The sequence below is a fragment of the Streptomyces sp. NPDC001750 genome (genome assembly GCF_042892615.1).
Taxonomy (GTDB): Bacteria; Actinomycetota; Actinomycetes; order Streptomycetales; family Streptomycetaceae; genus Streptomyces.
Map to the genome: position 1 here is coordinate 541,585 of NZ_JBIAUE010000002.1, position 106,609 is coordinate 648,193.

The 106,609-nt window shown below is 71.7% G+C and carries 90 protein-coding genes, 2 tRNA genes, 1 pseudogene and 1 riboswitch (1 of these 94 cut by a window edge); of the genes and pseudogenes, 36 read left to right on the forward strand and 57 right to left on the reverse strand.

The features are described from left to right. Positions 1-529, reverse strand: partial view of a class I SAM-dependent methyltransferase gene (locus tag ACFYY6_RS05660; protein ID WP_351525375.1) — the 5' portion only. It extends 161 nt beyond the left edge of the window; the window shows 529 of its 690 coding nt (coding positions 1-529); its start codon is at positions 527-529; its stop codon lies beyond the left edge, outside the window. A gap of 158 nt (positions 530-687) precedes the next feature. Here ACFYY6_RS05660 and ACFYY6_RS05665 point away from each other — a divergent pair, with 158 nt between their 5' ends. Next, positions 688-1,317 carry a CGNR zinc finger domain-containing protein gene (locus tag ACFYY6_RS05665; RefSeq protein WP_351525366.1) on the forward strand — a complete coding sequence of 210 codons (630 nt, stop codon included), beginning with the start codon at positions 688-690 and terminating at the stop codon, positions 1,315-1,317. On the opposite strand, the gene sodX is transcribed toward ACFYY6_RS05665, so the two are convergent. After that, positions 1,221-1,688 carry a nickel-type superoxide dismutase maturation protease gene (sodX, locus tag ACFYY6_RS05670; RefSeq protein ID WP_351525367.1) on the reverse strand — a complete coding sequence of 156 codons (468 nt, stop codon included), beginning with the start codon at positions 1,686-1,688 and terminating at the stop codon, positions 1,221-1,223. The two genes, ACFYY6_RS05665 and sodX, sit on opposite strands and share 97 nt — an antisense overlap. 193 nt (positions 1,689-1,881) lie before the next feature. Here sodX and sodN point away from each other — a divergent pair, with 193 nt between their 5' ends. Both sodN and ACFYY6_RS05680 read left to right on the forward strand, forming a co-directional pair. After that, positions 1,882-2,277 carry a superoxide dismutase, Ni gene (gene sodN, locus ACFYY6_RS05675; RefSeq protein WP_073781898.1) on the forward strand — a complete coding sequence of 132 codons (396 nt, stop codon included), beginning with the start codon at positions 1,882-1,884 and terminating at the stop codon, positions 2,275-2,277. Between the two features lie 163 nt (positions 2,278-2,440). Then, positions 2,441-2,671 (forward strand): annotated as a pseudogene (locus ACFYY6_RS05680) (tetratricopeptide repeat protein); the annotation flags it as partial. On the opposite strand, the gene ACFYY6_RS05685 reads toward ACFYY6_RS05680, so the two are convergent. Beyond that, entirely contained in the window at positions 2,597-3,070 is a 474-nt protein-coding gene (locus ACFYY6_RS05685; RefSeq protein ID WP_389191854.1) for a hypothetical protein, read from the reverse strand. The pseudogene ACFYY6_RS05680 and the gene ACFYY6_RS05685 sit on opposite strands and share 75 nt — an antisense overlap. Before the next feature lie 1,069 nt (positions 3,071-4,139). On the opposite strand from ACFYY6_RS05685, the gene ACFYY6_RS05690 reads away from it, so the two are divergent. Next, entirely contained in the window at positions 4,140-4,619 is a 480-nt protein-coding gene (locus ACFYY6_RS05690) for a VOC family protein (RefSeq protein WP_351525369.1), read from the forward strand. 265 nt (positions 4,620-4,884) lie between these two features. Here ACFYY6_RS05690 and ACFYY6_RS05695 read toward each other — a convergent pair whose 3' ends face one another. The 3 genes from ACFYY6_RS05695 to ACFYY6_RS05705 all read right to left on the reverse strand — a co-directional run bounded on the left by ACFYY6_RS05695 (position 4,885) and on the right by ACFYY6_RS05705 (position 7,493). After that, a complete protein-coding gene (locus ACFYY6_RS05695) occupies positions 4,885-5,763 on the reverse strand; it encodes an NAD(P)H-binding protein (protein WP_351525376.1) in 879 nt (292 codons plus the stop codon). Between the two features lie 80 nt (positions 5,764-5,843). Then, entirely contained in the window at positions 5,844-6,197 is a 354-nt protein-coding gene (locus ACFYY6_RS05700; protein ID WP_351525370.1) for a DUF952 domain-containing protein, read from the reverse strand. A 342-nt stretch (positions 6,198-6,539) separates the two neighbouring features. Then, entirely contained in the window at positions 6,540-7,493 is a 954-nt protein-coding gene (locus tag ACFYY6_RS05705) for a LysR family transcriptional regulator (RefSeq protein ID WP_351635867.1), read from the reverse strand. Between the two features lie 244 nt (positions 7,494-7,737). On the opposite strand from ACFYY6_RS05705, the gene snpA reads away from it, so the two are divergent. Continuing rightward, positions 7,738-8,406, forward strand: coding sequence for a snapalysin (gene snpA, locus ACFYY6_RS05710; RefSeq protein ID WP_351525372.1), 669 nt, complete (start codon positions 7,738-7,740; stop codon positions 8,404-8,406). Positions 8,407-8,673: 267 nt separating this feature from the next. On the opposite strand, the gene ACFYY6_RS05715 is transcribed toward snpA, so the two are convergent. The 5 genes from ACFYY6_RS05715 to ACFYY6_RS05735 all read right to left on the reverse strand — a co-directional run bounded on the left by ACFYY6_RS05715 (position 8,674) and on the right by ACFYY6_RS05735 (position 14,198). Then, on the reverse strand, positions 8,674-9,033 hold the full coding sequence (locus tag ACFYY6_RS05715) for a GntR family transcriptional regulator (protein WP_351635863.1): 360 nt from the start codon (positions 9,031-9,033) through the stop codon (positions 8,674-8,676). Between the two features lie 2 nt (positions 9,034-9,035). Continuing rightward, on the reverse strand, positions 9,036-10,016 hold the full coding sequence (locus tag ACFYY6_RS05720) for a DUF1648 domain-containing protein (protein ID WP_351525374.1): 981 nt from the start codon (positions 10,014-10,016) through the stop codon (positions 9,036-9,038). Positions 10,017-10,653: 637 nt separating this feature from the next. Beyond that, on the reverse strand, positions 10,654-11,322 hold the full coding sequence (locus tag ACFYY6_RS05725) for a DUF6304 family protein (protein WP_351524787.1): 669 nt from the start codon (positions 11,320-11,322) through the stop codon (positions 10,654-10,656). Positions 11,323-11,422: 100 nt separating this feature from the next. Then, positions 11,423-12,445: a family 2 encapsulin nanocompartment cargo protein polyprenyl transferase gene (locus ACFYY6_RS05730; RefSeq protein WP_360112043.1), complete on the reverse strand. Its 1,023-nt coding sequence runs from the start codon at positions 12,443-12,445 to the stop codon at positions 11,423-11,425. Positions 12,446-12,791: 346 nt separating this feature from the next. Next, positions 12,792-14,198 carry a family 2B encapsulin nanocompartment shell protein gene (locus ACFYY6_RS05735; protein WP_351524788.1) on the reverse strand — a complete coding sequence of 469 codons (1,407 nt, stop codon included), beginning with the start codon at positions 14,196-14,198 and terminating at the stop codon, positions 12,792-12,794. Between the two features lie 201 nt (positions 14,199-14,399). On the opposite strand from ACFYY6_RS05735, the gene ACFYY6_RS05740 reads away from it, so the two are divergent. The 3 genes from ACFYY6_RS05740 (at position 14,400) to ACFYY6_RS05750 (ending at position 17,218) form a co-directional block, all read left to right on the forward strand. Then, positions 14,400-14,849, forward strand: a complete 450-nt coding sequence (locus tag ACFYY6_RS05740) for an RrF2 family transcriptional regulator (RefSeq protein ID WP_389191800.1) — start codon at positions 14,400-14,402, stop codon at positions 14,847-14,849. 152 nt (positions 14,850-15,001) lie between these two features. Further along, a complete protein-coding gene (locus ACFYY6_RS05745) occupies positions 15,002-16,198 on the forward strand; it encodes a globin domain-containing protein (RefSeq protein ID WP_389191803.1) in 1,197 nt (398 codons plus the stop codon). Between the two features lie 111 nt (positions 16,199-16,309). Then, the gene (locus ACFYY6_RS05750; protein ID WP_351632011.1) at positions 16,310-17,218 is read left to right on the forward strand and encodes a pyridoxal-phosphate dependent enzyme; all 909 of its coding nucleotides are present in this window, start codon (positions 16,310-16,312) and stop codon (positions 17,216-17,218) included. A gap of 117 nt (positions 17,219-17,335) precedes the next feature. On the opposite strand, the gene ACFYY6_RS05755 is transcribed toward ACFYY6_RS05750, so the two are convergent. Beyond that, a complete protein-coding gene (locus ACFYY6_RS05755; RefSeq protein ID WP_388648214.1) occupies positions 17,336-18,940 on the reverse strand; it encodes a Na+/H+ antiporter in 1,605 nt (534 codons plus the stop codon). A 36-nt stretch (positions 18,941-18,976) separates the two neighbouring features. On the opposite strand from ACFYY6_RS05755, the gene ACFYY6_RS05760 reads away from it, so the two are divergent. The 3 genes from ACFYY6_RS05760 (at position 18,977) to ACFYY6_RS05770 (ending at position 20,867) form a co-directional block, all read left to right on the forward strand. Next, positions 18,977-19,237 (forward strand): UBP-type zinc finger domain-containing protein, encoded by a 261-nt coding sequence (locus tag ACFYY6_RS05760; protein ID WP_351524793.1) that lies wholly within the window; start codon positions 18,977-18,979, stop codon positions 19,235-19,237. A gap of 266 nt (positions 19,238-19,503) precedes the next feature. Continuing rightward, complete coding sequence (locus ACFYY6_RS05765; RefSeq protein WP_073781878.1) at positions 19,504-19,917, forward strand: anti-sigma regulatory factor; 414 nt, start codon at positions 19,504-19,506, stop codon at positions 19,915-19,917. Further along, complete coding sequence (locus ACFYY6_RS05770; protein ID WP_386607159.1) at positions 19,806-20,867, forward strand: RNA polymerase sigma factor SigF; 1,062 nt, start codon at positions 19,806-19,808, stop codon at positions 20,865-20,867. The genes ACFYY6_RS05765 and ACFYY6_RS05770 overlap by 112 nt, the downstream gene beginning before the upstream one ends. Positions 20,868-20,999: 132 nt before the next feature. Here ACFYY6_RS05770 and ACFYY6_RS05775 read toward each other — a convergent pair whose 3' ends face one another. Continuing rightward, complete coding sequence (locus ACFYY6_RS05775; protein WP_386607045.1) at positions 21,000-21,458, reverse strand: hypothetical protein; 459 nt, start codon at positions 21,456-21,458, stop codon at positions 21,000-21,002. Positions 21,459-21,619: 161 nt separating this feature from the next. Between ACFYY6_RS05775 and ACFYY6_RS05780 the strand changes: the two genes are divergently transcribed. Both ACFYY6_RS05780 and ACFYY6_RS05785 read left to right on the forward strand, forming a co-directional pair. Next, the gene (locus tag ACFYY6_RS05780; protein WP_351632003.1) at positions 21,620-22,588 is read left to right on the forward strand and encodes a diacylglycerol kinase family protein; all 969 of its coding nucleotides are present in this window, start codon (positions 21,620-21,622) and stop codon (positions 22,586-22,588) included. A 317-nt stretch (positions 22,589-22,905) separates the two neighbouring features. Then, entirely contained in the window at positions 22,906-23,163 is a 258-nt protein-coding gene (locus ACFYY6_RS05785; RefSeq protein ID WP_003953983.1) for a WhiB family transcriptional regulator, read from the forward strand. A 187-nt stretch (positions 23,164-23,350) separates the two neighbouring features. Here ACFYY6_RS05785 and ACFYY6_RS05790 read toward each other — a convergent pair whose 3' ends face one another. Then, positions 23,351-24,817: a PAS domain-containing sensor histidine kinase gene (locus ACFYY6_RS05790; protein ID WP_351524800.1), complete on the reverse strand. Its 1,467-nt coding sequence runs from the start codon at positions 24,815-24,817 to the stop codon at positions 23,351-23,353. A gap of 459 nt (positions 24,818-25,276) precedes the next feature. Beyond that, positions 25,277-26,347 carry an SIS domain-containing protein gene (locus ACFYY6_RS05795; protein WP_351524796.1) on the reverse strand — a complete coding sequence of 357 codons (1,071 nt, stop codon included), beginning with the start codon at positions 26,345-26,347 and terminating at the stop codon, positions 25,277-25,279. A gap of 267 nt (positions 26,348-26,614) precedes the next feature. Between ACFYY6_RS05795 and nagB the strand changes: the two genes are divergently transcribed. After that, positions 26,615-27,400 (forward strand): glucosamine-6-phosphate deaminase, encoded by a 786-nt coding sequence (nagB, locus tag ACFYY6_RS05800; protein ID WP_351631999.1) that lies wholly within the window; start codon positions 26,615-26,617, stop codon positions 27,398-27,400. 173 nt (positions 27,401-27,573) lie between these two features. On the opposite strand, the gene ACFYY6_RS05805 is transcribed toward nagB, so the two are convergent. The 4 genes from ACFYY6_RS05805 to ACFYY6_RS05820 form a co-directional block, all read right to left on the reverse strand. Beyond that, entirely contained in the window at positions 27,574-29,109 is a 1,536-nt protein-coding gene (locus ACFYY6_RS05805; protein ID WP_351520329.1) for a glycoside hydrolase family 3 N-terminal domain-containing protein, read from the reverse strand. A 9-nt stretch (positions 29,110-29,118) separates the two neighbouring features. Next, positions 29,119-29,949 (reverse strand): carbohydrate ABC transporter permease, encoded by an 831-nt coding sequence (locus tag ACFYY6_RS05810; RefSeq protein WP_351520328.1) that lies wholly within the window; start codon positions 29,947-29,949, stop codon positions 29,119-29,121. Beyond that, positions 29,946-30,938, reverse strand: coding sequence for a carbohydrate ABC transporter permease (locus ACFYY6_RS05815; protein WP_386607051.1), 993 nt, complete (start codon positions 30,936-30,938; stop codon positions 29,946-29,948). The genes ACFYY6_RS05810 and ACFYY6_RS05815 overlap by 4 nt, the downstream gene beginning before the upstream one ends. A 99-nt stretch (positions 30,939-31,037) precedes the next feature. Beyond that, a complete protein-coding gene (locus tag ACFYY6_RS05820) occupies positions 31,038-32,321 on the reverse strand; it encodes an extracellular solute-binding protein (protein ID WP_351520326.1) in 1,284 nt (427 codons plus the stop codon). Between the two features lie 282 nt (positions 32,322-32,603). Between ACFYY6_RS05820 and ACFYY6_RS05825 the strand changes: the two genes are divergently transcribed. The 5 genes from ACFYY6_RS05825 to ACFYY6_RS05845 all read left to right on the forward strand — a co-directional run bounded on the left by ACFYY6_RS05825 (position 32,604) and on the right by ACFYY6_RS05845 (position 39,804). Further along, positions 32,604-33,368, forward strand: coding sequence for a GntR family transcriptional regulator (locus tag ACFYY6_RS05825; protein ID WP_351520336.1), 765 nt, complete (start codon positions 32,604-32,606; stop codon positions 33,366-33,368). Between the two features lie 388 nt (positions 33,369-33,756). Beyond that, positions 33,757-34,032 carry a DUF3311 domain-containing protein gene (locus ACFYY6_RS05830; RefSeq protein ID WP_351520325.1) on the forward strand — a complete coding sequence of 92 codons (276 nt, stop codon included), beginning with the start codon at positions 33,757-33,759 and terminating at the stop codon, positions 34,030-34,032. Further along, on the forward strand, positions 34,029-35,678 hold the full coding sequence (gene mctP / locus ACFYY6_RS05835) for a monocarboxylate uptake permease MctP (RefSeq protein WP_351520324.1): 1,650 nt from the start codon (positions 34,029-34,031) through the stop codon (positions 35,676-35,678). Before ACFYY6_RS05830 ends, mctP begins: the two co-directional genes overlap by 4 nt. 399 nt (positions 35,679-36,077) lie before the next feature. Continuing rightward, positions 36,078-36,159: riboswitch (cobalamin riboswitch) on the forward strand. Positions 36,160-36,319: 160 nt separating this feature from the next. Further along, a complete protein-coding gene (locus ACFYY6_RS05840) occupies positions 36,320-38,767 on the forward strand; it encodes a ribonucleoside-diphosphate reductase subunit alpha (protein ID WP_388648222.1) in 2,448 nt (815 codons plus the stop codon). Then, complete coding sequence (locus tag ACFYY6_RS05845; RefSeq protein WP_351520322.1) at positions 38,767-39,804, forward strand: ribonucleotide-diphosphate reductase subunit beta; 1,038 nt, start codon at positions 38,767-38,769, stop codon at positions 39,802-39,804. Before ACFYY6_RS05840 ends, ACFYY6_RS05845 begins: the two co-directional genes overlap by 1 nt. A 30-nt stretch (positions 39,805-39,834) precedes the next feature. On the opposite strand, the gene ACFYY6_RS05850 is transcribed toward ACFYY6_RS05845, so the two are convergent. After that, a complete protein-coding gene (locus tag ACFYY6_RS05850; RefSeq protein ID WP_351631992.1) occupies positions 39,835-40,047 on the reverse strand; it encodes a hypothetical protein in 213 nt (70 codons plus the stop codon). 81 nt (positions 40,048-40,128) lie between these two features. Between ACFYY6_RS05850 and ACFYY6_RS05855 the strand changes: the two genes are divergently transcribed. Next, positions 40,129-41,088 (forward strand): helix-turn-helix domain-containing protein, encoded by a 960-nt coding sequence (locus tag ACFYY6_RS05855; protein WP_351520319.1) that lies wholly within the window; start codon positions 40,129-40,131, stop codon positions 41,086-41,088. A gap of 19 nt (positions 41,089-41,107) precedes the next feature. Here the strand turns inward: ACFYY6_RS05855 and ACFYY6_RS05860 are convergent, their stop codons facing one another. The 9 genes from ACFYY6_RS05860 to ACFYY6_RS05900 all read right to left on the reverse strand — a co-directional run bounded on the left by ACFYY6_RS05860 (position 41,108) and on the right by ACFYY6_RS05900 (position 49,824). Continuing rightward, positions 41,108-41,845 carry a D-Ala-D-Ala carboxypeptidase family metallohydrolase gene (locus ACFYY6_RS05860; protein WP_389191806.1) on the reverse strand — a complete coding sequence of 246 codons (738 nt, stop codon included), beginning with the start codon at positions 41,843-41,845 and terminating at the stop codon, positions 41,108-41,110. Between the two features lie 187 nt (positions 41,846-42,032). Beyond that, complete coding sequence (gene def, locus ACFYY6_RS05865) at positions 42,033-42,671, reverse strand: peptide deformylase (protein ID WP_389191809.1); 639 nt, start codon at positions 42,669-42,671, stop codon at positions 42,033-42,035. A gap of 115 nt (positions 42,672-42,786) precedes the next feature. Then, on the reverse strand, positions 42,787-43,779 hold the full coding sequence (locus ACFYY6_RS05870; RefSeq protein WP_351520315.1) for a hypothetical protein: 993 nt from the start codon (positions 43,777-43,779) through the stop codon (positions 42,787-42,789). A gap of 96 nt (positions 43,780-43,875) precedes the next feature. Further along, positions 43,876-45,183, reverse strand: a complete 1,308-nt coding sequence (locus ACFYY6_RS05875; RefSeq protein WP_389191812.1) for an HD-GYP domain-containing protein — start codon at positions 45,181-45,183, stop codon at positions 43,876-43,878. Then, complete coding sequence (locus ACFYY6_RS05880; RefSeq protein WP_386607059.1) at positions 45,177-46,682, reverse strand: HD-GYP domain-containing protein; 1,506 nt, start codon at positions 46,680-46,682, stop codon at positions 45,177-45,179. Before ACFYY6_RS05880 ends, ACFYY6_RS05875 begins: the two co-directional genes overlap by 7 nt. A 143-nt stretch (positions 46,683-46,825) precedes the next feature. Next, on the reverse strand, positions 46,826-47,146 hold the full coding sequence (gene rsrA / locus ACFYY6_RS05885) for a mycothiol system anti-sigma-R factor (protein ID WP_073781858.1): 321 nt from the start codon (positions 47,144-47,146) through the stop codon (positions 46,826-46,828). Further along, entirely contained in the window at positions 47,143-47,799 is a 657-nt protein-coding gene (locus ACFYY6_RS05890; RefSeq protein ID WP_199883115.1) for a sigma-70 family RNA polymerase sigma factor, read from the reverse strand. Before ACFYY6_RS05890 ends, rsrA begins: the two co-directional genes overlap by 4 nt. A 341-nt stretch (positions 47,800-48,140) precedes the next feature. After that, positions 48,141-48,791 carry an alpha/beta family hydrolase gene (locus ACFYY6_RS05895; protein WP_389191815.1) on the reverse strand — a complete coding sequence of 217 codons (651 nt, stop codon included), beginning with the start codon at positions 48,789-48,791 and terminating at the stop codon, positions 48,141-48,143. A 217-nt stretch (positions 48,792-49,008) separates the two neighbouring features. Beyond that, positions 49,009-49,824: an SOS response-associated peptidase gene (locus ACFYY6_RS05900; RefSeq protein WP_351520312.1), complete on the reverse strand. Its 816-nt coding sequence runs from the start codon at positions 49,822-49,824 to the stop codon at positions 49,009-49,011. 78 nt (positions 49,825-49,902) lie between these two features. Here ACFYY6_RS05900 and ACFYY6_RS05905 point away from each other — a divergent pair, with 78 nt between their 5' ends. From ACFYY6_RS05905 to ACFYY6_RS05930, 6 genes are all read left to right on the forward strand, one after another. Continuing rightward, on the forward strand, positions 49,903-50,616 hold the full coding sequence (locus ACFYY6_RS05905) for a M50 family metallopeptidase (protein ID WP_351631978.1): 714 nt from the start codon (positions 49,903-49,905) through the stop codon (positions 50,614-50,616). Positions 50,617-50,848: 232 nt separating this feature from the next. Continuing rightward, positions 50,849-52,189: a 3-phosphoshikimate 1-carboxyvinyltransferase gene (aroA, locus tag ACFYY6_RS05910; protein ID WP_351520308.1), complete on the forward strand. Its 1,341-nt coding sequence runs from the start codon at positions 50,849-50,851 to the stop codon at positions 52,187-52,189. A gap of 3 nt (positions 52,190-52,192) precedes the next feature. Continuing rightward, the gene (gene rsgA, locus ACFYY6_RS05915) at positions 52,193-53,209 is read left to right on the forward strand and encodes a ribosome small subunit-dependent GTPase A (protein ID WP_351520306.1); all 1,017 of its coding nucleotides are present in this window, start codon (positions 52,193-52,195) and stop codon (positions 53,207-53,209) included. Between the two features lie 209 nt (positions 53,210-53,418). Next, positions 53,419-53,742 carry a multidrug efflux SMR transporter gene (locus tag ACFYY6_RS05920; RefSeq protein ID WP_073781852.1) on the forward strand — a complete coding sequence of 108 codons (324 nt, stop codon included), beginning with the start codon at positions 53,419-53,421 and terminating at the stop codon, positions 53,740-53,742. Positions 53,743-53,856: 114 nt separating this feature from the next. Continuing rightward, a complete protein-coding gene (gene hisN, locus ACFYY6_RS05925) occupies positions 53,857-54,660 on the forward strand; it encodes a histidinol-phosphatase (protein ID WP_351520304.1) in 804 nt (267 codons plus the stop codon). A gap of 220 nt (positions 54,661-54,880) precedes the next feature. Continuing rightward, the gene (locus tag ACFYY6_RS05930; RefSeq protein WP_073781850.1) at positions 54,881-55,285 is read left to right on the forward strand and encodes a cyclic nucleotide-binding/CBS domain-containing protein; all 405 of its coding nucleotides are present in this window, start codon (positions 54,881-54,883) and stop codon (positions 55,283-55,285) included. A gap of 212 nt (positions 55,286-55,497) precedes the next feature. Here the strand turns inward: ACFYY6_RS05930 and ACFYY6_RS05935 are convergent, their stop codons facing one another. Next, positions 55,498-56,949 carry a catalase gene (locus ACFYY6_RS05935; protein WP_389191818.1) on the reverse strand — a complete coding sequence of 484 codons (1,452 nt, stop codon included), beginning with the start codon at positions 56,947-56,949 and terminating at the stop codon, positions 55,498-55,500. Positions 56,950-57,110: 161 nt separating this feature from the next. On the opposite strand from ACFYY6_RS05935, the gene ACFYY6_RS05940 reads away from it, so the two are divergent. Further along, complete coding sequence (locus tag ACFYY6_RS05940) at positions 57,111-57,530, forward strand: transcriptional repressor (protein ID WP_351520299.1); 420 nt, start codon at positions 57,111-57,113, stop codon at positions 57,528-57,530. 226 nt (positions 57,531-57,756) lie between these two features. On the opposite strand, the gene ACFYY6_RS05945 is transcribed toward ACFYY6_RS05940, so the two are convergent. The 4 genes from ACFYY6_RS05945 to ACFYY6_RS05960 form a co-directional block, all read right to left on the reverse strand. Further along, positions 57,757-57,830 (reverse strand) — tRNA-Met (locus tag ACFYY6_RS05945). A 138-nt stretch (positions 57,831-57,968) separates the two neighbouring features. Next, positions 57,969-60,116 carry a tetratricopeptide repeat protein gene (locus ACFYY6_RS05950; RefSeq protein WP_389191821.1) on the reverse strand — a complete coding sequence of 716 codons (2,148 nt, stop codon included), beginning with the start codon at positions 60,114-60,116 and terminating at the stop codon, positions 57,969-57,971. 291 nt (positions 60,117-60,407) lie between these two features. Continuing rightward, positions 60,408-60,481 (reverse strand) — tRNA-Met (locus tag ACFYY6_RS05955). 74 nt (positions 60,482-60,555) lie between these two features. Then, positions 60,556-63,534, reverse strand: coding sequence for a UPF0182 family protein (locus ACFYY6_RS05960; RefSeq protein WP_351520331.1), 2,979 nt, complete (start codon positions 63,532-63,534; stop codon positions 60,556-60,558). 137 nt (positions 63,535-63,671) lie between these two features. Here ACFYY6_RS05960 and ACFYY6_RS05965 point away from each other — a divergent pair, with 137 nt between their 5' ends. Further along, positions 63,672-64,229 carry a PPA1309 family protein gene (locus ACFYY6_RS05965; RefSeq protein ID WP_242433825.1) on the forward strand — a complete coding sequence of 186 codons (558 nt, stop codon included), beginning with the start codon at positions 63,672-63,674 and terminating at the stop codon, positions 64,227-64,229. A gap of 69 nt (positions 64,230-64,298) precedes the next feature. On the opposite strand, the gene ACFYY6_RS05970 is transcribed toward ACFYY6_RS05965, so the two are convergent. The 4 genes from ACFYY6_RS05970 to ACFYY6_RS05985 form a co-directional block, all read right to left on the reverse strand. After that, positions 64,299-65,387, reverse strand: coding sequence for a PDZ domain-containing protein (locus ACFYY6_RS05970; protein WP_351631964.1), 1,089 nt, complete (start codon positions 65,385-65,387; stop codon positions 64,299-64,301). A 189-nt stretch (positions 65,388-65,576) separates the two neighbouring features. Further along, on the reverse strand, positions 65,577-65,747 hold the full coding sequence (locus ACFYY6_RS05975) for a hypothetical protein (protein ID WP_351520293.1): 171 nt from the start codon (positions 65,745-65,747) through the stop codon (positions 65,577-65,579). Positions 65,748-65,874: 127 nt separating this feature from the next. Then, entirely contained in the window at positions 65,875-66,336 is a 462-nt protein-coding gene (locus ACFYY6_RS05980; protein ID WP_351631961.1) for a molybdenum cofactor biosynthesis protein MoaE, read from the reverse strand. 127 nt (positions 66,337-66,463) lie between these two features. After that, complete coding sequence (locus ACFYY6_RS05985) at positions 66,464-67,606, reverse strand: SDR family oxidoreductase (protein ID WP_351631958.1); 1,143 nt, start codon at positions 67,604-67,606, stop codon at positions 66,464-66,466. Between the two features lie 190 nt (positions 67,607-67,796). Here ACFYY6_RS05985 and ACFYY6_RS05990 point away from each other — a divergent pair, with 190 nt between their 5' ends. Beyond that, the gene (locus tag ACFYY6_RS05990; protein ID WP_351520289.1) at positions 67,797-69,248 is read left to right on the forward strand and encodes a zinc-dependent metalloprotease; all 1,452 of its coding nucleotides are present in this window, start codon (positions 67,797-67,799) and stop codon (positions 69,246-69,248) included. After that, positions 69,245-69,793, forward strand: coding sequence for an NUDIX hydrolase (locus ACFYY6_RS05995; protein ID WP_351520287.1), 549 nt, complete (start codon positions 69,245-69,247; stop codon positions 69,791-69,793). Before ACFYY6_RS05990 ends, ACFYY6_RS05995 begins: the two co-directional genes overlap by 4 nt. Positions 69,794-69,958: 165 nt before the next feature. On the opposite strand, the gene ACFYY6_RS06000 is transcribed toward ACFYY6_RS05995, so the two are convergent. The 4 genes from ACFYY6_RS06000 to ACFYY6_RS06015 all read right to left on the reverse strand — a co-directional run bounded on the left by ACFYY6_RS06000 (position 69,959) and on the right by ACFYY6_RS06015 (position 73,848). Then, positions 69,959-70,714 (reverse strand): AIM24 family protein, encoded by a 756-nt coding sequence (locus ACFYY6_RS06000; protein WP_351520286.1) that lies wholly within the window; start codon positions 70,712-70,714, stop codon positions 69,959-69,961. An 18-nt stretch (positions 70,715-70,732) separates the two neighbouring features. After that, a complete protein-coding gene (locus ACFYY6_RS06005) occupies positions 70,733-71,413 on the reverse strand; it encodes an AIM24 family protein (protein WP_073781841.1) in 681 nt (226 codons plus the stop codon). Positions 71,414-71,425: 12 nt separating this feature from the next. After that, positions 71,426-73,117 (reverse strand): TerD family protein, encoded by a 1,692-nt coding sequence (locus ACFYY6_RS06010; RefSeq protein ID WP_389191824.1) that lies wholly within the window; start codon positions 73,115-73,117, stop codon positions 71,426-71,428. Positions 73,118-73,224: 107 nt separating this feature from the next. Next, the gene (locus ACFYY6_RS06015) at positions 73,225-73,848 is read right to left on the reverse strand and encodes a M48 family metallopeptidase (RefSeq protein ID WP_386607063.1); all 624 of its coding nucleotides are present in this window, start codon (positions 73,846-73,848) and stop codon (positions 73,225-73,227) included. A 274-nt stretch (positions 73,849-74,122) separates the two neighbouring features. Between ACFYY6_RS06015 and ACFYY6_RS06020 the strand changes: the two genes are divergently transcribed. After that, positions 74,123-75,268 (forward strand): ThiF family adenylyltransferase, encoded by a 1,146-nt coding sequence (locus tag ACFYY6_RS06020; RefSeq protein ID WP_351520283.1) that lies wholly within the window; start codon positions 74,123-74,125, stop codon positions 75,266-75,268. Between the two features lie 41 nt (positions 75,269-75,309). Next, positions 75,310-76,734, forward strand: a complete 1,425-nt coding sequence (locus tag ACFYY6_RS06025; protein WP_351520282.1) for an AarF/ABC1/UbiB kinase family protein — start codon at positions 75,310-75,312, stop codon at positions 76,732-76,734. 103 nt (positions 76,735-76,837) lie between these two features. Here the strand turns inward: ACFYY6_RS06025 and ACFYY6_RS06030 are convergent, their stop codons facing one another. The 5 genes from ACFYY6_RS06030 to ACFYY6_RS06050 all read right to left on the reverse strand — a co-directional run bounded on the left by ACFYY6_RS06030 (position 76,838) and on the right by ACFYY6_RS06050 (position 80,914). Next, positions 76,838-77,053: a hypothetical protein gene (locus ACFYY6_RS06030; RefSeq protein WP_351520280.1), complete on the reverse strand. Its 216-nt coding sequence runs from the start codon at positions 77,051-77,053 to the stop codon at positions 76,838-76,840. A gap of 253 nt (positions 77,054-77,306) precedes the next feature. After that, complete coding sequence (locus ACFYY6_RS06035; RefSeq protein ID WP_386607064.1) at positions 77,307-77,666, reverse strand: hypothetical protein; 360 nt, start codon at positions 77,664-77,666, stop codon at positions 77,307-77,309. Continuing rightward, on the reverse strand, positions 77,663-78,031 hold the full coding sequence (locus ACFYY6_RS06040; RefSeq protein ID WP_351520278.1) for a WhiB family transcriptional regulator: 369 nt from the start codon (positions 78,029-78,031) through the stop codon (positions 77,663-77,665). Before ACFYY6_RS06040 ends, ACFYY6_RS06035 begins: the two co-directional genes overlap by 4 nt. A gap of 196 nt (positions 78,032-78,227) precedes the next feature. Next, positions 78,228-78,554, reverse strand: a complete 327-nt coding sequence (locus tag ACFYY6_RS06045; protein ID WP_351520277.1) for a hypothetical protein — start codon at positions 78,552-78,554, stop codon at positions 78,228-78,230. A 164-nt stretch (positions 78,555-78,718) separates the two neighbouring features. Further along, complete coding sequence (locus ACFYY6_RS06050) at positions 78,719-80,914, reverse strand: ATP-dependent DNA helicase UvrD2 (RefSeq protein WP_351634779.1); 2,196 nt, start codon at positions 80,912-80,914, stop codon at positions 78,719-78,721. A 263-nt stretch (positions 80,915-81,177) separates the two neighbouring features. Between ACFYY6_RS06050 and ACFYY6_RS06055 the strand changes: the two genes are divergently transcribed. Continuing rightward, entirely contained in the window at positions 81,178-81,432 is a 255-nt protein-coding gene (locus tag ACFYY6_RS06055; protein WP_351525922.1) for a mycoredoxin, read from the forward strand. Positions 81,433-81,558: 126 nt separating this feature from the next. On the opposite strand, the gene nudC is transcribed toward ACFYY6_RS06055, so the two are convergent. The 5 genes from nudC to ACFYY6_RS06080 all read right to left on the reverse strand — a co-directional run bounded on the left by nudC (position 81,559) and on the right by ACFYY6_RS06080 (position 92,469). Then, on the reverse strand, positions 81,559-82,506 hold the full coding sequence (gene nudC / locus ACFYY6_RS06060) for an NAD(+) diphosphatase (protein WP_351525924.1): 948 nt from the start codon (positions 82,504-82,506) through the stop codon (positions 81,559-81,561). 55 nt (positions 82,507-82,561) lie between these two features. Further along, positions 82,562-83,956: a dipeptidase gene (locus ACFYY6_RS06065; protein ID WP_351634782.1), complete on the reverse strand. Its 1,395-nt coding sequence runs from the start codon at positions 83,954-83,956 to the stop codon at positions 82,562-82,564. Positions 83,957-83,966: 10 nt separating this feature from the next. Continuing rightward, positions 83,967-87,686 carry an ATP-dependent DNA helicase gene (locus ACFYY6_RS06070; protein WP_351524262.1) on the reverse strand — a complete coding sequence of 1,240 codons (3,720 nt, stop codon included), beginning with the start codon at positions 87,684-87,686 and terminating at the stop codon, positions 83,967-83,969. A gap of 220 nt (positions 87,687-87,906) precedes the next feature. Then, positions 87,907-91,620, reverse strand: coding sequence for an ATP-dependent helicase (locus ACFYY6_RS06075; protein WP_388648252.1), 3,714 nt, complete (start codon positions 91,618-91,620; stop codon positions 87,907-87,909). Positions 91,621-92,106: 486 nt separating this feature from the next. After that, complete coding sequence (locus tag ACFYY6_RS06080; protein WP_389191848.1) at positions 92,107-92,469, reverse strand: MGMT family protein; 363 nt, start codon at positions 92,467-92,469, stop codon at positions 92,107-92,109. A gap of 410 nt (positions 92,470-92,879) precedes the next feature. Between ACFYY6_RS06080 and ACFYY6_RS06085 the strand changes: the two genes are divergently transcribed. The 3 genes from ACFYY6_RS06085 to ACFYY6_RS06095 all read left to right on the forward strand — a co-directional run bounded on the left by ACFYY6_RS06085 (position 92,880) and on the right by ACFYY6_RS06095 (position 99,308). Continuing rightward, positions 92,880-95,768, forward strand: a complete 2,889-nt coding sequence (locus ACFYY6_RS06085) for a lysylphosphatidylglycerol synthase domain-containing protein (RefSeq protein WP_351524264.1) — start codon at positions 92,880-92,882, stop codon at positions 95,766-95,768. Positions 95,769-95,834: 66 nt separating this feature from the next. Next, positions 95,835-97,457: an alpha/beta hydrolase gene (locus tag ACFYY6_RS06090; protein ID WP_351524265.1), complete on the forward strand. Its 1,623-nt coding sequence runs from the start codon at positions 95,835-95,837 to the stop codon at positions 97,455-97,457. 246 nt (positions 97,458-97,703) lie between these two features. Then, a complete protein-coding gene (locus ACFYY6_RS06095; protein ID WP_351524266.1) occupies positions 97,704-99,308 on the forward strand; it encodes an alpha/beta hydrolase in 1,605 nt (534 codons plus the stop codon). A 163-nt stretch (positions 99,309-99,471) separates the two neighbouring features. On the opposite strand, the gene moeZ is transcribed toward ACFYY6_RS06095, so the two are convergent. The 5 genes from moeZ to ACFYY6_RS06120 all read right to left on the reverse strand — a co-directional run bounded on the left by moeZ (position 99,472) and on the right by ACFYY6_RS06120 (position 106,452). Beyond that, the gene (moeZ, locus tag ACFYY6_RS06100; RefSeq protein ID WP_351524267.1) at positions 99,472-100,650 is read right to left on the reverse strand and encodes an adenylyltransferase/sulfurtransferase MoeZ; all 1,179 of its coding nucleotides are present in this window, start codon (positions 100,648-100,650) and stop codon (positions 99,472-99,474) included. Positions 100,651-100,735: 85 nt separating this feature from the next. Continuing rightward, positions 100,736-101,647: a spherulation-specific family 4 protein gene (locus ACFYY6_RS06105; protein ID WP_351634795.1), complete on the reverse strand. Its 912-nt coding sequence runs from the start codon at positions 101,645-101,647 to the stop codon at positions 100,736-100,738. Further along, positions 101,635-102,600: an NAD-dependent epimerase/dehydratase gene (locus ACFYY6_RS06110; protein WP_351524269.1), complete on the reverse strand. Its 966-nt coding sequence runs from the start codon at positions 102,598-102,600 to the stop codon at positions 101,635-101,637. Before ACFYY6_RS06110 ends, ACFYY6_RS06105 begins: the two co-directional genes overlap by 13 nt. A gap of 263 nt (positions 102,601-102,863) precedes the next feature. Continuing rightward, complete coding sequence (locus ACFYY6_RS06115) at positions 102,864-104,477, reverse strand: hypothetical protein (RefSeq protein ID WP_389191829.1); 1,614 nt, start codon at positions 104,475-104,477, stop codon at positions 102,864-102,866. A gap of 97 nt (positions 104,478-104,574) precedes the next feature. Beyond that, on the reverse strand, positions 104,575-106,452 hold the full coding sequence (locus ACFYY6_RS06120) for a glycosyltransferase (protein WP_389191832.1): 1,878 nt from the start codon (positions 106,450-106,452) through the stop codon (positions 104,575-104,577). Positions 106,453-106,609 lie beyond the last annotated feature (157 nt).

Below are 106,609 nucleotides of genomic sequence, written 5' to 3' on the forward strand. Positions count from 1 at the left end.
CGAGCACCGGGTCCTTGGCCGCGAGGGCCCACCAGTCCGCCCAGTCCACGGCCCCCGCGGCCTTGGCCCGGTCCATCCCTGCGTGCCGGTGCGCGCGCTCGGCCGCGTTGATCCGGGGCGTGTCGGTGTCGATCATGTGATCTGCGTTCATGAACACCCCGCCGTCCCTGACGAGCCCGCCGATCCGCCGGTAGAGCGCGGTGAGCGGCTCGGCGTGCAGCCAGTGCAGGGCGGTGGCGGTGAGAACGGCGTCGTACGAGTCGTGCGGCAGCCGCCCGGCCCAGTCGGGGTCCTTGAGGTCGGCGGTGACGAACGTGACGCGCTCGTCGCCGTCGAAGTACCCGCGGGCGATGGCGAGCAGCGCGGGGTCGAGGTCGACGCCCGTACTGGTCGCCTCCGGGAACCGCTTGAGCAGCCGGTCCGTAATACTTCCCGTACCGCATGCGAGATCGAGGACGCGCGGCCGGGGCCCCACGAAGGCCTCGACCATGTCCAGCATCACGCGGAACCGTTCCTCACGGTCGGGCATGTACCACTCCTGCTGCCGGTCCCAGCTCTCCTGCCAGGCCGCCCAGTCGGTGTGCGCGGTCGTCTCCGCCACGAGATACCTCCATGTAATACCCTGGTACGGAAAAAGCCCGTTACAGCGTTCGGCAAGACTTTAGACCGACTCCGTAAGGACTACAAGTGGAACTGGCCTATTACTCGGACTACGCCGTGAAACTGGTCAACACCGAGGAGCCGGCCCGCAGCAAGGACTCCCTCACCTCGGTGGAGGCGGTCCGCGAACTCTTCGGCGCCAACCAGCAGGCGGCCCGGCGCGCCACCGACGCGGACGTGACCCGTTTCCGGTCCGTACGGGCCCGCCTGCGCGCGGTCTTCGAGGCGGCCGACGGGGGCGACGAGACGCTCGCCGTCGACCTGCTCAACTCCCTGCTGCTGGAATTCCCGGTCAGCCCGCAGATCTCCGGGCACGATGTGCGCGACGTGGACGGCAAGCCGGACTGGCACATGCACCTGGCGGACCATCCGTCGAACGCGACGGCCGGGTACGCGGCCATCGCCGCGATGGGGCTCGCGTTCCACCTCACCTCGTACGGCGCGGACCGGCTCGGCCTGTGCCAGTCGGCACCGTGCCGCAACGCCTACCTGGACACCTCGACCAACCGTTCCCGCCGCTACTGCTCGGACCGCTGCGCGACCCGCGCCAACGTGGCCGCCTACCGGGCCCGCAAGCGCCTGGAGACGGAACGCGCCGCCGAGACCGGCCGCACGGCACGGACCGCCCAGGCGAGCACCCCGCGCAGCGTGCGCTGATCCTTCTTCAGCGGCCGGTACCGCACCCGGGCCCGGGCCAGCACGAACTCCTCGGGCACCGTCCCGTAGTCCGTGCTGTCGCCACCCGCGAACGTGTTGTCGGCCAGCACCCACCAGCCGCCCCGGCGCCGCTCGGCGGCCCGCTTGACGATCAGCAGGTCCTGCTGGAACGGGTGGCGCAGAATCACCACGTCCCCGGGGCGCACCGTCGCCCCGTAGTGCACGAGCAGCCAGTCGCCGTGATGGAGCGTGGGCACCATCGACGGCCCCGTCACCTCCACCACCTGGAACGGCACGCGTCCCGTCGGCCCCCGCCCGGACCTATCCCGCGTCGGCTCAGGCACGTCCGGCACCTCCGGCACCTCTCTCATCTCTCCGGCACCTCCCCGCTCCGTCCAGCACCAGGATCCACCACACGGTCCCCTACAGCGTTCCGTACTTTCGGCCACCGGACCCACGCTCACCCCGGACTTTTGGCCTAAGCCCCCGGGGCCACCCACGAAAACCGGTCTCTCACGGAGTAATGTCCCACCTGAGAAGACGATCACGAGGAAGGACAGCTCCATGCTTTCCCGCCTGTTTGCCCCCAAGGTGAAGGTCAGCGCCCACTGCGACCTGCCCTGCGGCGTGTACGACCCGGCCCAGGCCCGCATCGAGGCGGAGTCCGTCAAGGCCGTCCAGGAGAAGTACCAGGCCAACGAGGACCCGCACTTCCGGGCCCGTGCCACGGTCATCAAGGAGCAGCGCGCCGAGCTGGCCAAGCACCACATCTCGGTGCTGTGGAGCGACTACTTCAAGCCCCCGCACTTCGAGAAGTACCCGCAGCTGCACCAGCTGGTCAACGACGCCCTGAAGGCCCTGTCGGCCGCGAAGGCGTCCACGGACCCGGCGACGGGCCAGAAGGCGCTGGACTACATCGCCGAGATCGACAAGATCTTCTGGGAGACCAAGAAGGCGTGACCTTCGGTCACACCCTTTGATCCGCGGCCTCCTCGGTCGCCGGGTCCTCCTGACCGCACCCGGTCCGCGGGCCGCCGATCACGGCGTCCACGACGGCCCGGGTGCGGTCCGTTCCGCCCGGCCGCGGGTGGGCGCGGATCCGCGGCGTGGTGACGGCGGACGCGCGGCCGAGGACCGGCCGGACGTCGTATGGCAGATCACCGCGGCCTTCAGCGTGGCCGACGAACGCCTCGGCGGCGGCCACGGCCTGACCACGGTCACCGCGTACCTCGCCGACACCACCGCCCCCAACCTTCGGGGCCGGTTCCGCAGCGAAGCCCTACGTCGGGCCGCGTTCGATGCGGTCGCAGAACTCGCCTACCCCGCCGGGTAAAAGCACCACAACCTGGGCCAGTAGGCTGCCGCCCAGCGCTACTACCAGGTCGGCTATCAGCTCGCCTGCGAAGCCCCTCGTCGTCGAGCCACGCCGCGCGCCGCGCGCGAGACCAGCCGCCTCGATGACATGCGGCTGTGCGCATCGGAGCTCGTTGCCAACGCCGTATTTCACGCAACACCTGTCGGCCGCCTGATCCTCGTACGCGTCGAGTCCCTCGACGAACAGCTGCGCATCGACGGTCCACGACGCCAGCGACAACGCCCCCGCCCAGGGCGTTCCCGAGGAGTCCGCCGTCGACGGCCGCGGCTTGCTGGTCGTCTCGGCGACTGCCGACAACTGGGGCGTGAAGGAGAGGACGCGTCCCGGAAAGTGTGTCTGGGCCGCATTCGATCGCGACAAGAACGGGGCCGCACCCATGCCGTCCCGCTATACGGGGCCCCCGGGCGACACAGCATGACCACGCAGCCCGTCACCCGTCCCGGCGGACGGTTCAAGCGGCACCCGCTGCTTCCCTCCGTCGTAATCGCAGGGATGACTCGCCTTGTCCGCCCGAAAGCCGAGGTCGTCCCAGCGAAGACCGTGGCCCCGTCGGGTGCGCTTCCGCCCTGCCGGTGCTCCCGGTGCCAGGCGGTGCGATGACCGCGCGACCAGGGCAGCCGAAACCGCCTGCGCAGCCCGGCTTCGGCTGGTGCCACTGGCACCGAGGCCCATCCGGCATCGCGGTCCCGATCAGCGTCATCGAGCAGGGCTCCGGTGCCGGGGTCGGCCTGTACGCGTACGCCCCGTGTCGGGAGCAGCGCCGACTGCGTCCGTACGGTGAGCGGCCGTGACCGGGCTCGCACCGGCCCGGGAAGGGCTCGCGTCGGCGTGCCGGATCGGTGAGCACGAGGAGTGGCCGGGGCCGGGCGTCACCCTGCCGGAACCGCCCCCGCCCCGCTCCGGAAGCTCGACGCACCGCATCCGCGAGACCGCGCGTAGTGGCGCCGAAGACACTGGGGCCCGGCCCCAACTCCCGTCCGGTAGCGCACGGTTCCCCGCGCCAGCCTGGTCGCCCCCGTCCGCAAGACCCGAACCGGCCTAGTTGTCACCCCGATTGTGAACGCGGTTCGGACAGCCGGTACCTTCTCGATCAACGTCGGGAAGGCACCGCGTCGCCATCGGGCGGCGCGGGGATTCGGCGTCGCCTCGGTGCGGTGACGAGGCACGGCTCATGGACCGCCGAAGCCCGCCCCGGACATCCCGGCAGGAGCGACGCGACCCGTTCGGTCGCGGCGAACACCTGGGCGAAGAACGGAAGATGTGACCAGCGCTCGACGGGGCGCTCGGCGCGTTGACCGCCTTCTCGAACGCGTTGCCGGTGATGATGACCGTACCGACGTGAATTCCGATGCCTCCAGTGTGCGACCGACAAGTCCCCTGGGCGGGATCGGTCGATATGAGTGGACATGCGTATCCGGCGGGTATGCGCTCACGACAGGAGACAGGGATGACCACCGAGGGCTTCACCACGTGTCTGTGGTTCGACGGGCAGGCCGAGGAGGCGGCGGAGTACTACCTCTCGGTGTTCAGTAACTCCCGTCGCGGCAGGACCGTGCGGTACACGGAAGCCGGGCCCGGGCCCGCGGGGTCGGTCATGACCGTCGAGTTCGAGATCAACGGCCAGAGGTTCATCGGGGTGAACGGCGGACCGGAGTTCACGTTCAACGAGGCCGTCTCGTTCCAGATCGGCTGCGCGGACCAGGACGAGGTGGACTACTACTGGGGCCGGCTCACCGACGGCGGCGAAGAGGGGCCCTGTGGCTGGCTGAAAGACCGCTACGGCGTCTCCTGGCAGGTCACCCCCGACCTGCTGACCGATCTGCTCGCCGATCAGGACGCCGCACGGGCCGCGCGGACCACCGCGGCGATGATGACCATGAAGAAGCTGGACATCGCCGCGCTGCGCAAGGCGCACGACGCGGGCTGAGGCGCAACGGGGGAACGGGGGAACGGCCCCGACGACGAAGTCGACGAGGGCGCGTCAATCCGCGGAACCGGCACCCGGACCCGTCGGCCACAGGCGTCCGCGCCCTCCGCGTCGTCGACGCATCAGCTGGACGCGCCACGGCTCGCCGGGCCCGGGGCGGCACCGGATGTCGTGCACGTACGGCGGCGGGTCCCAGGGCCCCCCGGCGCTTCCGTACACGTCGCCTCGTGGCCCTCCGCCCCGTTCCGGCTCGCGCGCGTCCCGGTCAGTCCGGCGGCGACAAGTGCCGGTAGCTGTCCGGATGTTGCCTCAGGTAGGTCGCCAGGTCCATCGCCGGGTGGCCGGTGAGGGTCGGCACGGCGTCCGAGACCACGGCCATCTCGCCTGCCGCGATGGCCTCGTACGACGTCACCCAGCCGGTCACCTCCCAGTCCTCGGCGCCGTACCGCGCCCGCGAGGCGTACGCCTCCTCGCGGGTCTCCGGGACATAGGTGATGGTCCGGCCGGTGGCCCGGCCGAGCTGTTCGGCGGCCTCGGCGAGGGTGAACGCCTCGGGGCCGGTGAGGTCGTAGGTGGCCCCGTCGTGGCGGGTTGCGTCGGTCTCGGTGTCGGCGAGGAGGACGGCGGTCGCGGCGTCCGCGATGTCTTCGTGCGCCACCGCCGCCAGCCGGCCGTCGCCGCCCGGACCACGCAGGACGCCGTCGGGGCCGGTCATCGCGGGGAGCGCGGCGAGGTACAGGCTGTCGCGCAGGAAGGTGTGGCGGACGTCGGCGACCCGGATGTGCGCCTCGGTGTGCCAGTGGTCCCGGGCGAATGTGAACGTGGCGTCCGGCGAGGCGCCGAGGAAGGAGACGTACACGATCCGTTCGACGCCGACGGCCACCGCCGCGTCCACGGCCGTCATGTGCTCACGGACCCGGTCGGGGCCCTCGTGCGCCGAGACGAGGAAGAGGGTGTGCGCCCCGGCGAGGGCGAGTCGCATGGCCTCGCCGTCCCCGTAGGAGGCGGGCGGCGCGGCCACGGCTCCGGGCAGTTCGGGCAGGCGGGACAGGTCGCGGGTGAGGAGCCGTACGGGGACTCCGGCGCGCGCGAGGCGTCGCGCGACGCGTCCGCCGACGGCACCGCTCGCGCCCGTGACGGCGATGACGGGCGCGGCGTGGGCAGAGGAACCCGGGGCAGGGGGACTCGGGGCTGTGGGGCCGGTGCGGTCCGAGGGGTTCACGCTCACTCGCCTCCCCCGCGCGGCCAGGGGCGCACCTCCACGACGGCGTCCACCGGGACCGGTCCGTAGATGTGCGGGAAGTCCTCGCCGCCAGGCACGGCGGGTTCGTACCGTACGGGGACCGGCAGCCGGTCCGGGTCGATGACGAGGACAACCAGGTCCTGGTCACTGGCCCCGGCCCGGCTCCCGGCGCCGTACAGCATCTCGGCCACTCCGTCGAGCTGGTGCGGCAGCGAGCAGTGGATGAAGCCCTCTTCGTGCAGGGTGCGACCGCGGGTGGACATCTCGTACGTCCCGATCCCGCGGGCCGCCTCCCACAGGGGGCCTTCGGTGAGGTGCAGCAGCAGTTCGGCCATGGGCCAACGCTAAGGGCTGCCCCGTGATCCGTGGTGGATCAGCGCGCGGCGTCGGATGTGCTGCATCGTTGGCAATAAGGGCAGATGCGAGCCGAGTCCGCACACGTCCGCAGGGCACGACGGACACACGCGAGCCGCGGAAGGCGTGGCGAGCGCGCACCCGAGTGGCGGCGAGCCCCTTTACGAGTGACCGCCTGCACGACCGTGGACGACGGTCCGTACGCCGACCGCGGGCCATCGACGGCACGCCCGCGAATGACGGTCCGTGAGGCCGCCACGGCCACCGACGGCACGCCCGCGAGTGACGGGTGCGGGCTCACACCCGGGCCGGGCAGCCGTCGTTCACGGTGAGGCGACGAGCGGGCTGCGGTTGCGCAGCAGCCACTGGCGGTACCCGGCCGCCCGGTGGGCCGCCTCGCGGTAGGCCGCCTCCAGCTCCGCGTACACCGTCCCCATGTCGGCGCCCGGCCGGGACACCAGCAGCAGCCGTACGGCGAGGGGGTCGTCGCGCAGGGGGCGGATGGCCATGTCGTCGCGCGGTCCGGACGTGGGCTGGCACGGCGCGACCGCCTCGCCGAGCACGACCAGGGACGCGGCGGTGAGGTAGTCCCCGTGCAGGACGGTCGGTGCGAGCCCCGCCTCGTCGAGCACCCGGCGCAGCCCGTCCCACTCGCCGTCCACCGTCGGGTCGACCATCCAGCGGTCCGCGGCCAGGTCCCCGAGGTCGACGACGGACCGGGCGGCGGCGGGATGGTCCCGGGCCATGCAGACGAACTGCGGTTCTCGGTCCAGGAGCACGCGTTGCGTCAGCCCCTCGGGGACGGTCAGCGGGCAGCCCTCGACCTCGTGCACGAACGCGACGTCGAGCCCGCCGGCCTCGACCGTGCGCAGCAGGGCGCCGGCCGACACGTCGACCCGCAGCGAGATGTCCGTGTCCGGCAGCCGGAGCCGCAGCCTGCGCAGCCAGCCGCCGACGACCCGGCTCGCGGTGCTGCCGATACGCAGCCGGGGGCCGGACGCCCGTACCGCGTCGGCCTCCGCCTTCGCGTCGCTGACCAGGGCGGTCATGCCGTCGACCAGGGGGCGGGCCCGGCTGAGGACCGCGCGGCCGAGCAACGTCGGGCGGCAGCCGGTCCGTTCCCGGCAGAACAGTTCGGCACCGAGGGTCTTCTCGATCCGCCGCAGCTGGGTGGTCAGGGAGGGCTGGCTCACGCCCAGCCTGCGGGCGGCTTGGTGCAGGCTGCCCGCGTCCGCTATGGCGCACAGCGCCCTGAGGTGTCTCACCTCAAGCTCCATGCCGTCGAGCGTAGGACGGCGGGCAGCCGTCGCACCAGATGTCCGTACCACTTCAAACTCCGTGAATTCACCGGGAGTTGACCATACGGCCGGGGCCGGTACCGGACCCGGTGATAGGGCGGGGCTATCGCCGGTTGACATCATCCGCCGGGGCTTCCGTTCCCCGACACTCTCTCCGTACCGCTCCCGTCCGATTCCGTTCATCGGACGGTCCCTCACATCGGTAACCGGTAGGAGACCCCCCATGAGACACCCCAGGACCGTCATGTCGGCCGTGGTCGGCCTCGGCTTCGGGCTCGCGGCCGCACTGGGCACCGCACCCGCCATCGCCTCCTCCCCCGCTCCCGCCCCCGCCGCACCGGCGGCCCAGGCCGGCTACACGGCTCAGGCCGGTTCGCACGAGGACGCCGCGGCCAACAAGGCGTTCTTCGAGGCGGTCGTCAAGTCCGTCGCCGAGAAGCGGGCCGCGAACCCGGGTGCCCAGGCGGTCACGATCGTCTACAGCACGGCGAGCGCGCCGAGCTTCCGCACCCAGATAGCCAACAGTGCGCAGATATGGAACAGCTCGGTCTCCAACGTGCGGCTCCAGGAGGGCTCGAACCCCGACTTCAGGTACTACGAGGGCAACGACTCGCGCGGCTCGTACGCCAGCACCGACGGACACGGGAACGGGTACATCTTCCTCGACTACGCGCAGAACCAGCAGTACAACTCGACCCGCGTGACCGCGCACGAGACCGGTCACGTGCTCGGGCTCCCGGACCACTACTCCGGTCCGTGCAGCGAGCTGATGTCCGGCGGCGGGCCCGGCCCGTCCTGCACCAACGCCTACCCCAACACGACCGAGCGCAGCCAGGTCAACTCCCTGTGGCAGTTCGGCTTCGCGGCCGCCCTGGCACGCCAGTCCTCCTGAAGGCCGTCCGGCCCGGACCGGTCGGCAGGCCCGGACCTGACGTCCGGTCCGGCTGACCGGTGACGAGCGGGGCCGCTCCGCAGAACGGGGTGGCCCCGCCCCCCGTCGCCGGCCGGACGGCGACACGGCCCTGCGGCACGACACCGCACGGCCGCGGAGGACCCCCGCGTGGTACGGAGAGCGGCCGCACACGGACGGGCACCGCCCGGCCCGGTGGTGCGGTCGCGGGAGAGCCTGGCGTACACGGGTCTGGCACGGACAGCCGTCCTACGGTTGGTTGAGCGCGTCACGGACCAGGGCCAGCAGTTCGTCCTCCGTCAGACCCAACTCGCGTGCGCCGGACACCACTTCGCGTACGAGCTGCAACAGCCGGGCCCGGTGCGGGGAGGCGCCGCCGGTGACGACCGCGCCGCGCCCCCGGCGCAGTTCGATCAGCCCTTCCTCGCGAAGCTGCTGATAACCACGCAGCACGGTATGGACGTTGACCCCGAGGGACTCGGCCAGGACCCGGGCGGCGGGCAGGCGTTCGCCCGAGGTCACCGTGCCGTCGGCGACGGCCCGGCGGACGGAGGCGGCGATCTGGTCGCCGAGTGGCACGGTGGACGTGGGATCGACCCTGAAGAGCATGGTCAGCGTTCCGCCCGTCGCTGGTCGATCAGAGTGTTGAGGAGCGCGGCGGCGGTCGCCGAGTCGTCGACGGTCACCGCGAACTCCCGGCCGTCGGCCAGGGTCGCCACGACGCCCTCGCCCGAGCGGACCATGAGCCCACTGCGCGCGGGCCGGATGCGATAGCCCCATCCACCGAACTCCGCGATGGGGTTGATGTTCCGGCTGACGGCGGACTCGATCCGGTCGAGCGGCACCCTCAGCCGCGGCCAGGGCAGCATGCCCGAGATCGTGACACCGCGCCGGTCGACCACGACGTACGGCCGGGCGAAGACGACCAGCAGCACGCCGAGGACCAGGGGCGGAATCGCGGCCGGCCAGCCCGCGGTGAGCAGCAGTACCACCCCGCCGGCCACGAGCACGAACGCGAGCAGCGGCGTCCACCAGCTCCCCGCGCTGCGGGCCCATCCGGCGACCTCCCCGTCGGCGAGCGTGATTCGCGGACCGTCCTGCGTCCGCACCGCCTCGGGCGGCTCCGGCACGGGCAGCAGTGTCGCCGCCACCAGCCCCAGCCCACCGGCGACCGCGGCGACCGCCAGGGCGGCCGCGAGCTGCCACATCGGGAACGACACACCCTGCGCCTCCCCCTGCGCGTTCGCACCGGCGTCCACGTTGGCCAGCAGCGTGGCGGCCATCAGCCAGCCCAGGAACCCGGCGAAGGCGTATCCGGCGGCGACCATCAGGTGGTGGGCCCGCCCGTAGAACTTCCCCCGCACGAACGTCAGGGTCCACAGCACACCCGTCGTCGCGAACAGCACGGAGCCGCCCACGACGTGCCACTCCCGCCCCATGTACCGGTCTGCCCGGCCGTCGGGGCGGAAGTGGCCGGCGATCTGCTCGGGAATCCGGTCGCGGAGGACGACGAACAGCACCAGCTCGACCACGAGCGCCAGCAGGAACGGGAACGCGACGACGACCGCGCCACCCAGGTTCTTACGCTTCATGAAAACCTCCCTTGTTCGCATGATAGTAGAACAATGAAGTGACGGGGAGGAGGTCCGGGGCGGAGGAAAGTCCGAGAGGCGGAGGAACGTCTCGACCACACCGGCGCCGCGAGCTTCCCGGCAAACCCTTCCGGCCACAGCACTAGTGCCGCGGCAGGCAACGTTTACCCGTCAAGGAGCGCGTCCGGTACGTGCTCTCGGTGTGCCGGCCGGAAGCCCTCGTACTGGATGTACTTGGGATTTCGGCCGGTGCGGCGAGAGGGCGTGCCGGGCGTCGCGACGGGGCGAACGTTGCCTGATGCGGCACTAGCCGCGGAGCCCGTGCCGTCGGTCGCGGCCGGTCGCGGCCGACGTACTCGGCCGGACGCGACCCTTGCGGTTCGTACGGTGACGTGAGGCGGGGCGCCCCGGCCCACGGGATGGCGGGCGGCGGGGCGCCGGGGGAAAGCCGATACGGCACCGGTGCGGCACGGCGGAACGAAGGCGCTCCGCCCGGCCGTGCCTGGGCCGCACAGGCACGGCCGGGGAACGGAGCACCGAGGGCCGGTCGATTCACCGGAAAATCACGGCGCCGGGCACTCCCAGCCCGTTTCAGACCAGTTCATGACAGTCGATCGCGGTTCGGAACGATGCCGGTTCAGGCCAGTTCCAGGGGGAACGCGCCCCGGTGCCCGGTACCGGCGCCCTGCTCCGGCCGGGGCTCGTACTCACGGCAGCTCCAGATCTCCTGGACGAGCCCCGTCCGCCGGCCCCACAGCTCCTGGACGGCCCCCTCGCCGACCGCCTCGCGGTAGGCGTCCTTGACGCCCCGGAAGCAGGCGAGCCCGCCGGACAGGCCCCGGCCGGAGGCCGGAAGGTAGTCCGAGAAGGCGCAGGCGATGCAGGACTGGAGGCGGACCCCCGGCGGCAGGGCGCGCTGGATCGTGGCGAGCGCGGAGGCGAAGTCGCCCTCCGCACGGTGGGATCCGTACGCGGCTCCGCCGAACTGCAGCTCCAGGTACAGATACGGATCCGGGCGGCGCAGCGACAACAGGCAACTGAGCGTGGCCTGATGGACGGTGCCGTCGCCGAACACGGGGAGCGGGAGATCCCACTCCAGGACGCAGTCGCCCAGCACGCCGTCGACCAGGGCGAAGATCCCGTCGGGCGGCGGGGTGCCGGCCACCGGGCCGAGCCCGTCGAAGCTCTCGCCCTCGAAGTCGACGCCCCTGGTGCGGAGGCGGAGTTGCTGTCCGTCGGTGGTGAGGACGACGGCGTCGGAACCCTGCCGGTCCCGGTACCACCCTGCCCATGACTCATCTGTCATGGGCAGGGACTGTAGCCCGTGCCCATGACAGTCGCCCCGTCACCCTCCGCTTCGTCCCGCGGACCCCGTGACCTCGGCGCCCCTGCCGTTCCCGCCGCCTTCAGTACGTACGACGGGTGACGAATTCCGCCAGGGTCAGGAGGTCACCGCCCCGGTCCGGATCGGGCACCGCACGCGAGAGGTGGTGGACCGCGCGCGCCATCCGGTCCGCCGCGCACACCTGGGCCCAGTCCCGGCCGCCGGCCCGTTCGATGGCGTCGGCCGCCCGGTCCACCTCCGCGGGTGTGTTCATGGATCCCCGGTAGAGCGCGGCCAGTTCGGCTGCGGCGGGGGTGCCGGACGTCAGTGCGGCGACCACCGGCAGGGACTTCTTGTGGGCGGTCAGATCCGCCCCTACGGGCTTCCCGGTGCGCTCCGGGTCTCCCCAGATCCCGATCAGGTCGTCGATCAGCTGGAAGGCGAGGCCCGTCTCCCGGCCGAATCCGTCCATCGCGCCGACGGCCCGCTCCCCGGCACCCGCGTACAGCGCCCCCAGCGCGCACGCGCAGCCGAGCAGGGCGCCGGTCTTGGCCGTGGCCATGGTCAGGCACTCGTCCAGCGAGACCTCGTCCGGCCCGCGGTCCTCGAAGGAGCAGTCGGCCTGTTGCCCGGCGCAGAGTTCGACGACGCAGGTCGACAGCCTCGCCGAGGCACGGGCCGCCACCGGGCCGTCGTCCTCCGCGAGCAGCCGCTGGGCGAGGGCAAGCATCGCGTCACCGGTGATGATCGCGGCCGGAATGCCGAACACCGTCCAGGCGGTGGGGCGGTGACGGCGTGTCCGGTCCTCGTCGATCACGTCGTCGTGCAGCAGGGTGAAGTTGTGGACCAGTTCCACGGCGACGGCCGCCCGTACCGCACGCCGCGGGTCGCCGCCCAGCGCCCGGGCGGCGGCGAGCACGAGCGCGGGCCTGATCGCCTTGCCCGCCGCCCCTCCGGAGGGGGCGCCGTCGGCCTCCCGCCAGCCGAAGTGGTACATGGCGACGCGACGGATCGATCCGGGCAAGGAGTCGATGGCCGCGCGCAGTCCGGGATCGACGAGCGTCCTGGTCCGTTCCAGGAGAGCCGCGGCCTCCAGTCCCGGCATCACGGCAGCGGGCTCCGGAACCGGTGCGGCCGAAACGGCCGGACCGCCGCCGGAGTTCACGGAAGCGATCTGACCGCCGCCGGAGGCCATGGAGACGGCCGTGCCGCCGCCGGGGGGCGCGGAAGCGGCCGGGCCGCCGCCGTCCGGGGCCACGGACACCGCCGGACCCGCGCCGTCCAGGCTCATGAGAGGGGCCGGACGGTCGTCGTCCGGCGTCCGGGGGGTGGGTGAGGGGATTGCGTGGTGCGTCTTCACTGAGGCGTCGTCCTCCCGATGCCGCCCCGGGCCCGACGGCCCGGGGCGGGGGTTGTCCGGGGCCCGGCTCCGCCGCCCGGCCCCCGAGCGGCTACCGCCAGCGGCTGACCTCGACGTTCTCCAGGACGCCGAGCGCGTCCGGCACGAGGACGGCCGCCGAGTAGTAGGCCGTCACCAGGTAGGAGATGATGGCCTGTTCGTCGATGCCCATGAAGCGGACCGACAGGCTGGGCTCGATCTCGTCGGGGATGCCGGACTGCTGGAGCCCGACGACGCCCTGCTCCGCCTCGCCCGTCCTCATGCAGATGATCGACGTGGTCCGGGCGTCGGTGATCGGGATCTTGTTGCACGGGAAGATGGGCACGCCCCGCCAGGCCGGTACGTGGTGCCCGCCGACGTCCACGCTCTCGGGCACCAGGCCGCGCTTGTTGCATTCGCGGCCGAACGCCGCGATGGCCCGCGGGTGGGCCAGGAACAGCTTCGAGCCGCGGCGGCGCGAGAGCAGTTCGTCCATGTCGTCCGGGCCGGGCACGCCGTCGTGCGGCTGGATGCGCTGCCCGTAGTCGCAGTTGTGGAGCAGGCCGAACTCGCGGTTGTTGACCAGCTCGTGCTCCTGGCGCTCGCGCAGCGCCTCGACCGTCAGCCGCAACTGCTGCTCGGTCTGGTTCATCGGCTGGTTGTAGAGGTCGGCGACCCTGCTGTGGACCTTCAACACGGTCTGCGCGACGCTCAGTTCGTACTCGCGCGGTGAGACCTCGTAGTCCACGTACGTGTGCGGGATCACGGCCTCGCCGACATGGCCGGCGGAGAGGTCGATCGCCGCCTCGCCGTACTTGTTGGTGCGCTGCTGCGGGACGTTGAGCAGTCCGGTGAGATGCGCGCGGAGCGAATCGGCGCGCTCGGCGAGGTTCAGGACGTCCGCGCGGCTCAGCGTCAGTACCGTGCACGCGGTGAGCGCACGGGCCGTGTACTCCCAGACGGCCTCGCCGTCGAGCAGGGAGCGGTCACCGAAGTAGGCCCCGTCGGCGTGGACCCCGAGCACCGTCTCGCCCCCGTACTGCCCGGTGCCGACCTTCTCGACCTTGCCGTGCGCCAGCAGGTAGACGCGATCCGCCCGGTCCCCCGCGGCGGCCAGCACCTGCCCCGCGGCGATGTCCTGCTGCTCGCACCGCCGGGCCAGTTCACCGAGCACTTCCTCGTCGCCGAAGTCCCGGAGCGCGGGGAGCTCTCCGAGCTCGGCGGGGATGACCGCGACCCGGTCACCGGTCTGCACGAAGGTCACCCGGCCGTCCCCCACCGAGTAGCTCAGCCTCCGGTTCACCCGGTAGGTGCCGCCCTGCACCTGCACCCACGGCAGCATCTTCAGCAGCCACCGCGAGGTGATCTCCTGCATCTGCGGGGCGGACTTGGTGGTCGTCGCGAGGTTCCGCGCCGCCGCCGTGCCCAGACTCTGCTGGGGCGGCAACGTCACGTGCTGAACCTCTTCACCAACGGACATCTGTCGTCCTCTCGAATGACTCTCGAATGATCGGCTGACCAGCGCGAAGAAGCCTTTCAGCACCCGAGGGCGGCGCACCATTACACAAAAGAGTGTGACTAATTGGGGTTTGGACTGGGCACGACGCCCCTCGGTCCCGGGTGGGCGCCGACGGGCACCCTTAAGTTGCATCCTCGATGCAACTTATCTACCGTGACGGTCATGCGGCTGACGAAATTCACCGACGTGGCGCTTCGCGTACTGATGCGCCTCGCGGTCGTCGAGAACGAGGATCCGCCGACCACCCGTGAAGTGGCGGCGACCATGCAGGTGCCGTACACCCACGCCGCGAAGGTCGTCGCCAGGCTCCAGCACCTCGGCCTCGTCGAGGCGCGCCGGGGCCGCGGCGGCGGGCTCAGCCTCACCGGGGCCGGCCACTCCGCCTCGATCGGCGGAATCGTCCGGGAGCTGGAGGGCCCGGGCGACGTCGTGGAGTGCGAGGGCGCCACCCCGTGCCCCCTGCGCTCTGCCTGCCGACTGCGCGGAGCCCTGCGCCAGGCGGAGGACGCCTTCTACGCCTCGCTCGACCCGATCACCGTCGACCAGCTCGTCGCCTCGCCCACCGGGCCCGTACTGATCGGCATCAGCGGCATCCGCCCGGCTCCCGCCTGAACCGGCCCGGGCCGTCACCGCCCGCACGCACCCCCGTCCCGCACCCCCGAGAACTCCGGGCACCACCCGCCCGGATCCACCCTACCCAAAAATGCGAATCTTAGATACCAATTCTGATTCGCGTCGAGACCGCCGAGACCGAGGAGTCATCGATGCTGTCCGAGACGTCGACCGCCACCGTCCGCGCCACCCTTCCCGCCGTGGGAGCGGCCATCGGGGACATCGCCGACCTCTTCTACCGCGAGATGTTCACCGCACACCCGGAGCTGCTGCGCGACCTCTTCAACCGCGGCAACCAGGCGTCCGGCGCCCAGCGGCAGGCGCTCGCGGGCTCCATAGCCGCCTTCGCGACCCACCTGGTCGCGCACCCGGACACCCGCCCCGACGTGATGCTCGGCCGGATAGCCCACAAGCACGCCTCGCTCGGCGTCACCGCCGACCAGTACGACATCGTGCACAGGCACCTGTTCGCAGCCATCGCCGAGGTGCTCGGCGACGCGCTCACCCCCGAGGTCGCCGCCGCCTGGGACGAGGTCTACTGGCTGATGGCGAACGCGCTGATCTCCCGCGAGGCGCGACTGTACGCGGAGCAGGGCGTGGCCGCCGGTGACGTGTGGCGCGAGTGGGAGGTGGTCGGCCGGACCGAGGAGACTCCCGACGTCGCGACCTTCCGGCTCCGCCCGGCCGACGGGGAGCCCGCGCCCGCCTTCCGCCCCGGCCAGTACGTCTCCGTTCAGGTGGAACTCCCCGACGGGGCACGGCAGATACGCCAGTACAGCCTCTCCAGCGCCCCTGGATCGGCGCTGCGCTCGATCACCGTGAAGCGGGTACACGGGGGCGGCTCCCCGGACGGCGAGGTCTCCTGTCATCTGCACGCTGAGGTCGCGGCCGGCGACCGGCTGCGGGTCTCCGCCCCGTACGGCGACCTCGTGCTGGACGACGCCGACGCCCCGCTGCTGCTCGCCTCGGCCGGGATCGGCTGCACCCCCATGCTGTCGATGCTGGAGCACCTGGCCGCGACCGGCCACCGTGCCCCGGTCACCGTCGTGCACGGCGACCGCTCCCCCGCCGACCACGCGCTGCGCAACGACCACGTGACGCTCGCCGACAAGCTCCCCGACGCCACCACGCACTTCTGGTACGAGCGCCCGGAGTCCGGCCACAGCGCCGACCGCACCGGTCTGGTGGATCTGGGCGACTTCACGATCGCGCCCGGCACCCACGCCTACCTGTGCGGCCCGCTGCCCTTCATGCGCGCCGTGCGCACCCAGTTGCTGGCCAAGGGGGTCCAGGCCGCCGACATCCACTACGAGGTGTTCGGCCCCGACCTCTGGCTCGCCCAGAACTGAACGCGGCCGGCCCCGCGCGCCCCGCCGACGCGGCCCCTCAGGGGGCCGTCGGCGGGGCACGCGTCCGCCCCGCGGCGGCGGCCGTCGGCCCGGGCCTGGTCAAATGGACGGGTGAACCGTCCCCCGGACCCCGAAGCGCTCCTGCGGCCCCGGCTGCCCTCCCCGCTGGAGGAGGTCCACGACGACCGCTTCGCCCGCCGGGGCGTGCGGCTGCTGCTCAAGCGGGACGATCTGATCCACCCGGATCTTCCGGGCAACAAGTGGCGCAAACTCGCCCCCAGTCTGCGGGCCGCCGCCGGGCGCACCGTCCTCACGTTCGGCGGGGCGTACTCCAACCACCTGCGGGCCACCGCCGCCGCCGGACGGCTGCTCGGCTTCCGCACCCTCGGGGTGGTACGCGGCGACGAACTGGCCGACCGCCCCCTCAACCCCTCGCTCGCCCGGTGCGCCGCGGACGGGATGACCCTGCGCTTCGTGGACCGCGCGACCTACCGCGCCAAGGCCGACCCCGAGGTGCTGGCCGGGCTGCGGAGCGCCTTCGGGGAGAGCGGCTCCGGGGAGTGCTTCGTCGTCCCCGAGGGCGGCAGCAACGCCCTGGCCGTGCGGGGCTGCACCGAGCTGGGGCGCGAGCTGCGCGGGCGGGCCGATGTGGTCGCGGTGGCCTGCGGCACCGGCGGCACCCTCGCCGGTCTCGCCGCCGGTCTGGCGCCGGGGCAGCGGGCGCTCGGCGTCCCGGTGCTGCGCGGCGGCTTCCTCGGCGAGGCGGTGCGGGAGCTGCAACGGGAGGCGTTCGGCGGGCCCGAGGGGACGTGGTCCCTGGACGAGCGCTTCCACTTCGGCGGCTACGCCCGTACGCCCCCGGAGCTGCACGCGTTCGCGGACGACTTCGAGCAGCGGCATGGGCTGCCCGTCGAACGGCTCTACGTCGCCAAGCTGCTGTTCGGGCTCACCGCGCTGGCCGAGGAGGGCGCGTTCCCGGCGGGGGCGACGGTCGTGGCCGTCGTCACGGGCCGCCCCTGACGTCCGGGGGATCCGGCGCGGATCCCCCGGACCCGGCCGCTGTTCGCCGCGGTTCGGGGTGGGCCGGTCGCGCCCGCGCGAGTCTCCCCCGCCAGGCCCGCCCGCCCGGCCCCGCGCTCACGCCGCGCCCGGCCCCTCCCGGTAGGCCGCCGCCTCCTCCAGGTCGAGCCGTCTGAGCAGGGTGCGGAGCATCTCGTCGTCGATCCGCCGCTCGTCCCTGAGCCGTACGAAGACCTCGCGTTCGGCGTCCAGCGTCTCCCCGGCCAACCGCCGGTAGGTGTCGTCCGCCGACTCCCCGGTCACCGGGTTGGCGGCGCCCAGCCGCTCCCACACGGCGTTGCGGCGCCGTTCCAGGACGGCGCGCAGGCGGTCGGTGAGCGGCTCCGGGAGGGCGTTGCGGGGATCGGCGAGCAGGGCGTCCAGCCGGGCCTCGGCGGCGGAGGACGCCTCGCTCTGCGCCTGGGCCTCGGCCAGGGTCTCGGCGGTCGCGTCCCGGCCCGGGAGTCTCAGCGCGCGCACCAGCAGCGGCAGGGTGAGCCCCTGGACGACCAGGGTGCCGATGACGGTGGTGAAGGTCAGGAACAGCACCAGGTTCCGGGCCGGGAACGCCTGCCCGGCGGTCGTGAGCAGGGGGATGGAGAACGCGATGGCGAGCGAGACGACCCCGCGCATCCCGGCCCAGCCGACGATCGTCGGCGCCTTCCAGTCGGTGTCCGGTTCGCGCTCGCGGATCCGTTTCGACAGCCATCGGGGCAGGAACGTGGCCGGGAAGACCCAGACGTAGCGGACCACGACGACGGCCGCGAACACCGCCACCGCGTACCAGAGCGCGTCCGCCACGGCGTACGCCCCGAGCCCCCTGAGCACGAAGGGCAGCTGGAGCCCGATCAGCGCGAAGACCGCCGACTCCAGGACGAACGCGACCATCCTCCATACGGCCGCCTCCTGGAGCCGGGTCGCGAAGTCGACCTGCCAGGCGCGGTGGCCCAGGTAGAGCGCGACGACGACCACGGCGAGCACCCCCGAGGCGTGCACGCGCTCGGCCACCGCGTACGCCACGAAGGGGATCAGCAGCGACAGCGTGTTCTGCAGCAGGGCTTCCCCGAGGTGGGTACGGAGCCAGTGCAGCGGCACCATCAGCGCCAGGCCGACCACGACCCCGCCGAGCGCGGCCACCAGGAACTCACCGATCCCGGAGCCCCAACTCATGCCCTCGCCGACGGCGGCGGCCAGGGCCACCTTGTACGCGGTGATCGCGGTGGCGTCGTTCACCAGGGACTCGCCCTGGAGGATCGTGGTGACCCGGCTGGGCAGCCCGACCCGCCGGGCGATCGCGGCGGCGGTGACCGCGTCCGGCGGGGCGACGACCGCGCCGAGCACCAGCGCGGCGGTGAGCGGCAGGTCGGGCACCACCAGGTAGGCCAGCCAGCCGACCGCCACGGTCGCGAAGAGGACGTAGCCGACGGAGAGCAGCGCGACCGGCCGCACGTTGGCCCGCAGATCGAGGTACGAGCTGTCGACGGCCGCCGTGTAGAGCAGGGGCGGCAGCAGCAGCGGCAGCACGATGTCCGCGTCCAGGGTGTACGACGGCACCCCCGGCACGTACGAGGCGATCAGCCCCACCGTCACCAGCAGCAGGGGCGCCGGCACGGGGGTGCGGCGGGCCGCCCCCGCGACGGCGGCACTCGCCGCGACCAGCGCCACCAGCGGCAGTACGTCCATGTCCACGGTCCTCGCATCCGTCGTAACCTGACCATCATGAGTGACTGCTCGCACGTGCTCACGCTGCCGCACCCCGAGCCGGAGCCTCTGAGCGGGACCTGCCCGGAGTGCGTCGCGGCGGGCACGCACCCCGTGCATCTGCGGCTGTGTCTGGTCTGCGGCCATGTCGGCTGCTGCGACTCGTCCCCGCTGCGGCATGCCACGGGGCACTTCGAGGAGACCGGTCATCCGGTGATGCGGAGTTTCGAGCCGGGCGAGAGCTGGCGCTGGTGCTATGCCGACGGTTCGATCGTCTGAGGCCCGGGTACGTCAAAACGACGCCGGTTGTCCGCAATTGATCGCCGCAGACCCCTAGCCACCGTGTGTGGTCATTGACTTACCATGAGTGACAGCCATGAGCTGGGTCCTGTTCGAGCCTGATCCACCGCCGGGGCCCGGGGGTTCGGCGACACGGCATCATGGATCGCGATAGCGTCGCCGGGCCAGAACCGAAGACGTACCACATGGCTCCGGGGTGCCCTTCCCGGATCCTCGGAAGAGTTTGTGCCACCTTGGAGGTGAGGGTGTCCCAGATCGCAGGCGAGCCCGGGAATCAGGACTTCGTAGAGGTCCGGCTGCCCGCTGCGGGTGCCTACCTGTCGGTGCTGCGTACGGCCACGGCCGGTCTCGCGGCACGCTTGGACTTCACGCTCGACGAGATCGAGGATCTTCGCATCGCGGTCGACGAGGCCTGCGCGATCCTGCTCCAGCAGGCCGTGCCGGGCTCCGTCCTCAGCTGCGTCTTCCGGCTCATCGAGGATTCCCTGGAGGTGACGGTGTCCGCACCGACCACGGACGGGCGGGCGCCGGAGCGTGACACCTTCGCCTGGACGGTGCTCTCCGCGCTGGCCGGGAAGGTCGACTCCTCGGTGGCCGACGACCGTACGGTCAGCATCAGCCTCTACAAACAGCGCGGCGCGGGACCCGGGCCGGCGTGAGCAACGGAAACGGGGACGGTCCGGTGCGGGACGAGACGATCCGACCAGGGGTGGTGCGTGCGGCGGCCATCCCGGAACAGCAGGCCCTGCCCCATCCGGAGGACGGGGCGGACGAGCCCGCGAGCCGTGCGTTCGCGGTGGAGCAGTCGCAGGCGGAGCGGGCAGGCCAGATGAGCGAGCACGGGCACCACGATCCACAGGACCGCAGCGGGGCGCGGGCACTCTTCGTCGAACTGCGCGCCCTTCCCGACGGTTCGCCCGAGCGGGCGGAGCTGCGCAATCAGCTGGTGCGGATGCACCTGCCGCTCGTGGAGCACCTGGCCCGCCGGTTCCGCAACCGCGGCGAGCCGCTCGACGACCTGACGCAGGTCGCCACGATCGGTCTGATCAAGTCGGTGGACCGGTTCGATCCGGACCGCGGCGTCGAGTTCTCGACGTACGCGACCCCCACGGTCGTCGGCGAGATCAAGCGCCACTTCCGTGACAAGGGCTGGGCGGTGCGGGTGCCGCGTCGGCTCCAGGAGCTGCGGCTGTCGCTCACCACGGCGACCGCCGAACTCTCCCAGCTGCACGGCCGCTCGCCGACGGTGCACGAACTGGCCGAGCGCCTGGGCATCTCCGAGGAAGAGGTGCTGGAGGGGCTGGAATCGGCCAATGCGTACAGCACGCTCTCGTTGGACGTGCCGGACACGGACGACGAGTCGCCCGCGGTCGCGGACACGCTCGGGTCCGAGGACGAGGCGCTGGAGGGCGTCGAGTACCGGGAGTCGCTCAAGCCGCTGCTGGAGGACCTCCCGCCGCGCGAGAAGCGGATCCTGCTGCTGCGTTTCTTCGGCAACATGACCCAGTCGCAGATCGCCCAGGAGGTCGGCATCTCCCAGATGCACGTCTCGCGGTTGCTCGCCCGCACCCTGGCCCAGTTGCGCGAACGCCTGCTCGTCGAGGAGTAGGGGCGGAGTCGGGGCATCCGGCCGGCGGGGACGTCCGGCCGGGTCGGGCGGACCGCCCCGGGGGCCGGGTGCCCCGCCGGTCCCCGGCCCGCCTCGGTCCCGCGGGCCCCGCCCGGCTCCCGCGACAGGCTCTCAGGCGTCCGGGGCCGTGGTCCCGGGGCGGCGGATGCCGAGTTCCTCGATCGTCGTGGGCCTGAGCAGCTGGTAGAGCGAGGTCACGACCACCACGGCGAGCACGATCCCGGTCGGGATCAGCGCGCCATGGGACCTCAGCAGCGTCCACGCCACCGGGAGCCCCATGATCTGCGTGATGAGCGCGGGGCCCCGGCTCCAGCCGCGCCGAAGCAGCAGACCGCGCGCCGCGATCAGCGGGATCAGGCCCAGCGCGATCAGAGTGAGGCCGCCCATCTCCGCCTGCTGCGGGCTCTCGGGATGTCCGAGCATCCCCATCACCAGCATGTAGATCCCGCCGACGACGAGTGCCGTCCCCTCCAGGGCGGTGAGCGCCGCCACGAGCGTGATCCTGCTCGGCTTCGTCGGTCCGGCCGACGGCGAGGGCGACGGGTCGGGCGCGTTCTGCTGAGTACTCACCCCTGCAGACTGGCATCCCGGCCCCCCGAAAGCGAAGCCGGGGTGGCGAACACCACGGGGCGCGGGCACCCGCCCGCCCCACCGCGCGCGGTCCGTCACCGAGCGTGAGGTCATGGCGCAGGACTTCAGGGCGATACCACCGGGTAGGTACTCTGACCGTCATGCGCGCACTTCTCGTGGTCAATCCAGCTGCTACCACCACCAGTGCGCGGACCCGTGACGTACTCATCCACGCCCTGGCCAGCGAGATGAAGCTGGAGGCCGTGACCACGGAGTACCGGGGGCACGCCCGGGACCTCGGACGGGAGGCCGCGGACTCCGGGGAGATCGACCTCGTGGTCTCGCTGGGCGGCGACGGCACGGTCAACGAAATCGTCAACGGACTGCTCCACAAGGGCCCCGACCTGGACGTCCTGCCCCGGCTCGCGGTGGTCCCCGGCGGCTCCACCAACGTCTTCGCGCGTGCCCTGGGCCTGCCGAACGACGCGGTCGAGGCGACCGGCGCGATCCTGGACGCGCTCGCCAACCGCACCGAACGCACCGTCGGCCTCGGACTGGCGGCCGGCACCCCGGGCACCGAGGACGAATCCGTCCCTGAACGCTGGTTCACATTCTGCGCCGGGCTCGGATTCGACGCGAGCGTGATCGGCCGCGTCGAACAAAAGCGCGAACTCGGAAAACGATCGACACACGCGTTGTACGTGCGCCAGGTGGTCCGGCAATTCCTGGAGGAACCGCACCGTCGGCACGGAACGATCAGGCTGGAGGCCCCCGGCCTGGAACCGGTCGACGATCTCGCGCTGTCCATAATCTCGAACACCTCCCCCTGGACCTACCTGGGGAACCGCCCCATATACGCCTCCCCGACGGCCTCCTTCGACACCGGCCTGGACGTGCTCGGACTCAAGCGGCTCTCCACCTCGGCGGTCGCCCGCTACGCCACCCAGTTGCTCACGTCGAGCCCCGAGAGGGGCCCTCGCGGCAAGCACGCCGTCTCCCTTCACGACCTCACGGCCTTCACCTTGCATTCAAAGGCGCCCCTCCCTTTCCAGATGGACGGCGACCATCTCGGAGTGCGCACGAGTGTGACGTTCACAGGCGTACGCCGTGCACTGCGTGTGATTGTGTGAGTGGAAGGGCCCAAAGTCCTTTAAGTCGAACGTTTGGGCTGGACTCCACCCCATAGAAGTACGGCTGTGACCTAGTCGACACCGAGGAATCAAAAAAAACTTTCCAGAAGGGGTTGTATCCGTCGCCGAGGTTTGCGAATCTCTACATGGCGATCGGGACGGCCCGCAACAACGGCCTCCACTGAGAGCCAGAACCCCTCCTCATTTCACAGACCACAACCAGTTCATCTGGGCGTCGGCCCGTTGCCTGCGGGGGGATTCGTGAAAGCGTTCACATTCACAAGCACTGTATGCAACACCAAGGAGAGGTAGCAGCCATGGACTGGCGTCACAACGCCGTTTGTCGTGAGGAAGACCCCGAGCTGTTCTTCCCCATCGGCAACACCGGTCCTGCGCTGCTGCAGATCGAGGAAGCCAAGGCCGTCTGCCGTCGCTGCCCCGTCATGGAGCAGTGCCTGCAGTGGGCGCTCGAGTCCGGCCAGGACTCCGGTGTCTGGGGTGGCCTCAGCGAGGACGAGCGCCGCGCGATGAAGCGCCGTGCCGCTCGCAACCGGGCGCGTAACGCCAGCGCCTGAGCCGACGCCACCGCTACGAGCCTCAGCCCGGCGGCGCGTACAGCGCGTACGCACAACCCCGCCCCCGAGTCGCAGCGCGCAGTACCCCCCAAAGCGCATGCATGAACAGCGAGCCCGGACCGTCCACCACGGTCCGGGCTCGCTGCCGTATGTACCGTCGGAACCGGCGCCCCTCTGCCGAACGGGCCTACTTGTGGGACCGGACCGGGATGTCGAGGACGACCTGGGTGCCACGCCCCGGCGCCGGGATCATCGCGAAGGTCCCGCCCAGCTCCCCCTCCACCAGCGTCCGCACGATCTGCAGACCCAGGTTGCCGGCGCTCTGCGGGTCGAAGCCCTCGGGCAGACCGCATCCGTCGTCCTGGACCGTGATCAGCAGCCGCTGTTCGACGGAGGTGCCGCCGCGCACCGCGGACACGTCCACCGTGCCGTGCTCGGCGAGAGTGAAGGCGTGCTCCAGCGCGTTCTGCAGGACCTCCGTGAGAACCATTGCCAGCGGCGTGGCCACCTCGGCGTCGAGGATGCCGAAGCGCCCCGTGCGGCGGCAGGTGACCTTGCCCGGAGAGATCTCCGCGACCATGGCGATGACCCGGTCGGCGATCTCGTCGAACTCCACCCGCTCGTCCAGATTCTGAGACAGCGTCTCATGGACGATGGCGATCGAACCAACGCGCCGCACCGCCTCGTTGAGGGCCTCGCGCCCCCGGACCGAGTCCATCCGCCGGGCCTGGAGCCGCAACAGGGCGGCGACGGTCTGGAGGTTGTTCTTCACCCGGTGGTGGATCTCCCGGATGGTGGCGTCCTTGGTGATCAGCTCCCGCTCGCGGCGGCGCAGTTCGGTGACGTCCCTCAGGAGAACCAGCGAACCGATCCGGACGCCCTTGGGCTTGAGCGGGATGGCCCGGAGCTGGATCACTCCGCCCGCGCCCTCGACCTCGAACTCACGGGGCGCGTAGCCACTGGCCAGTTTGACCAGCGCCTCGTCCACCGGGCCCCGGGACGGGGCGAGTTCGGCGGTGATCGAGCCCAGGTGCTGGCCGACCAGGTCGGAGGCGAGACCGAGGCGGTGGTACGCGGAGAGGCCGTTGGGGCTGGCGTACTGCACGACGCCGTCGGCGTCGAGCCGGAGCAGCCCGTCGCCGACGCGGGGCGAGGCGTCCATGTCGACCTGCTGGCCGGGGAACGGGAAGGTCCCGGCAGCGATCATCTGGGCCAGGTCGGAGGCCGACTGCAGATAGGTGAGCTCCAGCCGGGACGGCGTGCGCACGGTCAGCAGGTTGGTGTTGCGGGCGATCACGCCAAGGACCCGGCCCTCCCGGCGCACGGGGATCGACTCCACCCGCACCGGGACCTCCTCGCGCCATTCCGGGTCGCCCTCGCGCACGATCCGGCCCTCGTCCAGCGCCACGTCGAGCATCGGCCGGCGACCGCGCGGCACCAGGTGGCCCACCATGTCGTTCTGGTAGGAGGTCGGTCCGGTGTTGGGCCGCATCTGGGCCACGGACACGTAGCGGGTGCCGTCATGGGTGGGGACCCAGAGCACGAGGTCGGCGAAGGACAGGTCGGAGAGCAATTGCCACTCCGAGACCAGCAGATGCAGCCACTCCAGGTCGGTGTCACCGAGGGCTGTGTGCTGGCGGACGAGGTCGTTCATGGAGGGCACGTGTGCGAGCGTACCCGCGCACGGGGCATGGTTCCGAACCGGACGAGGCCGTCGTACGTGGAAGGAAACGGGCCCGTGGAATTGCCGTGCTCCGATGGATGGACAGGGGCGAATGGTCTAGTCCACAATGCTGGGGACAGAGCTTCCGCTCTCCCCGCACAGGAGAGCGGATCGAGGCATCCGCGCTCTCTGCCCTGACCGCGCGGGCGCCTCTCCCGGCCGACGGCACCGCACACCGCCGGCCGAGCGGGCCGTCCGGTGGACGGTCACATTCCGGGCTGCGGTGCCGGACGGGCCGAGGGTCCCGTCCCGGCGCCGCGGCCCGCGGGTGTTTCCGGGCCCCGCGGCCCGCGGCGCCTCCCACGACCCGCGTGCTCCCCCGGGCCCGACGTGCAGGCGGGTCCGGGGGATCCGGCCCGGCGTCAGCGGGACCCGGCGAGCCGGGACGCGTCAGTGAGTCTCGGTGATCTTGGCCAGGGCGCGCGGCGCGTCCGGGTCCTGGCCGCGCGCGATCGCCACCTCGTACGCCAGCCTCTGCAGCGGAAGGATCTCCAGCACCGGCTGGACCTCCTCCGCGACCCCGGCCGTCGGCAGCACGAAGCCCGCGGACGCCTCCGCCACCCGCGCCTCGGGACCGACCACGACGAGATCCGCGCCCCGGGCCCGCAGCCGGTTCAGGACCGGGCGGAGCGCCTCGCCGCCCCGGCCGTCGGTGACGACCGCGATCACCGGGGAGACGTTGTCCACCATGGCGAGCGGGCCGTGCAGCAGATCGGCACCGGAGTAGGAGAGGGCGGGGATGTAACTGGTCTCCATCAGCTTGAGCGCGGCCTCCTTGGCCGTCGGGTAGCCGTAGCCGCGCGAGGTGATGACCATGCGCTCCGCGAAGCGGTAGCGCGACGCCAGGGCCCCGACCTCCTCGCGGCGGGCCAGGACCGCCTCGGCCGTCTCCGGCAGGACCGCGGCCGCCGCGCCGTCGCCCCCGCGCAGGCCCTCCACGAAGAGATAGAGGGACAGCAGGGAGGCGGTGTACGTCTTGGTGGCCGGGAGGGCCCGCTCCGGGCCCGCCAGCACGTCGATGTGGTACTCGGAGACCGCGGCGAGCGGCGAGTCCGGGTTGTTGGTGACGGCCAGGGTGATCGCCCCGGCCTCCCGGGCCGCCCCGGTGGAGGCCACCAGGTCGGGCGAGCTCCCGGACTGGCTGACGGTGACGGCCAGGACGTCCGCGAGCCTGGGCCTGGCCCCGTACGCGGTCGTGGTGGACATCGAGGTCAGGCCGCAGGGCAGCCCGAGCCGGATCTCCAGCAGGTACTTGGCGTAGAGCGCGGCGTTGTCCGAGGTGCCGCGGGCGGCGAGGAGGGCGAAGCGCGGCTCGCGCGCCGCGATCTCGGCGGCCACCTCACGGATCGCGGGGGCGCCCCGGTCGAGGACACGCCGCAGCGCCGCGGGCTGCTCGGCCATCTCACGGGCCATGATCCGGCCCGGTCGCTCGCTCTCCCCCGCCGAGGACGTGGCTGCCATGTCGAGTGCCTCCCGGTCCTCCCAGGGTGTTCCGATGCGGCCCCTGTTCGGGAAGTGCTCCCGTGCGCCGCAGAGGCCTCCCGAACCAGTCGAACACGGGGGCGCGCAGGCCCGCCAGCGGGGCGCGGCCGGGACGGGGCACGGCCGCCCCGCCCACGCCGTGTCCACACCTTGTCCACGCGGTGTCCGCGTCGCCCGCTTCTGCTAGATTGGGAACTTGATTGGTCTATACCACCTGATACCACTCTTCAGATCGGCAGGCCCAGCGTGGAAGTTGTCATCGTCCCGGACGCCAAGGCAGGCGGCGAACTCATCGCGGAGGCCATCGGCGCCCTGCTGAGCCGCAAGCCCGACGCCCTTCTCGGCGTTGCCACCGGCTCTACCCCGCTGCCCATCTACCGCGCGCTGACGGAGAAGGTCCGCTCCGGTGCCGTGGACGTCTCGCGCGCCCGCATCTGCCAGCTCGACGAGTACGTCGGGCTGCCCGCGGGCCACCCGGAGTCCTACCGCTCCGTGGTGCTGCGCGAGGTCGTCGAACCGCTCGGCCTGTCCGAGGATTCCTTCATGGGCCCCGACGGCTCCGCCGAGGACATCCCGGCCGCCTGCGAGGCGTACGACAAGGCGCTCGCCGAGGCCGGCGGGGTCGACATCCAGCTCCTCGGCATCGGCACCGACGGCCACATCGGCTTCAACGAGCCGTGCTCCTCGCTCGCGTCCCGCACCCGGATCAAGACGCTCACCGAGCAGACCCGGATCGACAACGCGCGCTTCTTCGGCGACGACGTCTCCCAGGTGCCGCACCACGTGATCACCCAGGGCATCGGCACCATCCTGGAGGCCCGCCACCCGATCCTGCTCGCCACCGGCGAGGGCAAGGCGGACGCCGTGGCGCAGACGGTGGAGGGGCCGGTGGCCTCGATCGTGCCCGCCTCTGCGCTGCAGTTGCACCCGCACGCGACGGTGGTGGTCGACGAGGCCGCCGCCGCCAAGCTGAAGCTGGCGGACTACTTCCGTGCCACGTACGCGTCGAAGCCGTCCTGGCAGGGGCTGTAGCCGCACCGCGGCCCGGCCGGAAACGTCGGAGGCCCGGAGCACCCGAGGTGGGTGCTCCGGGCCTCCTGGCATCCGGACCGGCACGATCCGCGCGAACGGACAGCCGTGCGGGCGGACGTCGTACGGGGCCGGGGGTGTGGTGCGCCCCCTCTCCCCGCACCACGCCTCGGTTCTCAGTCCTCCGTGCCGCCCCGCGCGATGATCTCCGCGGCCGCCTGCCCGCAGACGCGGGCGGCGCCGTGCGTGGCGATGTGCAGTGCTCCCCTGGCGGGTGCCTGCGGGACGCCCATCTCGACCACGACCGTGTCGGGGCGCCGCGCGACCAGGGCGTCCAGGGCCTCGCCCATCCAGGCGTGACGGTGCGCGTCGCGGACGACCACGACGATGCGCCGCTCCCCCGCCGCCCGCACCACGGCGGCCGCGGGCTCCTCGGTCTCGCCGTCGTACATGCCCGTCCGCGTGCCCGGTACCAGCCGGTCCAGCTCGGCGGCCACGCCCCAGGGCGTCTCGTCGCCGACCGCGATGTTCGACGCGGAGGTGAACGAGGCGACATAGGCGGGCGCGGTCAGCGGTTCGGCGGAGCCGGTCACGCGCACGGCGCGGCGGGCGGCGACCAGGCCGATGCCGGAACCGGCCGCGGTGCCGGGCGCGGTCCCCTCCTGCGCTGCCGCGCCCGGCTCCGAACCGGCCCCCTTCGCCGCCCGCGTCCAGGACGCGAGGGCGCGTACCCGCGCGGCCGCGTCCGCGAGCCGCTCCTCGGGGAGTTCGCCGTTGCGCACGGCCGCGACCAGCGCGTCGCGCAGCCGCAGCACGGTGCCGTCGTCCTCCAGGCCGCCGCCGACGCACAGCGCGTCGGCGCCCGCGGCGATGGCGAGGACGGAACCGCGCTCGATGCCGTAGGTCCCGGCGATGGCCCGCATCTCGACGGCGTCGGTGACGATCAGGCCGTCGTAGCCCAGTTCCTCGCGCAGCAGGCCGGTGAGGATCCGCGGGCTGACCGTCCCGGGGCGGTCCGCGTCGAGCGCGGGGAGCAGGATGTGCGCGCTCATCACGCACTTGGAGCCCGCCTCGATGGCGGCGCGGAAGGGCACCAGCTCCCGGGCGTGCAGGGTCTCCAGGTCGACGTCGATGCGGGGCATCGCGTGGTGCGAGTCGATGGCGGTGTCGCCGTGCCCGGGGAAGTGCTTGGTGCAGGCGGCGACTCCGGACGCCTGGAGGCCCTCGATGTACGCGGCGGTGTGCCGGGCGACGAGCCGGGTGTCGGCGCCGAAGGCGCGAACGCCGATGATCGGGTTGTCCGGGTTGGAGTTGATGTCGGCGGACGGGGCCCAGTTGAGGTCGACGCCGCACTCGGCGAGCCGGCGGCCCAGCTCCCGGGCGACCGCGCGGGTCAGGCCCACGTCGTCGACGTACCCGAGCGCGAGGTTGCCGGGGAAGGAGGAGCCGGTGCGGACCTCCAGCCGGGTGACGTCGCCGCCCTCCTCGTCGATCGCCACGAGGAGGTCCTCGCGCTCGGCCCTGAGCTGGGCGGTGAGCGCGGTGACCTGCTCGGGCGTCTGGACGTTGCGGCCGAACAGCGCGACGGAGGCGAGCCCTTCGTCGACCCTGCGCAGCACCCAGTCCGGGGCGGTGGTGCCGGTGAATCCGGGCTGGAGGACGGCGAGGGCGTCACGGGTGAGGGTGTCCGTGGCAGAGGTCAGGGTGGTCATGAGGCAGCGTTATCCCTTCACGGCGCCGTCGGTGAGGCCGCTGACGGCCCTGCGCTGCAGGAAGACGAAGAGGATGAGGATCGGGATCGCGAAGATCGACGCCGCGGCCATGGTGGCGCCCCAGTCGTTGCCGAACTGGCTCTGGAACTGCGAGAGCCACAGCGGCAGCGTCTTGGCCTCGGGGTCCTTGTTGAGGATCAGGACCAGCGGGAACTCGTTCCACGCGGTGATGAAACCGAAGAGCGAGGTGGCCATCAGTCCGGGCGCGAGGAGCGGCAGGATCACCTTGACGAACGCCTGCGGGCGGGTGCAGCCGTCGACCATGGCGGACTCCTCCAGTTCCTTGGGCACCGCGGCGACGTAGCCGCGCAGCGTGAGGAGCGTGAAGGGGAGCACCATCATCATGTAGAAGAGCGTCAGCGGGACCAGGCTGTTGAGCATGTCCGCGTCGCGCACCAGCATGTAGATCGCGATGACCATGACCTCCCAGGGCGCCATCTGGGCCACCATGAACGTCACGATCAGGCCCTTGCGTCCGCGGAACCGCATGCGCGCCACGGCGAACGAGGCGAAGAGCGCGAGGAACAGGGAGAAGACCACCGCGAGCAGGGTGACGGTCAGCGAGTTCCGGACCAGTGTCCAGAAGTGCTCCACGCCGACGGCCTTCTCGAAGTGCTCGAAGGTGATCTCGGTGGGGAACCAGACCGGGGTCTCGGTGATGATGTCACCGGTGGGCTTGAAGGCCGTGGTGAACATCCAGTAGACGGGGAAGACCAGCCCGACGAACAGGATGACGGCGAGGGCGTTGGGCCAGACGCGGCCGAACAGCGAGCGCTTCACAGCTCGTCCTCCTCTTGCTTGAGAACGATGCGGAGGTAGTAGGAGGTCAGCCCCAGCATGATCAGGATGGTGAGCAGGGAGATCGCGGCACCCATGCCGTAGTGCTGGTTGCCGACACCCTCGACGAACGCGTAGATCGGCAGCGTCTCGGTGAGGCGGGTGGGTCCGCCCTGGTTGATGATGTAGATCTGCGGGAACGCCTTGAAGACCCAGATGACTTCGAGGAAGGTCGTGGCGTAGAGGAAGGGCCGCAGGAAGGGCATGGTCACGGAGGTGAAGCTCTTCCAGGCGCCGGCGCCGTCGAGCGAGGCTGCCTCGTACAGCTCCTTGGGGATCGTCGTGGTCGCCGCGTAGAGGTTGATCGCGACGAACGGGATCGACTGCCAGACGATCATCAGGGTGACCACGAAGAACGTGGAGAACTGCGATCCGGTCCAGTTGAAGTCGGCCATCGAGTGCCAGCCGAGCTTGTCCAGAACGTAGTTGACGACCCCGAAGCGCGAGGCGAACAGCCACTGGTACACCGTCGAGGCGGCCACGATCGGCATGGCCCAGGCGAGGATGAGCCCGAGCATCAGGGCGAAGCGCATCTTCTTGCCGAGGCGGGCGAGGAGCAGGCCGATGAGGGTGCCGAGCACCATGATCAGCCCGACGTTGACGGCGGTGAAGACGATGGTGCGGAGGGTGACTCTCCAGAAGTCCTCACCGGTGAGGATCTCCTGGTAGTTCTTGAAGCCGTTCCACTCGGTGACATGCTGGATGAGCTGCCCCATGTTGAGGTTCTGGAACGACAGCAGGATGTTCTTCACCAGGGGATACCCGAGGAAGACCGCCGTCACCGCGAGCGCGGGAACCATCAGCAGGTACGGCGCGGCGCCGGCACCCACTCTCCGCTTTCTGTCCCCGTGCTGCCCGACGGGTGGTGTCCCGCCCTGACCGCGGACGGCGGCCGTCTTGGCCACGTCCGAGGGATCGGTTTGCACTGCCATGCTCGCCATCTCTTCCAACAAAGCCCTACACGGAACGGCGCGTACGGCCGGGGCGGCGGGTGGTGACCCGCCGCCCCGGCGCGGGACGCGTGACTGCGATTACTGCTGCTGGCCGAGGCGCTTGTTGAGCTCGCCCTCGACCTGCTTGGCGGCGTCGGCCGGCGACTTGCCCTGCAGGACCAGCGTCATGTAGGTCTTGATCGGGTTCGGCGGGTTCTCGACCGGCGCCCACTCCGGGATCAGCGGCGTGGTACCACCGGACTTGGAGGCGGCCGGACCGGCTGCCTCGGCTGCGGGCTGGCCCACGGTGTACTTCTGCATGGCGTCGTTCTTCGGAGACCAGCCGACCTCCTTGATGAGCGCGCCGTCGTTCTTCTCGGAGAGCGCGATCTTCAGGAACTCCTTGGCCAGCTCCTGCTTCTTGCTGCCCGCGGCCACGGCGAGGTTGGAGCCACCGAGGAACACGCCCTCGGGCTTGTCCGCGGTCTCACCGGGGATGGTGAAGAAGCCGATGTCGTCCTTGATGGCGGGGTTGGCCTGGATGGCGGTGCCGGCCTCGTAGCCCATCGCGATGATGGCACCGGTCTTGCCCTTGGCGAAGACCTCGGCCTGCTGCGGGGTGGCCTCGTCCTTGTCCTTGGGCGCCTTGGAGTAGGACTGGTACTGCTTGTAGACGTCCATGGCCTCGGCGACCTTCGGGTCGGCCAGGTTGGAGACGTACTTGTCGCCTTCCTTCTTGACCGGCGAGACGTCCTTGCCGACGAGCAGGCCGTCGAAGAAGTACCAGTTCTGGCCGGGCAGGTAGATGGGCTCGGCGTTGCCCTTCTCCTTGATGGCGTCGAACGCCTTGAAGAGGTCGGCGCGGGTCTTCGGCGTCTCGGTGATGCCGGCTTCCTTGAAGACCTTCTTGTTGTACATGACCACGCGGTTGCCCACGTACCACGGCAGGGCGTACTGCTTGTCCTCGTAGACGGAGGGCGCGTTGACGCCGTCGGCCCAGGCGGAGCCGATCTCCTTCTTGAGGTCGGCGAGCTCGGCGAGGCCACCGGTCTTGGCGTAGGCCGGGGTCTGGGTGTTACCGATCTCCAGGACGTCCGGCGGGTTGGACTCGGAGAGGGCCGTCGTGACCTTCTGCTGAATACCGTTCCATTCCTGGACCTCGATCTTCAGCTTGGCCTTGGTCTTCTGCTCGAACTCCTCGGTGACGGCCTTCGTCCAACCGGGCGGGTTCGATCCGGACATGGTCCAGACGGTGAGCGTCTCGCCCTTGTAGCCGTCCGCACCGGCCTTCTTGCCACCCTTGTCACCGTCGTCCGACCCGCACGCCGCGAGGCCGATCATCATGCCCGCGACGCCGATCGCCGCGATGAGCTTGCGCTTCACGCCAAACCCTCCTCAGGGATACTGCAACCCCGCCCACCACCGCGAAGACATTCGACGATTACTGCTGGGGCTGGACCTGGTCTTTAATGGTTTAGACCAGTACCGGGAGCTTGGCCTAGACCTTTATGGGTGTCAAGGGTGTATAAGAGGTGCACTCGCGTCCGTTATAGGACCGACATCTAAGGGAGGGCGACGACCCGTGACCGGACCGTGCCACCATGTGAGCCGCGACAGACGGAGGAACCGGTGACGGCAGCAGCGCAGCAGTCGGGAAGGCGGGCCATGGGCGCCGACGGGGGCAATGCGGAGAACGAGACGGGTGCGGCCACACGGACGGCGCGCGTCCCGAAGTACTACCGCCTGAAGCGGCATCTCCTCGACATGACGGACACCATGCCGCCCGGTACCCCCGTGCCGCCGGAGCGCACCCTGGCCGCCGAGTTCGACACCTCGCGCACGACCGTGCGCCAGGCGCTCCAGGAACTGGTCGTCGAGGGCCGGCTGGAGCGCATCCAGGGCAAGGGCACCTTCGTGGCCAAGCCGAAGGTCTCGCAGGCCCTCCAACTCACCTCGTACACCGAGGACATGCGTGCCCAGGGGCTGGAACCCACGTCCCAGCTACTGGACATCGGCTACGTCACGGCCGACGACACGCTCGCCGGGCTGCTCGACATCACGGCCGGCGGCCGGGTGCTGCGGATCGAGCGGCTGCGGCTCGCCAGCGGGGAGCCGATGGCGATCGAGACCACCCACCTTTCGGCCAAACGCTTTCCGGCGCTGCGCCGTTCACTGGTGAAGTACACGTCGCTCTACACCGCGCTGTCCGAGGTGTACGACGTCAGACTGGCCGAGGCCGAGGAGACCATCGAGACCTCGCTCGCCACCCCGCGCGAGGCGGGGCTGCTCGGCACGGACGTGGGCCTGCCGATGCTGATGCTCTCCCGGCACTCGCTGGACGGGAGGGGCGAGCCCGTGGAATGGGTGCGGTCGGTCTACCGGGGCGACCGGTACAAGTTCGTGGCGCGCCTGAAGCGGCCGATGGACTGAACGGTCCCGAGCGCGGGCGTCCACCGGGTGGTTCGACGGTCTGCGCGTGTCCCGGTCGGCGAACGGGTCCGTGCGCGAGCGCCCGCCGGGGCCACGCACCGCGCGACCGGCTCGTCCGATGGGCCGTCCCGTCCGGCCCTGCCCGTCCTCACGGTCCCGCCGGGCCGCCCGGCCCTCCCGACCGCCCCCGTGGAACGCGCCGCCACGGGGCGGTTCGCATGTCGCACGCCCTCAACTCCCGTACGTCTGACCATATTCCGAATATGCGCACCCAGCCGCGGAACCGATTCCGGGCGGAAATGCGGTCAGGGGGTGACGGTGACCGAATCCCTCCCCTAGATTTCCTGCGCGTCGCAGCAGGTGATCAGCGAGGGGACGGAGTCGCCGCATGACAGCAAGTCCGAAGGACGTGTCCGCAAGCCCGGACCGGAGGCCGCCCGCGATCACGCCGGTGCGGGTGGTCATCGCCCTCTGTCTCGTCGCGCCGTTCGTCGCGATGCTCTGGGTGAGTTCGTACGCGAAGGTGGATCCCGCCTTCATCGGTATTCCGTTCTTCTACTGGTACCAGATGCTCTGGGTGCTGATCTCCACCGCGCTCACGGCCGTCGCCCACAAGCTGTGGCAGCGCGACCAGCGCGCCCGCAAGGGGGGTGACCAGGCGTGAAGGACGGTGTGAACGGCGTCGCGCTCGGCGTCTTCGTCTTCTTCTTCGCGGCCGTCACGGTCATGGGCTTCCTGGCGGCACGCTGGCGCCGGGCCGAGAACGAGGCCAGCCTCGACGAATGGGGCCTGGGCGGACGGTCGTTCGGCACCTGGGTCACCTGGTTCCTGCTCGGTGGCGACCTGTACACCGCGTACACCTTCGTCGCCGTTCCCGCGGCGATCTACACGGCGGGCGCGGCGGGCTTCTTCGCCGTGCCGTACACGATCCTGGTGTATCCGCTGATCTTCACCTTCCTGCCCCGGTTGTGGTCGGTCTCGCACCGGCACGGATACGTGACGACGTCCGACTTCGTCCGCGGGCGCTTCGGCTCGAAGGGGCTGTCGCTGGCGGTCGCCGTCACCGGCATCCTCGCCACGATGCCCTACATCGCGCTGCAACTCGTCGGCATCCAGGCGGTGCTGGACGTGATGGGCGTCGGCGGCGGCGAGAACACGCACTGGTTCGTCAAGGACCTGCCGCTGCTGCTCGCGTTCGCGGTGCTCGCCGCGTACACCTACTCGTCGGGGCTGCGGGCCCCCGCGCTGATCGCGTTCGTCAAGGACGGCCTGATCTACCTGGTCATCGTGGTGGCGATCGTCTACATCCCGATCAAGCTGGGCGGGTTCCACGACATCTTCGCCGCCGCCCAGGAGAAGTTCGCCGGCCCGCCCGGCGGGAAGCCGACCGGCGCCCTGGCACCCGGCGAGGCGACCCAATGGGCTTACGCCACCCTCGCGTTGGGCTCTGCGCTGGCGCTCTTCATGTATCCGCACTCGATCACGGCGACGCTCTCCAGCCGCAGCCGTGATGTGATCCGGCGCAACACCACGATCCTGCCGCTGTACTCGTTGATGCTGGGCATGCTGGCGCTCCTCGGCTTCATGGCGATCGCCGCCGGGATCAAGGTGGAGAACGGGCAGCTGGCCATTCCGCAGCTGTTCGAGAGCATGTTCCCCGACTGGTTCGCGGGCGTCGCGTTCGCCGCCATCGGCATCGGCGCGCTGGTGCCCGCCGCGATCATGTCGATCGCGGCGGCGAACCTCTTCACCCGCAACATCTACAAGGACTTCCTGAAACCGGACGCGACCCCGCAGGAGGAGACCAAGGTCTCCAAGCTGGTGTCGCTGCTGGTGAAGGTCGGGGCGCTGGCCTTCGTCCTCACCATGGACAAGACGGTCGCGATCAACTTCCAGCTGCTGGGCGGGATCTGGATCCTCCAGACCATGCCGGCCCTGGTCGGCGGCCTGTTCACCCGCTGGTTCCACCGCTGGGCACTGCTCGCGGGCTGGGCGGTCGGCATGGTGTACGGGACGGTCGCCGCGTACGGGGTCGCCGGCCCGACCCAGGCCCACTTCGGCGGATCGTCCGCGAAGATCCCCGGCATCGGTGAGATCGGTTACATCGGCCTGACGGCGTTCCTGCTGAACGTGGCGGTGACGGTGGTGCTGACGATCGTCCTGAACGCGGTGAAGGCGCCCGCCGGCGTCGACGAGACCTCCCCGGCCGACTACACGGCGGACGCGGGCGACCCGGGCGTCCGGGTGGAGCTGCCGCCGGCCGTGCCCGAGCCCCCGAGCGCGGCGGCGACGCCGGGCGGCGGCCACTGAGGACGACTGCTTCCACGGCTCGCAGCGGGCGGTCGCCGACCGCTCCCCGCGCGTCAGGAACGGGTCGGCCACCGGCCCCCGGCGTTTTCTGAACGCGCGACCGCCGCCCGCCCCCGCGGCCCCGGGACGGGGCGGCCACCGGCCCGTCCCGGGACGCTCCGGCGCTCGGGAACGGGCGGCCCGCCCGGCCGCCGCGCGTCGCTCCGGCGACCCGCCCACAAGGCCCCAGGACGGGCCGTCGCGCCCCTTTCCGGAGGGGCCGCGACGGCCCGTCGACCGCCTCCCGAAAGGCCCGCAGAACGCGATCCACGGTTCCGGCCCGCACCGATCGACACAACATGTGGGGGCTGCCGCATCGAGCGGCCCCCACATGTATGCTCATGCTCGCTGTCGTCGCAGGGGAATCCGGTGCGAATCCGGAACTGTCCCGCAACGGTATGTTCGGTGCGCTTTTGCGCAGTCCCGAGCGAGTCCGATGACCTGTCGACAGCGCATCCGGTTCGACCGATCCGGATGCCAGACGTCCGGGCCTCGCGGATGGGCCGGTGGACGCCGTACGCAGCGCTGCCCCGCCCCGGGCCCGGCCTGCCCGGCCGCCCCACTCCCCCGCCGGCCCCGAGCCGAGCGAGGGAGAGCACCGCGTGACCATCGCGCCAGCCGATCCGGCCTCAGTCGCCGTGTCCGAAGCGACCGTGTCCGAGGCGGCCGAGTCCGGGGGAACCGCACACGACGGGCCCGGTACCGCACACGACGAGCCCGGGACCGCGCTGCTGCGGACCCTGACCGCCCTCACCGTCGACCTGCCCGACACCGACCCCGGCCGGGTGGCCGCCGCCGCGCTGCGCGGGCGCAGCGCCCGGGCGGACGAGGCCGAGTTGCGGGCGCTGGCGACCGAGGCCGCCGCGGGGCTGATCTCCGAGGACCCCGCATACTCCCGGCTCGCCGCCCGGCTGCTGACCCGCGCCATCGCGGATGAGGCGGCGGGGCAGGGCGCGGTCTCCTTCTCCGCGTCCGTCGCCGTCGGCCACCGCGAGGGCCTGATCGCGGACCGCACCGCCGCGTTCGTCCAGGCGCACGCCGCCACCCTGGACGCGCTGGTCGAACGTTCCCTCGCCGACGGCGCCGACGACCGGTTCGGCTACTTCGGGCTGCGCACCCTGCACAGCCGCTACCTGCTGCGCCACCCGCACACCCGTCAGGTCGTCGAGACCCCGCAGCACTTCATGCTGCGGGTGGCGTCCGGGCTCGCCGAGGACGACTCCCCGCGTGCCGTGGACGAGGTCGCGGCGCTGTACGGACTGATGAGCCGGCTCGACTACCTCCCCTCCTCCCCCACGCTGTTCAACTCCGGTACCCGGCACCCGCAGATGTCGTCCTGCTATCTGCTGGACTCCCCGCTCGACGAACTCGACTCGATCTACGACCGCTACCACCAGGTGGCGCGCCTCTCCAAGCACGCGGGCGGCATCGGTCTGCCGTACTCCCGCATCCGGGCCCGCGGTTCGCTGATCCGGGGCACCAACGGGCACTCGAACGGGATCGTGCCGTTCCTGAAGACGCTCGACGCCTCCGTGGCGGCGGTCAACCAGGGCGGCCGTCGCAAGGGCGCGGCCGCCGTCTACCTGGAGACCTGGCACGCGGACATCGAGGAGTTCCTGGAGCTGCGCGACAACACCGGCGAGGACGCCCGCCGTACGCACAACCTGAACCTCGCGCACTGGATCCCCGACGAGTTCATGCGCCGGGTCGACGCGGACGGCGAGTGGTCGCTGTTCTCCCCGTCCGACGTGCCCGGGCTGGTCGACCTGTGGGGCGAGGAGTTCGACGCCGCGTACCGGGCCGCCGAGGCGAAGGGGCTGGCCCGCAAGACGCTGCCGGCCCGGGAGCTGTACGGACGGATGATGCGCACCCTCGCGCAGACCGGCCAGGGCTGGATGACGTTCAAGGACGCCGCCAACCGTACCGCGAACCAGACCGCCGAGCCGGGCCGTGTCGTCCACTCGTCGAACCTGTGCACCGAGATCCTGGAGGTCACCGACGACGGCGAGACGGCCGTCTGCAACCTGGGCTCGGTCAACCTCGGCGCGTTCGTCACGGGCGGGGACATCGACTGGGAGCGGCTGGACGCCACCGTCCGCACCGCCGTGACCTTCCTCGACCGGGTCGTCGACATCAACTTCTACCCGACCGAGCAGGCCGCCCGCTCCAACGCCAAGTGGCGCCCGGTGGGCCTGGGCGCCATGGGCCTCCAGGACGTCTTCTTCCAGCTGCGGCTGCCGTTCGACTCCGCGGAGGCCCGCGCGCTGTCCACGCGGATCTCCGAGCGGATCATGCTGGCCGCGTACGAGGCGTCCTGCGACCTCGCGGAACGGTCGGGTCCGCTGCCCGCCTGGGAGCGGACGCGGGCCGCTCGCGGCGTGCTGCACCCCGACCACTACGCCACCGAGCCGAACTGGCCGGAGCGCTGGGAGGCGCTGCGCGCCCGGGTCGCGAGGACCGGCATGCGCAACTCGCTGCTGCTCGCCATCGCGCCGACGGCGACGATCGCCTCGATCGCGGGCGTGTACGAGTGCATCGAGCCGCAGGTCTCCAACCTCTTCAAGCGCGAGACGCTCAGCGGTGAGTTCCTCCAGGTCAACGCGTACCTGGTGGACGACCTGAAGCGGCTGGGCGTGTGGGACGCGCGGACCCGCGAGGCGCTGCGCGAGGCGAACGGCTCGGTACAGGGCTTCGCCTGGATCCCCGAGGACGTGCGGACGCTGTACCGCACCGCGTGGGAGATCCCGCAGCGCGGCCTGATCGACATGGCCGCGGCCCGTACCCCGTTCCTCGACCAGAGCCAGTCGCTGAACCTCTTCATGGAGACGCCGACCATCGGCAAGCTCTCCTCGATGTACGCGTACGCCTGGAAGAAGGGGCTGAAGACGACGTACTACCTGCGCTCGCGCCCGGCCACCCGGATCGCCCGCGCCGCCTCCGGCCGTACCGCGGCGAGCGCCCCCGTCCCCGCCCAGCAGGCTCCGGTCCTCGACGCGGACGCGATCGCCTGCTCCCTGGAAAACCCCGAGTCCTGCGAGGCCTGCCAGTAATGACCGACACCAACTCCGGGAAGAACCTGCTCGACCCGGGCTTCGAACTGACCCTGCGCCCCATGCGCTACCCGGACTTCTACGAGCGCTACCGGGACGCGATCAAGAACACCTGGACCGTCGAGGAGGTCGACCTCCACTCGGACGTCGCCGACCTCGCGAAGCTCTCGCCGGGCGAGCAGCACATGATCGGCCGGCTGGTCGCGTTCTTCGCGACGGGTGACTCGATCGTCGCGAACAACCTCGTCCTCACGCTCTACAAGCACATCAACTCCCCCGAGGCGCGGCTGTACCTGAGCCGTCAGCTGTTCGAGGAGGCCGTGCACGTCCAGTTCTATCTGACGCTGCTGGACACCTACCTGCCCGACCCGGACGACCGCGCGGCGGCGTTCGCGGCGGTCGAGAACATCCCGTCGATCCGTGAGAAGGCCGAGTTCTGCTTCAAGTGGATGGCCGCCCTGGACGGGCAAGGAGGGGTGGAGAAGATCGAGCGGCTGGAGACGAAGGCGGACCGCCGCCGCTTCCTGCTGAACCTGATCTGCTTCGCGGCGTGCATCGAGGGCCTGTTCTTCTACGGCGCGTTCGCGTACGTCTACTGGTTCCGTTCGCGGGGACTGCTGCACGGTCTCGCCACGGGCACCAACTGGGTGTTCCGTGACGAGACGATGCACATGAGCTTCGCGTTCGACGTCGTGGACACCGTCCGCAAGGAGGAGCCGGACCTCTTCGACGACGAGCTCCAGCAGCAGGTGACCGACATGCTGAAGGAGGCCGTGGCGGCGGAGCTGCAGTTCGGCCGCGACCTGTGCGGTGACGGCCTGCCCGGCATGAACACGGAGTCCATGCGGCAGTACCTGGAGTGCGTGGCCGACCAGCGGCTGGCGCGCCTCGGCTTCCCGACGGTCTACGGCTCCGAGAACCCGTTCTCGTTCATGGAGCTCCAGGGCGTGCAGGAGCTGACGAACTTCTTCGAGCGCCGGCCGTCCGCGTACCAGGTGGCGGTGGAGGGCTCGGTCGACCTCGACGAGGACTTCTGACCCCCTGATCCGGAAGGGTCCGGACCAGTCCTAGACCCGGGCCCAGCTTCTGAGGTGGGGGCGCCGCGCGGCCGTGACGGGCCGCGCGGCGTCCGCCGTTCCCGGCGGCGCCTCCGCGCGGCCCCGTTCCGCCTCCCGCAGCTCGCGGTCGATGCGGCGTTCCCGGGCGAGTCCGGCCAGGGTGGGCAGCAGGAAGAGAACGATGAGAGCGGAAATGCCAAGGATGTCCAGGAGCGTGTTCATGGCTCCACTCTCGTCCGCGCGCCCGCTCTCCGGCAGTGGCAGGACTGCCATGCACCATCGATTTGCTGCCACACTGGTGGGATGCTGAACAACGTCGCCGCTCTGCTGCTCGACGAGGTCCACCCCTTCGAACTGGGGGTGCTGTGCGAGGTCTTCGGCCTCGACCGCAGTGCCGAGGGCCTTCCGGTCCACGATTTCGCCGTGGTGTCCGCCGAGGGCCCGGCGCTGCGGACGCACGCCGGGTTCACGATCGGCACCCCGTACGGCCTCGACCGGCTGGAGGAGGCGGATCTCATCGCCGTGCCGGCCTCCGGCGACTCCGGCGGCCGGGACTACCCCGAGGAGGTCCTCGACGCCCTGCGCCGGGCCGTGGGCCGGGGCGCGCGGGTGCTGAGCGTCTGCTCCGGCGCGTTCGTCCTCGGTGCGGCCGGGCTGCTGGACGGCCGCCGCTGCACCACCCACTGGCGCCATACCGACCAGCTCGCCCGGCGCTTTCCACGCGCCGTCGTCGAGCCCGACGTGCTGTACGTGGACGCCGGCCCGGTCGTCACCTCGGCGGGCACGGCGGCCGGGATCGACGCCTGCCTGCACCTGGTCCGGCAGGCGTACGGCTCCGACACCGCCAACGCGATCGCCCGCCGCATGGTGGTGCCGCCCCACCGGGACGGCGGCCAGGCGCAGTACATAGAGCGGCCGTTGCCGCGCACCCGCTGCGACACGGTCGGGGAGACGCTGGTGTGGATGGAGCGCCACCTCGACCAGGAGATGACGGTCGACCAACTGGCGGCGCAGGCGCACATGTCACCGCGCACCTTCGCCCGCCGCTTCCAGCAGGAGACCGGCACGACGCCGTACCGCTGGCTGCTGCGCCAGCGGGTGCTGCTGGCCCAGCACCTGCTGGAGACGTCCGACGAGACCGTGGACACGATCGCCGGGCGCACCGGGTTCGGGACGGCGGCGGCGCTGCGCCATCAGTTCGTCCGGTCGCTGGGCACCACTCCGCACGCCTATCGCCGCACCTTCCGCGGTTCGGCCGCCTGACCCGGGCCGGGGCCGGGTGTCAGACGCCGCAGTTCGGGGCCGACCAGTAGTGGCTGGGGCCCTGGTTGACGTGGATGTGGTCGCCGTGGCCCGGGTAGCCCGGGCCGAGGATCCCGTTGAAGCCGTGGTTGCGGGCCTGCTTGGCGAGGGTGCACAGGGAGTGCGGCCCCGCGCCGAGATCTGCCGCGTCCCCGTACATGTGACGGCTGTTGGCCGCGCCCCCGACCGCGCAGTTGCAGGTCTGGGACCGGAAGCCGCTGGTGACCCGGATCGACTGGTCACCGAGCGCGTGCCGCAGCGCCTCCAGCTTCCACATGGTGCTCAGCGCGTTCGCCTTCGCCGTGCCCGCCGCCACGGCACCGCCCGCCCAGGTGGTGTTGCACTGGTTGAGTTCGGCGTACGTGAAGTGGGCCGGGGTGCAGTCGTTGTCCTGGAGCTCGTAGATCTTGGCCTGGGTGGCCGGGCCCGCGATGCCGTCGGCCGCCAGGCCGTAGGCGGCCTGGAAGCGCTTGACGGCGGCGGTGGTCGCCGGGCCGTAGGAGCCGTCGATGGCGAGTACGGAGTTGTACCCGGGGTAGCCGGCCACCCGGATCTGGAGCTGGACGACGTCGTTGCCGGTGGCGCCCGGGGACAGTGTGCGGGTCCAGGTGTAGCAGCCGTCCGCCTGCGCGGTGCCCGCGGTGACCACGGCCCCACCCCACAAGAAAGCCATGGTCATGACAAGTCCGAGCAGGAGTCGTGCGGTGCGTCTGAACATGAAGGGCTCCCTGTCGCCGCGAAGGCATGATGAGGATGTGGTGAGAGAGCCTGTCGGAGGAGTCGACGCGCGTCAACCACCCTTGAGTTACAGGAAGTTGACGACCCGGTGAGCGCGGAACGCGGTGGGCCCGACTCCTCCGCGAGCGGGAGGAGCCGGGCCCACCGGTGGACCGCGATCAGCGCTCTCAGTCGTTCGGCACGGTCTCGTAGCGCGGCGTGCCCTCCGCCATCTGCCGCAGCGCGTCCTTGCGGTCGCGCTTGGACAGCCGGTCGATGTACAGGTATCCGTACAGGTGGTCCGTCTCGTGCTGCAGGCAACGGGCGAAGTAGCCGGTGCCCCGCACCTTGATCGGGTTGCCCTTGGCGTCCTGTCCCCGGACCACCGCGTAGTCCGGGCGGGCCAGCGGGGCGTACACCGTGGGCACGGAGAGGCAGCCCTCGTTGGAGTCGTCCAGCACCCGGTCCTCGGGCGCCAGCTCCTCCAGCACGGGGTTGCAGACGGCACCCACGTGCCGCACGCCCTCGTCGTCGGGGCAGTCGTAGACGAAGACCTTCAGGTCGACGCCGATCTGGTTGGCGGCCAGGCCCACGCCCTCCGCGGTCCGCTGGCTGGCGAACATGTCGTCGATCAGCCGGGCCAGGTCGTCGTCGAACTCGGTGACGTCCTTGCACTCCTTGTGCAGCACCGGGTTGCCCACGACCGTGATCGGACGGGAGGTGCCGCGCTCGCGATGCGCCGTCTCACGCTCCTCGCAGTCCTCGGTGTCGACGACGAATTCCTCGTCGTCGGCGCTGATCCGCTCGTCCGTCTCCTGCTGCGCCATGTCCGCCGTACGCCTTCCTCAAAAACCTCAAACCGGGCATCCGAAACCATCCGTGGCGTCCGGGCCCCGAGCACCCGGGCACCGCGACGGTGCCCGTACAGCCTACGGGCACCGGTCAGCAGACTTCTTCGAGATCCCGCCACTCGCGGCTGTCCGGGCTGTCCGCGACCCAGCCGTCCAGCAGCCCGCGCACCAGCCCGGCCGGGGCCGCTATCCCGCACTCCCGCTCCGGCACCCACAGCTCACCGGCCGTGCGGTGCCCCAGCGGGCCCGGGTGCCCCGGCTCGCTGTGGTCGTGCGGGTCCAGGTGCTCGCCGTCGCCCTCGTCGCTCTCCATCCGGCTCTCCGAGCAGGCCCGGCACAGCAGGCGCACCGACGACGACCAGTCCTCCGCGGCGAACCCGGCGTCGGACGCCAGGCGCTCCAGCGCGTCCCGGTCCGCCTCCGTGGCCGCCTCCAGCAGCACCACCCAGGTGGGAACGGGCGACGGCGCCCACAGCTCGATCTCGTCGAAGACCGGGTACGCGGGCCCGGCGGCGGTCACCCGCTCCCCGTTCGGCACGCCGTCGTGGAGGACGACCTCGCCCCAGCGGCGGCCGGACGACGGCAGCGGGATGGAGAGCACCTCCATCCTGGCCGGATCGAGCCTGCGCCCCCACACCACCTCGGCCTCGCCCTCCGGCGACAGCCGTACCGCGGCGCTGCCCAGCTCCATGCCGACGGGCTCGCTGCCCGCCGCAGACGTGTGCTGGCCGCCACCCGGCACCTTCAGGCCGTACGCCTGCCAGGCGCGGCGCGCCAGCGGCCAGTCCTGGAGCGCGGTGGCGGCAATCCCGACGTTCCACCAGTCGGGAGCGCCGGAGTCCTTGTCGAGCAGCGCGACGGCCCTCAGGCCGGCGGCCCTCGCCTGTTCCCAGTCGTGCCGGAACTTGTGCAGCAGTGCCAGGTTGAACCACGACTCCGAGAGCCAGGGCTCCAGGTCCGCCGCGCGTGTCAGCAGCGCGCCCGCGTCCTCGTACCGGCCGTCGCCGATCAGCGTGAACGCGCGGTCCGTGGCCTGCCGCCAAGAGGCGGAGGGCCGATGCCGTACCTTCCCGAAGATCCTCACGATTCCCGCCCGTCCCGAGTGAGAGCACGCCCTCGTTTTCCGCTCTCTCTTCGCATCCAACCATGCCGGGCCGGACGCCCGCTCATTACCCATGGGTTACCCGGACGGGACGGGAACCAGACCGCCCCGGGCCAGAACACGGGCCAGCGATTCCACGACCTCGGGCTGGTAGTCGTGCCCGGTACCCAGCCTGAGTTGTTCCAGCGCGCCGAGCGGCCCGATGAGACCTTCCCCGGACAGGTCGTCGTATGCGTTGACCGCCCGGACGATCCTGGCGGACAGCGGCTGCTCGCGGTACGGGTCGGCCTGCCGTTCCACCACGACCGCCACCTCTCCGTCCACCCCGGTCTGCCGGACGACCGCCCCGCCGAGCAGCGCGATGCGGCGCTGCTCGGCGGCGGGCAGGGTGGCGGTGGCCCCGTCCGGGACCGGATCGACGAGCGAGAGCTGGCCGATGTCGTGCATCAGGGCCGCGTACTCCAGCACCAGCAGCCGGTTCCCGGACAGGCCCAGCTCGCGGCCGACGGCGACGGAGAGCTCCGCGACCCTGCGGGCGTGCCCCGGCCGGGTGTGTCCGGCGATCTCGGTGGAGCGCGCGAGCGAGGTGATCGTCTGCCGGTAGGTGGTGCGCACCGCGACGAACCTGCGGAACGCGACCTGCGTCAGCAGCAGCGGCACGCACAGCACCGGCAGCGCCCACAGCCCGGCGACCGCGACCCCGAGGGCCATCACGACACCGGTCGCGCAGACCGCCGAGCCGATGCCGACGAGCCCCCGAAGCTCGTCGCGGAGCAGCGGCCCGTAGGGCGCGGGGGCTCCGACCGTGCCCCGGCGGCCGTGCGGGACGGACCGCGAGCGCGCCAGCAGGGCGGCGAGCACGGCGTCGCACAGCCCGGTCAGGACGAGGAGCAGCAGCGGGAGGAGCACGTGGTACGGCCCCTCGCCGAACCGGCCCGCGGTGTGCGCCGAGCCGTACAGCGGTTGGAAGCACATGGCGGCGAAGGCGACGGTCAGGACGCGGCGGGCGACCCGGTCGGGCGTCGGCGCGCTGCCGCGCGCCAGATGCGGCACGCAGGCGACGAGCTGCGCCGCGAGGAGCACGGCGATCACCTGGAGGACGTCGTGCCCGGCCGGTTCGCCGCCGACCCGGCCGAGGAGGGCGTACGCCAGCGCGCCCGCGGCCCCGAGCGGTGCGGGCTCGCGCTCGCCGGGCAGCGCGCCCCAGCGGGCCAGCTCGCCGACGGCGATCAGCAGCCCGAAGGCGAGGGCGGTGCCGGGGTCGTGGACGCCGGCCCAGAGGGTGTGGCCGAGCCCACCGAGGGCCAGGAGCCCGGCGGCGGCGCGGACGGCGAGCGGCACCGCGCCGGGCCGGGCGCCGGGCCGGACGCGGGCGCGGATCACCACGTACGGTCCGCGGTCCGTGGCGGACCGGGGACGGCGGGTGCCTCCCCGTGGGGCGCACCGGGCCGTTCCGGTGCACGCGGCCCGTCCGGCCTGTATCGCGCGTCCGTTCCGTCCCTCGGGGAGGGCGGAAGCGGCGTTCCGGCGTCGCCCGTGCCGGGGGCCTCCGCCCCGGCGCTCCGGGGCCGCGGAACGGTCTCGTCCGCCGTCACCGACGGGGTCCCCGGCCAGCCGTGCCGGTCCAGGGCGCGCACCAGCGCCCGCACCATCCGCGGGTCGAACTGCGTGCCCGCGCACCGCTTCAGTTCCGCGAGCGCCGCGTGCACCGGCCGTCCGCGCCGGTAGGACCGGGTCGACGTCATCGCGTCGAAGGCGTCGGCCACCGCGACGACCCGGGCGAACTCGGGGATCTCCCGCCCGCTGAGACCGTACGGATATCCGCTGCCGTCCAGCCGTTCGTGGTGGTGCAGGATCGCGGCCCGCGCCTCGCCGAGGAAGCCGATCCCCCGGACGATCTCGTGCCCGTACTCCGGATGCAGTTCGATCACCCGCCGCTCCTGCGGGGTGAGCGGTCCGTCCTTGCGGAGCACCCGGGTCGGCACACCGAGCTTGCCGACGTCGTGCAGGATGCCGGCGAACCGCAGGACTTCCAGGCGGCCCCGGTCCATGCCCAGTTCACGGGCGATGAGGACGGACGCGTGGCCCACCCGCTCGCTGTGGCCCCGGGTGTAGGTGTCCTTGATGTCGACGGCCTGCACCAGTGCCCGGATGGTGGCGCGGTGGGCGGCGTGCTCACGGTGGGACTGGGCGAAGACCCAGCACGAGATGTACATCGGCAACAGCACGATGAGGGCGGAGGGCGGTCCGTACGGGCCGCGCCACAGCACGGCCATCATCAGTCCGGCGAGCCCGTGCACCAGGTGCGGCCCCAGCGCGCGGGACAGCAGTCCGCTCCAGGCGTGCCGGACCGGCACCCGTTCGGCCACGGCCAGGATCGAACCGTCCAGCACGGTCAGCACGAGGCTGAAGACCAGGGCGGCGGCGCAGGCCGGCACGAGGGCGTACGGGAAGTCGGGGAGCCGGTCGCCGTCGGCTGCGGTGCCGCCGAGCGCGGCCCGGCCGCCGAGCAGGACGTGGACGGTCGAGGCCACCCAGACCGTGAGGGCGAGCTGCGCGGCCCGCCAGACGCGCCGGGCCGTGGCGGGCGGATCCTCCGCCCGGCCGACCAGCGAGCCGGGGACGGCGACCAGGGCCGCCGCCGCGGGTGGCAGCAGAAAGGCCCCGGCCAGCAGCAGCGGGAAGAACGATCCGGCGCTGATCGGCACGGAGCCCAGGAATGGCCAGCGCCCCGGCAGTTCACAGACGAGGTAGAGGCCGGTGAGCAGTCCAAGGGTGGCCCACGGTGTCCCGGCCCCCGGCCGCAAGGCGGGAAGCCCGCACGTCAGGGCGACGGCCGCGGCCGTCCCGATGTAGGCGCGTGTCGTCCCGCGTGTGGCTGCCACCCGCCCCGCCGCCCCTCAGCTCCATCGATGGAGGCGTCACGCTAGCGAGTCGCGCGTCCTGCCGAGCGGCAATGAAGCCGATTAGCACATTCGGGTGATGCTGTTCGGGCCGACGATCGTTCGGCCCCAGAAGCGGCCGGACGTCACTCCTTGGCAGCGGTCGGCCGGTCGGTCCCCGGGGACGTCACGTCCTGCTCCGGGACGACCTGGCCCGAGCGGATCAGCTCGATCCGGCCCATCACCTTGGACCGCAGGTCGCTCGGTACGTCGTCCTGGCCGCAGCAGCGCTTCACCAGCTTCTTCACCGCCTGCTCCAGGCCGTACTTCTCCAGGCACGGGGAGCACTCCTCGAAGTGGACCTCGAACTTGGTGCAGTCGCTGTCGGGCATCTCGTGATCGAGGAACTCGTAGAGATGATCGAGGACCTCTGAGCAGTCCGTCTCATGCGGCTCTCCGCAGCTCATGAGCCCGAGCCTTTCCGATCGTCCGACCCTCCGGCACCGGCCGGGACGAGCCCGCGCTCACGGGCGTAGTCCTCCAGCATGCCGCGCAACTGGCGGCGGCCCCGGTGCAGTCGGGACATCACCGTACCGATGGGAGTCCCCATGATGTCCGCGATCTCCTTGTAGGCAAAGCCCTCGACATCGGCGAGATACACGGCGATGCGGAACTCTTCGGGAATCGCCTGGAGAGCGGCCTTCACGTCGGAGTCCGGCAGGTGGTCGAGCGCCTGCGACTCCGCGGAGCGCAGCCCCGTCGACATGTGCGACTCGGCGCGCGCCAGCTGCCAGTCCTCGATCTCCTCGGCGGCGCTGCGCTGGGGTTCGCGCTGCTTCTTGCGGTACGAGTTGATGAACGTGTTGGTGAGGATGCGGTACATCCACGCCTTGAGGTTGGTGCCCTCACGGAACTGGTGGAAGGATCCGTACGCCTTGGCGTACGTCTCCTGGACCAGGTCCTCGGCGTCCGCGGGGTTGCGCGTCATGCGCAGCGCGGCCGAGTACATCTGGTCGAGGTAACCGAGAGCGTCCCGCTCGAAGCGCGCGTTGCGCTCGGCGGCCGTCTCCGGCGCGCGGCCGTCGTCGGTACCTGTGTCGGTCCCAGTGACCGGACCCACCTCCTCCAACGCTGGGGCGGAGCCGAAACCGGACCCGCTCGAATCGGAGAATAGTCGACCCTGCCCGGGGACGGGCTGTCGTTCCGAGCCGCTCAGCGGGCGTTCCGGAGCGGTCCTCGCCGCGTGCAGAACCGTCCACTCCAGGTCAGCGGCGTTCGAGCGACGTGGGCAGATGGTCGAACCCATGCGACGGACTCCCTCTCCACAAACGACGTTGATGTACCGATGTCACCGACAACAGCCGCCCCTGGCTCAACATTCCCGGGTTCTCACGGGGTCGGGACGAATGCCCGCGCGCGGGCCGGCCCCCTCACCTCGGAAAGTCCGGATTGGGATGAATGTCATACGAGGCGGGTCAGCCAGGCAGTCACGGCGTCGGTCAGGATCTCCATCGCCCGTTCCTCGGTCAGGCCGGACTTCTTCGGTACGGCGAACCCGTGGTCGCCGTACGGCACCTCGGTGATCCCGTACTCCCCCGGCGGGAACTCGGCGGGCCGACCGAACGGATCGTTGCCGCCCTGCACGACGAGCGTGGGCACACCGGCCCCGAGGAGTTCGTCCGCGCGGGACTTCTCCGGCTTCCCCGGCAGGTGCAACGGGAAGGCGAGCGCGAGGACGGCACGGGCGCCGAGTTCCGTCGCCGTCCGGCAGGCGACCCGGGCCCCGGCGCTGCGACCGCCCGCGACGACGGGCAGGCCGGGCGCGGTGAGCGCCGGCCACACGCCCCGCCATCCGGTGTCCAGGGTCCTGGGGGCGGGCGCGACCTTCTTCCCGGCGACCCGCCAGGGCTGTTCCACGAGCGCGACGGTCACCCCGTGCGCGGGGAGCGCGGCGCCCAGGGCCCGCAGGTCACGGCTCTCGATGCCGCCGCCCGCCCCGTGGCCGACGGCGAGCACCAGCCGGGGCTCGCGCGCCTGCAGCCAGGTGATCCGGGCCGGGCCGGCGTCCGTGTCGACCGTCTCGACCCTGCGTTCCGTCTCCGTGGCACTCACGCTCCCATCCTGCCCCGTCCGGGCGGGGCGTCGCTCCCGGCCCGCACGGGTCCGGTCTCGCGCCGCTGTGGGCCGGTCGGAAACCATCCCGGAACGAACACACCGGAACGCGGACCGTCATCTCTCGGAACGCGGCCCGCCAGGAGCGCCCTGGAACGCGGACCGTCATGAGCGCCGCGGAACGCGGCCGCGCCGTGGAACGCCCCGGACGGGGGCCTCAGAAGAGCGTGCCCAGCTCCGGACCGGCCAGCTCCGCCAGCAGCTCGGGACCGTTGTTGCGCACGTTGCTGACGGCCGTGGCCACCGGATAGGCGCGCATCAGCCCGCCCGGCGGCGGCGCCAGCAGCGCCCGCAGCTCCTCGACGTCCGTGCGCGACGGGTCGAGCCAGGCGTCCCAGCGGTCCGGCGTCAGCATCAGCGGCATCCGGGGGTGGATCTCGGCGAGCGTGGCCGGGCCCTCTGCGGGGGCGACGGCGAGCGGTGCGGTCTCCGCCTCGGTCGTGATCACCGTGCAGGTCGCCCACCAGGCCATCGGGTGGTCGTCCGGCAGGGTCCGGTCGCGCCAGAACTCGTACAGCCCGGCCATCGCGAAGACCGATCCGTCGGCGGGCGTCACGAAGTAGGGCTGCTTGCGCGGCCGCTTCTTCCTCCCCTCCTCCTCCAGCTGCCGCTCCGCCGAGCCGGTGACCCATTCGTAATAGCCGTCGGCGGGCAGGATGCAGCGCCGGGAGACGAAGGGGCGGCGGAAGGACGGCTTCTCGTGGACGGTCTCCGCCCGGGCGTTGATCATGCGCGCCGCCCCCTCGGGGGACTTCGCCCACGACGGCACGAGTCCCCACTTCAAAGCCCGCAACTGGCGAACCGGACGCCGGTCGGCGGCGTCTTTGAGAGGACGCTCCAATATGACGTGGACCTCCTTGGTCGGCGCCACGTTCCAGTCGGGCGCCAGGGTCTCCTCCGGTTCCCACTTCTCGACGTGGAAGAGTCCGGCCAGATCCTCGGGCCGCCGGCTCGCCGCATACCGTCCGCACATGAGTGCCAGACTGCCACGACCGTCCCGGCGACAGGACGCCGATACCGCAAGCCGCTACCAGGAGGAGCCGCCCTCACCATGGACAGCACCGATCCGGGAAACCTGTGGGACCGCCTCCTCGGCACCCAGCCCGTGCCCGAACAGTGGCTCGTGGTGGTGACCGGGACGCTCGCGCTGATCGCCGTCGTACCGAATCCGCTCTGGCGGCTGAGCCGCAACGCGATCACGATCGCGCACGAGGGCGGGCACGGGCTGGTGGCGCTGCTCACCGGACGCCAGCTGTCCGGGATACGGCTGCACTCGGACACCAGCGGACTGACGGTCAGCCGCGGCAGACCGACCGGCATGGGGATGATCCTGACCGCCGCGGCCGGGTACACCGCCCCGCCGCTGCTGGGCCTCGGCGGGGCCTGGCTGCTGACCGACGGCCGAATCACGCTGCTGCTGTGGCTGACCACCGCGCTGCTCGCGGCGATGCTGGTGATGATCCGCAACGTGTACGGGGCGCTGGCCGTGATCTTCACGGGGGCGGCGTTCCTGCTGGTCTCCTGGCTGGCCCCGCCCGCCGTGCAGTCGCTGTTCGCGTACGGCGCGGTCTGGTTCCTGCTGCTCGGCGGGGTGCGCCCGGCCTTCGAACTCCAGGCGAAGCGGCGGTACGGCGGTGCGCCCGACTCGGACGCGGACCAGCTGTCGCGGCTGACGGACGTGCCGGCCGCGCTCTGGCTGTTCCTGTTCCACGCGGTGTCGCTCTGCTCGCTGATCGGCGGGGGCCGTCGGCTGCTCGGACTGTGAGCTGACGCGCGACGACGGCGCCCGGTGCCGCCCGGCGGCACCGGCGGCATCCGCACGAAGGGGTGATGCCCGGCGCGGTGTGCGTCGGCGCCCGGTTGACGCCCGACAGCAACCGGCACGACGCGATCGTGCCCGGTTCACGCCCGGTTGCCGTCCACCACGTTGATTGCGCGCCGGTTTCGGACCGTTTGATCGAGATTCCGGTTTGCGGTGAACCACTAAAGTGAGGTTCATGACCGAAACCCCCGTGCACCCCGCCCTCTGGCCCGCCCCGCATGCGAGCGGAGCCGTCGACGCGACCGTCACTGTGCCCGGTTCGAAATCGGTCACCAATCGCGCGCTGGTCCTGGCCTCTCTCGCCGCCGAGCCGGGCTGGCTGCGCCGCCCGCTGCGTTCCCGCGACACCCTGCTGATGGCCGAGGCGCTGCGCGCCATGGGCGTCGGCATCGAGGAGACGGTCTCGTCGAACTCCTCCGCCACGGGCACCCCGGACACCTCCGGCGAGGCGTGGCGGGTCATCCCGGCCGGGCTGCACGGCCCCGCCACGGTCGACGTCGGCAACGCCGGCACGGTCATGCGCTTCCTGCCGCCGGTCGCGGCCCTGGCCGACGGCCCGATCCGCTTCGACGGCGACCCCCGCTCCTACGAGCGCCCGCTGAACGGTGTGATCGACGCGCTGCGCGTGCTCGGCGCCCGGATCGACGACGACGGGCGCGGCTCGCTGCCGATGACCGTGCACGGCGGCGGTGCGCTGGACGGCGGGGCGGTGGAGATCGACGCCTCCTCGTCCTCCCAGTTCGTCTCGGCGCTGCTGCTGTCGGCGCCGCGCTTCAACCAGGGGGTGGAGGTGCGTCACACCGGCGCCCGGCTCCCCTCCATGCCGCACATCCGGATGACCGTCGACATGCTGCGGGCCGTCGGCGCCCAGGTCGACGAGCCGGAGACGGGCGGCGAGCCGAACGTCTGGCGGGTCTCCCACTCCGCGCTGCTCGGCCGCGACCTGACCATCGAGCCCGACCTCTCCAACGCGCAGCCGTTCCTCGCCGCCGCGCTGGTCACCGGCGGCCGGGTCACCATCCCCGACTGGCCCGAGCACACCACGCAGCCGGGCGACGCGCTGCGCGAGATCTTCACCGCGATGGGCGGCAGCTGCGAGCTGACCGAGCGCGGCCTCACGTTCACCGGCTCGGGCCGTGTCCACGGCATCGACGTCGACCTCGGCGAGGTCGGGGAGCTCACCCCGGGCATCGCGGCGGTCGCCGCCCTGGCCGACGGCCCGTCCACGCTGAGCGGCGTCGCCCACCTGCGGCTGCACGAGACGGACCGGCTGGCCGCGCTCACCAAGGAGATCAACGAACTCGGCGGCGACGTCACCGAGACCGCCGACGGGCTCCACATCCGCCCGCGCCCGCTGCGTGGCGGCGTCTTCCACACGTACGACGACCACCGGATGGCGACGGCGGGCGCGGTCATCGGCCTCGCGGTCCCCGGAGTGGAGATCGAGAACGTGGCGACGACCGCCAAGACCCTGCCGGACTTCCCGCAGATGTGGACCGGAATGCTCGGGGCCTGAGAGATGCGCCGCTACGGCAAGAACCCCGACGAGGACGACGTCCGGATCCGCCCCAACCGCAAGGGCAACCGGCCCCGTACCAGCATCCGCCCCAAGCACGAGGACGCCGAGGAGGGCATGGTCCTCACCGTCGACCGGGGCCGCCTCACCTGCCTCGTCGACGGCCGTACGGTCGTCGCGATGAAGGCCCGTGAGCTGGGCCGGAAGGCGGCCGTGGTGGGTGACCGGGTCTCCCTCGTCGGCGACCTGTCCGGCGACAAGGACACGCTCGCCCGCATCGTCCGCATCGGTGAGCGCCGCTCGGTGCTGCGCCGCACCGCGGACGACGACGACCCCTTCGAGCGGGTGGTCGTCGCCAACGCGGACCAGTTGGCGATCGTCACGGCGCTGGCCGATCCGGAACCCCGTCCGCGCATGATCGACCGCTGTCTGGTCGCCGCGTACGACGGCGGGCTGTCCCCGCTCCTCGTGCTCACCAAGTCCGATCTCGCCCCGCCCGACAAGCTGTTGGAGGCGTACACACCGCTGGGTGTCCCGTTCGTCGTCACCAGCCGCGAGGAGCTGGAGAACGGCGAGGCCGCCGAGCGGGTGCGCGAGCAGCTGGCCGACCGGATCACCGCCTTCGTCGGGCACTCCGGTGTCGGGAAGACGACGCTGGTCAACGCGCTCGTGCCGGAGGACCGCCGACGTACCACCGGGGTCGTCAACGCGGTCACCGGCCGCGGTCGGCACACCACCACGTCCGCGCTGGCGCTGCCGCTGTCCGGCCGCCGGGGCTGGGTGATCGACACCCCGGGCGTGCGGTCCTTCGGGCTCAACCACATCGACCCGTCCCGGGTGATCCACGCGTTCCCCGACCTGGAGCCCGGCACCGAGGACTGCCCCCGCGGCTGCACCCACGACGGCAACCAGCCGGAGTGCGCCCTGGACGCCTGGGTGGTGGACGGGCACGCGGACCCGGCACGCCTGGACTCGCTGCGGCGGCTGCTGTCCACCCGGGAGCGGCGCGAGGGCGACTGATCCGCGCCCGTCCGCACGCTGGCCCGCGGCCTTCGCGACCGGGCGGACGCGTGCACGACTGCCGTAGGTGGCGACGACCGGCCGAGCGGGTGCACGCCCGGCCCGGCACGTTTGTGATCGCTCCGGTACGTTTGCGATCTACCGAGACCGGTAAGTGCATAATCACACTCAAGTGGCAAGCCGGTCACCGACGTGGGAGGGCACTGACGATGGCGTGGCTGCTGGTCGTGGTCGCGGGACTTCTGGAGACCGGCTTCGCCGTCTGCCTGAAGCTGTCGCACGGTTTCACCCGGCTCTGGCCGACCATCGCGTTCGCCGCCTTCGCCCTCGGCAGCTTCGGGCTGCTGACGTTGTCGCTGAAGAAGCTCGACGTGGGCCCCGCGTACGCCGTGTGGACCGGCATCGGGGCCGCGGGCACCGCGATCTACGGCATGGTCTTCCTCGACGACGTGGTCTCCACCCTCAAGCTGGTCTCGATCTCGCTGGTGATCATCGGGGTCATCGGACTCCAGCTCTCCGGCTCGTCCCACTGATCCGCCCCGTCCCGGGGCGCGCCCGCGCCGCCGACGCGCCCCGGGAACCGTCCACGATGCGGGCGGCCACACGGTCGTGTGGCTCCGTTCACCCGCGGTCGATACTGTGACGACATGCCCGATTACCACGATGACCTGCGGCTCGCCCATGTGCTGGCGGACGCCGCCGACGCCGCGACCATGGACCGGTTCAAGGCCCTGGACCTCAAGGTCGAGACGAAGCCGGACATGACGCCCGTGAGCGAGGCCGACAAGGCCGCCGAGGAGCTGATCCGCGGTCACCTCCACCGGGCGCGCCCGCGCGACGCGATCCTGGGCGAGGAGTTCGGGGTCGAGGGGACCGGGCCGCGGCGCTGGGTCGTCGACCCGATCGACGGCACGAAGAACTACGTGCGCGGTGTGCCGGTGTGGGCGACGCTGATCTGTCTGATGGAGGCCGACGACGCCGGGGACTTCCAGCCGGTGGTCGGCGTGGTCTCCGCGCCCGCGCTGAACCGGCGCTGGTGGGCGGCGAAGGGCGCCGGGGCGTACACCGGGCGCAGCCTGAGTTCCGCGACCCGGCTCCAGGTGTCGAAGGTGGAGCGGATCGCGGACGCCTCGTTCGCGTACGCCTCGCTGGACGGCTGGGAGGAACGGGGCCGGCTCGACAGCTTCCTGGACCTGACCCGGGCCTGCTGGCGCACCCGCGGATACGGGGACTTCTGGCCGTACATGATGGTCGCCGAGGGCGCGGTCGACATCTGCGCGGAGCCGGAGCTCTCGCTCTGGGACATGGCCGCGAACGCGATCGTCGTCCAGGAGGCGGGCGGCACGTTCACCAGCCTCGACGGGGTGTCCGGCCCCGGCGGCGGCAACGCGGCGGCCTCGAACGGGCTGCTCCACGACGAGCTGCTCGGCTACCTCGGCCGACGCTCCTGAACCCCGGCAACCAGCGCCCCTGACCCCGGCCGCGCCCCCTCGGGGCGCCCGGCCCCCGGCCGCGCCCCCCGAGGGGTGTCGCGCACCACCGCGCGCCCCTCGGACGGCCCCATTCCCCCCTTGTTGCGGTCCCGCATCGATGCGAGTCTGAGAGCCCACCCAGCTTGTGAACTTGTGAACCGACTCGCGTGGTCGTTTCACGAAGGAGGCGACTCCCCTCATGCTCGTCCGTGACGCAATGAGCACCCTGGTCCTCACCATCGGACCGACCCATACGCTCCGCCAGGCCGCCCGGCTGATGTCGGTCCGCCGCATCGGCGCGGCGGTCGTCCTCGACCAGGACAACAGCGGGCTCGGCATCCTCACCGAGCGCGACATCCTCGACGCGGTCGGCTCGGGACGGAATCCCGACGTCGAGACCGCCGCCGCCCACACCACCACCGACGTGGTCTTCGCGGCCCCCACCTGGACCCTGGAGGAGGCCGCCGAGGCCATGACGCACGGCGGGTTCCGTCATCTGATCGTGCTCGACGACCACGGCCCGGTCGGCATCGTCTCGGTCCGCGACATCCTGCGCTGCTGGACGCCCACCAGACGCCGTCAGCGCGTGAAACTCGCCGGCTGACCCCCTGGGGGCCGTCCAGCGGACCCTCACGGACCCGCCCGTACCGTGCACCGACCCGCACGGACCGACGAGGACCGCGAGGACCCGCCGGTCGGCCCCCAGGACGACCGGCGGACCGACCCCGAGGAGCGCCGTACCGCCCCCTCCGACGACCGGTGGGCCGAGCCCCTCCGAGGAGGAACCCGGCCCACCGTCGACGGCGGACGCCCGGATCAGCCGCGCAGGGCCTGGACCGCGGCCTCCAGACGCTTGCCGAAGTCGCCGTCCGCCTGGCGGAAGTTGTTGATCGCCCGCTCGGCGATGTCGTCGCGCGACACCTTGGCGATGAACCCGGCGAGGTTGTCGACCAGCCTGCCCTTCTCGTCCTCCGAGAGGAGCCGGTAGAGGTTCCCGGCCTGGACGAAGTCGTCGTCCTCCGCGTGACTCGAGGCCACGTGCGTACCGATCTCGCCCGTGACCGGCGTGGACTCCCACAGCGGCCGGTCGGTCTGGACCGGTCCGCCGAAGCTGTTCGGCTCGTAGTTCTTCGCACCCTTGTGACGGCCGTCGTACAGGAACCCGTCGCGGCTGTAGGTGCGTGCCTCGGCGGCGTGCGGACGGTTCACCGGCAGGTGGTCGGCGTTGATGCCGACGCGGTAGCGGTGCGCGTCGCCGTAGGCGAAGAGCCGGCCCTGGAGCATCTTGTCCGGGGAAGGACCGATGCCCGGCACGAAGTGCGCGGGGCTGAAGATCGACTGCTCGACCTCGGCGAAGATGTTCTCCGGGTTGCGGTTGAGCTCCAGCTTCCCGATCTCGATCGGCGGATAGTCCTCGTGCGGCCACACCTTGGTGAGGTCGAACGGGTTGAAGCGGTACGTGGCCGCCTCGGCCGCCGGCATGATCTGGACCTGCACCGTCCAGGACGGGAAGTCACCGCGCTCGATCGCCTCGCGCAGGTCGCGCTGGTGGCTGTCGGGGTCCTCACCGGCGAGCTTGTTGGCCTCGGCCTGGGTGAGGCTCTTGATGCCCTGGTCGGTCTTGAAGTGGTACTTGACCCAGAAGACCTCGCCCGCCTCGTTGCTCCACTGGTAGGTGTGCGAGCCGTAGCCGTTCATGTGGCGGTACGAGGCCGGGATGCCGCGGTCGCCGAAGAGCCAGGTCACCTGGTGGGTCGACTCGGGCGACAGGCCCCAGAAGTCCCAGACGTTGTCCGCCTCCTGCGAGCCCGTGTACGGGTCGCGCTTCTGGGTGTGGATGAAGTCGGGGAACTTGATGGCGTCCTTGATGAAGAACACCGGGGTGTTGTTGCCGACGAGGTCGTAGTTGCCGTCCTCGGTGTAGAACTTCAGCGCGAAGCCGCGGGGGTCGCGCACCGCGTCGGCCGCCCCCAGGTTGCCCGCGACGGTCGAGAAGCGCAGGAACGTCTCCGTCTGCTTGCCGACCTCGGAGAGGAACTTCGCCCGCGTCCACTGCGTGACGTCGCGGGTCACCGTGAACGTGCCGTACGCGCCGGCGCCGCGGGCATGCACGATGCGCTCCGGAATGCGCTCACGGTTGAAGTGCGCGAGCTTCTCCAGCAACGACTGGTCCTGGACCAGCACCGGACCACCGACGCCCGCGGTCTGGCTGTTCTGGTTGTCGGCAACCGGCGCCCCGGCCTCCGTGGTGAGCGGTCCCTGCGTCACGTGCGCCTCCTGCGTCGTTCCTGCACATTCGTCATGTCGTGCACAGCCTGTCCCTTGGCGTATGCCAAAGCCGATCCTACAATGGACTTAGTCCAAGTCAAGGGAACATCCAAACTCACACTCGTTCGGGACCTGGTCCCCCCACTGTTAGGCTTGTGCTTATGAGTGACCTGTTGGAACGACTTCGCGGACGCGGCTGGCGCATGACCGCCCAGCGGCGCGTCGTGGCCGAGGTCCTCGACGGAAACCATGTGCACCTGACGGCCGACGAGGTCCACGCGCGAGCTGTCGCGAAGCTGCCCGAGATCTCCCGCGCCACCGTCTACAACACCCTGGGTGAGATGGTCGCGCTCGGCGAGGTCATCGAGGTCTCCACCGACCGCCGCGCCAAGCGCTACGACCCGAACGCGCATCGCCCCCACCACCACCTGGTCTGCGCGAACTGCGGCACCATCCGCGACGTGCACCCGGCGGGCGACCCGTTGGCGGACCTGCCGACGGACGAGCGGTTCGGCTTCACGGTGTCCGATGTCGAGGTGACGTACCGCGGCATCTGCCCGGGCTGCGCGGCCGGCTGCTGAATCCCGTTTCCCCGCAGGACCCCGATTTCCCGCAGGACCCCGGTTCTTCTGGAGGGCCCCGGCGTACACACGGGAGCGTGTGTACGCCGGGGCCCTCCGTGCGATGCGCCGGGGCGCAGGCCGGTCCGGGGCAGGGCACGACCCGTGGGGGAACCGGTCCACCGGGAAGGACAGCCGGAAATGCGGAAAGCCGGACCCCTTGAAGGATCCGGCTTTCCGTCTGCAGTAGCGGGGACAGGATTTGAACCTGCGACCTCTGGGTTATGAGCCCAGCGAGCTTCCGAGCTGCTCCACCCCGCGTCGTTGTGCGTACAACAGTACGTCACCGCTCAGGACCTGCGCAAATCAGATCCGGCCCACCGGACGCGCGGGCCCCGCTGGCACGGCCCCGGGGCCCGTCGGCGCCCGGCCCCGGCTCGCCGGTGCCGGGCCACCGCCTCACGCGGTGAGCTCCTGGTGCAGCGCCTCCCGCAGGCGGGCGGCCCGCTCGGCGACCTCAGCCGGCCCCAGCTCGACCGCCCGCGCGCACCAGCGCTGCCCCTCCGTGAGCTCGCCCCGGCGCGCGGACAGCAGGGCGAGCCGCAGAGCCGCCCGCCCGTGCCCGTCGTTCGCGGCCCGGGTCCACCACAGCGCGGCCTCCCGCTCACTGCCCTCACGGGCGAGCAGCAGCCCGAGGTTGAAGGCGCCGTTGCGGCTGCCGGCCTCGGCAGCCTCTCGGTACCAGCGGGCCGCGCTGTCCACGTCGCCGCGCGCCGCCGCGAGCATCCCGACCCGTACCTGGGCCCGGCGGTGCCCTTGCTCGGCGGCCCGCTCGTACCACTCCTCGCACTCGGTCTTCACCGGCATCGGCTCCCCGAGCGCGGGCGGGCCGGGCGGTCGCCGCGAGTCCAGCACCCCGGCCAGCCGGAAGGCGGCCTCCGCGCTGCCGCCCCCGGCGGCGCAGCGCAGATGGCGTTCGGCCTCCTGCTCCTCGCCCCGTTGCAGCAGGGCCATGCCGACCTGGAGCGCGGCCTCCGTATGACCGGCCGCCGCGGCGCGCTCGTAGCAGACCAGTGCCGTACGCTCCTCGCCGCGCCCGGAGTACAGGATGCCGAGGTTGAAGGCCGCGTCGACGCTGCCCGCCTCGGCGGCCTTGGAGAACCAGGGCTCGGCGCCGGTCGTGTCGCCCGCCTGGAGGAGGAGCACGGCCAGCGCGTTGGCGGCCTCGCGATGGCCCGCGTACGCGGCGCGCCGGTACCACTGCTCGGCCTGTGCCGTACGGTCCTGGGCGGCGCAGAGCAGCCCCAGGTTGTAGGCGCCGTTGACGTCCCCCGCGGTCATGGCGGCCCGGTACCAGCGCTCGGCGGTCTGCTGCTCACCCCGGGCGGCGTGCAGGGCCCCCAAGGCGTTGGCGGCGTTCCCGTCGCCGTCCTGGGCGGCACGCAGCCACCACACTGCGGCGCTCTCCACGTCCCCCGCGTCGCGCAGCAGGAAGCCGAGGGCGCAGGCGGCGCGCGGCTCGCCGGCCTTCGCCGAGATCAGGTACCAGCGGCCCGCCTCCTTGGGCTCGCCGCGCTGTTCCAGGAGTGCGCCGAGGCGCAGCGCGGCGCGCTGGTGGCCGCGCGCGGCGGCCTGCCGGTACCACTGCTCCGCCTCGCCCGCCCGGCCGGCCGTGCGACCCGCCGGACCGCCGCCCTTGCGCACCGCGAAGCCGCCCGTGGCTCCCGGGCGCACGGAGGTGGCGTGGCGCGGGCCCTGGTGGCCGAACCGGTCGTACGGATCGTCGTCGGCCTCGGGGTCCAGCATCCGCGCCAAGCGGTACGCGGCCTCCCGGTGCCCCTGTTCGGCGGCTGCGCGCAGCCAGCGCTCGGCTCCCACGTCGCTGCGGTGCTCCAGCAGGTCGGCGAGGGCGTATGCGCCCAGCGCGTGGCCCTGCTCGGCGGACTGCCGCAGCCAGTACTCGGCACCCGGCTCGTCCCCGCGCTCGCGGTAGTACCGGCCGAGGGCGTGCGCGGCGGCGGCGGACCCGGCGACGGCCGCGACGCGCCACCAGCCGGCGGCCTCGTCGGTGTACCCGCGCTGATGCAGGAGGACGCCCAGGTTGTTGGCGGCGGCCCGGTCTCCGTCGGCCGTGGCGGCACGCAGATAGGGTTCGGCCCCTTCCAGGTCGCCGCGTCGCAGCAGCAGCGCGCCGAGGGTGCTCATGGAGGTGGTGTCACCGGCGTCGGCGGCGCGGCGGTGGCGCGCCTCGTGCTCGTCGCTCCCCGGGGTCTCCGCCGGGTCCTGGTCCACCGGGTCCCCGGAGACGTTTCCGGCGCCCGGCGCCCTGGCGGCCTCGAAGCCCTCTCGGCCTCCGGCGGCTCCGGGGCCCTCCCCCGCCCCGGAGTCCTCACGACCCTCCTGGGTCCCGGTGCCCTCGACAAGCCCGGGAGTCCCGCGGGCCCCAGCGCTCTCCGCGGCGGCCGGGCCTCCCGTGCTCTCCGTACCCGCTGCGCTCTCTGTCTCCGTGCTTTCGAAGGTCGCGGCACACCCCGCAGTCTCTGCAGTCCCAGTGGTCTCGGTGGTCTCGCTGTTCTCCGTGGTGGCAATACCAAAAGCCGCATTCACCACGCTATCCGGCCGATGAACGCGGCGTCGTGCAAACCGCCCTGTCTCCAACAGAGTTGCCCTGTCCCCCATAAATATCATCGTCGCACCACCCGCACCCCGCGCACACTGGTATACCGCGACCAGTGAGGTCACTTCAGCGTTTTGTCGACATGCCCACAGAGAGACAAGTCAAACACGTTCGGGCCCAACTCGCGCCCCGCGAACCGCCCTTCGCCCCATCCCACGAGAAAGTCACACGGCACGACGAAGGCCCGGATCCTCGAAAGGATCCGGGCCTTCGTCTTCCAGTAGCGGGGACAGGATTTGAACCTGCGACCTCTGGGTTATGAGCCCAGCGAGCTACCGAGCTGCTCCACCCCGCGTCGTTGTGTGGAAACCGTACCACGACGCGGAGTGGAACCTTTACCGGGATACCCGGCCGGGGAACCCGTCACCGTCAGCCGCTGTCGCCGCCCGGCTCCGCGGCACCGCCGCCACCCGGCTTCGAACCGCCGTCGTCCGGCTTCGCGCCCCGGTCGCCGGAGCCGCCGGAACGGTCCGCGTCGTTCCCGCCGCCCGACTTGGGCTGGGCCGCCGCCGCGCGCTCCAGCGCGTTCTGGAGCTCCGCCTGGGCCTTGCCGTAGGCGGTCCAGTCCTGTTCCTTCAGGGCCGCCTCGCCCGCAGCGTACGCCTTCTGCGCGTCGGCGATCGCCCTCTTCAGCGCCGCCTCACCGGTGGCCGGCGGCTGAGTGGTCTCGCCCGGCGGCCGGCTGGTCTCCTCGGACGGCGGGGTCTCGCCCGTCACCCCGAAGACCTCGTTGAGCGCCTCTCCGAGGCTGTTCTTGAAGACGGTCTTCGAGCCGTACGAGGCGGCGACCTTGCGCAGCAGCGGGTAGTTCTGCGTGCCACCGCGGGTGTACACCGGCTCGATGTAGAGGAACCCGCCTTCGAGCGGCACGGTCAGCAGGTTGCCGTACTCGATGTCGGAGTCGGTTCCCTTGAGGTTCCTCACGAACTCGGCGACGTCGTCGTTGCCGTTGAGCTCGCTCTGCACCTGACCGGGGCCCTTCACCGTGGTGGTGACCCTGAGCAGCCTTATCGTTCCGTAGTCCTTGCTCGCGGCGTCCGCGTCCACCGCCATGAACGCCCCGAGGTCGGGACGCCCCTTCGGCGTGAACGTGGTGGTCAGCGAGAACTTCTGGGCCGACTGGTCCGGCATCTTTATGCTCAGGTAGTAGGGCGGGACGGCACCCGAGTCCTTGTTGGTCGGGTCGTCCGGGACCTGCCACGCGTCACTGCCGCTGTAGAACTGGGCGGGGTTCGTGACGTGGTAGCGGGTGAGCAGCTCGCGCTGGACCTTGAACAGGTCCTGCGGGTAGCGCAGGTGCTCCACGAGTTCCTGCGGGATGTCCGCCCTGGACTCCACCGTTCCGGGGAACGCCTTGCGCCAGGTCTTGAGGACCGGGTCCTTGGTGTCCCACTCGTAGAGCTTCACCGTGCCGTCGTAGGCGTCGACCGTGGCCTTCACGGAGTTGCGGATGTAGTTGACCTGGTTCTGCTGGGCGACGACCGCGCGCTGGTTGGTGGTCAGCGAGTCGGCCGTGGTGTCGCCGAGCGTGGTCCGCGAGGCGTACGGGTAGCCGTTGGTGGTGGTGTACGCGTCGACGACCCACTGGATCCGCTTGTTCACCACGGCCGGGTAGGCGTCGCCGTCGATGGTCAGCCACGGGGCGACCGCCTCGACGCGCTCCTTGGGCGTGCGGTTGTAGAGGATCCGCGAGCCGTCGCCGATGGCGCCGGAGTAGAGGATCTGCGGCTCGCTGAACGCCACCGCGTACGCGGCGCGGTTGAAGGTGTTGGAGAGGCTGACCCCGCTGTCGCCCTTGTAGCTGGTGGTCTTCTCGCCGTCCTCCTCGTAGTCGAGCTCCTTCTGGGGCCCACCGACGATGGAGTACTGCTCGGTCTTCTCGCCGTAGTAGATCCGCTGCTCGTACGTGCCCAGGTCACCCGTGGTCGGCAGGCCCGACTCGGTGAAGTCGGGAGAACCCTTCGGGTTCTTGCCCGTCGTCGTGCCCCGGGCCGCGATGGCGCCGTAGCCGTGGGTGTAGGTGAAGTGGTCGTTGATCCAGTTGCGCTTGGGGATGCCGTCGAGGTTCAGCTCGCGCAGACCGATGACCGTGTCCTGGTCCTTGCCGGCGGCGTCCTTGTAGCGGTCCACGTCCAGCGTCTTGGGGAACTGGTAGTAGTTCCTCTTCTGCTGGAGCTGCTGGAAGGCCGGGGAGACGACGTTGGGGTCCATCACCCGGTAGCTGGCGGCGGTGTCCGCGCTCGCGCGCAGTTCGGCGTTGTCCTCCGTCGTGCTCTTGCCCGAGTAGTCCTGCACCTGCGCCCGGTCGATGTCGTACGCGTCACGCGTCGCTTCGATGTTCTTCCGGATGAACGGGGCTTCCTTGGCCTGCTCGTTCGGCTGGACCTGGAACTTCTGCACGATGGCCGGGTACAGCCCGCCGATCAGGATCGCCGAGAGCACCATCAGGCCGAAGCCGATCACCGGAAGCTGCCAGGTGCGGCGCCAGAGCGTCGCGAAGAAGAGCAGGGCGCAGATCGCGGCGATGCAGAACAGGATGGTCTTCGCCGGGAGGTAGGCGTTGGCGTCGACGTAACGCAGGCCCGTCCAGTTGTCCGTCGCCTTGAAGTCGCTGGACTTCACGGCCAGGCCGTAGCGGTCGAGCCAGTACGCCACCGCCTTCAGCGAGACGAAGACGCCGAGCAGCACCGACAGATGGCCGGTGGCCGCGCCGGTCGCCCGCGCGCCGGGGCTGGTGATGCGGAGCCCGCCGTAGAGGTAGTGGGTCAGCGCGGCGGCGATCAGCGAGAGCACGGTGGCCGCGAAGCCGAAGCCCAGCAGGAAGCGGTACCAGGGCAGGTCGAAGGCGTAGAAGGAGACGTCCAGGTGGAACTGGGGATCCTTCTGGCCGAAGGCCACGCCGTTCACGTACATCAGCCAGGTGCGCCACTGCCCGGAGGCGGACGCTCCGGCGATCAGTCCGACGACCGCGGCGATCGCGAGCAGCACCCACTTCTTGAAGGGGGCGAGGCTCATCCGGTACCGGTCCAGGCTCTGCTGCTCCAGCGACATCGCGCTCAGCGGCGGCCGGAGCCGGTGCGCGAGCCAGATGTTCAGGCCGACGACGAGCGCCATCAGCAGTCCGAAGACGAGAAACAGCCCGATCTTGGTCCACAGGGTGGTGGTGAAGACGGACGAGTACGAAACCGACCGGTACCAGAGCCAGTCGGTCCAGAACCCGGCGAACATGACGAACGCCATGGCGAGGACCGCCAGGACGCCCAGTGTCATGAGCAGGGTACGGGCGCGCCGGGACGGGCGGCCGACTCTGATCCGTGGCCCGGTCGGGCCTCCGCCGCGGTCCGGCATCTGGAAAGCCAACGTGCGCACCTCGTAGTTCGCGGGTCGTATGAAGCGGGCCCGGAAATCGTAGGACCCACCTATGCAACTTACTGACCCTTTACCTAGTTCCCGATCCCGGGGCGGAAGGAGGCAGGATATTGGTCATGTCCAACGTTTCCGCCTCAGGCCCCCCGATGGCCGCGAGCCCCCTCACCGTCGCCGTGCTCGAGATCGACGAGTACGTCTCCGGCCTCGGCTGGGACCGGCCCGCCCTGCTGTTCGCCCTCGTCGACACCGCCCGGCTGCGGGTCCAGGAGCCCGGCCTCGCCGCCCAGCTCGGCCTGGACTCCGACGCCCCCGCCTCCTCCCTCACCCCCATCGAGCAGGAGGAGCTTCCGGCGGGCACCGCCCTGGACGACTTCCTCGCCACGATCGCGTGGCCCGACGCGGTGGCGGGCTGTGCGCTGACCGTGGAACGGCTGATGCTGCCGCCGTCCGCCGAGGCGTCCGTGCCCGAGGGGCTCGACGAGGCCCAGCTGGCCAAGTGGGTCGCGAAGCACCCTGAGCGCCAGGAGGTGCGGATGACCGTGGCCGTGCTCCGGGACGGTTCGCGCGAGTGCGCCGTGCGCCTGCGCGAGAAGGACTCGCCGAGCGAGGTGCGGACGGGCGCGGGCCTGGTGCCCGGGCTGGCCGACGCGCTGGCCGCGACCTTCGAGGACTGAGCGGCCGCCCTCGAGGACTGCGGGACTGTCGTGCTCCTTCGGGAGCGCGGCCTCCCGCGCGGGGCACGGTCAGCCGGCCGAACAGCTCGGCAGACCGGCCGTGTCCCCTGTCCGGATCTTCTCCAGCGACTTCCTCGCGTCGTCGAGCGTCTTCACCTTGACCAGCGTGAGTCCGCCCGGGGTGTCGGAGGCGGCCGCCTTGCAGTTGTCGGCCGGGGTCAGGAAGTAACGTGCGCCCGCGTCCCGCGCGCCGACCAGCTTCATGGTGATGCCGCCGATCGGGCCGACCTTGCCCTTGTCGTCGATCGTGCCCGTGCCCGCGATGAACTTGCCGCCGGTCAGATCGGTCGGCGTCAGCTTGTCGACGAGACCGAGGGAGAACATCAGGCCCGCGCTCGGGCCGCCGACGTCCGCGAGATCGATGTCGATCCGGAACGGGAACGTGTGGTCCGTGGCGGCCTGGATGCCGACGATCGCGCGCTTGTCCCCCGGGGCCTTCGCGGTGGTGATGACGATCTTCCGGCTGCCCTCGGGCTCCTTGCCGGCCTTCTCGGCCGCCTGCGCCGTCTTCGCCGGGACGATCGTGAACGTGACGTCCTCACCGGGCTCGTGCCGGGTGACGAGCTTCGCCACGTCCTCGGGCTGCTTGATGTCCGTGCCGTCGACCTTCCTGATCACGTCTCCGGCGTGCAGCCTGCCCTGGGCGGGGCTGTCCTTGACGACCGTGGAGACCACGACGCGCGACGCCACCGGGATGCCCAGTTCGTTCAGGGCGGCGACCTTGGCGCTCTCCTGTGACTGGGTGAACTCCTCGGCGTTCTCCTGCGTGGACTGCTGCTCCGTCTTGCCGTCGGGGTAGAGGGTGTCGTGCGGCACCACCACGCTGTCGTGGGACAGCCACCCGTACACGGCCCCGACGAGATTCATGCGGTAGTCGGCGCCGGTGACCCTGACGGTGGTCATGTTGAGGTTGCCCGACGTCGGATACGTCTTGTGCCCCGAGATCTGCAGGACCGGCGCGCCCTTGACCTTGCCGAGGGTGTTCACGGTCGGCCCGGGTGACATCTCGGAGTACGGCACCTTGATCAGCAGCCCCGCGCAGAGCAGCGCGATGAGAATCAGGGTGGCGGCGAGCATCGTCGCGGTGCGGCGTGGCATGGAACGACAGTACGGGAAGGGTCTGTCAGTGCGCTGTCGGGGCCGATGCCCGGGAGGCCGGAAGCCCGGTGCGTCACGGCCTTGCGCGGAAGCGTCGGCGGTCGGCACCGGAACACAGTGCCGACTGCTCAGGGGCACGGATTGGCGACTGCGTATGCGCCGCGTCGACTGCGCGGGGCGCGAGAAGCGTCAGACGGCGTCGGAACCGGAACGCGATTTCTCCATCGCTTCACGGAACCGCGCGTACCCGGCCAGTTCCGAGACATCCCCGGATGTGTGATCACGAGTGACCCAGCTGCCCCATATCGCCGCACCGAGCGCGGCGAAAAGCGGAATCAACAACCAGGCAAGTGCTGCCATTACGACCTCCCTGCCCATGAGCGACCGCAACTGACCGATCAGCAGATTAACCGTCTGCAGGACCCACGCTCATGGCAGGGGGACGATTATGCAAATCGGGGCGGACAACCACTCGATCGGCTTGCGTTCAGCAAGCGCCGACCCATTCCTCGGTGCCGTCCGAGAACCGCTGGTGCTTCCAGATCGGGACCTCACGCTTGAGCTCGTCGATGAGCTTGCGGCACGCCTCGAACGCCTCCGCGCGATGCGGGCAGGAGACGGCGACGACGACCGCGGTATCGCCCACTCGGAGGTCACCCACACGGTGGACGGCGGCGAGCGCCCGGACCGGGAATTCCGCCACGACCTTCTCGGCCACCCGGCGCAGTTCGTCCTGCGCCGACGGATGGCAGGAGTATCCGAGCGCGCTGACGTCCTGACCGCCGTCGTGGTTGCGCACCGTGCCGACGAAGAGCGCGGTGCCTCCCGCGGCGTCGTCGCCGACGGCGCGCAGGACCTCGTCGACCGACAACGGTGTGTCGCGGATCGCCAGCAGCCGGACGGGGTCGGTCGACGCCCACTCGCCGGGGTGGTCGTGCATGGGAACCATGGGGCCCATGGTGCCGTACCGCGCCGGCAAAGGGGGAACGCGCATGCGACGTCGGTCCGCGCGGCCCCGGGTCCCCGCACGGACCGCCTCGGCCCGAAGCGCCCCGTCGGGCCCCGGGGGCCTGGGGTCAGATGCGGCGGCGGGCCTTGCGGGCCCTGCGGACCAGGGCGGCGGTGCCGAGCAGCGCCACGGTCGCACCGGCGGCACCCGCCGCGGTCGCGTCCTTGCGGCCGAGGCGGCGTCCGGCGACGGTGTGCCGTCCCGCCACCTCTTCGAGGAGCGCGGCGAGCACGTCCTCGTTGGTCCAGCGCGGGCGCCAGCCCGCGTCGTGCAGCCGGCTCACGCTGACCACCCAGGGGTGCATCGTGTACGCCAGGTCCCCCGCCGGCGACGGGGTGAGCCCGATCCGGTGCAGCCGGGCGGCGGCGCCGAGGGCGACGGCCGAGGGCAGTTCCATCCGGCGGACACCGCTGAGCTCCTCGACCTCCTCCTGCTCCAGCCAACCGTCGCAGCCGACCGCGAACTCACCGTCGATCCTCTCCAGCGCCGCGTACTCCAGGGCCGTGACCAGGTCCTCGACATGGCAGAACTGCCAGGTGGGACGCGACCCGGCGACGACGAGGAGGCGCGGCGACTCGAAGTAGCGGGTCAGCGCGGTGTCCGTGCCGCCGACCAGGACCGCGGGCCGGACCACGGTCACGTTGAGTCCGGGATGGGCCCGGGGCGCACGGCGGCCGAGGCGTTCGATCTCCAGGAGGTCCCCGACACCGGTGGCCTCGGCCGTGGCGCGCAGCTCGGCGTCCTCGGCGAGCGGGAGGTCGTTGTCGGGCAGCGCCCCGTAGACCATCGCCGAGGTGCACAGCACCACCCGGTGGACCCCCGCGGCCGCGGCGGCCGTGAGCACGGTCTGGGTTCCGCGCACGTTGTAGGCGGTGCGGGCGGCGGGGTCGGTCTCCAGGTCGAGATCGAGTGCCAGGTGCACCACGACGTCCGCGCCGCGCAGCTTCTCCGCGATGGCCGGGTCCCGCACGTCGAGGAGGTACCAGGTCGCGTCGGGAACCTCTCCGCGGCGCTCGTCGATGGCGATGACCTGCTTGATCTCCTCGGAAGCCACGAGGCGTGCGACGAGCAGCTCGCCGACGCCGCGCGCGGCTCCGGTGACCGCGACGACGGGGCCACGGCTCCCTGAACGGCTCTTCACGGGTTCGCTCTCGGTCGAGGGGGCGGAAAGGTTTCGCGCTGCGCGAACCTGAGGATCTGGGGAACTCACCGGGCGTCTCCAGCGGTTGTCTTCAGTACGTACCCGAATGACGCGTACGTACCAGGTGGCGTCCATCCTGCCGCAGGCCGGGGCCGAGGAGCACCGAGCCCCCGACCGGACTTTTGGTGTCTACGCTGGATGGTGATGTCGGGCAGTCGCCGTCGGTTCGCGCCGGCGGCCCTAAGAGCCGAGGAAACCCGTGAGTGACACCCCATTCGGATTCGGCCTTCCGCCGGAGGAGCCGGAGAACGGCGACGAGGGCAAGAAGAAGGACCCCACCGGAGGTGGGCAGGGTTCGGGCGGGCCTGCGAACCCGTTCGGCTTCGGGCCCGGCGCGGGCGGGGACAACCCGTTCGCGGCGATGTTCGGCACGCTGAACCCCAACGACCTGGGCGCGGCCTTCCAGCAGCTCGGCCAGATGCTGAGCTACGAGGGCGGCCCCGTGAACTGGGACATGGCCAAGCAGATCGCCCGCCAGACGGTCGCGCAGGGCACGCCCGACGGCTCCAAGGACGCGAGCGTCGGCCCGTCCGAGCGGTCCGCGGTCGACGAGGCGCTGCGCCTGGCCGACCTGTGGCTGGACGGTGTGACGTCGCTGCCCTCCGGTTCGGTCTCGACGGTGGCGTGGAGCCGTGCGGAGTGGGTGGAGGCGTCCCTTCCCGCCTGGCAGAAGCTGGTCGACCCGGTGGCCGAGCGCGTGGGCGTCGCCATGGGCGACGTGCTGCCCGAGGAGATGCAGGCGATGGCGGGCCCGCTGATCGGCATGATGCGGTCGATGGGCGGTGCGATGTTCGGCCAGCAGATCGGACAGGCCGTCGGCGTGCTGGCGGGCGAGGTGGTCGGGTCGACCGACATCGGACTGCCGCTGGGCCCGGCGGGCAAGGCCGCGCTCCTTCCGTTGAACGTCGAGCGTTTCGGCAAGGACCTCGGTGTCCCGCAGGACGAGGTCCGGCTGTACCTCGCGCTGCGCGAGGCCGCGCACCAGCGCCTCTTCGCCCACGTCCCGTGGCTGCGCTCGCATCTGTTCGGTGCCGTCGAGGGTTACGCGCGCGGCATCAAGGTCGACACCAGCAAGCTGGAGGACGTGGTCGGCCAGTTCGACCCGTCGCAGCCCGAGCAGCTGCAGGACGCCCTCCAGCAGGGCATGTTCCAGCCGGAGGACACGCCGGAGCAGAAGGCGGCCCTGGCCAGGCTGGAGACGGCGCTCGCGCTGGTCGAGGGCTGGGTGGACGCGGTGGTGCACGAGGCCGCCAAGTCCCGTCTGACGTCGGCCGACGCACTGCGCGAGACCATGCGGCGGCGGCGCGCCTCCGGTGGTCCGGCCGAGCAGACGTTCGCCACGCTCATCGGCCTCCAGCTGCGACCGCGGCGGCTGCGCGACGCCTCGCGCCTGTGGGCCTCGCTCACCGACGCCCGCGGGCTGGACGGGCGCGACGCGCTGTGGGAGCACCCCGACATGCTGCCGACGGCACAGGACCTGGACGATCCGGACGGGTTCGTCCACCACGAGCAGCTGGACTTCTCCGAACTGGACAAGATGCTCGGCGAGGCCGCGCAGGAACCGAAGAAGCCCACGGCCGGCACGGACGAGGCGTCCTCCGGAGAGGCCGACGACCGCGGGAGCGACGGCAAGGGCGACAGCGACCGGTGAGCCTGTACGACGACGCCGTTCTCGTGCTCAAGGGTTACGAGGACGCGCAGGACCCGGACCAGGACGGGCTGCGGCAGGTCTACCTGGACCACCTGGCCCGGCATCCGGACGGCATGTGGAAGGCGTGCGACGCCGGGCATCTGACGGCCAGCGCACTGGTCGTCGATCCCGAACGCGGCCGCGTCCTGCTCACCCTGCACCGCAAGCTGCGGATGTGGCTGCAGATGGGCGGCCACTGCGAGCCGCAGGACGGCACGCTGGCCGCGGCGGCACTGCGCGAGGCCACCGAGGAGTCCGGAATCAGCGGCCTCGCACTGCTCCCGGGCGGGCCGGTGACGCTGGACCGCCACCGCATTCCGTCGCCCTGCCACTGGCATCTCGACGTGCAGTACGCGGCGCTGGCACCGCTGGGCGCCACGGAGCAGATCAGCGACGAGTCGCTGGACCTGCGCTGGTTCACGTACGACGAGGTCCCGTCGGTGGCCGACGCATCGGTCGTACGGCTGATGACGCGCGTCCGCGCCGCATTGGAGCAGCGTCCCTAGAACCGATCGGGGCGCGCGGCCCGGAAGGGCGTATCGACGCCCTTCCGGGCCCTTCCGGCTCCGCGTCGGCCCGCACGCTCGCGGCCCGTACGCTTCGGCCCGCACGGAGGGGACGGCTTTCATGGCCGTCCCCTCCGTGCTGCCGTCGCTGTCGGCCCGCGCGGCTCAGTTCCAGGCGTTGTTCCGGTTCTGGCCGTAGGCGCCCTGCTGGCCCATCCCGTACTGGGCGCGGATCCCCTGGCCGATCTGCGCGTTCTGCGGCGGCAGCACCTCGCTGGGCTGGACCAGCGCGTAGCCCTGGCCGAGGAAGCTGAGCTCCCAGCCCTCGCCGGTGCTGCCGCGGCGCCGCCAGACACCCGAGGAGTGCGTCTGGGCCTGCATCTGCACCCGTAGCGAGCTGGACCAGGCGACGATCGCGTCGGCGTCGGCGTTGACGTACTTGTCGGGCGTGACCTGCACCATGAGCGGCTGTCCGGAGGTCATCAGCGCGACCTTGCCGCTGCCGGTGATGTTGAGCTGGTACTTCCCGGACCCGGAGATGCCGTACTGGCTGTCCACCGCGATGACCTCGTGGTGCAGCCCGGAGTCCAGCGCGAGCACATAGGCGCTGTCCACGGTCAGACCGTCGTGGTCGACATCCACCACGTGCACGTACTGCGCGAGATTGGCGAGGAACACGGTGCCCTGGCCGGAGCACCGCATGAGGTCGAGTCCCTCACCGGTGTGCGAGCGGGAGCGCTGTTGTCCCCTCGACTGGTACTCCCCGTCGAACTCGATCAGGCCCTGGTACGCGACCATGCTGCCCTTGCGGGCGAGGACGTCGTCGTGGCCGCTGAGCAAGACCCGCAGCATCTGCGCGTTCTGCAGGGTGTAGCGGTCCGCGGACTGCTGTTCGGTGTGCTGGAAAAGCGGGCTCTGCATGATGTCCTCTCGCTCCCCTCAGCCCCGGGCCCGCAGGCGGTCGGTGCTGTCCTCGCTCGGCTGTACGACGACGATGCCCTGGCCGGAGAAGGCCATCTGAAACGCCTCACCGCTGCCGCGGCCGATCAGGGACGCCGCCTTGAAACTGCGCTTGCCCTTGACCTTCAGGTTCGGGGACCAGGCGATGAGCGCGTCGGGGTCGACGTACGTCTCGTCCTCGCCGCTGCCGCAATTGACGACGACGGGGGTCCCGCGCGAGGTCAGCGCGACCCAGCCGGTACCGGAGATGGACACGTTCCACAGGCCCTGACCGGCGAACTTGGCGAGCCCCTTGACCCGCTCGACACCCCACTGGAGCTGCGCGTCGAAAGCGAGGACGTTCGTGCCGTTGACCGACAGCGCCTCGTTGTCGAGGTGGACGACGACGACGTCCGCGCCGTAGTCGGCGAGGTAGAGCAGTCCGTCCCCGCTGCACTTCATGAGGGGGGCGCCTTCGCCGGTGATCCAGTCGCGTGCGATCTGGCGTACGGCGGGCGGGTTCGGCTCGTACTGGATGAACCCCTCGTACGCGACCATCGAGCCCACGCGCGCGAAGAGATCCTGGCCCGTCGCCATCGCCACCTTCAGCATGGCGCTGCCGTGGTTCTCCATACGGGCGGTGACCGGTGCGGGGGCGTACCCCGCGAGCTGCTGGTTCATGCTTCGGCTCCCTCAGACCTCGTACGGCTGGACGACGATGAAGTTGCCGGGTGCACCCCGGAACTGAAGGTTCACCGACTCCCCGCTGTGTCCCGGGTAGGCGTTGTAGCGCAGCCGCACCTGACTGGAGACGATCACCTGGGACGCCGCGGACCAGGCCACGATCGCGTCGCTGTCGGCGAACGTCGTCGGCGTGACGGGCAGGACCACCGGGGTACCGTGCGTCATCACCACGACGGTGCCGGTCCCCTGGAAGACCATCGTGAACAGCGCCCCGCCCGGGATCCCGTGCCCCTCGATGCGCCGCACCTCGTACTGGAGGGACTCGTCGAAGGCGAGGACGCGCTCGGCCGAGACGCAGATGCTGTCGCCCTGCAGCTCGATGGGGTGCAGGTGGGCGCTGTTCTCCGCGAGGAACACCTGACCGCGGCCGGTGCAGCGCATCAGCTGCATCTCCTGGCCCGTGGCGTTCCCCACGATCCGGCCCGCGAAGCCCGCGCCCTTGTAGCTGAAGTCGACCTTGCCCTGATACATGACCATGCTGCCCTGGCGGGCCAGGACGGGGGCGCTGTCCTGGCCGAGGTCCACCCGGACCAGCTGATGGTTCTGCGCCGTCCAGCGCCGGCCGGTCGCCACCTCCTTGTAGAGGTTGACGGCCGCCTGGAGTCCGCCGCCGGACTGCGGTACGCCGTGCGGCACTCCCGTGGCCATGCCCGTGCCCGGGGGCTGCTGCCCGTACGGCGCCGGGTATGACTGGCCAGGGGGAGCCGCGACGGGCCCGGGTTGACCGGGATCCTGGCCGAACTGCGGCGGCTGCGGCGGCTGTCCGTAAGGAGCCGGAGCGGGGGCGGGCGGGGGAACGGTGCCGCCGGGCGGCGTCATGGGCACCATCGGCGCCACCATCGTCGGCGCGTTGTGGATCTGGTGCGGGGTGGGTGCGGCCGGGGCACCGAACGACGGGGCGGGCTGCGGAGCCTGGGGCGCGGCCGGGGCGCCGAAAGAGGGATCGGGTGTCGGAGCCTGGGGCACCTGTGGCACCTGTGGGGCCTGAGGCACCTGTGGCACCTGGGGCGCGGCGGGAACTCCGAACGACGGGGCCGGCGCCGGTGCGGACGCCTGCACGGGCGGGGCGAACGGCGGCGGGGACCCCTGCGGCTGGGGAGCGGCGGGCTCCTCCTCGGCGACCTCGCCGCCGAAGTTCTTCAGGAGCGCTTCGAGACCCCCGTCGAAGCCCTGGCCGACGGCGGCGAACCGCCAGACGTCCTTCAGGTAGAAGTCGCCCAGCATCACGGCGCGTTCGGTGGTGAACTCCGAACCGTCGAAGGCGTACCGGGCGACTTCCTCGCCACCGGCGACGATCCGGATGTACCCGGGGCCGATCCGGGACATCTGGCCGGCGCCGTCGATCGTCGCGGTGAATGAGAGCTTCCGGATGTGCTCCGGAATACGCTCCAGGGTGACGCGGAACGACTCGGTGTCGCCGGCCTGGGAACCGAGGAGCTGAATGGACTCTTCGGGCGATTTAGGCTGATTGAAGAAGATGAAATACCGGTCGTCCGAGAGCCGCTCGTCGGCGTCGAGACCGAAGCAGCTGATGTCGACGGTCAGCCCCGGGCCACCGATCTGCACGCCTACGTACAGGTCCGTCCCCGGGGTAAGATCGCCGATCCTGGCCTTGTGGCCGCGCTGGAATTCCCTGGCCATGCGTAACGACCGTCCCCCATCCCGAAGGTGAATACGTCGCGCCAGGCTAACCGCAATCCCGGACATCGGGCCAAGCCGGTACACATCCGGTACAGAATCGCCGGACGTCACTCGCCCCGTGCGGCGGGCAGATGCGGCAGCCGGTCCGCCGCCACCACGCCCTCCAGGTAGCCGCGGGCCCGTTCGGTACGGGGATACGCCTCCAGCAGCCGCCAGAACCGGGGGCCGTGACCGGGCACCAGGAGATGGGCCAACTCGTGCACCAGTACATAGTCGACGACGTACTCGGGCATGCCCTGCAATCGGTGCGAGAGCCGGATGCTGCCCTCCGCCGGGGTGCAGGATCCCCATCGGGTGTTCTGATTGGTCACCCACCGCACCGACACGGGCCTGGCCCGGCCGTCGAAGTACTGGGCGGACAACCACTGGGCACGTTCGGCGAGTTCACCGTCGCCGAGAATGCTCCTGCTCTCCTGGGCGGCGAGCTTGTCGAGCATCACGTTCACCCACCGCTGCTCCTCGGCCTTCGACATCCGGGCCGGGATGAGCACGATGGTGCGGTCCCCCTCGCGGTACGCGGAAACCGTCCTGCTACGGCGATTGCTCCTGCGGACCTCGACCGCGCTCGTGGCCGAGGCGCGGGACGGACGGTCCACCACGCCGCGGCGGCGTGGTCGGGCGCTGCGCGCAGAGGGATCTCCGGCGATTCCGGGCGGCGGGTCGGCGGGCACGTCATGACGTTACCCGGTCACGGCGGAGGAAGTCCCGCCTGCGGACGGTTCACACAAGATCCACTCCGCAACGTGCACCATTTGAACGACAAATACACCGCACCTGTGGACAACTTTCCGCGCGATTCGGCGCCGGCCCGCATTCTGACAACGCGTCCACACAGGTCCGGCGCGTGAGTCATGAGTGGATCACGCGTGGCGATCTTCGCCGGCGGGCGCACGGATATCAGAACGAAGAACACAGAACTCGCAGAACTCAGACCGGGGGAAAACCGTGTATCCGATGTTGAAGCCCGCACTGCGACGCGCGTGGCGCGGCCGAGGGACGGTCCAATTCGGAGTGACACCCGCTCATGCGGTGACGCTCGGGCCGATGGATATCGCGACGAGCAGCTTTCTGGAACTGCTCGACGGTACGCGCGGCCTGCCACTGCTGCGCGAGGAGGCACGGGCACTGGACCTGTCCGACCATCAGGTCGACACCCTGATCCGGCGGCTGACCGATGCGGGCCTGATCGAGGACGTACGGTCCGTCGGTCCCGCGAGCGACGCGCTGAGGAACCGGCCCGGCGCTCTGGAACGACACCGTCCCGATCTGGCGTCGCTGTCGGTCGTCCATCCGGAGCCGGGCGGTGGAATGCGCCGGCTGGCGGCCCGTCGGGCGATGCGGGTGCAGGTCCGGGGTGCGGGCCGGGTGGGCGCCGCGATCGCGGCGGTGCTGTCCGGGGCCGGGGTGGGTCGGGTGGAGGTGCTGGACGGCGGCCACACCGAGCCCTGGGACGTCTCGCCGTGCGGACTGCCACCGGCGGCGGTCGGGGAGCGCAGGGACACCGCCGCCCGGCAGTTGGTGCGCAGATCCGCGGGCGGCTCGGCTCCTCGGACGGCAGAGACCGCGGGTGCTTCGGGGAGCGGTGAGCCGGGGCTCTCGTTGATCGTGGTGGCTCCCCGTGACGGCTTCGGCGTGTACGTCCCGGACCCGCGGTCGGCGGAACAGTGGATCACCTCCGGCACTCCCCACCTCTACGCCGGGGTGGTGGAGGCCACAGGGGTGGTCGGCCCCCTGGTCCTGCCGGGGGGAACGGCGTGCGCCGGGTGTCTGGCGCTGGCCCGCGCGGAGGCGGACGAGGAGTGGCCCCGGATGCTGTCCCAGTGGCGTTCCGGGCGGCGGACCGCCGTGCAAGCGTGCGACCTCGGCCTGGCGACGGCGGTGGCCGGTCTCGCCGCCGCGCACGCGCTGTGCTTTCTGGACGGGGATCTGCCCGCGAGCACGGGGACCCGCTGGGAGACCGCGCTGCCGCTGTTGGACTGGCGGTCGGAGCGGATCATGGCGCATCTCGACTGTTGCTGTGGAGCGGCTGGGCACACTATCGGGGAGCGCGTCTCCGGGGTCGACACGGCGCACGACACAATGGCCGGGTAACCGCCGCACGCGGTACGGCAGTCTGGGATATGGAGGGGCTCATGTCTGATCTTCCCCGGAAAGCGGTCACGCGTACCGCCAAGCTGGCAGCCCTGCCGTTGGGCTTCGCCGGCCGCGCCACCTGGGGCCTGGGCAAGCGGATCGGCGGGAAGTCCGCGGAGCTCGTGGCCCGGGAGGTGCAGCAGCGGACGGCCGATCAGCTCTTCAAGGTGTTGGGCGAGTTGAAGGGCGGCGCTATGAAGCTGGGCCAGGCGCTGTCCGTCTTCGAGTCGGCGCTGCCCGAGGAGGTGGCCGGACCGTACCGCGTGGCGCTCACCAAGCTCCAGGACGCCGCGCCTCCCATGCCCAGCGGCACGGTGCACGAGGTGCTGGCCGCCCGGCTCGGCGAGGACTGGCGGGAGCTGTTCCTGGAGTTCGAGGACAATCCGTCGGCCGCCGCGTCGATCGGTCAGGTGCACCGGGCGGTGTGGCACGACGGGCGGGACGTCGCGGTGAAGGTGCAGTACCCGGGCGCGGGGAAGGCACTGCTCTCGGACCTGACACAACTCAGCAGATTCGCCCGGCTGCTCGGTCCGTTGGTACCCGGCATGGACATCAAACCGCTCATCACGGAGTTGCGCGACCGGGTCTCGGAGGAGCTGGACTACGAGCAGGAGGCACAGTCGCAGCAGGCCCACGCCGAGGAGTTCGCGGCCGATCCGGACATGGTGATCCCCGGGGTGGTGCACCAGTCCGACCAGGTACTGGTGACGGAGTGGATGGACGGCGTTCCGCTGGCCGACGTGATCGCGAAGGGCACGCCCGAGCAGCGTGACCGGGCCGGTCAGTTGCTGGCTCGTTTCCTCTTCTCGGGACCGGCCCGTACCGGGCTGCTGCATGCCGACCCGCATCCGGGCAACTTCCGGCTGCTTCCTCCGGAGGAGGGAACGGACGGGGCCGACGAGTCCGGTGAGAGCACCGGGACCGGGCAGTGGCGGCTCGGGGTACTGGACTTCGGCACGGTGGACCGGCTGCCGGGGGGTCTCCCGCAGCCGATCGGGGACTCGCTGCGGCTGGCACTGGCGGGTGAGGCGCGGGCGGTGTACGAGCTGCTGTGCGAGGAAGGGTTCGTCAAGGAGTCGGTCGATCTCGACCCGGACGTGGTGCTGGACTACCTTCTCCCGATCATCGAGCCGGCGCAGGCGGAGGAGTTCACCTTCACCCGGAGCTGGATGCGCAACCAGGCGACACGGATCGGCGATCCACGCTCCCCCGCCTATCAGCTGGGCAAGCGGTTGAATCTGCCGCCCGCCTATCTGCTGATACATCGGGTGACACTGAGCACGATCGGGGTGCTGTGCCAGCTGGGCGCGACGGTACGGCTGCGTGACGAACTCGAATCCTGGTTGCCGGGATTCTTCTGGGAGTACGAGCAGGAGCCCATGGTCACGGAGGAACCGACCGACGACGTAGTCGCCGGGGCGTAGACGGCGGTCGGCCCGGCCGGCGCAAGCGAGGACCGGGAGGGGGCAGCCCGGGCGGCCGGGCGGAGACGACAGGACCCGGGGCCTGGCGGGCGCATCCCGGACGTCACCACCAGGCGGAGTCGAGACGGCTCTCGATCGCCCTGATGTGCGTGCGGGCGCATGTGTCGCAGACGTACTGGCGGCTGCCGTTCTCCACGGAGCAGGTCCAGGTCGCGGGTGGGGTCTCGCTGTTCGCGGACGCGCCGCACAGGGCGCAGACGACCACCGCGGCGTCCCGCCCGTCGGACCGCTCGTTGCGGGGATGCGTCTCCTCGTCCACCTCGTGACGATAACCCGATGGTCACCGTGGCACGCGGCGCGGCGCTTACGGCGGCGGGCCGTGGTCCCGCGCCGAACGACCGTGGGGCCGGTCCGAACGGACCGGCCCCACGGAAGGGGTACTGAAGAAAGGGTGCTGAAGAACCGGGCACGGGACCAGGTCCGTCGCCGCCGGGCGGAGCGGTCGCCCGGCGGGGGCGGTGCTGGTGAGGGGCCCGGGTCAGTGTCCTCCCGCGCTGGTGCCGAGAGGGGTGCTAATGCATGACCGCCATGGCCAGCGCTCGGCGGGCACGCATCGATACGCGCTCGGCCCTGCGCTGCATCCGACGCGCGTTGACCAGGCGCACGGCCCGGCGTTGCGTGTCGGCCTCCCTCATGCGCTCGTGCATATGAGCACGGGCCAGGGCTTCTGGGATGAGTTGCATCTCGCGGGTCCTGTTCTGGCGCGAATCGTTCGCACCGATGATCGTGACGTTCGGTGTTGCGGAGCCGACGGGCTCATGTGTGGGGACGGACATTGGTGCCTGATTTCGGGGATCGTGGGTGTGGGGACGGTCGATGGTTCCGGTGCGCTTCGTGGGTTTGGGGGCCATGCCCCCCAGTCCGGCGGTCACGCCGCGACCGGGTTCTTGCGCGGACGGCCCCGAGGCCGCTTGCGGGCGACGACGACGCCCTGGACGAAGAGCTCACCACCCCAGACGCCCCACGGCTCGCGCCGCTCCTTGGCGCCGGCGAGGCACGCCTCGACGAGCGGGCAGGTGCGGCAGAGGGACTTGGCGTACTCGACATCGGCCGGCGACTCGGCGAAGAAGACCTCCGGGTCGTAGGAGCGGCAGGGGACGGGTACGTCGAGGTTCTCGATGGCGTCATCGAGCGAGGTGAGCGTGGTGAGGGGGGTCAAGGCGGAGTCCTCCGTAAGGCCGGGCGGCGGGATCGGGTCGGAAAGCGGTACGGACGGGGCGTGCGCTTCGAGTTGCACGGTGGGTGGTGTCCTCGTCTGGTCGTTCCGGCCTGTTGGCCGGAGGGCGGCTGGTACCGGGTGCTGCTTGTCCCGAGGCTCCTTCGCGCTTTCCGTCCGCATGGACGGGCAGGCTGTCCGTCCGTTCGGACAAACAAAAGGGCCGCGGATCCCGAGTGGGGTTCCGCGGCCCTGAAGGCGCCGGCCTGATGCTGAATCAGGCTGGATCACTCCAGGGTTCAGGCCCACGGAAGGCCCACATCGTGTGGTGGTGCGTCGTCTGCTTCTTGGCGCCGGCTTCCACTCCCGCACCGACAGCGGCGAAGGCATAGGCCTGGGCCTGCCCCTTCGCTACTGCTGCTGCCGGTGCCTGAGCCGGTCGCTCATTGCGCTCCCGCACGGGGAAGTTCGCGGAGGACAGCGGGCTGACGGCGGACAGACCGGTGCCACGGAGCGAGAAATCGCGGGAGCAGACGAGGCCGAGCGAGCAGGCGGAGACGACCGAGAGATCGGTCATTTTGTTGGTCTTGATGATGCTGATCACTTCAATCGCCTCCTCTCGGCGTCTCGGGGGACCGGCGGACCGATCCTGCGTATTCGAATAAGTACAGCACAGAGCCAGGGCTTCAGAGAAGCCGCTGTCCCTGTGGTTAAGAACCTATGGTGATGACTGGGGCAGGCGCAAACTATTTTTCCGACGAGTTTCCCTCACGCCTCGCCGGAGGCGTCCGGTGTCTGCTCCTCCCCCGTCCCACCTGCGCAAATGGCGAGAACCGCGGTCCCGAAGCGGTTCAGCTTCCGCGTGCCGACACCGGAGATCACCGCCAGTTCGCCCGCGCTGCCCGGCACTGCCTCGGCGATCGCCATCAACGTCTTGTCGGTGAACACGCAATAGGGGGGCTGGCCGATCTCCTTGGCCCTGACGGACCGCCAGTCGCGCAGTCGCTCGTACAACGCCTCGTCCATGTCGGACGGGCAGTCGTCACAGCGCATCAGCTTCATCTCGCCCGCGTCGGTGAGGGTCTTCCCGCAGACCCGGCACCGGGCCGGGCCGCGCCGGGTGCGCCTGGCAACCGGGCCCTGGCGCCGTTCGGCGCCGCCGTCCACTGCCACCTCGATGTGCGGACCGCGGGCCGCCGTCCCGGGGCGCAGCCCGGTCAGGAACCTGCTCGGGCGGCGTCCCGCGCGTCCGCCCGGCGAACGGGCGAGCGACCACGACAGCGAGAGGTGGACACGGGCCCGGGTGATGCCGACATAGAGGAGCCGCCGCTCCTCCTCGATCTGCTCGTCGGTCCGGGCGTAGGCGATCGGCAGCATGCCCTCGGTCAGTCCGACCAGGAACACGGCGTCCCATTCCAGCCCCTTCGCCGAGTGCAGCGAGGCGAGGGTGACCCCCTGGACCGTGGGGGCGTGCTGAGCGGCGGCCCGTTCGTCGAGCTCCGCCACCAGGTCGGAGAGCGTCGCCCCCGGCCTGGCCCGTTCGAAGTCCTCGGCGAGCCGGACCAGTGCGGCGAGGGACTCCCAGCGGTCGCGCACCGCCCCGGAACCCGCGGGGGGCTTCGGTGTCCACCCCTTGGTGGACAGCACCGCGCGCACCTGGGCCGCCAGATCCTCCGCGTCGTCCAGCAGACGGTCGTTGCCTCCCGCGCGCGCGGCGCCTCGCAGGGCCGTGCCCGCCTCCCGCACCTCCGCCCGTTCGAAGAAGCGCTCCGCGCCGCGCAGCTGGTAGGGCACTCCCGCGTCGGCCAGGGCCTGTTCGTAGACCTCGGACTGGGAGTTGACCCGGTAGAGCACGGCGATCTCGCCGGCCGGGACGCCCGTGGCGATCAGGTCGCGCACGCGGCGGGCGGTGCCCTCCGCCTCCGCGGGCTCGTCCGCGTACTCCGTGCGGACGGGCTCGGGGCCGGGATCGCGCTGCGAGATCAGTTCCAGCCGGTGCTCGGCGGCGCGGCCGCGGGCCTGGCCGAGCAGCCCGTTGGCCAGATGGACGACCTGGGGGGTGGAGCGGTAGTCCCGGACCAGCTTGACGACGGTCGCGTGCGGGTGGCGGCTGCGGAAGCTCAGCAGGTGTTCGGGGGTGGCTCCGGTGAAGGAGTAGATCGTCTGGCTCGCGTCGCCGACGACGCACAGGCTGTCCCGGTCTCCCAGCCAGAGGTCGAGCAGCCGTTGCTGGAGGGGGCTGACGTCCTGGTACTCGTCGACCACGAAGTGCTGGTACTGGCGGCGGACGTGCTCGGCGATGTCGTGACGGTCCTGGAGGATGGCGACGGTCAGCAGCAGCACGTCCTCGAAGTCGATCACCGCGTGATCGCGCTTCAGCTGCTCGTACATGGCGTAGATCTGGGAGATCTCGGCCGGATCGCGCGGGGCGTCCCGACGGGTCCTGGCAACCACGGCCGGATAGTCGGCGGGCACCGTCTGGGTGACCTTGGACCACTCGATCTCGCTCGTGACGTCACGCAGCTCGTTGCGGTCGAGCCGGATGCGGCAGCGGGCCGCCGCCTCCGCGACCAGCTGGACCTTGCGCTCCAGCAGCCGCGGCAGGTCACCGCCGACCGCCTTCGGCCAGAAGTACTGGAGCTGGCGCAGCGCGGCGGAGTGGAACGTCCGCGCCTGCACCCCGCCCGCGCCGAGCTGGCGCAGGCGTCCGCGCATCTCGCCCGCGGCCCGATTGGTGAACGTGACGGCGAGCACGCTCGCCGGCTGGAGTATCCCCGCGCGCACCCCGTAGGCGATGCGATGAGTGATCGCACGCGTCTTGCCCGTACCGGCCCCGGCCAGCACACACACCGGGCCGTGCAGGGCCGTGGCGACCTCGCGCTGCTCGGGGTCGAGCCCGTCGAGCACGGCGTCGGCCGACTCGGGGACCTGTGGGAAGAGGGAGGAATGCGTTGCTGCTGTCACCCCGCCATGCTGCCAGGTCGCTCGTGACCGGTGCGGAGGTTGTCCACAGGGGCGGTCCGTCCGTCGTACTAATCGCTGCGCTCCGCGTTGCTCGTGGGGCTCCGCCCGATCGCGGGGCTCCGTACGGGGACGCTGTCGCGGGCCCGGTGTGAGATGTCTCCGGGCCGGGCGGCGGCGGGAATGGTGGTCGGCTCGCGTACGTTGCCCATCCGGGCGGACCGAGCAGGACCGCGCAGTCGGACGAGACAGAGGAGCGGGAAGAGATGCCGGGCACTGTGACGATGTACAGCACCACGTGGTGCGGCTACTGCCGTCGGCTCAAGAGCCAGATGGACCGCGAGGGCATCGCGTACAAGGAGATCAACATCGAGCAGGACCCGGAGTCCGCCACCTTCGTCGAGAAGGCCAACGGGGGCAACCAGACCGTACCCACCGTGCTGGTGGTCGGCTCGACGGGCGCCGAGGCCGTCATGACGAACCCGTCCCTGGCCCAGGTGAAGCAGGCGCTCGCCGTCTGATCCGCCGACGCGGCAACGCCCCTCATCGGTACCGGTGAGGGGCGTTCTCGCGTTTTCCGGTCGTCATCTCGCATCTTCCGGTCGTCGTCGCGTCTCCGCCGGTCGTCTCGCGCCCGGCAGATGTGCTCAGCCGACGCTGCCCGGCTTGGGAAGCGGCTTTCCGTACCACATCTCGATCAGGCGGGACGCGATCGAGATGCCGTACGGGGGCAGGACCTCGCCCGATTCGAAGGCCGCGGTCAGTTCCTCGCGGGAGAACCAGCGGGCTTCCTCGATCTCCTCGCCGTCCACGTCGATCTCGGCGGAGGTCGCCCGCGCCATGAAGCCGAGCATCAGGCTGGACGGGAACGGCCAGGGCTGGCTGGCGACGTACTCGACCTCGCCGACCGTGATGCCCGCCTCCTCGAAGACCTCGCGGGCCACGGACTGCTCGATCGACTCTCCCGGCTCGACGAACCCCGCGAGCGTGGAGAAGCGGCCCTCGGGCCAGTGCACCTGACGGCCGAGCAGCGCGCGGTCCTGGTCGTCCGTCACCAGCATGATGACCGCGGGGTCGGTGCGCGGGTAGTGCTCGGCGCCGCAGGTCGGGCAGCGGCGGATGTGGCCGGCCGCCGCGATGACCGTGCGCTCCCCGCAGCGCGAGCAGAAGCGGTGCAGACGCTGCCAGTTCTCCAGGGCCACCGCGTGCACCATCAGTCCGGCGTCCCGGGGGCCGAGCAGCATCCCGGCCTCGCGCAGCCCGGCCGGGCGGGCCGGCTGGTCCATGCGGCCGGGCAACGAGTCCTTCTGGAGCGCGAAGTAGCTGACGCCGTCCGCGTCGGTGCCCAGGAAGTAGCGGTGGGTCTCGGTGAGCGGGGCCTCGAAGGCCGGTGTCATGACGATCTCCGTACCGCCGTCGGCGGTGTCGTCGATCAGCACCTGTCCGCCGGACACGACGAAGACGCGCGTGGTCGGGTGGCTCCACGCGGCAGCCAGCCACGCCTCGTCGAGGCGGTGGTGCGCCGCGCGGTCGATGCCACTGGGCGCCGTGAGACCGATGGGCCGGTCCGTGACGGCGTTGTCGAAGGTGCTCACAGGTGCTTCCTACTCCCCGGGACGGTTCGGGTGTTCAGAGGGCTCGGCGAAAAGCTCAACGGAGTGCCTCGGCCAGCTCGCCCCAGAGGTGGGCGGTCGTCTCCACGCCCTTGAACAGCAGGTCCAGTTCGACCTTCTCGTTGGGGGCGTGCCAGCCGTCGGAGGGGACGGAGATGCCGAGGAAGAGAACGGGGGCGCCAAGGACGTCCTGCAGGTCGGCGGCGGGCCCCGAGCCTCCTTCGCGAGTGAAGAGGATCTTCCGGCCGAAGGCTCGTCCCATCGCGCGGGAGACCGCTCGCAGGGCGGGGTGGTCCAGCGGCGTGAGGCAGGGGCGGGTGGCCGGGGAGAAAGTGATCCGGTGTCGGATGCCGGCCGGGATCCGGGCCTCGGCCCAGGCACGGACCACCTGCTGGATGTGGTCGGGGTCCTGGCCCGCGACCAGCCGGAAGCTGATCTTCACCAGGGCGGAGGAGGGGATGATCGTCTTGCTGCCCGCGCCCTGGTAGCCGCCGCCGATGCCGTTGACCTCTGCGGTGGGGCGGGCCCAGACGCGTTCCAACGTGGAGTAGCCGGCCTCTCCGGACGCCGACCGGGACCTGGCGGTGCGCAGCCAGCTCACCTCGTCGAAGGGGAGTTCGGCGAAGAGTGCGCGCTCGGCCTCGGTGAGCTCCGTCACGCCGTCGTAGAAGCCGGGTATCGCGATCCGGCCGTCCGCGTCGTGCAGCGCGGCAACGAGCCGGGCCACGGCGGTCGCGGGGTTGGGGACGGCGCCGCCGAACGAGCCGGAGTGGATGTCCTGCTCGGGGCCGTACAGCTCGATCTCGCACTCGGCGAGGCCGCGCATGCCCGTACAGACCGTGGGGGTGTTCTCGTCCCACATGCCGGTGTCGGAGACGATCACGGCGTCGGCGGCGAGGCGGGCGGCCCGTTCCTCGACCAGCGCGCGGAAGTGCGGCGAACCGGACTCCTCCTCTCCCTCGATCAGCAGCTTGAGGTTGACGGCGGGGGCGGTACGACCGGTGGCGGCGAGGTGGGCCCGGACACCGAGGGTGTGGAAGAACACCTGCCCCTTGTCGTCGGCGGCACCCCGCCCGTACATGCGGCCGTCGCGGATCACGGGCTCGAACGGGTCGGTGTCCCAGCCGTCCTCGCGGGCCGCGGGCTGCACGTCGTGATGCCCGTAGACGAGGACGGTCGGGGCGTCCGGGTCGCCGGACGGCCACTCGGCGAAGACGGCGGGGGCGCCGGGGGTGTCCCAGATCTCGGTGACCGGGAAGCCGGTCTCCCGCAGCTTGGCGGACAGCCACTCGGCGCTGCGCCGTACGTCCCCGTCGTGCTCCGGCTGGGCGGACACGGACGGGATGCGCAGCCAGGAGGCGAGGTCGTCGAGGAAGGCTGTGCGGTGCTGCTCGGTGTACGTGTGGACGGCGCTGTCCGGGGTGTCGCTCATGGTGTCGAGCCTATCGGCCGTCGGGAGGTGGCTCGTCCAGCAGGATCCGCTCCAGTTCCGCCCGGCCCGGGAGCCGGGCGGGCCGTACGGTCTCGCCGCTGCGCACGTACAGGAACGTGGCCGTGACGGCGGTGAGGGGCAGATCGTGCAGTTCGGCCCAGGCCAGGCGGTAGATCGCGAGCTGGAGGGGGTCGGCGGTGCGGGTGCGGGTGGTCTTCCAGTCGACGATCTCGTACGTGTCCTCCCCGGTGCGGTAGACGGCGTCGATCCGACCCCTGATCACCCGGCCCGCGAGGGTGATCTGGAACGGGGTCTCCACCCGGTGGGGAGTTCGGCGGGCGTACGGGGTGCGCTCGAACGCCTCCTTGAGCGCGGCGAGATCCCGCTCGTCGGCGATCTCGGCCTCGCTCTCGTCGCCGCCGGGCAGCTCGTCCGGGCCGAGCATGGGCAGGGGAAGCTCCTCGAAGCGGGACTCCACCCAGGCGTGGAATCGGGTGCCCCTGCGGGCCGCGGGCTGTGGTGGCCTCGGCATGGGGCGGGCCAGCTCCCGTGCGAAGCCGTCGGGGTCGTCCGCGAGCTTCAGCAGTTGGGTGGCGGAGAGCGCGGGGGGTACGAGGACGTCGCGCACGGTGGCGCGGGCGCGGCGCAGTTCGCCGGTGAGGGCGTCGAGGTCGCGGTCCCAGGAGGCCAGCACGCGGGTCTCCTCCGGGGTGAGGCGGTGCGTCCCGGGGGTGCGGCGTGGTTCGGGAGGACGGGGGGCCTCCTCGGCGTGCTCGGGGACACGGGCCGCCGGGACGGAGGTGGCGGTGCCCGGAGCGGAGGCGGGTGCGGAGGCCGGTGCGGGCGGGCGCTCCGTCGACAGGGCGTCCCAGTCGTCGGCCCGGTCCTCGGCCCCGTCGGGGTATATCTCGTCCGGATATGCCTCGTCGGGGTACGCCTCCTCCGGAGACGTCTCGTCCGGATACGGCTCGTCGGCGGGGAAGGAGGCGTTCCCGTACGGGTCGTCGTACGGATCCGGGGCGGTGGCCCGCGTCCCGTACGCGTCCGGGCCGGCCTCCGTCGCGGTCAGGGCGTCCAGATGCGCCAGGACCGTTTCGGCGGCGGCCCTGCGGCGGATCAGCGCGGTGTCGTCGAGGGGCAGCGGCCATGCCCGGTCGGCCTGCTTCTCCTCCAGCGCGGGGTTCTTCTCGCCCTCGGCCGGTTCGTCGGCCCATGCCTCGATCTCGCCGTGTCCGGCCGCGCAGTGCTCGTACAGCGCGTGCAGGAAGGCGGACGGGCCGCGCGGCTTCTTCTGGGTCGGCCCCCACCAGTGGCCGGAACCCAGCAGCAGCGATCGGGGCCTGGTGAAGGTCACATAGCCCAGGCGGAGCTCCTCTGTGTGCTGATGCTCCTTCATCGCCTCCTTGAACTCCTTGAGCCCCTTGGCGTCCGGGGAGTCGAGGGCGGGGAGCGTGGCCGTGTCGCCGCGCAGGGCGTGCGGCAGGACCTGGGGCTGGGACGTCCAGGCGTCGCGGGACTGGCCGCTGGGGAACTGACCGGCGACCAGTCCTGGCACCGCGACGACGTCCCACTCCAGGCCCTTGGACTTGTGCGCGGTGAGGACCTTGACGGTGTTCTCGCCGCCCGGCAGGGCGTTGTCCAGGCCCTTCTCGTACTGGACGGCGGTGCGCAGGAAACCCAGGAAGGCGAGGAGCGTGGCCTCGCCCTCGACGGCGGCGAAGCGGGCGGCCACGTCGAGGAAGTTGGCCAGCGTCTCGCGGCGGCGGGCGGCCAGCGCGTGCGGCGACGCGGAAAGCTCGACCTCCAGGCCGGTGGTGGCGAGGACCCGGTGCAGCACGTCCATGAGGGGATCGGCCAGGGAGCGGCGCAGATCGCGCAGTTCGGCGGCCAGGTGGGCGAAGCGGACGCGGGCCTCGGCGGAGAACGGCAGCCCGTCGTCCGCCTCGCCGCCCGATTCGAGGAAGGTGTCCAGCGCATCGGCGAGCGAGATCACTTCGGCCGGGTCGGTGCCTTCGACGGCCTCGGCAAGGCGCCGGTCGGGGTCGGGGCCGTCCTCGTCGCCGTGGCCCGCGCGGTGCACGAGGAGGCGGGCCCGACGGCCGAGGAGGGCCAGGTCCCGGGGGCCGATCCGCCAACGGGGGCCGGTGAGCAGCCGGACCAGGGAGGCGTTGGCCCCCGGGTCCTGGAGGACCTCGCAGACCGCGACGAGGTCGGCGACCTCGGGCAGGTGGAGCAGCCCGGAGAGGCCGACGACCTCGACCGGGACGTCACGGGCCACCAGCGCGGCGTGGATCTCCGGGAAGTCGCCCGCGGTGCGGCACAGGACGGCGATCTCGCCGGGGTGCTTGTCGGTCCTGACGAGGTGGGCGATGGAGTCGGCGATCCAGTCGATCTCCTCGTCGTGGGTGCGGAGCAGGGCGCAGCGGACGGTGCCGTCGCGCTCGGCCCCCGGGGCGGGGCGCAGGGCCTCGACCCCCTCGTGCATGGCGCGCAGGGGCGCGGCGAGGCCGTTGGCGAGGTGGAGGAGCCGACCGCCGCTGCGGCGGTTCTCGCTGAGGGAGTAGCGGGTGGCGGGGGTGCCGTCGGCGTGCGGGAAGTGGAGCGGGAAGTCGTCGAGGTTGGCGACGGAGGCGCCTCGCCAGCCGTAGATCGCCTGACAGGGGTCGCCCACGGCGGTGACCGCGTGGCCGGTCGGCGTCGCGTCCGCCGTCTGCCCATGGCCGTTCCCCGTCTGCTGGTGGCCGTTCCCCGTCCGTCCGTGGCCGGTCGGCGTCGCGTCCGCCCATGTGGTCCCCGGCGCTTCCATCCGCGCGGTCCGCGTCGTCCCTGTCCCTGCGGTCACCGACGCCGCGTCCGGTCCGCGGCCGAAGAGGGCGGAGAGCAGGAGCCGTTGGGCGACCGAGGTGTCCTGGTACTCGTCGAGCAGCACGACCCGGAACTCGTCGCGCAGGATCGCCCCGACCTCTGGGCGGGTCAGTGCCAGTTCGGCGGAGAGCGCGATCTGGTCGCCGAAGTCGAGGAGGTCGCGGCTCCTCTTGGCCTCGCGGTAGCGCCGGGTCAGGTCCAGCAGCTCGCGGCGGGCCCGCGCGGTCTCGGGGATCTTGCGCAGCTCGGCGTTGGTGAGCCGGGCCGTTTCGAGCGTCTGGAGCAGATCGGTGTCGTACTCCGCCAGTTCCTCGGGCCGCACGAGGTGCTCGGCCAGTTCGGCGTCAAGGGCCAGCAGATCGCTGACCAGTGTGGCGAACGACCTGGTCAGAGCCGGATACGGACCGGGGGCCTCACGCAGTACGCGAGCGGCGAGCTGATAGCGGGTGGCGTCGGCGAGGAGGCGTGTGGTGGGCTCCAGCCCGATGCGCAGTCCGTGTTCGGTGAGAAGCCGGCCAGCGAACGCGTGGTACGTGGAGATGCTCGGCTCGCCGGGCGGGTCGTCCGGATCGATGACGTCCGGGTCGGTGACCCCGGCGGCCACGAGGGCCTTGCGGACGCGTTCGGCGAGCTCGCCCGCCGCCTTGTTGGTGAAGGTGAGCCCGAGGACCTGCTCGGGAGCGACCTGTCCCGTCCCCACCAGCCACACCACGCGCGCGGCCATCACCGTGGTCTTCCCCGACCCGGCTCCGGCGACGATCACCTGCGGGGCGGGCGGCGCGGTGATGCAGGCCGTCTGCTCCGGGGTGAACGGGATCCCCAGGAGTTCCTTCAGCTGCTCGGGATCGGTGATACGTGGGGACACCCGATCGAGGCTAACCGGCCCCACCGACAACGTGCGGCGCCGAGCCCTTCGATCCCCACCGGAACCAGTCGGAACCAGTCGGATCCCGGCGCGCCTGGTCGAGCCGTGCCGACCCTGGTCGAGCCGTGCCTGGTCGTCGCAGAGCGCTGACGACCCCGATCGTTGTCGATCACTGCTGGTTGTTTCCGAGCACCGACCGGTCGTCGTCGAGCAACGCCGGTCATTCCACGATGTGGCGGCCCTCCGGCTGCGCGCTGCACGAGGCGCGGAAGGCGCAGTGCGTGCAGTGCCCGCCCGTCGTGGGGGTGAACCGTTCGTCCAGGACCCGGCCCGCCGCCGTGGCCAGCAGTTCGGACACCCACTCGCCGGAGAGCGGCTCCTGGGCCTGCACCTTCGGCAGGGTGTCGCCACCCTCCTTCTTCGGGGCGGACTGACGCAGTTGCACGAGTTCGGCGCCGCCCGGTTCGGGGCGGTGGCCGTCGAAGGCGTCGTCGACCGCTCCTTCCCGTACGGCCAGCTGGTACACGGCGAGCTGGGGGTGACGGGCGACCTCGTCCTTGGTGGGCGACTGTTTGCCGGTCTTGAAGTCGACGACGTACGCCCGGCCCTCGGCGTCCCGCTCGACCCGGTCCATGGAACCGCGGATGCGTACCCGGTACTCCCCCGCCTCCAGGGTCACGTCGAAGTCGTGCTCGCTCCCGGCATGGGTGCGTCCGGCGCGGTCCATGACGTGCCAGCGCAGGAAGCGTTCGAGGGCGATCCGGGCCTGCTCCTTCTCCTGCCGGGACTTCCAGGGGGCGTCGAAGGCGAGGCCGTCCCAGACCGAGTCCAGCCGTTCCATCAGGACATCCAGGTCGGCGGGGGTGCGCCCGGAGGCGACCTCGTCGGCGAGCACGTGCAGGACGTTGCCGAAGCCCTGGGCCGCGGTCGCCGGGGCGTCCGCCTTGACCTCGCGGCCGAGGAACCACTGGAGCGCACAGGTGTTGGCGAGCTGGTCCAGGGCGCTTCCGGAGAGGGCCACGGGCCGGTCCCGGTCGCGGAGCGGGACGGTGGACTGGGTCGGCTCGTTCAGGCCCCACCAGCGGTGCGGATGGGCCGCGGGCACCAGGGGCCGGCCCTCGTCGTCGGAGAGCGCGGCGAGCCGGGCGAGGCGGCGGGCGGCTTCCTCGCGCAGGGCCTCCGACGCGTCCGGGTCGACGGTGGTGGCGCGGAGCTCGGCGACGAGCGCGGCGACGGAGAGGGGGCGGCGCGGGCGGCCGGTGACGTCGCGCGGTTCGACACCGAGTTCCGTGAGGAAGCGGGACGGCTGGTCGCCGTCGTCGGAGGGCGCTGCGACCGCGGTGACGACGAGGCGTTCGCGGGCACGGGTCGCGGCGACGTAGAAGAGGCGGCGTTCCTCGGCGAGCAGGGCGCCGGAGGTGAGCGGCTCGGCCAGGCCGTCGCGGCCGATCCGGTCCGCTTCGAGCAGCGAGCCCCGGCGGCGCAGGTCCGGCCAGAGCCCCTCCTGCACGCTCGCGACGACGACCAGGCGCCACTGCAGGCCCTTGGAGCGGTGTGCGGTCATCAGCCGTACGGCGTCGGGGCGCAGAGCACGCCGGGAAAGGGTGTCGGCGGCGATGTCCTGGGCATCCACCTCTTCCAGGAAGTTGAGCGCGCCGCGCCCGCCGGTGCGTTCCTCGGCGCGGGCGGCGGTCTCGAAGAGCGCGCAGACGGCGTCGAGGTCACGGTCGGCGTTGCGCCCGCCCGCTCCCCCGCGCAGCGCGGCGCGTTCCAGGCGCGCCGGCCACGGGGTGCCCGCCCACAGCTCCCACAGCGCCTCCTCCGCCGTACCGCCGCCTTCGAGCAGTTCGCGCGCCTTGCGCAGGAGCGCGCCGAGGCGCTGGGCTCCGCGGGCGTACGCCGGGTCGTGCGTGACAAGCCGTTCGGGCTCGGCGAGAGCGCGGGCCAGCAGGTCGCCGGAGGGGGGCGGTACGCGGTTCCCGGCGGCCCGCTCCTCGTCGCGCAGGGCCCGGCCGAGGCGGCGCAGGTCGGCCGCGTCCATGGAACCAAGGGGGGAGGCAAGGAGGGACAGTGCGGTCTCGGTGTCCAGCCAGGACACCGCCGGTGCCTCTGGTGCCGCCGGTGCCTCTGGTGCCGCCGGTGCCTCTGGTGCCGCCGGTGCCTCCGGTACCGCCGGTGCCTCTGGTGCCGCCGGTGTCTCCGGTGCCGCCGGTTGCTCCAGCGCCTGCGGTTCCTCCGGTGCTTCTGCTGCCCCTGCCGCCCCTGGCATCTCGCATGGCTCCGGCGTCGAAGACGCCGCGTGCGCCTCCGTCGCCCCTGACACCTGTGACACCCCTGACGTCTCTGACACACCAGGCGCCTCTGGCGTCCCTGACACCGCCGCCGTCACCGAGGCCGCCGGCGCCACACCCGAGGCATCCGTGCCCCGGGCATCCGCGCCCGGCGCACCCCGGAGCAGTGCCGCCGTGGCGACCGCGCGCAGGGCGGTCAGGAGGGGAGCGACCGCCGGTTCATGGCGCAGGGGGAGATCGTCCCCGTCGACCTCCAGGGGAACCCCGGCCGAGGTCAGGGCCCGGCGGAGCGAGGGGATCGTGCGGCCCCCGGCCCGTACGAGCACCGCCATCTCGCTCCACGGAACGCCGTCCTCCAGATGCGCCCGGCGCAGCAGATCGGCGATGTTGTCCAGCTCGGTGGAGGCGGTCGGGTAGGTGTACGCCTCCACCTCGCCGCCCTCGTGGACTGCGGCGAGATCCCGGTGGGCGCGGACCTGCTCCACGGGCAGCCGGGGCAGCGGCATCCGGCGGGTGAGCAGCCGGGTGGCCTCCAGCAACCGGCCGCCGGAACGGCGCGAGGTGGTGAGGACGGCGACCGGGGCCGGGGTGCCGTCCGCCCGGCGGAACGTCTCCGGGAAGTCGAGGATGCCGTTCACATCGGCCCCCCGGAACGCGTAGATCGACTGGTCGGGGTCACCGAAGGCGATCAGGTCCCGGCCGCTCCCGCCCCTCCGGCCGCCTCCGCCTTCCGGGCCGCCCGCGGCCCCGTGTCCGGGCCTCCTTCCCCGGCCGCTCCCGGTCCCCCGGCTCCCAGCCAGCGCGTGCAGCAGCCGTACCTGTGCCGGGTCCGTGTCCTGGTACTCGTCGACGAACACCGCGTCGTACCGCTCCGTCAGCCACGCCGCCACCTCGGGGCGCTCCGCGAGCAGCACGGCCCGGTGGACCAGCTCCGCGTAGTCCAGCACCCCCTGGGCGTCCAGCACGTCCAGGTACTCGGCCAGGAACCGGGCCGCCGCGCCCCAGTCCGGCCGGCCGGTGCGGCGGGCGAAGGCGGCCAGGGCTTCCGGGCCGAGGCCCAGTTCACGGCTGCGGGCGAGCACCGCCCGCACCTCGTCCGCGAAGCCGCGCGTGGTCAGGCAGGCCCGCAGCTCGTCGGGCCAGCGGATGTGCGGGAAACCGTCCTTCTCCAGTTCGAGCTGGCCCGCCAGCAGCTCTCGGACGGTGACGTCCTGCTCCGGGCCGGAGAGCAGCCGCATCGGTTCGGCGAAGAGGTCGGCGTCCTGGTGTGCACGGACCAGGGCGTAACAGAAGGAGTGGAACGTGGTGGCCTGCGGACTGCTGGCGGCCCCCATCCGGACGGCCATCCGGTCGCGCAGTTCCACGGCGGCCTTGCGGCTGAAGGTGAGGACCAGGATGCGGGCGGGGTCGCGGCCGCTCGCCACCCGGGCTGCGACCGCCTCGACGAGCGTGGTCGTCTTGCCGGTACCGGGGCCGGCGAGCACCAGGAGCGGTCCTCCGGGGTGGTCAACCACCGCACGCTGCGCCGCGTCCAGAAGAGGGGGGTCCACGGGACCCGGCGGGGTGCGCACCAGTCGGAACGCGCCCGTGGTCCGCTGTCGTACCTCATGGTGCGGACTGTGTCGGGTGGTGGAGGAGTTCACGTGGATCGCCGGTCCTGGTGGATGTACGGGTGGGGGCGGGTGGGTGTGCGGGTGACGAGGGTGCGGCGCGTGCCGCGGACCGACGACGCTACGCCAGTGAGGGCGCGGAGCGGCGCGGGCCGACTGCGCGACTCGTCACGTTACGCACCACGATCGGCCTCGCCCCGCGGGTACGCGTCGCACCACACGCCACTGCGTCCCGCGCGCCGGCCCACGTCCCCTCGCGCGTCGCATCACGCGCGCCGGTCCGCGCGGCGGGCGCGGTGGCGCCGCCCGTCGGCCGCCGAACCGTGTCGCACATCACGCACACCGCCGCACGCCCCGCCGACACCCCCACCGTGTCGCACGTCACGTACGCGGGCGTACGCCCCGTCGCATTCCGTGTTCCGCCGGTCTCTCCGGGCATCCGCGCGGGTCTCCCGCCGGATGTCGGACGGATCGCACGGGCCCGGCGACGCCCGTTGCGCCCCCGAATGGCCGAAGCTGTCAGATGTGAGCATTTCTGTCCTCTTCCCGGTCCGCGTCGGCATCGCCGATGACGCCGTCCCACCGCGCCCGCTTCATGTCGAGGCGCGGCAGATGGCCCTCCGCGCCGCGCGGCGCCTCGCGCAGCGGGGTGTTCTCCTCGCGGTAGTGGTCCAGTGCGCGCAGTTCGTGGCCGGGCAGCAGCGCCCCGTCGGCGCGCACCACACGCCACCACGGCACAGCGCCCCCGTACAGCGCCATGACCCGGCCGACCTGGCGGGGACCGCCGTCCCCCAGCCATTCGGCGATGTCCCCGTACGTCATGACACGGCCGGGTGGGATCAGGTCGGCGACGTCGAGCACCCGCTCCGCGTACTCCGGGATCCGGTCGGCATGGTCCGGGGCCCGGTCGGCGTACTCCGCGGTCCCGTCGGCCGGCCGAGCGTCGCCCGTCGCGGCGCCGCTCGATCCCTCGTCACGCGATCCTCCGGCGGCCGGTCCTTCGCCACGGGATCTCCCGGTGCCCGTTTCGTCCGTGCCCGTTCCGTCGGCACCTGTCCGGTGTTGGCTCATCCGAGCCATCCTGCCGTACGCCACCGACAGCCCGCCGCGACCGGCGTGCGCCCGCTCACAAGGCGTGCGCGCGAGGGCAAAGGAGCGTATGTTGCGCTTCGCGTGTCCGCGCGGTACACCCTGATGCCCTTCTCTGTCGCCGGGCCGTGCCACCATCGTGCGGGCGGTGACCGGTGATACGAGAACACGAAGAACACTCAGAGGCAATGAAGGAGCAGGGCGTGCAGCCACCGAAGGCGGCGGACGCCCCTGACGCCGAACCGCACCCGGAATCGCCGGAAGCACGGGAAGCGTCACGAGCACCGGAAACCCCAGCAGTACCGGAAACACCAGAAGCACCGGAAGTACCGGAAGTACCGGAAATGTCGCAGGTACCGGACGCGCCGAAGACGCCGGGCAGGGACGCCGAGCCGTCCGGACGCCTGGCCGGTTCGACGCTCTCGACCGTCGCTGCGGAACAGGCCGAGCGGGTCTCGGGGGACGAACCGCTGCTCCCCGCCCGGGTGCACCGCCCCTCCGACCTCATGCGGCTTCTCATCGGCGTACTGGCGATCAGCGTCCTGTTCGCGATTGCCGCGTTCGCCCATGGCACCACCGCCGGGCTCGAACAGGACATCACCAAGGGCACCGGCCAGGCGCCCGATGCTCTGATCAAGCTCGCCGGGCTCGTCTCCAGCATCGCCGTCCTGCTCGTTCCGGTCGTCTTCGCCATCGAGCGGCTGATCAAACGCGACGGGCTGCGGATCGCGGACGGGGTGCTCGCCGCCGTACTGGCGCACGGTGTCACGCTCGCCGCCGACCTCTGGGTGGCCGAGTCCGCCCCCGGCACCATCAAGGACGCCCTGACCCAACCGCAGCCCGGGGACGCGCTCACCGACCCCGTGCACGGCTATCTCGCTCCCGTGATCGCGTACATGACGGCCGTCGGGATGGCGAGACGGCCGCGCTGGCGCGTCGTGCTGTGGGTGGTGCTGCTGCTCGACGCGTTCGCCATGCTGGTGGGCGGCTTCACCACCCCGTTCTCGATCGTCCTCACCGTGCTGATCGGCTGGACCGTGGCGTACGGCACGCTGTACGCGGTCGGCTCGCCCAACGTGCGGCCGACCGGTCAGCACCTGATGGCCGGTCTGCGCCGGGTCGGCTTCCACCCGGTCACCGCGATGCGCGCCGAGGACACCCCCGACTCCGGCGACCAGAACGACCGGGGGCGCCGTTATCTGGTCACTCTGGAGGACGGACCGCCGCTCGACGTGACGGTCGTCGACCGCGAGCAGCAGGCCCAGGGCTTCTACTACCGGGTGTGGCGCAGACTCACCCTGCGCGGCATCACCCAGAACCGTTCGATCCAGTCGCTGCGTCAGGCGCTGGAGCAGGAGGCGCTGCTCGCGTACGCGGCGATCGCCGCCGGGGCCCACGCGCCCAAGCTGATCGCCACCTCCGAGCTCGGGCCCGACGCCGTGATGCTGGTGTACGAGCACATCGGCGGCCGTTCCCTGGACGCGCTGGAGGACTCGGAGATCACCGACGAGCTGCTGCGCGGCGCCTGGCGGCAGGTGAGGGCGCTCCAGTCGCGACGGATCGCGCACCGCAGGCTCACGGGCGACGCCATCCTGGTGGATGGTGCCGGCACGGTGTTCGTGACCGATCTGCGCGGCGGCGAGATCGCGGCCGGGGATCTGGTCCTGCGGATGGACGTCGCCCAGCTGCTGACCACCACGGGGCTGCGGGTGGGCGCCGAGCGGGCGGTCGCCGGTGCGCTGGAGGTCCTGGGGCCCGACGCGGTGGCGGACTGTCTGCCGCTGCTCCAGCCGATCGCGCTGAGCCGCTCCACCCGGGCCACGCTGCGGCGGCTCGCCCGGGAGCGTTCGCAGCGCGAGCGCGAGGCGGTGCTGGCGGCGTCGGACGCGGCCAAGCGCGCCAGGGCCCTGGAGACCGCGCACGACGAGTACGCCGCCGCGCCCGGCCACGAGGACGAGCGGGCAGCCGGGCGGAGGACCGACGCCAGAACCGGGCGCAAGGCCGAGCGCAAGTCGCTGCGCGTGCAGAAGCAGGCCGAGAAGCGGGCCGTGGACGAGGCGCTGGAGGGGGCGCGCGAGGAGGACCTGCTCTCCCAGATGCGCCAACAGGTCCTGCGCATCCGGCCGCAGGCGCCGGTCGAACCGGTCCGGCTGGAGCGCATCAAGCCGCGCACCCTCCTCAGCTTCATCGCCGGTGCGATCGCCGCGTACCTCCTCATCTCGCAGGTGACCCAGGCCGACTTCGGCGCGGTCGTCGAGCAGGCGGAGTGGGGCTGGGTGGCGGCCGCGGTCGGCTTCTCGGCCCTGAGCTACGTCGCCGCGGCGATGAGCCTGCTGGGCTTCGTGCCGGAGCGGGTGCGGTTCGGGAGGACCGTGCTGGCGCAGGTCGCCGGGTCCTTCGTGAAGCTCGTCGCCCCGGCCGCGGTCGGCGGTGTGGCGTTGAACACGCGGTTCCTGCAACGGGCCGGGGTGCGCCCGGGGCTCGCGGTGGCGAGCGTCGGTGCCTCGCAGCTGTTCGGCCTCGGCTGCCACATCCTGCTGCTCGCCGCGTTCGGATATCTGACGGGCACGGAGAAGACGCCGTCCTCGCTCACCCCGTCCAGGACGGTGATCGCCGGCCTGCTGACGGTCGCCGTGCTGGTGCTGGTGGTGACGGCGGTCCCGTTCCTGCGGAAGTTCGTCGTCACCCGGCTGCGGTCACTGTTCGCCGGGGTGGTGCCGCGCATGCTGGACGTGGTGCAGCGGCCGCAGAAGCTGCTGACCGGCATCGGCGGGATGCTGCTGCTGACCGGGACGTTCGTGATGTGCCTGGACGCGTCGATCCGGGCGTTCAGCGGTCCGGACGTGCCGACGCTCAGCTACGCGAGCATCGCGGTGGTCTTCCTGGCCGGCAACGCGCTGGGATCGGCGGCGCCCACTCCAGGCGGCATGGGTGCGGTCGAGCCCGCGCTGACCCTCGGGCTGATCGCGGTCGGCCTGCCGAAGGAGGTCGCGGCACCGGCGGTGCTGCTGTACCGGCTGCTGACGCTGTGGCTGCCGGTACTCCCGGGCTGGCTCTGCTTCAACCACCTGACCCGCAAGGGCGCGCTCTGAGGGCCTGCCACCCGCTTGGACCGGTGTCCCGTGCACGGGTCCCGCCCCCGCCGCACGATGGGCAGCATGAGGACCTCCCCCGCCCTGCGCACCGCCGCTCTCGCCGCCACGGCCACCGTGCTCCTGCCCCTTGCGCTCACCGCCTGCTCCCGGAGCGGTGACGACAGCGGCCCGGACGGGCCCGGGAACAACCCCTCGCTCGCGGCGAACGCCGCCGAGTCGACCGGTGGCCCCGGCGGCCTCGGGTCCCAGAAGCTGATGTGGAAGCCGTGCCCCGCCCCGTCCGCGGCGCAGGGCGGCGGGAGGGCCCCTGCCCCGCTGCCCGACGGCACCCGCTGGGAGTGCGCCTCCATGAAGGCGCCGCTCGACTATGCCAGGCCCGACGGCGGGACGATCGACCTGGCACTCATCCGGGCCAGGTCCAAGGCCGCGGCCCCGGCCCGGCGCATCGGCTCGCTCGTCTTCAACTTCGGCGGCCCCGGCGCCTCCGGCGTCGCCATCCTGCCCGCCTTCGGCACCACGTACGAGAAGCTCCGCGCCCGCTACGACCTGGTCAGCTTCGACCCGCGCGGGGTCGGCCGCAGCGCCGGGGTGGCGTGCGAGAGCGACCGGCAGCTCGACGCGCGCTACGCGACCGACAGCACCCCGGACACCAGCGCCGAGGTCAACGCCTTCATCAAGGACACCAAGACGTTCGCCGCGGCCTGCCACAAGAACTCCGGCAGGGAACTCCCCTACGTCGGCACCACCGACGCCGCCCGCGACATGGACCTGATGCGCCAGGTGCTCGGCGACCGGAAGCTCCACTACTTCGGCATCTCCTACGGCACCGAACTGGGCGGCGTCTACGCCCACCTGTTCCCGAAGAACGTCGGCCGGGCGGTGCTGGACGCGGTGGTCGACCCGACCCGGGACGCCGAGCAGTCCTCGCTCGGCCAGGCCAAGGGGTTCCAGCTCGCACTGGACAACTTCACCAAGGACTGCGCGGCCCGCGGGGACGCCTGCAAGCTGCCCGGTTCCAACGCGAAGGAGATCGAACAGGGGATCGGCGACCTGCTCGACCAGCTGGAGAAGAAGCCCGTCCCGGGACTCGGCTCCCGGCAGCTCACCCAGACCCTGGCCACCACCGGCATCGCGGCGTCCCTCTACTCCAAGGCCACCTGGCCCCTGCTGGAGCAGGGCGTGGACGAGGCCGACGGCGGGAACGGCGGACTGCTCCTCGCCCTCGCCGACTCGCTGAACGGCCGCTCCCAGGACGGCCGTTACGACAACTCGATGTCCGCCAACACCGCCATCAGTTGCGCCGACTCCAAGCAGCGGTTCACGGTCGACCAGGTGAAATCGAGACTCCCGTCGTTCCGGGCCGCCTCGCCGATCTTCGGCGACTACCTGGGCTGGGGCCTGATGAGCTGCACCGGCTGGCCGGTGGCGGGCGCCTGGAGGACCCCGGACGTCAGCGCCCCGGGCGCGCCCCCCATCCTCGTCATCGGCAACACCGGCGACCCGGCCACCCCGTACCAGGGCTCAAGGGCCATGGCCAACGCTCTGGGCAAGGGCGTCGGCGTGCAGATGACGTACGAGGGACAGGGGCACGGCGCGTACAACAGCAACAACGTCTGTGTGCAGAAGGCCGTCGGGGACTACCTGATGAACGGCAAGGTGCCCGCCGCCGGGACCGTCTGCAAGTAGCCGCCCTTCCGCCCGCCGCGGTGCGTCCGCCCGTTCCCCGTCGCCCGGCCCCGCCCGCCGCCGCGCTTCCTCCTGTCCTCCGTCGTCCGACCGGCCTCCGGCCGCCGTCGTGCGTCCGCCCGTTCCCCGACCGCTGCCGTCGAACGGCCTGTCGGACCCCTTCCCGTACGGTGTTCGTGCCACGGACGCACCCCCGAACACGGGCGGGGCACGCACGGAACGCGGCACACAGGGGAGGGCGAAATCGTGGTCGGACACGTACGGGCCGGGGCGCCGGCCGGGGCCGTGCTGCTGCTGGCAGGGCTGCTCGGGGGCTGCGGCACCAGCGAGGACGGCAAAGCGGCCGAGGGGACGGACCGCGGCGCCGCGTCCGCGCCGTCCTCCGCCGCACCGCCCGGAGCGTCCTCCGCCACGCCGAGCACCCCGTCGCCCCCGCCCGTCCTGCCCGCCGCCCTCACCTCGCAGCGGCCGGACTGGAAGCACTGCACGGCCCCCGAGGGCGGCAGCGCGCCCGGCGGCGACTGGCGCTGCGCGCTCGTGGACGTACCGCTCGACTACGCGAGACCGGACGGCGACACGATCGGGATCGCGTTGATCCGCAAGAAGGCCCGGGACAAGGACCGTCGTCTCGGCTCGATGCTCTTCAACTTCGGCGGCCCCGGGGGTTCCGGGGTCTCGATACTGCCGCGCGCCGCCGAGTCGTACGGGTACGGAAAGCTCAACTCCCGCTACGACCTGGTGAGTTTCGACCCCCGCGGGGTCGCGCGCAGCGCCGGTGTCGTCTGCCGCACCGACAAGAAGCAGGAGAGCGCCCTCCAGAACGTCGACCTGACCCCGGACACGGCGACGGAGAAGGCCGCGTTCATGAAGGACGCGACGGATTTCAGTGCGGGCTGCGCGCACCGCTCCGGCAAGGTCCTGCCGTACGTCGGCACGTCGAACGCCGCCCGCGACATGGACCTGATCCGGCAGGTGCTCGGCGACGAGAAGCTCACCTACTTCGGCATCTCCTACGGCACCGAACTGGGCGGCACATACGCCCACCTCTTCCCCGCGAAGGTCGGACGCACCGTGCTGGACGCCGTCGTCGACCCGACCGCCGACCCGGTCGGGCACGCCCGCAACCAGGCGACCGGCTTCCAGCGGGCGTTGGAGAACTACTTCAAGGACCGCGGCCAGGACCCGAAGACCGGGACGCGGCGCATCGCCCGGCTGCTGGAACACATCGACCAAAAGCCGCTGCCCACCGACTCCGGGCGCGAGCTCACCGAGTCGCTGGCCGTCACCGGCATCGTCACGCCGCTGTACTCCGAGAGCAGCTGGCCCTACCTGACCCGGGCGCTGGACGAGGCGGAGAAGCGTGACCGGGGCACCTTGCTGCTCCAGCTGGCCGACTCCTACAACGGCCGTGCCGAGAACGGGCACTACGACACCCAGAGCCATGCGCAGCGCGCCGTCTCCTGCGCCGACAGCAGGCCCCGGCCGACGGTGGCCGAGGCGAGGGCCCTGCTGCCGGAGTTCCGGAAGCTCTCCCCGGTGTTCGGCCCCTTCCTGGCGTGGGACACCGCCGGCTGGTGCGCGCGGTGGCCGGTGGCGGGCGAGCACGACCACCCGGAGGTGAGCGCTCCGGGCGCCGCCCCGGTGCTGGTCGTCGGTACGACCGGTGACCCGGCCACGCCCTACGAGGGCGCGCGGAAGATGGCGGACGCGCTCGGCGACGGTGTCGGCGTCCTGGTCACCAACAAGGGCGAGGGACACGGCTCGTACGGCAGGAGCGCGTGCGTGACATCGACCGTGGACGCGTACTTCCTCGACGGGAAGGTCCCGGCGGACGGCACGACCTGTTCCTGACTGGGCGGCGGGGTGCGAGAGAACCCCGGGATTCGGGTACCGCGGCAGCCGGGTACGCGGAAGGGGCCGATCCGCGACATGCGGACGGCCCCTCCGGAGCATTCGGCTTCGTGCGCCGTGCTTCGTGCCTCGCGCTTGGTGCTTGGTGCTTGGTGCTTGGTGCTCAGTACACCGGCTTCTCGGGCTCGATCTGGTTGACCCAGCCGATCACGCCGCCGCCCACATGCACCGCGTCGGCGAAGCCCGCCGACTTGAGGACCGCGAGGACCTCGGCGCTGCGGACACCCGTCTTGCAGTGCAGGACGATGCGCTTGTCCTGCGGGAGGTCCTGGAGGGCGTTGCCCATCAGGAACTCGTTCTTCGGGATCAGCCGGGCGCCCGGGATCGAGACGATCTCGAACTCGTTGGGCTCGCGGACGTCGATGATCTCGATCTTCTCGTCCGCGTCGATCCACTCCTTGAGCTGCTTGGGAGTGATCGTGGAACCGGCCGCCGCCTCCTGGGCCTCCTCCGACACGACGCCGCAGAACGCCTCGTAGTCGATGAGCTCGGTGACCGTGGGGTTCTTGCCGCAGACCGCGCAGTCGGGGTCCTTGCGGACCTTGACCTGGCGGTACTGCATCTCCAGGGCGTCGTAGATCATCAACCGGCCGACCAGCGGGTCACCGATGCCGGCGAGCAGCTTGATGGCCTCCGTGACCTGGATGGAACCGACCGAGGCGCAGAGCACCCCGAGCACACCGCCCTCGGCGCAGGAGGGGACCATGCCCGGCGGGGGCGGCTCCGGGTAGAGGCAGCGGTAGCAGGGGCCGTGCTCGGACCAGAACACGGACGCCTGACCGTCGAACCGGTAGATCGAGCCCCAGATGTACGGCTTGTTCAGCAGCACCGCCGCGTCGTTGACCAGATAGCGGGTGGCGAAGTTGTCCGTGCCGTCCACGATCAGGTCGTACTGCGCGAAGATCTCCAGCACGTTGTCGGCCTCGAGCCGCCCCTCGTGCAGCACCACGTTCACGTACGGGTTGATGCCGAGCACCGAGTCCCTGGCGGACTCGGCCTTGGGACGGCCGATGTCGGACTGACTGTGGATGATCTGGCGCTGCAGGTTCGACTCGTCGACCTCGTCGAACTCCACGATGCCGAGCGTGCCGACACCGGCGGCGGCCAGGTACATCAGGGCCGGGGAACCGAGACCGCCGGCCCCGACGCACAGCACCTTCGCGTTCTTCAGCCGCTTCTGCCCGTCCATCCCGACATCCGGGATGATCAGGTGGCGGGAGTACCTGCGGACCTCGTCGACGGTGAGCTCAGCAGCTGGCTCGACCAGGGGTGGCAGCGACACAGGGACCTCAACAATGCAGGTGGTCGGTTTCTACGTACTTCATCTGCGTACGGTTGTTCTTCCCGTAACACTGCCACGCCCTTTCTCATTCCGAGTTACCCGGTCCGATCCGCGAGACGATTTCGTCCCAGTAACTGGGCAGCGCCACAAATGGGTCATTCTGCCCGTGTTGACCGTCTCGGTCCGTGAAAAAGATCGTGCCCGCGCCCTGCCAGCGCGCGATGCGCATGGCCTCGTCGAGGTGGGTGCGCGGAACACCGTGGACGAAGTGCGCGAACCGCTCGGGTGGGTAGTCGGCGGTCCACTCCGCCACCTGGGACCAGCGGTAGTCCGTCCACGGCCCGGAGAAGGTCACCAACTGGTCGGCGGCCTCGGCGTAGCCGGGATGCGGATGCGTGCCGATGCCCAGCACCAGCGGCCCGCCGCCTCGGCCGTACGTGCCGTGCCCGGTGCCTCCGCCACCCCCGGCTCCTTCCCCGTACGCCCCGTCGCCGGGCCGGCCGCTTCCCGTCCCGTCACCGGCCCCGCCGTGTTCCAGAAGGGTGGCGAGGGTACTGGTGAGGCGGCGGACGGCCGGGAGTTCGGCCCGCTCGGACGGGCACCGGCCGAGGTAGAAGCCGTCGACGCGGTACCAGCTCAGGAAGGACTGTGCGTCGGCCATCAGGTCCCCGAAGGGGCGGCTGCCGAAGGCCAGGTCGAGGTGACCGAGCAGCCGGCCGCCCGCCGCGCGTACGGAGTCGTGCGGGGCGTCGCCGTGCAGCGCGCGCTCCCGCGCGTTGCGCAGGCGGCCCGCCGCCTCCAGGCAGTGCGGATCGGGCCGGGCGCCGGGGCCGTCGTCGACGTTGAGGACGGCCCAGTGCAGCGGGGTGCCGGGGCGGGTGAGTTCGGCCCACTCCGTGGGGGCGAGCAGCGGGTGCGCGTACCCGGGTACGCCGAAGCCGAGCGGCGTGGCACCACCGGTCCTGCGGGCGGTGCCGACCGAGGTCAGATACGGCACGCCGCCTCCATCCAGATGTCGGCGAGGGACTCCTCCAGATTGATCCGGGGGCGCCAGCCGAGCCGGTCCCTGGCGGTGCGGACGTCGGCCTGCTGCCAGGCGCCGCAGCCGTCCGGATAGGGGGACGGGGTCGCCGAGAGGTGCTCGATGAGCGACTCGCTGGAGGTGCGCGGGGCGCCGATGGGCAGCCGGGGCGGGGGGGCGTCCAGTTCGTGGAGTGCGCCCCCGTACCCGGCGACCCTGGCCAGGACGGCGGCGGCGTCCCGGAGGCGCACGGCACGGCCGGTACCGATGTTGACGACCCCCTGGGCGGCGGAGAGCGAGGCGGCGTGCACGGCGCGCGCGACGTCGCGCACGTCGACGAAGTCGCGCTGCACGCCGAGGCCGCTGAGCTTCAGTTCGCCGTCGCCGGACTGCATGGCCCGGCGCATCGCCTCGGCGAGCCTGCCGAGCGGGGAACCGGCCGGGGTGCCGGGACCGACCGGGGAGAAGATCCGCAGCACGACCGCGTCGAGGCCGGAACCGAGCACGAGTTCAGTGGCGGCGAGCTTGCTGACGCCGTACGGGCCGCCGGGGCGCGGGAGCGCGTCCTCCGCGGTCGACGAACCGGGCTGCGAGGGCCCGTACTCCGAGGCACAGCCGAGCTGGACGAGCCTGGCCGTACAGCCGCTGCGCCGCATCGCCTCGCAGACGGTGGCGACGGCGACGGTGTTGTGCCGGGTCAGGTCGCGCGCTCCGCCGCGGGTGGCGCCGGCGCAGTTGACGACGACTCCGGGGTGGACGGCGTCCAGGAAGCGGGTCAGCGCCCCGGGACTGCCGGTGGCGAGGTCGAACCGTACGTCGGCGTCGTCGCCGCGGCCCAGCGCCGTGAGGTGCACGGCGGGATCGGCGAGCAGCCGGTCGGCGACGAACCGGCCGAGGAATCCGTTGGCTCCGAGCAGCAGCACCCTCATCGTGCGCCCCCTCGGTGCCGACGGCCGGCTGCCGGTGCGGGGGTTTGGGGGGTCATGTCCGGTGTCTCCTTCGGGAAGTGGAACGGGTTGGGGCGCGGGACCCGCGGCGTCGGCTCCGCGGGGCATGCGCGTGGTCCAGTGGTTCGTATGTGGGGGGTGGTTCGTGGCCCGGCGCCGCGGGAGCGGGCCGGAAGCTTCGGTTAGACGATGGGTCGGGCCGAGTCGCCGCCCGGCCCATCGGCGGCGCAGGCCCCATCGGCGGCTCAGGCCCCATCGGCGACCCGGGCCGAGCCGTCCGGCCGGTCCGTCGCATGCCCCGAGTCGTCCGGCCGGTCCGCGGCATGGGCCGAGTCGTCCGGTCGCGCCATGGCATGCGTGGTGTCCAGGGCTTCCGTGGCGTCCAGGGCTTCCGTGGCGTCCAGGGCTTCCGTGGCGTCCGGCCGGTCGATGGCGTGGGCGGAGGCCCGGGGAAGGACGACGGCTGCGGTGATCAGCAGCGCGAGCGCGGCCGTGCCGCAGGCGAGGGCGGGTACGGCCCCGGTGCCGGCGGTGGCGACCAGGACGTCGACGGGACGGGCGAGGGCGTGCAGACCGGGCAGGCGCCCGGTCATGATCAGGGCGGGCGCCAGGAGCTCGACGGCGCAGGCGGCGGCCAGCGCGGCCGTGGCGGGTTCGGGGTGGCCGTGCACGGTCAGCAGCCGGGCCGCCAGGAGCAGCGCCCCGAGCGCGGCCGCCCCGGCGAACGCGCCGCCGCCGAATCCCAGGTACGCGAGGTGGAGCAGCGCGGCGAGAACGCAGAGGTGGAGCGCGACGGCGCCGAACAGCAGGGGGCGCACGCCCGCGGAGAACTGCTTCCGCGTCCGGCTGACCGCGAGGGCGCGGTGTGCGCGTGCGGAGAAGAGGTGCGCGCACCAGGCGGCCGGGGCGACGGAGAGGGCCAGCCCCGCCAGGGGTGCCGGGGTGAGCGTCCACGGGCCTTCCGGGCCACCGCTGAGCACCTGGTGGAGCAGGGCGTCGCCGTACAGGGCGAAGCCGAGCAGCCAGCAGCCGTACACACGGGCGGCGGCCGTGGACCCGCCCACCACCCGCAGGGGGCCTACGCGCAGGGCGAGAGCGAGACCGATGACCACGAGGAGCGTTCCGGCGAGGCCGATCGCGAGCCGTCCCCGGCCGTCGAGCACTCCCTCGGTCAGCCTCAGCGCGCCGAGCGTGGCCACGCAGGCGAGGCCGGGCACGAGCGCGCGGAGCGTCCAGGCAGCACGCGTCGCGATGTCGCGCGCCGGCGCGCGACGCGCGGTCGCGGGGTCCTCCGCGACGGCGGGCACCCGGGCGAAGAGTTCCTCGGCGAGCGAGAAGACGTCCCGGTGCCGGTAGCGGGCGGCAACCCGGTCGGTCACGCCGTGGGTTTCGAGCCCGGCGGCGATCTCCAACGGGTCCACGGCCCTTTGACACAGGGCTCGGTGGCGGTGCATCAACGCCTTCACCGGATCGGCGGAACCTCCGACCGGGTCGGCGGAACCCCGGCGCACGACGGCGCGCGGGTGCGCCGGGACGGGGTGGGCGATCTCCGGGGCGCGCGACGCGTCGGTCCCGACTCCCGCGGTGTGCCGACCGGTCGTCCGTGACGCGGAGGCGGCGACTCGTAACGGGGCAGCGCGGCCCCGATCTGTTCCTGGCGCAGGGCCGGCAGCCGTCTCCCCCGAGCGGAGGTCCCGGCTTCCGCCCGCGACGGACCCCACGCCGGAACCGGTGGCCGACCCCACGCCGGAACCGGTGGCCGACCCCACGCCGGAACCGGTGGCGGATCCAGCGGCGGACCCGATGGCGGATTCGGCGGCTGCGCCGGACACCTCGATCCGGTCGATCGGGCGGCTCATCGTCTCTCCTCCGTGATCGTCGCCCACTGGGGCGTCCCGCACCGGCCCGCTGCCGCGGTTCTGCTCGCCGCCGCGGTTCCGCCGGCCCGTTCCTCGTTCACGCATCGCCGTCACCCGCTCCCCGTGCTCCCACGCAGACGGTCCGGGGCCCGAAGGCCCAGCCGGGCGTACGGCCGACGGGCTCCGCGTGGAGCGCCCCCGAGGCGAGCGCCCCCGAGGCCGTCCACGGGCCCGGGACATGCGCCTCGGGCGGGGTGGCGAACGGGCGCGGCCGACCGTCGGCGGCCACCGTCTCGTCCTCCCCGCGCCCCGGGACGCGCGAGATCAGCTCCAGATAGATGCCGCGAAACGCGGCGAGATTCTGTTCGACGGTGAAGAGTTCGAGCGCCCTCGCGCGCGCCGCCGCACCGAGCCGTGCACGGCGCTCGGGGTCGCGCAGCAGCGCCAGACAGGCGTCGGCAAGCGCCTTGGGGTTGCACGGGGGCACGACGAGTCCTGTACCGCCGACGACCTCGACCACCGCGCCGACGTCCGTCGACACCGTGGCCCGCCCGCAGAACATCGCCTCGACGAGGGTGTCGGGGAAGTCCTCGACGATGCTGGACAGGACGACGACCCCGCCGGCGGCGTAGGCGTCCACGACGTCCGGCACCTCGGCCCCGCCGAGTTCGTGGAAGGAGACCGGGCCGCCGTCGACGGCGTGCGTGTCCGCCGCCTCGTCCGGGAAGAGCCGGCCGGCCAGCGCCCGGCACCGCGCGAGATGGTCGGCGCCCTCCGGTCCCGGCGCCACCGCGCCGACGATCCGCAACCGGGCGCCCGGCTCGGCCTTCCGTACCTCCGTGAAGGCGTGCAGCAATGTCACCAGGTCCTTGGCGGGTTCGACGCGGCCGACCCAGACGAGCGTGTCGTCGGGACCGCCGTCACCGCTCTCCCCCAGCGCCGCGAACCGGGCGGGGTCCAGACCGGGGTGGACGGTGCGCAGCTTCTCGCGTCCGGCACCGCATCGCTCCTGCCAGCGTCGGGCGTGGGTGTCGCCGGGGGTGATGAGTGCGGCCTGCCGGTACACCTCGGCGGCGAACCGTCGGTGGAAGCCCGCGAGCACGGCGCGCACCGGCGCGCTCAGGGGTGTTCGGGCTGTGGCGAGGTAGTGCGCCCGCAGCCGCGCGCCGTGTTCGGTGACCAGCAGGGGCACGCCGAAGAAGCGCTTGGCCAGCAGTCCCGGGAGCGCCGTGACACCGCCGGCCGCGGCATGACAGAGGTCGACCGCGCCGAGGCCCAGGTCGTCGTACCAGTCGAGCGAGAGAGGGCGCAGCAGTTCCTCGATCTCTCGGGCGAGGTCGAGGAGGTCGGCGACGACGGCGGTCCGGACAGTGCTCCCGCTGCCCGGGGCACGGCAGGCGGCTTCGAGTACGCGCAGCGCCGTTTCGGAGCGGAGGGCCGCGGGCAGACCGCCGTGTTCGCGGGCCAGTTCGGCGAGCCCGTACAGCCCTTCGGCGAAGCCCTCGTCCATGGCACCGGCGTACGCGTGCGCGCACCCGCTCGCGCCCGCTCCCGCGCTCACACCCCCAGGGCCGCCGGCCCCGCCCGGCGCACCGCCGAGCACGCGCTCCTCGACGTCCAGCGCGCGCGCCGCGCAGATCGAGGTGGCGAGCGCCGTGAAATGCGCCGCGAAGCGCCGCCGTTCACGCCGTCCGTACGCGCGTCCGCGCCGACCCGTCGTCATCCGGCTGAGCAGCGAGCTGGAGGTGCGCCTGCCCAGGGAGTCCTCGTCGGGCGTCCAGAGCGGAGCCGTCCGTACCTGTCGGACGTTCGCAGGGAACGGCTCCCGAGCCCATTCCTCCTGGTCGACCGCGCGGTGGAGCACGAAGAGAGCGAACTCGTGCGGAGCGAGCCCGCGCACCAGGCGGTCGCACCAGAGCCCGGACTCACCAGTCGCGCACGGACAGCCACCGTCGGTGAGGAATCCGATTCGCACGGGCGCACCCCCGATCTCCCTTGTGGACGGCCTCCGTCGGCACGTCGACTCACAGCGGCACGACCGTAAGGGGATACGCCGGTGGTGGGGGGGGGGCGGGGGGGGGCCCCCCCCCCCCCGGGGGGGAACGACGGACACAACAAGGCCCCCCCGCGGG

Coding starts and splice junctions, on each gene's coding strand:
- sodX (WP_351525367.1), bottom strand. CDS start 1,688: ATGAGAGAGGTGCCGGAGGTGCCGGACGTGCCTGAGCCGACGCGGGAT.
- sodN (WP_073781898.1), top strand. CDS start 1,882: ATGCTTTCCCGCCTGTTTGCCCCCAAGGTGAAGGTCAGCGCCCACTGC.
- ACFYY6_RS05685 (WP_389191854.1), bottom strand. CDS start 3,070: ATGGGTGCGGCCCCGTTCTTGTCGCGATCGAATGCGGCCCAGACACAC.
- ACFYY6_RS05690 (WP_351525369.1), top strand. CDS start 4,140: ATGACCACCGAGGGCTTCACCACGTGTCTGTGGTTCGACGGGCAGGCC.
- ACFYY6_RS05700 (WP_351525370.1), bottom strand. CDS start 6,197: ATGGCCGAACTGCTGCTGCACCTCACCGAAGGCCCCCTGTGGGAGGCG.
- ACFYY6_RS05705 (WP_351635867.1), bottom strand. CDS start 7,493: ATGGAGCTTGAGGTGAGACACCTCAGGGCGCTGTGCGCCATAGCGGAC.
- snpA (WP_351525372.1), top strand. CDS start 7,738: ATGAGACACCCCAGGACCGTCATGTCGGCCGTGGTCGGCCTCGGCTTC.
- ACFYY6_RS05715 (WP_351635863.1), bottom strand. CDS start 9,033: ATGCTCTTCAGGGTCGATCCCACGTCCACCGTGCCACTCGGCGACCAG.
- ACFYY6_RS05720 (WP_351525374.1), bottom strand. CDS start 10,016: ATGAAGCGTAAGAACCTGGGTGGCGCGGTCGTCGTCGCGTTCCCGTTC.
- ACFYY6_RS05725 (WP_351524787.1), bottom strand. CDS start 11,322: ATGACAGATGAGTCATGGGCAGGGTGGTACCGGGACCGGCAGGGTTCC.
- ACFYY6_RS05730 (WP_360112043.1), bottom strand. CDS start 12,445: ATGCCGGGACTGGAGGCCGCGGCTCTCCTGGAACGGACCAGGACGCTC.
- ACFYY6_RS05735 (WP_351524788.1), bottom strand. CDS start 14,198: ATGTCCGTTGGTGAAGAGGTTCAGCACGTGACGTTGCCGCCCCAGCAG.
- ACFYY6_RS05740 (WP_389191800.1), top strand. CDS start 14,400: ATGCGGCTGACGAAATTCACCGACGTGGCGCTTCGCGTACTGATGCGC.
- ACFYY6_RS05745 (WP_389191803.1), top strand. CDS start 15,002: ATGCTGTCCGAGACGTCGACCGCCACCGTCCGCGCCACCCTTCCCGCC.
- ACFYY6_RS05755 (WP_388648214.1), bottom strand. CDS start 18,940: ATGGACGTACTGCCGCTGGTGGCGCTGGTCGCGGCGAGTGCCGCCGTC.
- ACFYY6_RS05760 (WP_351524793.1), top strand. CDS start 18,977: ATGAGTGACTGCTCGCACGTGCTCACGCTGCCGCACCCCGAGCCGGAG.
- ACFYY6_RS05780 (WP_351632003.1), top strand. CDS start 21,620: ATGCGCGCACTTCTCGTGGTCAATCCAGCTGCTACCACCACCAGTGCG.
- ACFYY6_RS05785 (WP_003953983.1), top strand. CDS start 22,906: ATGGACTGGCGTCACAACGCCGTTTGTCGTGAGGAAGACCCCGAGCTG.
- ACFYY6_RS05790 (WP_351524800.1), bottom strand. CDS start 24,817: ATGAACGACCTCGTCCGCCAGCACACAGCCCTCGGTGACACCGACCTG.
- ACFYY6_RS05795 (WP_351524796.1), bottom strand. CDS start 26,347: ATGGCAGCCACGTCCTCGGCGGGGGAGAGCGAGCGACCGGGCCGGATC.
- ACFYY6_RS05805 (WP_351520329.1), bottom strand. CDS start 29,109: ATGACCACCCTGACCTCTGCCACGGACACCCTCACCCGTGACGCCCTC.
- ACFYY6_RS05815 (WP_386607051.1), bottom strand. CDS start 30,938: ATGGCAGTGCAAACCGATCCCTCGGACGTGGCCAAGACGGCCGCCGTC.
- ACFYY6_RS05825 (WP_351520336.1), top strand. CDS start 32,604: ATGGGCGCCGACGGGGGCAATGCGGAGAACGAGACGGGTGCGGCCACA.
- ACFYY6_RS05830 (WP_351520325.1), top strand. CDS start 33,757: ATGACAGCAAGTCCGAAGGACGTGTCCGCAAGCCCGGACCGGAGGCCG.
- ACFYY6_RS05845 (WP_351520322.1), top strand. CDS start 38,767: ATGACCGACACCAACTCCGGGAAGAACCTGCTCGACCCGGGCTTCGAA.
- ACFYY6_RS05850 (WP_351631992.1), bottom strand. CDS start 40,047: ATGAACACGCTCCTGGACATCCTTGGCATTTCCGCTCTCATCGTTCTC.
- ACFYY6_RS05855 (WP_351520319.1), top strand. CDS start 40,129: ATGCTGAACAACGTCGCCGCTCTGCTGCTCGACGAGGTCCACCCCTTC.
- ACFYY6_RS05860 (WP_389191806.1), bottom strand. CDS start 41,845: ATGTTCAGACGCACCGCACGACTCCTGCTCGGACTTGTCATGACCATG.
- def (WP_389191809.1), bottom strand. CDS start 42,671: ATGGCGCAGCAGGAGACGGACGAGCGGATCAGCGCCGACGACGAGGAA.
- rsrA (WP_073781858.1), bottom strand. CDS start 47,146: ATGAGCTGCGGAGAGCCGCATGAGACGGACTGCTCAGAGGTCCTCGAT.
- ACFYY6_RS05900 (WP_351520312.1), bottom strand. CDS start 49,824: ATGTGCGGACGGTATGCGGCGAGCCGGCGGCCCGAGGATCTGGCCGGA.
- ACFYY6_RS05905 (WP_351631978.1), top strand. CDS start 49,903: ATGGACAGCACCGATCCGGGAAACCTGTGGGACCGCCTCCTCGGCACC.
- aroA (WP_351520308.1), top strand. CDS start 50,849: ATGACCGAAACCCCCGTGCACCCCGCCCTCTGGCCCGCCCCGCATGCG.
- rsgA (WP_351520306.1), top strand. CDS start 52,193: ATGCGCCGCTACGGCAAGAACCCCGACGAGGACGACGTCCGGATCCGC.
- ACFYY6_RS05920 (WP_073781852.1), top strand. CDS start 53,419: ATGGCGTGGCTGCTGGTCGTGGTCGCGGGACTTCTGGAGACCGGCTTC.
- hisN (WP_351520304.1), top strand. CDS start 53,857: ATGCCCGATTACCACGATGACCTGCGGCTCGCCCATGTGCTGGCGGAC.
- ACFYY6_RS05930 (WP_073781850.1), top strand. CDS start 54,881: ATGCTCGTCCGTGACGCAATGAGCACCCTGGTCCTCACCATCGGACCG.
- ACFYY6_RS05940 (WP_351520299.1), top strand. CDS start 57,111: ATGAGTGACCTGTTGGAACGACTTCGCGGACGCGGCTGGCGCATGACC.
- ACFYY6_RS05960 (WP_351520331.1), bottom strand. CDS start 63,534: ATGCCGGACCGCGGCGGAGGCCCGACCGGGCCACGGATCAGAGTCGGC.
- ACFYY6_RS05965 (WP_242433825.1), top strand. CDS start 63,672: ATGTCCAACGTTTCCGCCTCAGGCCCCCCGATGGCCGCGAGCCCCCTC.
- ACFYY6_RS05970 (WP_351631964.1), bottom strand. CDS start 65,387: ATGCCACGCCGCACCGCGACGATGCTCGCCGCCACCCTGATTCTCATC.
- ACFYY6_RS05975 (WP_351520293.1), bottom strand. CDS start 65,747: ATGGCAGCACTTGCCTGGTTGTTGATTCCGCTTTTCGCCGCGCTCGGT.
- ACFYY6_RS05980 (WP_351631961.1), bottom strand. CDS start 66,336: ATGGTTCCCATGCACGACCACCCCGGCGAGTGGGCGTCGACCGACCCC.
- ACFYY6_RS06000 (WP_351520286.1), bottom strand. CDS start 70,714: ATGCAGAGCCCGCTTTTCCAGCACACCGAACAGCAGTCCGCGGACCGC.
- ACFYY6_RS06005 (WP_073781841.1), bottom strand. CDS start 71,413: ATGAACCAGCAGCTCGCGGGGTACGCCCCCGCACCGGTCACCGCCCGT.
- ACFYY6_RS06010 (WP_389191824.1), bottom strand. CDS start 73,117: ATGGCCAGGGAATTCCAGCGCGGCCACAAGGCCAGGATCGGCGATCTT.
- ACFYY6_RS06025 (WP_351520282.1), top strand. CDS start 75,310: ATGTCTGATCTTCCCCGGAAAGCGGTCACGCGTACCGCCAAGCTGGCA.
- ACFYY6_RS06055 (WP_351525922.1), top strand. CDS start 81,178: ATGCCGGGCACTGTGACGATGTACAGCACCACGTGGTGCGGCTACTGC.
- ACFYY6_RS06065 (WP_351634782.1), bottom strand. CDS start 83,956: ATGAGCGACACCCCGGACAGCGCCGTCCACACGTACACCGAGCAGCAC.
- ACFYY6_RS06090 (WP_351524265.1), top strand. CDS start 95,835: ATGAGGACCTCCCCCGCCCTGCGCACCGCCGCTCTCGCCGCCACGGCC.
- ACFYY6_RS06110 (WP_351524269.1), bottom strand. CDS start 102,600: ATGAGGGTGCTGCTGCTCGGAGCCAACGGATTCCTCGGCCGGTTCGTC.
- ACFYY6_RS06115 (WP_389191829.1), bottom strand. CDS start 104,477: ATGAGCCGCCCGATCGACCGGATCGAGGTGTCCGGCGCAGCCGCCGAA.